Below are 82640 nucleotides of genomic sequence, written 5' to 3'. Positions count from 1 at the left end.
GGCTCATAACCTGAAGGTCGTAGGTTCAAATCCTACTCCCGCAACCAAAAATAACAACCAAATATCAAACTCTTAGCGCCCCAAAGGGCGCTCTTGGCGTTTGGGACGTTTGGCCTCGGTGCTACAACGGTGCTACGCTGTGGGGCAAACTTCAAATACCTCAACGTAGCGACACCGACAGTCGCTGACGCCGAACCTTACCAAACAAAGAAAACTAACGCGCGTCCACCGTCAGTGCTGTCAGCACCGTCAGCTAAAACCGCGAGTGTCGGCTCAGAGCCCAAATAGACCATCACAGGGCGTATGGATTGCGCCTGTTTTGTCTTAGACAGGCCTGCTCTAATTCGGCAACCCAACTGCGATTGCTTTCGCGCTGGCAAGTGAAGAGGCAACAATCTTGTCAAACTCCACTACCGCATCTGGATTAACTTCATTGTCGTCATAGTCTGCGGCAATAAGCTGATCATGAAACGTCTGAATCATCTCCGTTTGATGAAGCAGGTCTCGTTGTGTGCAAAACATGTCCCATGACGGATTGGGAGATTGAAAATTTGCACATGCGTCAGCCCCGTCTCTAATCGTTTCTGACGCTACTGCAACGTAATAGAAACTGCGTCCAAACCTCCGGGTTTTGGCCTCTGCTTCACTATATAACAACAAGAGCTCGACCCACGCATAGTAACCGACCTTAAATGGAAAAGTCTCATCATATTCGAAGACTACGTCGATATTACTGCCTAGCTCCTCGAACCCAGAACAACTCAAACGTATTCGTTTTTGCTGAGCGTCTTCGGTATTTGCAGATGGAACTAGAACAACTTCTGGGCTCTTTTCTGGCGCAGCATAATATGGGTATGCGATGATCCTAGCGTCTTCATCGAATGGTTTTTCCCCAAAATGGTACGGCGTTTCGACACACCCACGGTACTCATCAGGAACACTAAAGGTTAACCCATCGTCAGCAACGGCAGGTGAGGTCAAAAAGCTTGCTAGGCCTAAGCTCATTGCTAACGGGGATGTTCTCGTAAGGATTTGATTCACCTAAATGCTTCCAATTCAAAGTTGCCTCAAATTTTTGCCGCGTCTTGGAGCTGACATCAACCTCAGCTCTGCTGTTGAAAGCATGCTTATCAAGGTCGGCTTCGTCCGCATAGGGGGCAAAGGCGCTGTGCAAAATCATCCAAAGGAATAGTATAAAGGTAAAAGCGCCCGACTGTTCGGGTCGAGCGCTTGAGCATTCGTTACCGCGTGAATTCTCACCGACTGCTCAATTCAATCACCCACATCCCGGCCTTTCCTTCACGGCTGAACGCGATGTTCACGCCCTGTCGCCGCAAAACCGGCTGAACCCTACGCAGGGCCGCACCAAACCGCGCCTCAGACCGGGGAAAACTCTGGCTGTCCTCGGTTAGCGCAGGAAAGCGGTCTCGCAGAACCTGCTTCAGTTCGGTTGCAGTGCCGCTCCAACGCTGAAAGGCGCGGGCTAACGCCGCAATCGGCTGGCTTTCGGTTTTCTTTGGCCTGCGAGACCAGTGATCCAGATCGGCCTTATGATAGCTGCTTGGGGTGTCATGCTCGCCCATCCCGTCAGTCGCCTCGCAGGCTACAAGGGGTGGGTCCATGCTGATGGATACTCCGGCTTCAACGGATTGTTCGGGCATGACAAGGCAGATGAGATGGCCTGCATGGCGCATGTCCGCCGCAAGTTCGTGGATGTCTTCGCCTCCCAGGGCAATGCCATCGCCGAGGAAGCGATCCGGCGGATCGCGGAACTCTATGCCGTGGAGAAAGAGGCGCGGGGCAAATCGCCCGCAGTCCGCGCCGCGCTACGTCAGGCAAGAGCCAAACCTATCTTCGATGATCTGGAAGCTTGGCTCCACGCGCAACTGCCAAAGATCTCCGGCAAATCGCCACTGGCCCAGGCCATCCACTACGCCCTTGGCCGGATGCCAAAGGCGCGGCCATATCTTGAGAACGGGCAACTGGAGCTCGACAACAACACCGCCGAACGGGCCGTCAAACCTGTCGCCATCGGCCGGAAAAACTGGATGTTCGCAGGCTCCGAGGGCGGCGGCAAAGCCATGGCAATCGCCTTCACCCTGATCGAGACCGCAAAGCTCAACAACGTCGATCCGCAAGCCTGGCTCACTTGGGTTCTCGCCCAAATCGCCGATCATAAGATCACACGCCTCGACGAGCTCCTCCCCTGGCGTTACGCTGCCCAAGCAGCGTAACAACCTAAGCGCAAACCCAACAGGCCGGGTTCAACGGACGGGCACTTCTCATCTCCACTATCTAATGGTTACGATGAGCCTGAAATCCTCCGCTACGCAATCAACCTATTCTGTTCCATGAGTGCTGATGTCAGACAGTTTCGGCAATTAGCGGCTTGACGCAACGAACGATCATCTCGGCGGGAGTGGACCTTTCTCAAACGGAGCCTGACCCGCATAGAAGCGCGCCATGTTTTCTTCCAGCCGGATTCGCAGTGGGTCGTCACAGGACAGGTGGACAAGAACACCCAAAAGGGCGCCGCTCATTAGTGGATTGACATCGATCTTACCTGCCGAACGGACGGCGGGCGCAAACCGCGCGGGGACCATGACGCTTCGACTGGTTTCCGTCGCGAGCGAGGACCCGGTATATGTTCCTATTCCGTTATAGTATTCGACCCACTCTCTCGTCACCTGCGTGATCTCAACGAGAGGTTCACCGCAATCACCAAGCCGTCGATAGCGCGCGAGCGCATATCCAGCGATGAGCCCGGCCTGGGGCTGAGTCCGGGCCTCGGTCCGGACAAGATAGCCAAAGAGTTTGGCTAACGGTGCAAGGTCGTCGCCCAAAAGCGCAGATGCGCCTTTTTCCAGCAGGTCGGCGTCTGACTGCCCCAATGCATGGGTTAGTTTGAAGTTTCCCAAAGCGATATTGCGCAGCCGAACTCCCCAATAGCTGTCTCCAAACGGATCGCCAGCCACCCGCGACGCTTCGTAAAGTCGCAACTCGGCCTCCAGACGACGCCCTCTCTCTTCGGCTGCGAGGTCAGCGAGAGAGGGCTGGATGACAGTCAAACGATCACGCGTTCCGTCTGGGAACAGAACGACAAGATGTACCACGTCTCCGGGCTGAAGGTCGGACAGCAGAGCCTGCATCTGCGCCTGACCCTGCCCACCCTCTCCACTGCCGTCGCGTTGGCGTTCGACGTGGAGGACAAATGTTCCGACAGGCAACCCAGGTCGATCTCCGTCCGCCGGAATGTCCTCAGTCAGTTCCAGCGCGAAGCCGAAAGTGCCGTCGGGCAGAAAGCCGGAATGCGGTCTTAGACCGCCCTCGGAGATAAGTGGATCCACCGCCGCCATGCTGGCGGTCGCGACGAGCACGACCGTTGCGGCGGCACGAAGCCGTCCGCTCATCAGTAGTCCCCGCAATCCGGGGCGATACCCCCGGAACAGTAGCGCCGGATCCTAAGCCTGCCCTCGGCGGTCGGCACGAGTTCGGCGTTGTCGGTCTGAAGCCGGAAGTCGGCGGCTTCGAGAACCTGAAGCCTGCGATTTTTCCGAAAGGCAATCTGAAAGTAGCACTGCATCGCATCGCCATCCGCGTCGAAGCACGTGACGGTGTCTGTCTCCACCCGGAGGTCGGTGTACATCGGACGGTTTTCGGTTGGTAGGACGGTATCAATGATGCGGACATAGCCGTTGCCGGGCTCCGTTCGGAAGGTCCCTTCTCTCGCGATGTGCCGAGAGCGCTCGATCTGCCAGTCGAGTATGGCCGCCGCAATCCGGCCCTGATCTACATCGAGGGGTTCGGCCTGCTGTGCTGCCGCTTGCGCGACGAGCATGATCGGACCAAATATTAACGCCATCAATCTCATACGCCAGCATTCCTTACACAAGCCTAGGTGATCTATAGTTCTATCAAAGACCTTCGCACTGCGTTCGAGCCGCCAATTCACCGAGAGCCGCGGACGAACCAGATAGGTCGAAGCGCGACATGATTTTGCCGCCAAGCAAGACATCGACGTTCGATCCGGCACGCAATGCCGAAGTGATCGCGCGCATCTGACTGACCGGCCAGGGCTCGCCGCCCAGCATGAAATCCTGATAGCATCCGTGAGCGCCACAGGTCGCTGGCATCTGCAAGGGTTGACCGCCATCGATCTGGAAATAGACGACCGCACCATCGTCAACGAATTTCAAATCAGCTGGGCGAGTGTCCGGGGTGAGAGAGATGTCAATGGTGCCTCCGTTGCCACATCCGATATCCAACCGATGACCTTGAGCGTTGACCACGAATGCGCTGCCGTTGTCATCGCTCGCTTCGGGCGACCTCAGCGCCCATTCGGCTAAAGCCTCGGTTGCAGGTAAGAAAGAAATTAGAAACATGATCATAAGTCTGGTCATTACAAACTCCACATCTGGTCCGGCTTTCATTCAGGTACTACTTGTTCAGCGGCAATCTCCGCCTTCGTGTCGTCAGGTAGCGATGACACAATGGCCTGATAAAGCTTGAAACCGTGTGGCATATCGCTGCCGCGATAATCGAGCATGTCGGGTGATCCCCCGATCAATTCTCCTCCCAGTGAGAACACGCCATGGATTCCGACTAACTTGTCCAAGGGCTCCAGAGGAGCATCGGTGCCGTCGAGGTTCAGGCGACGCGGCAAGGCATCAATTGATGACAGCAACAAGACTCCGTCTCCGGATGGAGCTACGATCCCGGTCGACTGACCTATGATCGAGGCGGGAATTCTCGCCAACTCACTTCCTGTCTCACGCTCGAAGACAATAAGGTCAAAATTACCGTTTGGCATCGCAAAAACACGATCCTCGTCATCCGTCGCGATGCGCCCCCAATGTGCACCAAGACCAGAAGGCTCGGCTGGAAAACGGTGTAACAGATTGGCCCCGTCCCGCCCGATCCTCCACAATTCCACAGGCGGTGGGTTGCCCTGTGCGACATCGCCAGCGATGAAATGCATCACTCCGTCCCGGCCGCCATCGATGGGGCTGAGAAGCGTGAAGTCGCCGAACTTCGCGCTCGCGACGCGCTGCCAATCGGCCGTATCCCAGAGATGTGCGACGGTCGGCGAAGCCCCGAGCGTGAGAAGCAGCGAGCCATCGCGCGAAAAGGCGGCCCCACCGGAGTTGGGGAGGGTGCCGGGCTCATGCCCCGGCAATCGGACGATCTCAGCGCCAGTTACGGCATCGAACACCACCGCCACACCCTCCGCAGGAGCTATCTGAACAAGGAAGCGTCCGTCAGGCGAGAAGGCAGGTGCTTGCACCCCCCATGCCCCGTCCGTCAGCGCCTCGATGGGAAGGAGTTCTGCCACCTTCTCGCCGCTACGAGGATCCCAAAGTGCCAAGCCGCTCCGCGACTGGTCACCGTCGGGAGAGGGAAACAGACCTACGCTTGCAAGACGAGTGCCAGTACCATCAAATTCGAAAACGGACATGACCGGCAGATCAAGTCGAATGGAACGCGACACAGCTGCACGAACGAGCGCGTCGTAGGCATCGCCGAACCGCACAAAGTCGTCATCTTCCGGTTCCGCTGGCAAACCCTTGAGTACAGCGACAATTGCCGCTGTACGTTCCCCCTTTCCCAACGCCTCGCGTGACTCAGCGGCAAAGTCCCGAGACTGGTAATCAGCTAGCTCTTGTGCTGAGACATTCGTTCCGATCAGGGTTACAAGTGCTGCAAGCAGAATGCGCATTGACGTCCTCGCATTTAGTTAATTCCGAAAAATAGGTTGAATATCTTATCTTCTAAAGGCCGTTGTCTTGTAGGTAGGTTGCAACTCGGTCCCAAGCTTCCCCCGATCTTTCGCCACGATACAATTCGTCAAATTCCGCGTTGAATCTGTCTTTGAAGTCTTGCGGCCAGTCTTGGCCCGCAGACAATCCATACTGCCGCAACTCAGCATAGGCATCGGCATCCCCGATTTCTCTTGCGACCGCCTCAAAGATGACGCAAATTTCAGCCGCTCCGCCCTCGTTGTTGGTTATTGATGGGTAAGATGCCGCTGTGCATTCAGCCACAAACCCCCGCCAATCCTCGCCCAACCCAGCTGCTGACGAAGTGCTGACAGTAGCTGGCAAAGCAGTCCCGGCCGCTTTCGCTAAGCCTTCTTCCAACTGGCGCAAACGCGGACCATCGCAGCGATCCTGTGCAATAAGGTCCCGCACGCCCACAAAGCGCGGATTCAGTACGTTGTCGGAAAAGTAGGGTGCCGTTCTTCGCGCTAATGGTGCGAAGGCCGGTCTGACCTTAAGCTCATGAAGAAACGTGTCAGTTTCGCGCGCACGTTCTGTGCCGGAACCGTCCCGCGTGACGGTCGTCAAGTTTGTTTGGATCGGGATAGTTACAGCATCGGGACCGTGACAGCCCGCGACGTGATAGGATAGCGCAAAGAGAATACGCATTGCGGCGTCTGCCAGGTCGGGCGTGTCAATCTTTGTGGCGTTGTGGTTCCAGATGGCAACCATCGCGGCATCGCCAATGAGGTGCCGCATCGCGGGCGGCAATGGTTCGGTCTTGGCAACCTGTCTGGCCTCGATGGGGAACTTCATGACAATGGTTAGTTCGGTCCCGATGGACGGGCGATAAAGATCCATGCGCCAATCAACCTCGAAACTCAAATCATCATCGAGAAATTTCGACATGCGCGCGTGAATTCTTTGGGCTCCGTCGGGTCCGAGAAATCCATTAGCCCAGTCCGCGACCACCACATCACCGGCCTCGAACCCGATCTTGGCGGCAGTGCTGTCGGGTCTTACTCTCGCCACTATGACTGTGGCTCCATCCTGGGAAAACTCGATTCCATATTCTTGCCAACTGCGATCACGGCTCTGGTCTGCTTTGACGGAGAACGGCGATAAAACCAGAAAAAATAGCGTCAAAATCCAAAATGATCGAAACATATTACCTCTTTCATTAACAAATTTTAGTCGCCGCTGCTATCGCTATGCTCCTCGTTCCTTCGGCGGACCCTCATCGTGTAGTCAGATTACTTTATGATACATCGTCGGCGTTGAGGCCATCAGTCCGGCTTTCCGTCGCTACATCCCATGCGTCGGCCCCGGTCGATGTCCCGATCCTTCTTGACCTCCCGATCATTCTCCTGGCAGCGCTCGTCCTCGATCTCCAGCTTCTCTCGCGGCTTGTTGAGCCGGTCGTTCAAGCGCTCGTTCACGGACGGCTCGCGTTCTTCGCGCCTGGTGTCCTCGCCAAGCTCGGAATCGCTGTGACCGTCCAGCCTGTGCACCGCCGCCTGGCCGTCCCGCCCGGCATCCTTTTCCATGATCTCTTTCAGGCGCTCGCGCGTTACGCTGCCCAAGCAGCGTAACAACCTAAGCGCAAACCCAACAGGCCGGGTTCAACGGAAGGGCACTATCGTCCTCACCTCCGGACAGGTGATAAGCGTTGCATCTGACCCTTCCTGATACGCCTATGACGCCGACAGGTTCCGAGAAGCGTTAAAAGACAAAGGGATACGCGCCTGCATCCCAGCCGCAAGCAACGAAAGACCCCGGTCAAACACGATAAGCACAGGTACAAACGCCGCAACCGGATCGAGATCATGTTCGGCAGTCTCAAAGACTGGAGACGCGTCGCAACCCGCTATGACCGCTGTCCCAAGGTGTTCCTATCTGCCATCGCGCTCGCGGCTATCGTCATCTCTTGGTTATGAATCCTGACCCCAGGACAGGTCATTTAGAAATCCTTTAAAGTAATTATTCTAATTTGCAGTCGAAAATCAGCTTTTCGAAAGCTTCAACTAACTCTTCTACGTTCGAACCTTGCAATTGAAGAGCGGGACCAAAAGGTCCGACTACCTTTCCAGACGGGCAATACTCTTTTGTCCCACCAGAAAAGAAATCCGTCATGTCGTCTTTCAACAAAAACTCTCGGCTTGAAGCTATTGCTGCGTCCTTACCTCGACCATATTTTTCTATCGCAGTCTGTCGGCGAATATTGGCTTCTGCCTTTAGGCTATTCGTTCGATCTGCCCACTCTCCAATAGGTGAAAGCAGAACATGAAACCGCCACATTCCATCCACTTCTCTAGCGTGCTTATGGAGTGTTTCCGCGTCGTGATGCCTCAAGTCAAAGAAGTAATGCTCAGATTGTGTGGACGAACCGGTTGTACACGCATCCGTATCCTTAAGGACTAGGTCTATACGGCATTGTTCGACAGAAGTTTCAACACTGTCGTACCTGGAATCCAGATACGCTCTCTTCAATGCTTCAGCAATCTGGAGACTGGTTGTGTCTGCCGAAACCTCCAGCGGAGAAAAAAGTAAAAAAAACTATTAGTGCCTTTAAGCAGAAAGCTTGAGGTTTGTTTGATTGCATTGAAAGTGCTGCTGCCGTGGCAGCGTTTCCATAGACAGACGCTGCTCTGGCTGTGAGAAAAAGACTGCCAACCAGATCTTCAAGCCATTCTTCTCTCTCGTCAATGGGATCAGTGATATGGGGCAACGTCTTACAAGTCATGATTTATAGAACTCCTTTATCTACAAAAAAAGACGTGTGAAATTGAAAACAGAAAAGCAGCAACCAAGACCAGATAAAAACCGCCGAAAATCGCGGGGCCGGGCGCGGCAACTGATCGAAAATCAGCGCCGAGCTTCACCTCAGCGAATGCTGGCCCATTATCTGGTATCGAAGTGTCAATTGCTGTTCGGACCTTTCCAAGGAGTGGCAACCGCAATCCAGGTGACGGGTTTAGTTTCATTCGGCTTTCGGTGTTGAAAACTCTGCTGACATCTCACATGGTTTGACAGCAAAAAGCCCTGCTCAATTCGAATTTGGCGAGGCGGTTTGCCGGCCCCGAAATTTGCAAATTTATTCGAAAAACCTTAAACTCAGCAGATTAAAGCCAAAAGCCATTTCCGGTTTTTGACGGCAAAGTCATACGAAAACACAGAATTTCCGGCCGAAATTGATTTCGTGGAGCCATAAATATGACTAAAAAAAACACCTTTATTGACATGCACACCCACCTGTTCACGGCGCGATATCTGCCGTTGCACAGTATCTTCTACTCGTTCACTTCACTGTATTTGTTTTCGCTTGGGTTGGCCTTTCTGGCGCTTCGTTTGACCCGCATGAGTGACTTCAGCAGACCCGCGACGGAAGAACCTGACCAGGACGATTTGATCAACGCGTTGCTCGATCACGATGTGGACCGGCTTATGCGGGCCATTGCACTTCCCGTTCGTGAGAAGATCAGAGAGTATCAATCGACACCCAACCCCAGCCACCAGGATTGGAAGGACATAGAGGAGCTGATCCGAGCCCTGAACGATATTGACCATGATATCAACTATTCAGGGGCCGGCGACCTCCCGATAGGTGTCCAGCTTGTGGGCGGCGACAGAATTTCTGAAAGTTCCGTCTTTGCCGACAGTGGCACGGACGCTGATTTGCTGGATCGGTTTCTGGCCGAGGCCTTCCGGGTCGCTGGTCAAAAAGCGGTAGAAAGCGATTTCTTTCATGAAGCTGCACACTTGCCGTCGGGTGAGGTGTACAAACCTGGATCTGATGCCGGCTTTCGTGCCGTCCGCATTCCAATCGGTCAAATCGGCATTATCTTTCAGTTTCTTGAATTCTTTGTCATCATGACCTTGTCCGAGCGAAACCGGTTCAAAGCGCTCAAGAGGGATTTCAAGAAGGATGGTCAGCCGAGCGACCCGGAAGCCAGCCTTTTCGTGGGTATCCTGCTGGATATGCGCCGTGCCTTCGACAAGCTCAAGGAATTTTGGATGCCCGGATTCCTACCGCCGTATTTTGACTTCACCGAACAAATGGACCGGATGCAGTCACTCGCAGCTGAGAACCCGAATGAATTGATCAATTTTGGTGCGGTTGACCCGTTTCGAGGCGGGAACTGGAAACAGATTGTCGATTCAGGCGTTGCACTAGGAATAACGGGATACAAAATCTATCCGCCCTTGGGGATCCGGCCGATCGATATGCGCGGCTACCAGACCCCGGTCGCCTCTGGGCGAAGTCTGGACAAGTACAGAGAAAAAGCGCAGAACCCTGCGCCCTACCCAATGGCACAGGCCAAGATGGGTGACATCATTCGCCATTTCTCCAGCCACAACCTGCGTTTGTTTGCCCATTGCAGCCCGATGGGGTTTGAGGTGGAGAAAGGTTACGGCGTCTATTCCGATCCAGAGTTGTGGAAGCACGCGATGGAGACCCACAATGCCCAGGACCTTTGGTTGTTCCTGGCTCATGGTGGTGGCGCAAAAGAAGTAGATTGGATGGGATGGGCAGCAACCAACAATTTTGACCAAACATTTGCCTATCGTGCTATTCGCTTGGTTGAGGAATTCGACAATGTCTATCTTGGCTTGGGTCATTTTTTGGGAATTCTGGATTCAAAGCTCAAGCCAAAGATATTTCAGCGATTGAAATCAGTACTAGTGGCCAAGAGAACCAAGAACGCACCGCACCATTTCCGGGACAAAGTGTGTTTTGGAACGGATTGGGCGATGCCCCTGATGGTCGGCAGAACCCGTGAATACCTGATCGAATTTGACAAGTTCTTCAGCGATCCACAGATCAGACCTTGTGCACCTAACTTTTTTGAAGGAAATGCAAAAAAATTCCTGGGTATTTGATGGGTTTTCAGGCTGAAAGTGCCTGACAGGCGTCCAAGACAACCTGAAATTCCGATGGTCCTGTTTCGCACGGACTCCCGATGCAGGGGGCGATCTCTGAATAATATATTGTGCATTGTAAATACATGTTATGTTGATTGGGGGGTATTTTTATGAGTCGTATTTTGGAAGAGTCCTATAGGGCTTACGAACCTCGTCCTTTTACTGCGGATCAGCGCAAGGATGTCACCCTGTTGTTTGGTGGGGTTACGTGGCGCGCCGAAAAACTGCTGGAAGGCCTGTTCAAAAGCGCGGGCTACAATGCGCAGCGCCTGCCTGATGTGACAGTTGAAGACTTGTACCTGGGACGTGAACTGGCGGATGTCGGACAGTGCTGCCCCACAGCTTTCACGACGGGCAACTTGTCGAGTTTCCTCAGAAACGAAGCCGAGGCCATCGGGGCTGACGAAGTGGCCGAAAAATATGTTTATGTGACCGCCGGGGCCTGCGGAGCCTGCCGTTTCGGTCAATATCACCAAAGCTATGAGCTTGCGCTGAAGAACCTGGGGCTCGAGGCGTTCAGGATGTTTCTGGTTCAGCAGCATGAAATCGATCAGTCGAAAGGCAAAGACGCCGGTTTGCAGACTGACATTCACCTGCTGCTGAGCACGGCCTTGGGCATGATGGCTGCGGATGCCATTCAGGATCTGGAATACCAGCTGCGACCCTATGAGCTAGAGCAAGGAGCGACCAACCGGGCGGCTCAGAAGGCGGTTTCCGAGATATACGATGTCATGTTGAGCAGGCCGAAACACATGCCGAAATGGGGATCAGTCCTGTGGCATGCGACGACCAGACGCTTCCTGAAGGCCATGAGGCGTGCGCGCGGCCATTTTGAAGACATCCAGCTTGATCGCTTGAGGGTCAAGCCGATGGTCAAGATTACCGGCGAGTTCTATCTGGCCACCGCCGAAGGGGTGCAGAACTACAATATGCATAACTGGCTTGAAGGCGAAGGCGCCGAAGTTCAGCCGGCGCCGATGGTCGTATGGTTCGACTACCTGATGCGGTATGGCGGACAAAAGCTGAAGCTGGGTTTCGGGATAAAAGAAAAAGCGCGTCAGAATTATGTTCTGCTGAAACTTGGGCAGCGCTTCTTCAGGTTCAAATACGATCAGATGCGCCGGACGCTTGGGGGCGTTCCCCGTCCGATGCCCGATCAGGACAAGCTGCGCAAATTGGCGGCTCCGTTTTTTGACAACATGATCAACGGGGGTGAGGGTGATTTGCTGATCGCCAAGGCGATCTGGGCGCATACCCAGCGAAAAGCACATATGATTTGCGAGCTGTCGCCCTATGGCTGCCTTCCCAACACAATGAGCATCGGCGCAATGGCGGCCGTACAGGGCCGGTATCCCGATATGCTGTATGCCCCAATCGAGGTAAAAGGGGACAGTGACGTACACGCTTTGTCGCGGTGCCAGATGGTGCTGGCAGACGCCAAGATCCGCGCGCAGGAGGAATTTGAATCTGCTCTTGCCGCTGCCGGGTTGACTGCGGACGAGGCCAGAAAGCGCGCCAAAGAGCATCCCAAGGTCAACACGCCGTTTTGGAAAGTTCCCCATCGTGGCGCCGTGGGCACCGCATCCAATGTCGTGCTTGAGCTGGGAAATGCCACGTTGTGAAATACGCGGGGATAGATATCGGATCGACAACTGTAAAAGGCGTCGTGGTAGAAGATGGCGAAGTCATCTGGAAAGCCTATGGTCGTCACAAAACACGCCAGGCCGAGAAAACCCTTGAACTGTTGTCGCAAATGGAGCTGGAGGCCGGCCTGACCGCCGGTCGCGATGTCGTCACGTTTACGGGATCCGGGGCTGGGACACTGGCAGATCATGTGAACGCGCGGCAAATCCAGGAAGTTGTCGCCGTCGCGGCCGCAGTCGAAGCGTTGCATCCGGATGTGCATTTCGTGTCTGAAATTGGCGGGGAAGACATGAAGACGTTGTTCTTCACGCCAACCTCCGCAGGCAAGGCCAAGCAGGTCTATATGCAATCAGCGTGCAGTGGCGGTACGGGCACCTTTATCGAAAAGTCAGCACGAAAGCTGAATATTTCTCCGGACGAACTGACCACTCTGCCATTCGATGGTCAAACTCTTCATCGGATCAGTGCCAAATGTGGGATCTTTGCTGAGACTGACGCAAATAGTCTGGTCAAGGCCGGAGTTCCCAAGACCGAAATCATCGCAAGCTTGTTTGACGCAGTTGTGCGGCAGAACCTGGCGACTTTGACAAAAGGCAACACCCCCACACCATCAGTGCTTTTGCTGGGCGGACCGAACATGTTCTTTCAAGGTCTTCAGCAGGCATGGGCAAGCCATTTGGCCGCGCTGTGGGACGAGCGCAATGTCGTATTGAAAGCTGGACAGAGCGTCACTGATGCAATCCTGGTCCCCGGCGACGCCTTGTACTATGCGAGCCTTGGTTGCGTCGAGATTTCTCGCCGGGAACAAAATGTATCCGGGGCCTATTCCGGCACGGATGGCCTGAAATGGTGGGTGGAAACAGGCCAGCACGGTGAAAAGGCCAAAACCGGGCAAGAGGCCTTGGCCCGGAACGGTGAACTCGTCCGGTTCCTGAAGGATTTTACGCAACCCGTGATCCAGATGCCCCAGCCTGTTGCGGCCGAGACATATTATGTCGGGTGCGATTTCGGCAGCACCACGGTCAAGGCGGTGGCGTTGGACCGCGACGCGGAAATCAAGGCTTCGGTCTATCAGCACAGTCAAGGAAACCCGATCGAAGATGCCAAGTCCGTTTTCCGCAAGTTGCGTGATGCAGGGATCGAGAATATCGGCGCTCTTGGGCTGACGGGGTATGGGAAAGATCTGCTGAAGGATATTTTAGGGGCGGACGTTCCGGTGGTCGAGACGGTCGCACATGCGGCGGCTGCCATGCACATACATCCCGACGCAGACGCGATATGCGACGTTGGTGGGACCGATGTCAAAATCATGCTGTTGCGGCAGAAAGCGGTCGTCGATTTTCGGCTCAATTCCCAATGCTCTTCCGGCAACGGGGCGTTTCTTCAAGGCGTTGCCGAACGCTATGATGTCCGGCTTGAGGACTATGCCGAAAAAGCCTTCAGCGCCAAGCGGATGCCGAAACTGATGATGGGGTGCGGCGTGTTCCTTCAGTCCGACATCGTGAACCAGCAACGCAAAGGGTGGGCGGCAGAAGAGATTATGGCAAGCCTTGCCGCGGTCCTGCCTCTGAACGTTTGGGTCTATGCCGGGCAGTTTCAGAACCTCAAAGCCATCGGCAGGAAGTTCGTCCTGCAAGGTGGGACACATCGAAACCTGGCAGTCGTCAAAGCCCAGATCGATTTCATCAGGGGCAAAATTCCTGACGCAGAAATTACTGTGCACCCTCATGCTGGCGAGGCTGGCGCGTTGGGCGCGGCCCTTCTTGCGGTCGAACATGTGAACACCGGGCAAAAGTCCCGGTTCGTTGGGCACGACCGCGTCGAAGAATTGGAATATGTCAGCACTACCAACAGCAAAACCACCTGCAAGTGGTGTGCGATGAACTGTAGCCGGGCCTTTGTGGATGTTCAGATTCCCGGCGGTCGCGGCCGGGCAAACAGCAAGGTTCCTCTGGCGGAAGGGTGGGAGCGGGTGATTACCGGCAATTCCTGCTCGAAAGGATTGATTGAAGACGCAGCCGAGATGAAAGCGCGAAAAAAGCAAATCGACGAGGAAGCGAATGCCAATCCAAATATTGCAGAAAGCGTTCGCGAAGGCGCCTTTCGCTAAGTCCAAACCGCCCAAGCGGGATTTTCGGATCGGCATCCCTCGGGTCCTGAACCAGTGGTCGACGCACAGGTTTTGGACGACGTTGTTCGTTGAACTGGGAATCAATCGCCGCAGTATCGTCTATTCGTCGGACACATCAGAAGCACAGCAGCTGAAATTCGGAAAAGGGCGCGGTGCTGTCGACTGCTGCTATCCTGTCAAATGCATGTCTGGCCATTATGGCGAATTGCTGAACGGGCAAAAGCGCCCCATTGATATCCTGTTCGTTCCCATAATCCTGACTGTCCCATCCTTTTTGCGGGGTCATGTCCGGGAAAACATGGCCTGCCCGCGCGTCATTGCCGGCCCCGAAAGTACACGGGCCGGCTTTCGGCGGGAAAAGGACGTGTTCAAGGAACTGGGCGTACACTATCTTTCGCCGGCCGTATCCTTGGCAGACCCACAAATTGCGACCCGGCAGTTGTACGATGCCCTGAAGGGCGTAATCACCGACTTGCGCATGACTGAACTGCGCGCGGCTGTTGCCACGGCTTACGATGCCCTTCAAGAGTTCGATCAGAGCCTGCGGCGGCAAAGTCTGGCGGTACTGTCCGAATGCGCCACGCAAAATCGACCTTGCATCCTGGCCTTGGGTCGCCCGTACCACATGGACACCGGAATTGGCCACGCCATTGAAAGCGAGTTGCAGGCCTTTGGTTATCCGATCCTCTGGGGTCAATATCTGCCATTGGACGCAGAGATACTGGACTGGTTGTACGGCGATCTGATCAAAGCCGGCCGAATTCAAAGCCCTTTTGACATTTCGGATATTTGGAAAACATCCCACAGCGCAAACACGAATGAACTTCTGTGGGCTGCACGCTATGGATCCATTATGCCCTGGATAACCTGTTCGATCCGGTTTTCCAGCTATGAATGCGGAATGGATCAGCCGACTTATTCGCCAGTCCAGGAAATCACCGAAGCGCTTGGAACGCTTTTCTTCGTGTTTCAGGATCTTGATGAGACGAAACCCGCCGGCTCTGTTCGAATTCGCGTGGAAACCATTGCTTACTATCTGGAACAGAAATCGCCGAATATCATTCAAAGCAAACTGGAGGCCCTGAAAACTGCACCACCTGAATTGCTGTTGCCAACTTGATCCATCGGTCGGTTTTCAAGGCAGTACGGCACCCGTTTGCGGGCACGAGGCCAAAAGCGGTTCAGGCTGTGTTGGCGCCGCGACGCGAAAGAGACTTCTGAACAAACAACCTGGGGCTTATCGACTAAGAAGCAGATTTGAGGGATATTTTGCATAGAGCTGGCGCGGGGGCGATGCTTTGCTTGAACACATTGTGGACTCTGAAAAACCCATCGACGATGGAAAAATAAGACGAAAGATGCAGGTTGTTAACGTTGCAGCCTTTATTGCGTCGCTTGGGTTTGGTTTCACAGCCTTCTACCAGTTCCAACTTGGACCAGACTGGAGATATCTTGCATGGGTGAACTTTGGGCTTGGCTTCGCGGCGCTGTTGACGATGACGCTGGATCGCTTCGGCCTTGAGGTCAAAGTCGCTTATTTTACAGTATGGTTATTCCTGTTCCTGGCTCATGACATCAGCGTCGGCAAAAACGGTGAAGATCACCTGGTCTTGCTTGTCGGCCCGCCCTTGCTTTTTTATTTTCTGGGGGCCGCATATTGGCGTTGGATCACTTTGATAACGATCCTCAGCGCAGCTTTGTTTATTTACATATCGCTTGTCGTTCCTTTGCACATACCGCCCGGCGAAACGATTTGGGATATTGTTACGCAATCATATCAAGACGGATTTGTTAGGCACCCTCAAGATGTTATTTTCATCGTGCTGATTTTGGGAATCGTCTCGGCGCTTTTTTTCACGTCCTATTCTGCAAACGCCGCAATAGATCGATACGAAGAAGCGTTGGAAAAGGAGTTTGCTGTTTCCGAGCGGCTGATAAATGTTCTTTTGCCTTCACGTATTGCCAAGCGCATCAAAGCGCACCCGGACAGGCTAATTGCTGAAAGAATTGATGACGCTACAATTCTGTTTTCTGATTTGTCAGGATTTTCTGAATTCGCGGCCGCCAATGGGGCCAGAGCGACGGTCAAATTGCTGGGCTCCGTATTCTCGGCATTCGATGAACTGGTTCTGAGCTACAAGCTGGAGAAAATCAAAACCATCGGAGACAGCTATATGGTTGCAGGTGGTCTGGACCCCTCTGTCAAGGAACGGCAACCGGATTCGGTTCGCATGGCAGCGTTGGCGATTGATATGATTGCGACGGTCGAGCGGGTGTCAGACAAACTGCATCCAAAGGTGTCCCTGCGGGTCGGAATTCACAAAGGTCCGGTGATCGCAGGTGTAATCGGCGGCGACAAACCGTTTTTTGACGTTTGGGGTGATACAGTCAACATCGCCTCAAGAATGGAAAGCTCCGGAGAGCCGGGGCGCGTTCAAATCTCACCCGAGGTAAGAGATGAGATAGCCGAACATGTGGACTGTGACAGACGAGAGGTTATCAACATCAAGGGATATGGTGAAATCCAACCCTATTGGTTGGGGAAAGTCCACGACGAACCTGCGATTTCACGCACGTCCGAGCAGTTTATCAAAGGTTGAAAACCTCATCTTCTCGGTGAAACGTCCCGAGGTCAGTGCGGGTTCAGTCAGCGACCGGAAGGGGGCGAACCTGGGTCATTTGAAACAACGGATCACACGGGGGCAATTGCGGCCCGCAGCCGGATGGCCCGTTGCGACAGTGAGAGCACGCGCTCGAAGCCAGGCCGCATTTTCAAAAACGAGCCGCCGGCTGAAGAACCCGGCGGCTCGGACCTTGGTGCTTTTCAGTGAAACTGGGACAACCGTGGTCAGCGGTTTCAGGCGGTGACTTCCTGCTCGGGCGCGCTGAGCGAGATGACGAGCACCACAGCCGCACCGTTCAGCCAGTAAAACACCGCATCCAGTCCTGAGAACCCCAGAACGCTGGGTGCAAACAGGAAGGTGATCCCGACGATCAAGTCTACGGCCAGATGAAACTTGTAGGGAAGGACCCGCCAAATCCCAAGATGATGATCGGTCAGAACCGTCAGAACAAACGCAGCAACACCGGTGACAACCGACAACCACAGGGCCAGTGGGTTTGACTGACCCAATCCCAACAGGAACGGCAACGTCATGAGGGCAATGGCAACAGGGTAGTCGAGGTAAGCATGGACAGAGCGGGTAACGAAACGCAGGGACATGAGATCTTCCTTTTTTCAATCATTGATAAAGGGAAGGTAAGGTGCCGAAGTTGAACGCTGAATTTCTGATCGTCTATGATATCATGCAGATCGTTCAGAAAATTTGGAGGATCAATGCATCGCCCGGTACGCAGCTGGCGATAACCCAACCTGTTTCTTGAACACACGCGAGAAAGCTGCCTCGGAGGCATACCCGACCTCGGCGGCTGCATCTGCCACGTTCCATTTTGCCTCGGTCAGACCATGGCATGCGATCTGCATCCGCCAATCCGTGAGGTACTGCATCGGCGTTGTGCCCATCTTTTCAGCAAAAAGCTGAGCAAAGGCCGTGCGCGACATACCCGCCACACGTGCCAATGACGCAACGCTCCAGTCATTGGCCGGGGCCTGGTGGAACGCGGTCAACGCCCGCGAGATGCGCTGATCAGCAAATCCTGCCAACGCGGAATCCTGCGGGCTCTGACGTTCCAGATAGGCCCGGATCGCCTGTGCAAACAGGACCTCGGACAGTTTCAGCGCGATCAGGTCGCCACCGATCCTCGCGCCTGAAACCTCAGAGCCGATCATGCGCAGGGTGGATTCCATCCACGATCCCGCCTCTTCGCCATAATTCTCGATCAGGATATAGGGCGGCAGGCGGTCGATCAGCATATGCCCGGTGCCGTTTCGGCCGGCCGGGCCGGTAAAAGAGAAGTGACCGCAGATCAGCTGCGTATCCCGTTCCTCGTCATCACCGCCATAGACCAACACGCCCTCGCCCGTGTAGCCCGCACGCTCCAGCACCTGCTCCAGGGGCAATGCATCCAACGGCTTGACCTCGGCACAGAGCAATGCGTGCGGTGCCCCGTGGGGTATCAGGATCAGATCTCCCTGCCTCAACCGCAGGGTTTCCCCCGTGGTCGAGACATGAACCTTGAGCTCGCCACGCTGCACAAAATGAAACCGGGCCACGTTTTCGAACCCTGGCACCTGAATTCCGAAGGGCGGCGTGAACGACGTGCGGAAATAAAATGTGCCGCGCAGGGAAAGGCGGGTGAGAATATCGCTGAGAAGGTCCAACATGTGCTGAAGATACGCAATCTGTGCAATCCGTCCAGATGGCCGAACGGATTGCACGATAAATTGCACGTTTTGCAACAAAAAGCCCCCGACAAAGCGGGGGCAAAATCTTACGAGCGCACCAGTTTCTCGTAGTCCTCGGCGATTTGGCGGGTCAGGTCGCCGACCTCGAATGTGTATTCGCCGATCTGCCCGACAGGCGTGACCTCGGCCGCGGTGCCGGTTAGCCAACACTGTTCGAAGTCAGCCATTTCTTCGGGCTTGATGCGGCGTTCATGCACGGTGATGCCCTTGTCTTTCAGCATCTGGATCACCGTCTGGCGGGTGATGCCGTTCAGGAAGCAGTCTGCCAGCGGGGTATGCACCTCGCCATCCTTGACGAAAAATACGTTCGCGCCAGTGGCCTCGGCCACGTATCCGCGCCAGTCCATGAACAATGCGTCCGAGCATCCTTTGGCTTCGGCCTTGTGCTTGGAAATGGTGCAGATCATGTAAAGGCCCGCTGCCTTGGCATGAACGGGGATGGTTTCCGGGCTGGGGCGTTTCCACTCGGCAATGTCCAGCTTGGCACCCTGCATCTTGGCATCGCCATAATAGGCACCCCAGGGCCAGACCGCGATGGCCATGCGTACCGGATTGCGGGCCGAGGCGACGCCCATATCCTCGCCCGAGCCACGCCAGACCAGCGCCCGCACATACGCGTCCTGCAAACCGCTGGCTTTCAGCGCTTCTTCCTTGGCGGCTTCGATTTCATCAACCGAATAAGGCATCGGCATGTCCAGCGCCTCGGCCGAGGCGATCAGGCGCCGGGAATGGTCGCGGCTTTTGAAGATCTTGCCGTTATATGCGCGCTCGCCTTCGAATACCGATGAGGCATAGTGCATTGCGTGGGTCAGAATGTGCACGTTGGCCTCACGCCAGGGCACCAGTTTGCCATCCATCCAAATGGTGCCATCACGATCATCATACCCCGCCATGCGAAACCTCCTGAACCGGGTTGGTTTTTCGATTATTGCGCCAATTAGGTCCGATGCGGATACAATATTGCGCAAAAACTGCGATTCGATACCGCTCTCCTCTTGGAATGTCAATAACGCTGACATAAACTCGGCCCGGTAGTAACGAATGAGGCATGATATGTCCGACATCCGCCCGGCCCCGCGTTATGGGGGCGAGAGCCTTTTGTTTTTGACCGATGAGCAATTGCGGCAGGGGATTGAGGCCATGTTCTTCGCCTATCGCGGCTTTACCGCTGATCCCGACCGCATCCTTGCGGAGATGGCCTATGGCCGCGCTCACCACCGGGCAATCCACTTCATCAACCGCGCGCCGGGCACGACTGTCAACAACTTGTTGGCCATTCTTGGCGTAACAAAACAGTCTCTGAACAGGGTTTTGCGAACCTTGATCGAGGATGGTTTGGTGGAAAGTCGCGTGGGAACAGTGGACAAACGTGAACGCCACCTATTTCTGACAGAAAAGGGGCAGTCGCTGGAAACCACGTTGTCGGATGCTCAGCGGGCCAGAATGCGCGCCGCCTATAAGGATGCCGGTCCCGAAGCCGTGGCTGGTTTTCGCAAAGTGCTTGAAGCAATGATGGATGCTGATATGCGTCATGCCTATACGAAACTTCGGGATACGACCTCATGAGCGAAATGGATGCCCATCTTCTGATTGTCGATGATGACGAGCGCATTCGCGATCTGCTCAAGAAGTTTCTGATGCGCAATGGGTTTCTGGTTACGGCGGCACGGGATGCAGCCCACGCGCGGCGCGTATTGTCGGGGTTGGATTTCGACATGATCGTCATGGATGTGATGATGCCGGGCGAGGATGGTGTCAGCCTGACCCGTGCTTTGCGGGAAACGCATACGACACCGATCCTGCTGCTGACCGCAAAGGGTGAGACGGAACACCGGATCGCGGGCCTCGAGGCCGGGGCGGATGATTACCTGGCAAAACCGTTCGAGCCGAAAGAGCTGCTGTTGCGGATCAACGCGATCCTGCGCCGGATGCCGGAAACGCCGGCAGAAGAAACCACGGCGAAGATCCTGTATCTCGGGCCCATCCGCTATGACATTGAACGCGGCGAGATGTGGCAGGGCGAAGACCCGGTCCGTCTGACCGCAACCGAAAGCCAGTTGATGAAGATATTCTCGGCCCAGCCCGGAGAGCCGATCAGCCGCGCCAAGCTGGTCGAGGATCTGGGGCGCGACAAGGGCCAGGCGCAGGAGCGCGCTGTAGATGTACAGATCACGCGCCTTCGACGCAAAATCGAACAGGACCCCAAGCAGCCACGCTATTTGCAGACTGTGCGGGGCGCAGGGTATATGCTTGCGCCGGATTGAGGTGCCGCTGCGCGGCGTATTTTGGCCTTCGGCGAGGATATTTGTAGCCAGATGAAGATGGGATCCCAATGACGACTGCCCTTTTGACCCATGCCGATTGTCTGGGCCATGTGACACCTGACGGGCACCCCGAACGGGTGGCGCGGCTGGAGCATATTCTGCATGCATTGGAAGTGCTGGAGCTGAAGCGGGTGACGGCTCCGCTGGCTGCGGATGACGATCTTCTGCGGATTCATCCCGAGAGCTATATTCGAGACATTCGAGCCGCGCGCCCTGCGGACGGGTTCGCCCAGATCGACGGGGATACGTTCCTGTCTCCGGGATCGGTGGACGCAGCCTACCGCGCGGCGGGTGCGGCGGTGCGGGCCGTTGATCTGGTATTGGGCGGTGAAGTATCGAACGCGTTCTGTGCCATTCGCCCGCCGGGGCACCATGCGGAATCCGAAACGGCCATGGGCTTCTGCCTGTTTGGAAATGCAGCATTGGCGGCGAAACATGCGCTGGACCATCACGGTTTGAAACGCGTGGCCGTGGTCGATTTCGACGTGCATCATGGCAATGGAACCCAGGACCTGTTGTGGGATGAAGCGCGGGCCTTGGTGATAACCAGCCAGCAGATGCCTTTGTGGCCCGGATCGGGCCGGCCCGAGGAAACGGGTGTTCATGATACGGTGCTCAACATCCCACTGGCGCCCGGCAGTGGCGGCGCCGAGATGCGTGCCGCCTATGAAACAAAGGCCTTTCCGCGCTTGCGGGCCTTCAGGCCGGAACTGATTATCATTTCCGCCGGGTTCGATGCCCATCAGGACGACCCGCTTGCCAATCTGAACTGGGCCACTGATGATTTTGCCTGGATCACCGCCGAGCTGTGCAGGATTGCCGACGAGGTTTGCGGCGGTCGTATCGTCTCGACTCTGGAAGGCGGGTATGATCTGAACGCACTGGCCCAGGCCACACGCGCCCATGTGGAAGAATTGATAAAGGCAGCCCGATGACCGAGATCCCCGTAGACCAGATGACATTCGAACAGGCGATGAAAGAACTTGAAGCCGTAGTCGGCCAGCTGGAACGTGGCGACGTCGCGCTGGATCAATCAATTGCGCTGTACGAGCGCGGCGCGGCGCTGAAAAAGCGGTGCGAGGACGAGTTGAAGCGCGCGGAAGAAAAAGTCGCAGCGATCACTCTGGACGCCAGTAGTCAGCCGACCGGTACGACGCCTGTCGAAGGTATGTGAATGTTCCCCGAAAGACTTGCGCAGGACGCTGCCAGCATTCAAAGCCATTTTGATCTGGTTTTTGGCGCTTTTGCAGACGTGGATGTCACCCGGGCCATGGCATATGCCACCCGAGGCGGAAAGCGGCTGCGCGGGTTTCTGGCATTGGAAAGTGCCCGACTGCATGATGTTGAAGAAGACCGGGCGATCTGGCCGGCCACCGCCATAGAGGCGCTGCACGCTTATTCCCTGGTGCATGACGACCTGCCCTGCATGGATGACGATGACCTGCGCCGCGGGCGGCCCACCGTTCACGTAGAGTGGGATGAAGGCACGGCTGTTCTGGCCGGAGATGCCCTTCAGACGCTTGCTTTTGAACTTTGCACCTGCTCGCAGGTTGGGGCCGCAGACATTCGCGCAGACCTTGCCCTGACCCTTGCCAAAGCCAGCGGTGCACAAGGTATGGTGCTGGGACAGGCGTTGGACATTGCGGCGGAAACGGCCGCCGAACCGCTGTCGCTGGACGAAATCACGCGTCTTCAGGCCGGCAAGACAGGCGCCCTGATCGAGTGGTCAGCCTGCGTTGGCGCCGTTATGGCCCGATCCGACCCTGACCCGTTGCGCCGATATGCCCGGGCGATGGGTCTTGCTTTTCAGATTGCAGATGACATCCTTGATATCGAAGGCGATGCCCAAAAGGCGGGCAAGCGATTGCAAAAGGATACCGAGGCAGGGAAAGCCACTTTTGTTTCGCTTTTGGGTCTGCCTGCTGCCAAAGCCCGCGCAAGTGAGCTGGTGGATCAGGCCTGCGCCGCTTTGGACGGGTTTGGTCCGAAGGCGGAAACCTTGAAGGAAGCCGCCCGCTTCGTTATTGCCCGGGACAGCTAAGCCAGGAACGCGCCACATGTCTGACCGCCCCAATACGCCCCTGCTGGATCTTGTGAACCGCCCTGCGGATCTCAAGCAGTTCTCGGACGCACAACTGCACCAGGTTGCACAGGAGTTGCGGGCCGAAACAATTTCGGCGGTTGCCGTGACCGGCGGGCATCTTGGGGCAGGCTTGGGGGTTGTTGAACTGACCACCGCCTTGCACGCCGTATTTGATACGCCCCGAGACAAGATCATCTGGGATGTGGGTCATCAGTGTTATCCGCACAAAATCCTGACTGAACGACGTGATCGCATCCGCACATTGCGCATGAAGGATGGCCTCAGCGGCTTCACCAAGCGCAGCGAAAGCCCCTATGACCCATTTGGCGCGGCGCATTCCAGCACGTCGATCAGCGCTGCTTTGGGTTTTGCTGTCGCACGGGATCTGGGGGGTGTAACGCCCGAAGGGTTGGGCGACGCAATTGCTGTGATCGGCGATGGCTCGATGTCTGCGGGCATGGCTTTTGAGGCGATGAACAATGCAGGCCACCTGAAAAAGCGTCTGATCGTCATTCTGAATGACAACGAGATGAGCATCGCGCCGCCAGTTGGTGCGTTGTCCAGCTATTTGTCGCGTATTTATAGTGAAGAACCGTTTCACGATCTGAAAGCTGCTGCCAAAGGCGCTGTGTCCTTGCTGCCCGAGCCATTCCGGGAGGGCGCCAAGCGCGCCAAGGAGATGTTGAAAGGCATGGCGGTGGGCGGCACGCTGTTCGAAGAGCTTGGGTTTTCCTATCTCGGCCCGATAGATGGCCATGACATGGACCAGCTGCTGCCGGTTCTGCGTACGGTCAAATCACGGGCAACCGGGCCGATTCTGATCCATGTATTGACGAAAAAAGGCAAGGGCTATGCCCCCGCCGAACAGGCCCGCGACAAAGGCCATGCCACGGCCAAGTTCGATGTGGTGACTGGAGAACAAAAGAAGGCACCTTCAAACGCGCCCTCTTATACGTCTGTATTTGGCAAGGCGCTGGTGGATGAGGCCGCGCGTGACGACAAAATCGTTGCCGTGACCGCTGCCATGCCCGACGGAACTGGCCTGAACCTGTTTGCCGAGCGCTATCCGTCACGTTGCTTTGATGTGGCGATTGCCGAACAGCACGGCGTGACGTTTTCGGCTGCGCTTGCCGCAGGAGGAATGAAGCCGTTCTGCGCAATGTATTCGACCTTTCTCCAGCGTGGTTACGACCAGGTGGTACATGACGTGGCGATTCAGCGCCTGCCCGTACGTTTTGCAATCGACAGGGCAGGGTTGGTCGGGGCTGACGGCGCCACCCATGCGGGGTCGTTCGACATTGCCTATCTGGCCAACCTGCCCGGTATGGTCGTCATGGCTGCGGCTGACGAGGCCGAGCTGATGCATATGGTGGCGACCGCCGCCGCGCATGACGAAGGCCCCATTGCGTTCCGCTATCCGCGCGGTGAAGGCGTCGGGGTCGACTTGCCCGAACGCGGCGAGGTTCTGGAAATCGGCAAGGGCCGCGTTATCCGGGAAGGTGCGCGGGTGGCTCTGCTTTCATTCGGTACACGTCTGGCAGAGGTTCAGAAGGCGGCGGAATCCCTTGCAGCCAAAGGCATAACGCCCACGATTGCCGATGCTCGTTTTGCCAAACCTCTTGATCGCGACCTGATCCTGGATCTGGCGTCCAACCACGAGGCTTTGATTACCATCGAAGAAGGGGCCGTTGGCGGTTTTGGCAGCCATGTCGCTCAGCTCTTGGCGGATGAAGGTGTGTTTGATCGGGGGCTGAAATACCGCTCGATGGTTTTGCCTGATATCTTCATCGATCAAGCCAGCCCCGCGGATATGTATGCGGTGGCCGGTATGAATGCCGAGCATATCGAAGCGAAAGTTCTGGATGTTCTGGGCGTCGCCTCGATCGGAGAGAAACGCGCTTAGCGTGCCTGTCGGCAGGGCAGCGGATGTTGCGAGGGCCGAATTTCGTTTGACCTGGATTTTTCTGGTGCCGCTGAAGGGCATCTAATCCGTGTATCACGGAGTGTCATCACGTATCAGGATTTTGCTAACCTTCTTGTTTTCATTAATTTAGCTGTACCACTGTGTTCCACTATGTCCCACAGTATACTATATATAGAGGGTGGATAGAGAGGTGGGTGAGTGTCACGGCCCTTGAACAAGCTCAACGCGTCGACTCTTAAGTCGGCAACGCCTGGGAAATACTCGGACGGCGGAGGGTTGTGGTTTCATCGGCGTGAGGACGGCGGCGCTCAATGGTTTCTGCGGATAACTGTCCACGGGCGCAGGCGTGAGATGGGGTTGGGTTCCTTCCCTGAGGTATCACTCAAAGAGGTCCGCCAAGAAGCCGAGAGCTGGCGGGCGGTAGCTAGGCGGGGTATCGACCCTATCAAGGAACGTGAACGCCTCAAGCGTGAAGAGGCCAGTAAACTCCACCTATTGAAAGACGTTGCCGAGGATGCTTTCGAAAGTCGCAAGGCTGAGTTGAAGGGAGACGGCAAAGCGGGTCGCTGGTATTCGCCGCTGGAGCTGCACGTGCTCCCCAAGCTTGGGAAAGTCCCTGTTGTGGAACTGGACCAAAAGGATATCCGGGACACACTGGCTCCCATTTGGCACGACAAAGCTGACACAGCGCGCAAAGCCATGAACCGCCTATCCATCGTGATGCGGCATGCAGCAGCGCTTGGGCTCAATGTGGATCTACAGGCAACGGACAAAGCAAAGGCTCTGCTGGGTAAGCAGCGGCACAAAGCAAAGAATATTCCAGCGATGCCCTGGCAAGAAGTCCCCGCGTTTTATCAGAGCCTTGATGGAGGGACTGTGACTGAGCTTGCATTAAGGCTGCTTATACTCACAGCGGTTCGTTCATTTCCACTGCGCAATCTTCACCTGGACCAGATTGATGGTGATGTTTGGACCATACCCGCAGAGGCAATGAAGGGACGCAGGGACGCGACTAAAAACTTTCGGGTGCCATTATCTAAGGAGGCTATGGCTGTCGTTGAAATGGCTAAACCGCTGGCACGGGACGGCTTGTTGTTCCCCGGCGTTCGACGTGGCGTGATTTCGGACATGACGATGGCGTCGTTCATGAAACGAAGCAAACTGGTTGAGCGCCCTCATGGATTCAGGTCTTCATTCAGGGATTGGGTGGCGGAAACACAGAGCGTACCATTTGAGGTTGCTGAAACCTGCCTGGGTCATGTCGTCGGCGGATCTGTCGAGCGGTCCTATAAGCGAACGGATTTCTTGGAACAGCGGCGCGAACTAATGGAAAGGTGGGCCAGCCTTCTGCTAATGGACATATCCAAGGGTGATCAAAAACTAGTAAAGCTTGGAGCGAGGCATGGATAAAAGAGTGGTTCGCGGGTTGCTGGACTATATCCAAGCTGAGAACAACGGTGTCGAATGGTATTTTGAGCAGCCAAGCTCAGATTGCGTCCCCGGTATGGGGTTGGGCGCAACCAAACAAGCCACAAGATGGGCATACATTGGATATTGCACTGAAGTAAGGCTCTTAATTGAGGCGGAGTTAACAAAACCTCGAGGCCGCCCCCAAAAGCCAAAAATCGCTTCCACAGACGCTTACCGGGCGTTTGCTCTATGGAAGATGGCAAAACAGGTATTCGGCGAAGACCGGCGAAACTGTACCGTGAATTCATTGATTCAATTGGTTGTCCTTGTGGAAGAAAAATTAGAAATACCGATGAACGAACGAGCTTTTCCACCAAGTGGCGACTACGCATCTTCAATCTCAAGAGGAAAGAAGATCCTCGAGATAGATAGTGGCTGGAATTCCGAGTTTTGCGAAAAAATCGACACCATTTAACCGCAAATGACTGACAGATAACGGTCATTCAGGATGTGTCCCATGAACAACCATGGAGCACGTAAATGAACCTCCTCTCCTTCACTGACCTACAGTCCAAGCTCGGCGGTCGTAGCCGCAGCTCAGTATATCGCGACATTGAAATCGGTCGCCTTCCGAAACCAATTAAGTTCGGTTCTCGGTTGTATTGGAACGAAGCCGACATCGACGCTGCAATCGAGAAACAGGTTGCTGCCTAATCAAAACCCGCACCCAGAACTAGGGCGCGGGCGGCAAACAATTGCGGCTGGTGGAATAGTTGCGATTGTAACCGTTTCTCGCTCTTGGTGCAATAACCAAGGAGGCAAGAAATGCCTGAGCAGAACACCGATACCCAACATTCATCTCCGCCACCCAATACACTATCGGCTGAACGCTGGCAGGACTTTCCCGGAAACACCTCAACCGCACAGTACCTTGTTGAAGGTGTGAGCGGCGAAAGCCACGTCATCACTGTCGATAAGCTGATGCGCCGGGTTCTGGATGGCCTTATCCAACGCCCGGTCTTCTGTGCAAGCCGTTGCCGCGTTGGTCACTATGTAGACCTTCTGCGCAAGGAAAAGCGGGTTCAGATCGAAACCGACTGGTATTCGAACGACAAGGCCACGGGCCGTCTGCGCTATGGTGTCTATCGCCTGGTGAGCAAAGTTACCCGGATCGACGGTCAGGCGGTGCGCTAATGAGAACCCTCAATCTCCAAACCCTCACCCTGCGGCGCAAGCACGGCCTCTCTGAAACCGCTGCACGTCTGATTGCCAGCCTTCACTATGGGGAGGCTCGGTCATGATGGTTATAGTTCAATGCAATGACGGTCATCAGATCCGCATTTCCCGCCCCCCGATTGAGCATAAGCCCTGCCCCGGTATCGACGTGGTTGATTTCCGCATCTTTACCAAATCCAAAAAGGGGAATTGGAGCAGCACCCAACGGGGCATCACTTTCGACGCGGCTCTCCTGCACGAAGTTTTGCGGGCGATGGTGGATGTGACGAACCGGAAAGGGGGAGCGTCATGAACGCCCAAGACCTGACCTACAAGCTTGGTGGCGTCTGGCGCAACAGGCGGGGCTCCGCGCCTTGCCCTGTCTGCCAGCAGGAACGCCGGAAAGACCAGAACGCGCTGTCAGTATCGGAATCCGGCGGCAATCTGCTGCTGTACTGCTTCAAGAATGGTTGCAGCTTCAGGGACATTGCCGACGCGGCCAACGTTCCGACCAGCTCGGCTCGGATCGATCCTGAAGCACGGCGAGAGGCAGACAGAAAGCGCAAGGAATACGAGGAACAGAAGCTCAACCAGGCGCGCGGGATCTGGGAAGCCTCTCGCCCCATCGAGCGCACCAAAGCCGAGGCCTATTTGCGTAGGCGCGGTATCACATGCGACTTGCCCCCGTCTCTGCGCTTTGCGCCGGATATCTTTCACAGCCCCACAACTTCATGGGCCTGCGCAATGGTCGCAGACGTAACAACCGGCGGCGTTCACAGGACGTTCTTCAATAAGAGAGGCAACTGGCTGGCGAAAAACGCCAAGATGATGTTGGGGCCGTGTTCTGGTGGCTCTGTCGTCCTGTCAGAGGCTGTAGGATCGTTGGTGGTGTGTGAGGGCATCGAAACCGGCCTTTCGCTCTTGTCCGGCTTGCTGGACGGACCTGCCACAGTTTGGGCCGCTCTCAGCAGCTCGGGAATGAAAGCCTTGCGCCTGCCGGAAAAACCAGGGGCGCTGATTATCGCCACAGACGGAGATCCAGCGGGACGTGATGCGGGCGATAAGCTTGCCAGCCGTGCCAGATCCCTTGGCTGGAAAGTATCGGCTAAGTCCGCCCCTGAAGGCCAGGACTTCAACGATGTCTTGACGGAAAGGACGCAAGTCTGATGGGGAACAAGTCTTACAAAAGAAACAAACGCGGCGGTTCTCGTCATGTTCAGTTGTTGGAATGGCTTCAGGCTTCTCCGGCTTGGGCGTCGTTAAAGCCCGGTCCACGTGCGCTGTACGTTGAGCTTAAACGTCGGTTCAATGGTGCGAACAACGGGGCAATAATTCTCAGCCACAGAGACGCTGCTAAAGCGCTCAATACACATCGCAACACAGTCGGCGGCTGGTTCGATGTACTTGAGGAACGTGGTTTCATCCATGCCATTCGTGGTCATTGCCTGGGACCATCAGGTATTGGCGAATCCGCACATTGGGCGCTGGATGAGTTGCCAACCGAAGATGGGAAGCCAGCCAGAAAGGCGTTCATGCGCTGGAGCGAAAAGAAAAACCCCCGCACAAAAATTGTGACGGGGCGGCACAAAAATTGTGACGAGAGTGCTGAAATTGCCCGTTCAAACGACCCTCCCGTCCTAAAAATTGTGACGGGATAGGCTGTTTTCACGAAATCACCGTCACAAAAAACAGGACATATATACATCTAGCCATATGGCAGTAGCGAAACATGACAGAGCGGGAAGGGAAAAACATAGTAATGGGAGCAGGCAACATGAGCGGCGATGACAACCGAAAATACGGTGCGAATACGGATGAGCGAAACCCGGACGGCACATTTTCGGCTGGCAATCCCGGCAAGCCTAGAGGAACTCGCCACCGGGTAACACGGGCGGTTGAGGAACTGCTTGAGGGGCAGTCCGAGGCAATCACCCAAAAGGCGGTTGAACTGGCACTTGAAGGCGACAGCACGGCCCTGCGTCTTTGTCTGGAGCGGATAGCACCCACTAGGAAGGACGCGCCGGTCAGTTTTGACCTTCCACCCATCAAATCGGCTGAGGACGCCTCAGAGGCTGCCCAGGCGGTTCTGCTGGCAGTTTCTCAGGGTGAGGTGACACCTTTGGAGGGGGCGGCAGTCATGGGGCTTGTCGAGCAATACAGGCGGGTTCTGGAAACGACGGAACTAGAGAAACGAATAGCAGCATTGGAGGCAGCAAAATGAGTGTTCGTAACAGGGTGGCAAAACTGGAAAAGGACGCAGGCAACGAGTTCAAAGTCGTCATCACTGAAGGCGTATTCTTTGACAAACAAGGGAGCCCGATTTCGACCGAAAACGGCAGGCCCCCCAATCTAGACGAGGACGTCCTTCGTGCCATCGTGAGTGTTTCGGATTCAGAGGAAACTGTCACTTTGGAGCGAAGAGAAGGCGAGTCAGGCGCTGAATTCATGCGTCGCTTCGACCAGACAGGCATCGAGATAGGTAAGAAGGTTGGCGCGACCGTTAGCCTGCGCTGGGACGTCAAATGGATTTGAGTAGAAGTGTGGGGTGCGACGCGCCGAACTCGTACCCCCTCATTGAAATCGCTTAACCCCATCATGACGCGCCGCATATAAGTGATACGGGAGCGAAGTGTTCTGATTGCGACCGTTCAATGAAGATTACGAAAGCGCAACGACATTTAAGAAACGCGGTTCGTGTTTCGGCCTGTCTCGCGAAAACTCGTGGGGTGGCACACCATACTAGGTAACCCCCTCAAATCCAGTCGGAAAAACCAGAACGTGCTAAAATAAAAGCATGCCACCCACGTCAAGAGGATCGCATTATGGCAAAGTTGTGTCCATAGCTCGTTCGGCAACTGACTGTTTACCCCACGGAAACGAACCTTTTCGACCAAAACAGCGGCGTTACGGGAAACCCCCAATTTCGTGCTTCGCTCAAATTGAGTAACTTGGGATCCGAATAACCACTTACCCCCTCGTGACGAAGAAAGGGGCTGGCCTCGACCCCCTCAGCCAGCCCCTATTGTTATTCTGGCCACCGGGGCAGATTGCTTGGGGCAGGGACGTCATTCCGAACCAGCCAATCACGCATTGCCGCCCAGTGGTCCTGTGATCCAGCGGTGTAGCGCCGTGAATGTAAGTCAGCTATCTGCCGCTCAAGGGAAGGCCACCAGTGCAACTTGATCCTAAGGCGATGGGAATTGGCCCAGGTGCGTAACGCCGCCTGCCAGTCATCAACTCGCCGGGATTCAAGTTCTTTGTGGAGGTCAAAGGGGATTCGATTAGGCCAATCTGACATGGAGAACAGATAGCGAACATCTGGAGCTTGTCTAATCGGGTTTTGAAGCTTACGACTTAATGTATGCCACCTCTGCCCTGACACCAATCACGGGAAGGGATAAACCGGCAGAGCAAGTTGGAAATGGCGGGATTCACAGGCCGAACGCCACAATTCCTCTTAGGTTCGAGACATGAAACCAAGCATAGCTGCCAAAAACGTTTCGGTTGACACAATGATGCAGTTTCGGCCCAATTCAAAGAATTGTTGTAGTGATTGAGGTTCAAGAAATGCCAAAAGTACTTAAATGTTTCTTGGCTTGCATAGGTGGTGGGTTTGTCGGTTGGATGAGCGGGCATGCATATGCCCCTACGCTTCCGCTACCACCGGACGTTGCGGTCTTGTTGTCACTGTTCTTTGGGGCGCTTCTCACGCCAATGGGAGTAGGGTGTTATGATTGAGGATGAAGAACTTGTAACACGGCAGAAGTTCCTTCGTAGAGCGGTTCTTGTTAGCTTAACGGTAAATTTCTTGGGACCAGTAGTAGCCTACTACTTCCCAACCCCTGCTTCAGTATTGACGACATACTGGTTCATAACACTAGGCACAGCGGCCATATGCGCTATTGGGTACTTTCGCACCAAGGCGAACTTAGGCATGCATCAATAATATTCACCTGCAATAACCGGCCCTTCTCAGCCGTGACTTGGCCGCTGCCGTCTCCAAATGCCTGTATCGGCCACCTGAGTACCTACGGCAATCCAAAGCGTGCCCAGCAGCAATTACAGCGGCTCCTATGTCTTGGCCATCCGCATAGCAGACACCAACCCAACGGTCATGCGTACGTTCGCCGTTCAAATCGCATGATATGGATTTGCCGCGCAGATAGTTTACCATCCATCGCTTTGCGTTCTGACCGGATCTTGTCCCGAGTTCAGGGGCATCGACTCCGTTCAATCGCACAGGCGTTCCATCAACGACGATTGTATCAGCGTCTCGCACGTGCAGATTGGCGGCATGGGCGGGAGGCGCAAAAAGGATCAAGAGTAAAAATAAGCGTTTCATTCTGACGATATAGGCAATCGGCGCAAACTCTTCACCCCTCTCCGGCTTCACGGAAAGCCCGCGTTGATTTCAGAGGAAGATCCCCGCTCACACCGAGGCGCAAGCACTCTTCAGGTGGAGGCGAACGTTCCCGACTTGTTCTTGTGTTACTTGGGGTAATATGATACCTTCTCACTTAGATAATCAGGCAGGACGAGCGAGGGTGACAAGGAACATGGACTGCAATGCCACTTCCAGGGAACAGCGATGCGGCGCGCGCACTTCAGTTGGGCCGTGTCAACGACTGCCTTTGAACGGAACTGGACGTTGCCGCCTGCACGGTGGCGCATCGACCGGCCCTAAAACACCAGAGGGACGCAAGCGTATTTCTGAGGCTCAGACCGCTCGATGGGCACACATTGCAGTGGCCCTCAGCGCGTTTGATACGGTCGGAGGTGGTGCACGGTGACGATAGCGCAGGCAAATCCACTTGGCTCTTCTGATGAACAGAAAACTATGGTCGCTGCGGCCCAGATAGAGGCAATGGCATGTGACCGTTTCCCACCGGACATAGTGCAATGGTCCGTTTGGCTAGAACCGTTCTTCGATCCTGAATTCGGACCCCATCTGAGAGCGGCAGCAATCCGAGCCTACGCGAAACTGTATTGGCAACTAGAAGTGCACTGCTCCGCCTATGGACCCCACTGAAAGGAATTTGTGATGGAGTTTACAGAGGCAAAAGCCGCACAGAGACAAGGTCTTTTCGGGACCATGAAACCTCAGACTGCCAACCTCTTGCAGGGGTTGGGGCTTGGCATCACGCAGCTAGCAGCGGGCCGCGCGCCGGACTTGTCCCCAATCTATGCGCAGGTGCAACAACGCGACCAACAGCAAAAGATGCAAGAGGCTATTGGGCCAGTGCTGGAGCGTTTGGATCCTGCTTATCGGCAAGTCCTGGCTTCCATGCCTCCGCATTTGGCCGCACCATTCATCATGAAGATGATAACGCCACAAGAACCTAAGCAGCGCCGCATCATAACTGGTGCTGACGGGTTCACCTACTTCGAGGACGGCACCCGCGTTCTGCCCAATGTCACGGCCAAATCGGAGGGGTGGCGCGAACTGACGCTCGATGAAATTGCGACCCGTCCTGGCCTCGACCCGAACAAAAGCTACCAAGTCGGAATTTCTGGTGCCAACACGGGCAAGATTCAAGAAATTGGCGGATCTGGGGTGGAGGTGAACAACATCATGCCCGGTGATGACAAGTGGGCAGATGAGGCCGCTAAATGGTCTGCTGGCTTCCTTGGCGGGCTTACCGAGCAGGGCTCACAAGCCGCGGCAGAACTGGGTCAGATTGAGGTCATCTCCGATTTGCTGGATACGGGTGTCGGAGGCACGACAGACGCTTGGAAAAGCTGGGCGCAGAACAGCCTCGGGATAAGCGTATCAGGTGGCAACGTCGAGGCCTTGAACGCCGCCATTTCGAAACTTGTCCCGCAGCAGCGCCCGCCGGGGTCCGGTCAGATGTCGGACAAGGACATTCAACTGTTCCGTGAAAGCTTGCCGCAACTGGTAAACAGCCCGGAAGGCAACCGGATTATTGTCGATACGATGCGCGGGCTCACCAACCACAAGCGGAGAATGGGAGAAATTGCATCCCAAGCTATGCTTGGCCGCATTTCCAGAGAAGACGCACTCGCGCAGATTTACGCACTTCCCGATCCACTGGCGGGGCTGTCGGCGCAGATACAGGCTGTGTCCAAAGTCACCAGTCCAGTAACATCGCTAGCTATGCCGGGTGGCTTTGCGGATCTGCCGGAAATCGCGAGGACGCTGAAAAAATACGGCGACCAGGGGCTGACTGCGCAAGACCTGTGGGAAGCAATGACTGACGAAGAAAAGGCCCCCTACTATGAGTGAATTTGACACCATTGCAGAGCGCGCCCTTGGCAGCAAACAAACTTTCGCAGGGGCAAAGCAGAACGAACACGCGCGCGATGTTCTACAGCAGATTGTAGACAACGGCGATGCCACCCCGGCGGAACGGGCTGCTTTGCGAGCGTTGAAGCGGGCCGAAGCAGCAGACCGGCGGGAAATCGGCGCAACTGAAGCCACGTATCGCGGCGCTGCGCAGGGTATTTCTTTGAGTTCCCGCGATGAGATGGCGGGTGTGCTCAAATGGTTGTCAGAGGGATTGACCCCTGAAGCCTATGCCTCTGGACGTGATGAGAGCCGAGCACTGGATGTTGCGGCGCAGCAGGCGTTCCCCTCCGAATTCAGCACCGGCAAAACAGCAGGCAACATCGGGACAATGGCCGTACCCAGCGGAGCAACGCTGAAAGCCACCAAAGGAATGGGACTGCTTGGAAAGTCGATTTGGAGCGGGCTTACAATGGGTACTGCTGCGGGTGCAGACGGGTTCATGAGTGGCGAGGGAGCCATGGACCGGCTTTCGAAGGCGAGAAACCCTGCATTGATTGGGGCTGGTGTGGGGCTGCTTGCCCCTGGCCTGGGGTATGCGGCAGGTAGAACGGTTCGCGGAGTTCAGAACCTGAAACGCAGCATCCCAGGTTTTGGTTCACTTGCTACAAACCGGGTAGCCCGTTCGCTGAATAATCGCAGGCTTGGTGAGGCCGCAGACATTCGGGCGTACCTTGCCAATCTGGGCGACGAGGCCATGTTGGCAGATATTCCCGGCGCACCGCGCAAGCTGGCACAAGGCGTTGCAGCCATGCCCGGAAAAGGCGGTGACATTCTCCAGGACGCAATCGAGAACCGTGCAACCGGCGCTTCTCAGCGGGTCACTCGGGTTGTTGATGAAACATTGGGTCAGGCAGATGCGGCCTTTGACACGCGACGAGCGTTGGCGGCTGAGAGAAGTTCTGTCCTAGGTCCTGAATACGATGCGGCATTGACTTATGAAAAACCGGTTGAAGTTTCGGGCATACAATCCGCCCTGACGCTACAGGCCGGTGAGAGTGCCGGAAACGTGAAATCAACCCTGCGCCGACTTGTTAGCGACTTGGGCGACGGCAAGGTGAGCGCAGTACGCCTGCACAACATTCGTTCGGAACTGAGTGACGCAATCAACAGGGCGCATGTCTCCGGGGCCAAAAAATACAGCACTCAGTTGAACCCGGTTCTCAAAATGATTGATGACAAGCTCGACAATGTTCCTGGCTACAAGAACGCCCGTCTTGGCTATGGTGCAAACAAGGCCATGGATGACGCCATTGACGAGGGGCGCAAGGTGTTCAGCGGCAGCGCCGTATCGGCCATGAGCCCAGCAGAACTTCGGGAGAGACTGGCAAGCATGACGCCAGCTCAACGGGATGCTTTCAAGAAAGGCGCGCGAGAATGGGTCTCTGCCCTGATGGGTACGAGCCGCAACGATGCCGCCGCAGCTTGGGGGGCTTTTGAGAAAGGCTGGAATGACCAGAAACTGCGGCTGGTTCTCGGAGACGAGGCAGCGGCAAAGGTCGTAGAACGACTTCAGGCGGAAAGCACTTTCTCGAAGACGCGCGGCGATGTTCTGGCGGGGTCTCAGACGCAATTCCGGGATGAGGCAACCGGTGCCTTGGTTGACCTGCGGGATGCAGAAACAGGGCGGCGTCCTGGGCCTCTCCTGCGGGCGAAACGGGCCGTGGACGATGCCGGGAATGCAATCGTGGATTCCGTCCTCTACGGGCCGCGTAGACGCAATGCAAATGCAGAGATTGGCGGCATTCTTTCCCTGCAAGGCCAAGCACGGGATGCGGCGGTGCGGGGTCTGTTGAACGAGGCTATTATGCTTCAAAAGCCGACCAAAGCACAGAGCGCAACTTCGGGGCTACTCGATTTCATCCTCAGAACAGGCGGAACGGGCCTTGTCGCGGGCGGCACGCCCTGACGCATGGTACCAGATGGCCGCAATAACCAAACCCAACATGAGGCCAGGGGAAAGCCAGTTAATCACCGGCTCCGGTATGACGTCGTAAACAAACCATGACCAGAACCGGTAAAACAAATAAACGCTGCCGCCCCACAGGGCGAGAAACAGCAAACGCCAGAAAACCTGTTCCATCAGTTAAATTTATGAGCGCTACCGGATCGCTTCAAGTGGAGTTGCCTCAGGAACGTCAATCCCGCGTGAAGGCGGATCGATACCAAGTTTTGCAAGGAAGGCTGTCGCGCGATGGCGGCACGGAGACGACGTCCACATTAGAGCGAAATAGATAGTCCTTTCCCGCGACGCGGGAAAAGGATAACTCAAATGACCGAAATCAATACGCTTGCAGCTCCTACAAACCCAGCCGCTGCTACTGAGCTGGCAAGCAGTATGCAAAAGATTTCCAATCCGCTGAGTTTCATTTTGGTTGCTACTCCCAGTTTAGCTCGACATAGAGCAATTTAGGACGCTCGCAAATCGGGTGCAGATTTGGGCGCAAAAACCCGCTGTGTCAGGAGCACAAACCCGCTCAAGTAAAGCGCCGAACATCTTACCCTGTGTTTCCCGACAACACTTGGAACTTGACCTGTAGCCAAGCTGCATCACCCAAGCGGGCTTTTGCCGTGGTAAGTTACAAAGGAGGCTTGGGCAGGTCTCTGTCCATCTCTACAAACTCCTTGTGAAACAGGTTCCGTATTGTTTCTTTCCTCAGTCTGGAGCTGCCCTTTTCTTCGTCCGTGCACCGCTCACAATCATCATCGTTGAGATGAGCACTACGGTTTTCTTTGGCTTGAACCTTCCGAAAGACAGTTAAGACATTCAGAACCAATTTCTTCCCCTCCCAGTGTGACACTCAATTCTTGTCGCTGCGGGCCCGATCCGAGCCAAAGTGGTGTCCAGGCTCAAGGATCTCCTTCTGTGAGTGCCAACCCGCAGCGACACGGCGGATGTAAGAGTTTCGCTTTGAGACGTAAGGGGGAAGAAAGAGGGGTTTTGCGTCATTATTTGACTGCATGGTCAAAAAGCTTTTACGTAACTGACCTTTGCGTCAACTTCTTAACAGATGCGATTTCCAAAGTGACGCCACGTCGCAATAAGTGCACCAATGCAGCCAAGAGAAGAAACTGCCCGTTTGCTCTGAAAAATACTAAAGAAAAGCAGACGGAAGCCGCCGCGATTGACCTAAGCCAAATGATTGCCGACGCAATAGAGGAATCGAAAACAGCAATAAAATAGGGTGATTTAGAAGCGCCGCCATTATCAAGTTTCGCGGTCTTCTTCGCAGAACAACTCGTACAAGACACCCGCTATAGCCAATACGCGTTTGTCGGCGATTTTGTAGTAAACTCTCTTTCCATCACGCCTTGCTGAAAGGATTCCCTCCAACTTAAGACGACCAAGATGTTGCGATGCCAAGGCTTGTCGCATTGAGAGGGTTTCGTGGATTTCGCCTACAGATTTTTCGCCCTGGATTAGGAGACAGAGTATCGCAAGCCTTCCCTCGTGAGACATGGCTTTTATGAAGCTGCTGGCTTCAACGACCTTTATTTCCATCTCCGAGTCCATGGGTCGCATAATGCTACCTAATACCCGCGAACCACAACCGATTATAGGCCCCGCCCGACCGATTGCACTCGGCGTGGCGCTTTTCATTGGGGATTGCTCAAATTCGAGCGCATCCTCTGGTATCGTGATGGTAGGTTCAGACTTGGACTGAGTATGCTCAATCGGTGGTTATCACTACTGGCGCGAACGATTGCAGGATTCTGTTGCGACGGTATTGTTCGTTTTGTCATTGTCATGCGAGAAATGTGATTTGTTCGGAAAATTCCTTTGAAACGTCCTTCGCTTCTTCTTGTGGTTTGCTTTGTTTTGGTCAGCCTTACCTCCCGGAGAGCATATATTGCTCACTTAAATGATGGTGCTGCTTCACAATTGGAGTTGTTGAGTGAGCTAAGTTGGAGATGGCCGGGAGAAGAAAGGTTTGGCGGCCTATCTGGTTTGGAAATAAGTGAAGACGGAACAGAGTTGATTGCCGTGTCAGACAGGCCGATGCTGGTTTTCGCCAAGGTGCAAAGACAAGGTGACTCAATTGTCGGCATTGAGAATATTGAGATTGTTCGGCCCAGAACTCCGGGCTCAATGAATTACCATGATGAAGTGAACAGTGACCTGGAAGCGCTCGCGCTGGAGAAGAATGGTAGGCTTTGGGTTAGCACTGAAAACTACCACGACGTAGAGTTTTTCAACCCCGGCGAATACACGGCAAACCATATTGATTACGAGACCGAATCCCAAGCGTTCAGGTCGTTGCCCTACAATCAGGGTCTAGAAGCGCTCTCACTTGACCCACAGGGCCGGGTCATTGCGATCCCAGAGACATGGTCGGGAAACTCCTTTCCTGTATTTCGCCTTGAGAACGGTGAATGGTCTGTATCAGGCGAGGTTCGGAAAAGTGGTTCATATGTGCCGGTGGGTGCTGATACTGGACCTGATGGTCATTTGTATTTGCTGGAACGACGATTTGATTGGGGCATTGGTTTCTCAAATAGGGTGAGGCGCTTCGCATTCGTGGAAGACAAAATTGTCGAAACCGACACTCTTCTACAGACCAAGATACGAACCCACGGCAACTTAGAGGGAATTGCCGTATGGTCCGACGCTTCATCTGCAATCAGATTGACAATGGTATCCGATGACAATTTCAGCATGTACTTGGATACCGAAATCGTTGAATACCGCTGGAACGAACACCACCGCTAATTCCCGGTCGAATTTGAGGCTTCAATAGACACAAACCCTCAACTAAAAGCAGTATTGAGCTTCCGAAATCGAAGAAGCGGATTCAACACACGACACGATATCGTCTCTCTCTGAAACCGCGTTTTCGTAGTCGGAAAATACACTTTCGTATTCGTACAATAGGCTTTGGTAGTTTTCGCTTAGTTCCTCGGCGTCATCGCGAAGCGAGTTATGTGAGCTCACTAGATTATTGTAGTCATCAACCAAGTCATCGTACTCGGTAGCCAGGTCAGTCAAATTGGATTTGCAGGTGAAGCCCTCATAGTCGCAGGTATACTGGTCGAAACACAAAGCATAGTTGTTCACACACTTGCCCTGTGAGCTGCAAATTGTCTCTCCGTAATCTAAACAAGCGGGCTGACCGAAGCTGCAAGAGAAGCTCTGGGCGAAAGCAGTGTGCGGAGACACCCACCCGACCTTGAGCAATAGCGTTGCAACTACAAGTAAAGTAGACCTCTGCATCATTGCTCACTTATCTTGACCAAAACCACACCCGGCCCATCTGCGGTGTCACCTTCATCGAGGAACTGAATACCCTGGGCTTCTAATGCCTTTCTTACAGCTTCGGCATTTGAATGCTGCATCCCCCCTTTTTCTGTTTCAAAGCGGTTAATGGTGGTGAAAGAAACACCCGCAATTTCAGCTAGTTCTCGGGTGCCCAACCTCACTGCACTACGGGCCATTCTTAACTGCTCAGGCGTCAATGTACTTACCTCGTATGTAAAATTGCGTACAGGGTATTGACATTGCGCTTACCCTGTACATATTCTTATTACACAGTAAGCAAAACTGCAACAAATCGCATAGCCAATTAGAGGAAACTGCAATGGAAGAACAACGCGTCAGCGCGAACACAGAAGATTTATTCGCATACCTTGATGACTGCCAACGCATTGCAACCGACCTATCCAGCCTGATCGAGACTGCCTCTGTGTTGGACAACGAAGGAGTCCATGCCGGGGGTGTCACGACCATTTTGAAAGTAATAGCTGAAATGGCCGACACTCTGGAAAGCAAGCTCGACAGCGTGAACCTGCCAAAGGTGCAATCATGAATGATGCGCGCACACTCTATGAAACCGGAATTGGACGCACACCGATTGGTAATTGTTACGCCATCTTTAACCTATGTCGTGTCGGTATTGCCGCCAGCGATTCTGCTGTGAACATCGACCTTGTGAACAAGGGTGGTTACGACGCCTTGCTTGAAGCAATCGCAGAACTAGCAACAGACGCCATTGAGCGCCTGGAAACCGCTGACAAGGCTCCTAAAGCCGTATCGAACAAGGCTGCCTGAAATTCATTTAAGCTGGGCGCGGCATTTTCTGCGCCCATTTTCATTTTCGGAATTTGATATGAGTTATTACAGCGTCAACCGGCATTGGTCGGACCAGTTCTTACCCGAGATTAAGAGTATCATCGGTAGCCACATCATACATGCTGCACCAGATCCGCTGGACCATTTTCAAGCCACTGACCTGTTGATGCTGGACGCCAAGGACATGCGCATTGCTGCCAGGGTGAGGCGTCACGGGTACGCCGCCAGATACCCGCACCAGTTCACCATTCGCGCCAAGCTGCCCTCAGGTGCCGAAACCGAACTGTCCAAGATTGTAAACGGTCACGGCGACTGGATGTTCTACGGCCACGCGGGACCCGACGGAAGGGTAATTGAAAGCTGGTGGTTAATCGACCTTCGGGCGTTTCGTGCCGGGTTGATCCGGCACCGCACTACAGGAACGAACCTGTTCATGGGCGACAAGAGGAACTCAGATGGAACGTGCTTCAAGTGGTTCGACATACGGTCGTTTCCAAAAGAACCGCCGCTGGTGGTGGCGAAGGGTTAAGAACTCAGTGAGACAGCGTTGCTTCGCGGAATTGCTCGACCCGGACATGCAATAGACTGTCGCGTTAAGGTGTGGCAAAACTGGCCAGCTTGACTCTATTCAGAGTCAGTGGGCATCGTAAGCGCATGAGTAAAGGGCAGGATTACAAGTACATAGCGTACATCGACGAAGCTGGCGATGACGGTCTAAAGGCGATCCGCCCAATGGATGAGGCCGGTAGCAGTGAATGGCTTGTGGTATCTGGGGTCGTCGTAAACGCTTCGCGAGAAGACGAAGTATCTCAATGGGTGCAAGATATCATTTCTGGATTGTGGCGATACAACGGGCGCGGACTGCACTTCAAGAACCTCAACGAGAACAAAAGGCTCTACGTCTGCGAGCAGATGGCTGAACTGAGCGCGCGTTACTTCGTGGTGTGTTCGAACAAGAAAAATATGAGAGGATACAAGAATCCTCTCGCCGCAGAAGTTCCATCGCAGTGTTGGTTCTACAATTGGATGACTCGCCTGTTGCTGGAGAGAATAACGGATTTTGTCTGCTGGCATTCGACAAAGGAATACGGAACCCCACAAAAGGTTAAGATTGAATTCAGCAATCGTGGCGGTCTCTCATACCCTCAGATGAATGCCTATTTCCGTTGGATAAGCTACCAAGGGAACAATACCTTTTTAAGGTTTGGCGCAATCGAATGGGAAACGATTTCTTACGAGCTTCTGAAAGTTTATCCTCACTACGAAAGGGCGGGCTTGCAACTTGCCGATATTGTTGCCAGCGCGTTCTTTAAAGCCGCTGACAAGTACAATACTGGCTCTTGTGATCCACAGTTCGCGAAGGCGTTAAAGCCTCGTATCGCCAAATTTAGAGATTTATCAAGCCAGAACGCTGCGGGTTATGGTGTTAAGCTGATGCCTTCTCTGAACGGCGCAAAGCTCTTACCTGAACAGCAAGAAATTTTTAGACACTACGGCTATCCAAGGCAGTGGTGGGCCCCGGACTCGTCTGATCCGTTGGCACGATAGGCTGGCGTCACGTTTACCAACCGTCCAACAGACGCCCTCTCACCCTCTGGAAACGACCCGAGTGACCCGGCGACCCACAGGGTACTGATAGCACACAGCGTCGATTCCGTCAACGAATCCAATGGTATAGTGGCAAGTCATTTGTTTCAAAGGGTAATTGCTTTTTCAGCCACCGATGCGTGGGCCCCTTGCCAACTTGGTAGTTTTCTTCACTCCGCGAAGACATATATGGCTCCGATAGTCTTGTTGTTGGGGCAGAAAGGCTTGAGACGCTGAGAAGAATGAAAATCATGCAATTAGTCCCTCATATGTCCCCCAGAATACACAGCAGCCATCGCCACACACAGCCGTGCAGCGCTTTGTCAGGGTAAGTAATTGCTTTACGATAAAGTGGTGAGCCGTGCAGGATTCGAGCCTGCGACCAATAGTTAGGTGCAAGAGTGCTCAGGGTCGGGCGGACATTTCACACCGTTAGTGAGCAACTGAAGATCAATCATTGGAAGCTAGCAACTATTCATTGCTCATCTAGCATTAGGTGGATCAAAGGATGGACTGAAACAATCAAAATCGAAGTAATAGATTGAAAAATAACAATGTTATTAAAAATTATGGTGCCGCTGAAGGGACTCGAACCCCCGACCCCATCATTACGAATGACGTGCTCTACCAGCTGAGCTACAGCGGCACCGTAGGTCATACGGAATTGATTATGACCGGATGCGAAGCTTCGTTTAAACCGTCAGTCTGGCGCCTGCAAGCCCGGTTGTAACCGTTTCGGCCTTGTTCAGCACGGTCGGGCCTCAAGTTGTGAGCCGAAAGCCTGCGGCCAACCTTTCAAATTGGCGCTCTGGTCCGTGAATTTTTTGTGACGACGCGGAATGAAATTGACTCACTCTCTATATTTCAATATTTCATGAAATATGATAGAACAGATAACCGATCAATTGACCATTCTTGGCCACCCGCAGCGCATCACCGTGTTTCGCATGTTGATGCGACGGTTTCCTGACAGGATTCCCGCGGGCGAGCTGGCGGCGGAGCTGGATATCAAACCCAGCACCATGTCGAACTACCTGAATGCTTTGCAGCGGTCGGGATTGGTGAAACAGGAACGATCCGGGACGTCTCTGCTCTATTCGATTGAAATGAAAAATGTGCAGCAAATGCTCGATTTCCTGATCGTGGATTGCTGCCGTGGCCGCCCGGATATCTGCATGCCCTTTCCCAAAGACACCGCGACGAACCGAAAGTTCAATGTGCTGTTCATCTGTTCCGGAAACTCCGCACGTTCGATTTTTGCCGAATCCTTGCTGCGAGAGATCGGCGGCGACCGGTTCAACGTCTATTCGGCCGGGACACGGCCCAGTTCAGAACTCAATCCCTTTGCGGTGCAGGTTCTGCGCGACAAGGGGCACGATATCTCGGCCCTGCGGCCGAAGACTTTGTCCGAGTTTTCGGCGCCGGAAGCGCCTGCCATGGATTTTGTCTTTACTGTCTGCAATCAGGCCGCCAACGAGGAATGTCCGGCTTGGGAGGGCCAACCGATAAGTGGCCATTGGGGCGTGGAAGACCCGGTCAGGGCCGAAGGCACCGACGCCGAGAAAAGCCTGGCCTTTCAAACCGCCTATGGCGCACTGAAGCGCCGGATTCAGGCCTTTTCATCATTGCCGGTCGAAAGCCTTGACCGGATCGCATTGCAATCCGCCGTCGATGAAATCGGGCGTACTCCTACCGAGGAAATGAAATGACCACCTACGCACTGAACGGCCTTGGCCGTATGGGAAAACTGGCCCTGAAGCCCTTGCTTGAAAAAGGCGCAAAGATTGCCTGGATCAACGATGCCGTCGGTGATCCCGAGATGCATGCGCATCTGCTGGAATTCGACACCGTGCATGGGCGCTGGGACGCGGAATTCGACCATGACGCAGACAGCATCACGGTCAACGGAACCCGTCTGCCGTTCATTGGCACCAAAGACCTGAGCGCGTTGCCGCTGGACGGTGTTGACGTGGTGATCGACTGTACCGGCGTGTTCAAGACCGAAGCGAAGCTGGCACCGTATTTTGACGCTGGGGTAAAGAAGGTTGTTGTCTCTGCTCCGGTCAAGGACGGGCCGACGGCCAATATCGTCATGGGTGTAAATGACGAAACTTACGACCCTGCGGCGCATAGGATCGTGACGGCGGCCTCGTGCACGACAAACTGTCTTGCGCCTGTCGTAAAGGTCATTCACGAAAACCTGGGCATCCGCCATGGATCGATGACGACGATTCACGACGTAACCAATACGCAGACAATCGTGGACCGGCCTGCCAAGGACCTCAGGCGCGCACGCTCGGCCCTGAACTCTCTGATCCCCACCACGACCGGCTCGGCCACGGCCATCACTCTGATCTATCCGGAACTCAAAGGTCGTCTGAACGGCCACGCGGTTCGGGTGCCATTGCTGAACGCCTCGCTGACCGATTGCGTGTTCGAGGTTGAGCGTGAAACCACGGTTGAAGAGGTCAACGCCTTCTTCAAAGCCGCTGCCGAGGGTGAACTGAAGGGCATTCTGGGCTATGAGACGCGCCCGCTGGTGTCCACCGATTATACCAATGACGAACGCTCTTCGATCGTCGATGCGCCCTCGACCATGGTTGTGAACGGGACGCAGGTGAAAATCTACGCGTGGTACGACAACGAGATGGGCTATGCGCACCGGCTGGTGGATGTCGCATTGATGGTCGGGGCATCATTGTGAGGCAACGGCCCGCAGGACTGTCGGCCTATATCGCGGTCACGGCTGCCTATTGGGCCTTCATGCTGACCGACGGGGCGCTCAGGATGCTGGTGCTGTTGCACTTTCACACCCTGGGTTTCTCGCCGGTTCAGCTTGCCTATCTGTTTGTGCTCTATGAAATCGCCGGGATAGTCACCAACCTGTCTGCCGGTTGGATCGCCGCACGGTTCGGGCTGACCTCGACCCTCTATGCGGGGCTGGGGGTGCAGATTGTCGCGTTGCTCGCCATGACGCAGCTTGACCCGAACTGGACCGTCGCGGCTTCGGTCACTTTTGTCATGATCGTGCAAGGGGCCAGCGGAGTGGCCAAGGATCTGGCCAAGATGTCTTCGAAATCGGCGGTCAAATTGCTGGCTCCATCCGAAGGAGGCGCGTTGTTTCGGTGGGTTGCGGTTTTGACGGGTTCGAAAAACGCGGTCAAAGGGCTGGGATTCCTGTTGGGTGCAGCCATGCTTGCAACGCTGGGCTTCCTACCGGCAGTGCTTGCCATGGCCGCCGTTCTGGCGGTGATCCTGGTCGCAGTGATGCTGTTCATGCCAGAGGGCCTGCCGAAGGGGCGCAAGGGTGCAAAATTCTCTGAGGTTTTTTCAAAATCCGCGAATGTGAACTGGTTGTCCGCGGCGCGTGTCTTCCTGTTCGGCGCGCGGGACGTCTGGTTCGTGGTCGGCATCCCGATCTATTTCTATGCTGTTCTTTCAGATGGCACCGAAGAGGGCAATCGGGCCGCGTTCTTCATGATCGGAACATTCATGGCTGTGTGGATCATCCTCTATGGCGCCGTGCAAGCCAACGCGCCAAGGATTCTTCGTGCGTCAGATCGAACCGAAGGTGATCTGATCCGCGCCGCACGCAGATGGGCGGCGATCCTGTTTTGTGTTCCTGCGGCTCTGACACTGGCTGTTTTGCTGTCAAATGGGCCCGAGACCTGGCTGACCCTGACGCTTGTCGCCGGGCTTTTGGTCTTTGGTGCGATCTTCGCGGTCAACTCATCGCTGCATTCCTATCTGATCCTTGCCTTCACCCGGTCCGAGCGTGTGACGATGGATGTCGGCTTTTACTACATGGCAAATGCGACGGGGCGGTTGGCCGGAACCGTTTTGTCCGGCCTGACCTATCAGGTCGGGGGGCTGCCCCTGGTGCTGGGCACGGCGGCCGTGATGGTTGGCCTTGCTGCGCTGACGTCCGGCAAACTTATGGATCAAACTTCCGAGGCGTTATCATGAGCATTTTTGAACGGTATCTCACGATCTGGGTTGCACTTGCGATGATCGGTGGTGTCCTGATCGGACTGGCCGCGCCGGGGCTGGTGCAACTGGTGGCAAGCGCCGAAGTTGCCAGCGTCAACCTGGTGGTGGCGGTGCTGATCTGGGCAATGGTCTATCCGATGATGGTCAACGTCGATTTCGGTGCAGTCGCCGGGGTTGCCCGCCAGCCGCGTGGTCTGATTGTGACGCTGGTGGTGAACTGGCTGATAAAACCTTTCACCATGGCACTGCTGGCCGTTCTGTTTTTCGACTATGTCTTCGCGCCCTGGATCGCGCCCGAAGATGCTGCGCAATACACCGCCGGTCTGATCCTGCTGGGGGCCGCCCCTTGTACCGCCATGGTGTTCGTGTGGTCGCAACTGACCAAAGGCGACGCGACCTACACCCTGGTTCAGGTCTCGGTCAATGATCTGATCATGGTCGTGGCATTTGCACCGATCGTGGCCTTTTTGCTGGGGGTCACTGACATCGAAGTGCCATGGCAGACTTTGGTTTTGGCCACGGTCCTTTATGTGGTGCTGCCGCTTGTCGCCGGGTTGATCACCCGCCGCAGATTAGGCTCTAAACAGGCGATAGAAGCCTTTTCGGCACGGGTGAAACCGTGGTCCGTCGTGGGATTGATCGCAACCGTGGTTATCCTGTTCGGCCTGCAAGGTCAGACCATTCTGGCGAAACCCACGGTCATCGTGTTGATCGCCGTTCCCATTCTGATCCAAAGCTATGGTATATTTGCCATTGCCTATGGCGCGGCTTTTGCGCTGAAGGTTCCCCACCGGATCGCAGCGCCCTGTGCCATGATCGGGACATCGAACTTTTTCGAACTGGCCGTTGCCGTCGCAATCAGCTTGTTCGGTCTTCAGTCAGGCGCGGCACTGGCGACGGTTGTGGGGGTCCTGGTCGAAGTGCCGGTGATGCTGTCGCTTGTGGCTTTCGCCAACCGAACACGCCAGCGTTTTCCGGAACCTGCGACACGATAGGATTGTTCAACGCAGCAGAACGGCTGTCATAACTGGCGGCTGCGCACCGCCAGAATCACACCTCACGTAGCTTCAGAAATCCACGCCGCGCTGGGCCTTGATACCCGCCTGGAACGGGTGTTTCTCCTCGGTCATTTCCGTGACCAGGTCGGCATAGTCACGCAGCGCTTGCGGTGCATCACGCCCGGTCAGGAATACGCTGGTCTTGTCCGAGCGTGCGTTCAAACCCGCGATGACCTGTTCGACCGTCAGGTATTCGTAGCGCAAGGCGATGTTGATCTCGTCCAGCACAACCAGATCGTATTCGCCACTGGACATCAGGGCACATGCCTTGTCGAAGGCGGCATTGGCAGCAGCAATATCGCGCTCACGATCCTGCGTGTCCCAGGTAAAACCTTCGCCCATCGTATGCCATGTCACCAGATCACGCTCTTCGAAGAAACGGCGCTCGCCGGTTTTCCACTTGCCCTTGATGAACTGCACCACGCCAACCTTCTGGCCCCAGCCCAAAGCGCGAATGACCACGCCGAACGCGGCCGAGGACTTGCCTTTGCCCTTGCCGGTATTGATCAGGACCAGACCACGGCCAGGATCCACGGCCTCGGACACTTTCTTGCGGTGCTGGGCCTGCACCTTCTGCATCTTTTCCTTGTGATCCTGCGCGTCGTTCATTTGGGAACCTCTTTGACTGTTCGGCCCAACCTAGGGGAAGATTGCAAAAGGTAAAGTCATGCTTTGGGGTCCGTAACCGACCGGACCTTGCCGCGCTCCAGCCCCAACTGGTGTTCGCGCCAGATGACGACAACATTGCCTGCGATCACCAGTGCGGCCCCGATCAGGATTGCAAGCGTTGGCAGTTCGTCGAACCAGACATAGCCGATCACGATCGCAAACAGCATGGTTGCATAGTCATAAGGTGCCAGCATCGAGGCCTGGCCAAACCGATAGGAGGATGTGACCAAAATCTGCGCAACGCCGCCGATCAGGCCCATCATGACCATGATTAGAGCCTGATTCCACGTGGGCATCGTCCATCCCCAGAACGCTGTCAGCGCGGAAAGAAGCGCCGCGGTCATCGAGAAATAGAACACGATGGCCGCAGGGTGATCGACCTTGACCAATTGCCGGATATGGATCTGAACGAAGGCACGGGCGAGGGTTGCGCCCAACACGCATAACGCGCCGATGGTGGCGGCGAGTTCCATCTCGGTGGTGCCAAGACGTGGCCAGATCATGATCAGGACGCCTAGCAGACCCAAAGCCACAGCGCCGATACGGATAAGCCGAATGCGTTCGCCCAGCATGACGGCGGCCAGAATCAGGGTGAAGATCGGCGTCGCATAGCCGATTGCGGTGACTTCGGGCAGCGGCAGCAGGCTGAGGCCGGTAAAGGTAAGACCCATGGCGCTGGTCCCCAGAACGCCACGCCAGAAATGGCCCATGGGTTTCTTGACCACAAAGCCTTTCGACAACTCCCCTCGCGCGATGAGCCAAACAATGATCACCGGGATTGCGAAAAGGGACCGAAAAAACACCAATTGGCCCGGTGGGAACTCATCCGACAGTGCTTTGACCAGCGCGGACATCGACGTGAACAGGAACAAGGCGCACAGCTTCAGCGTTACCGCAAGCAGAGGTCGATGCGAAGTTAAGGGTTTTGTCATCGGCGCGAACCTGCGCCTTTGCCGGGCAAAGATCAACGGGTGGGTTCAGCAATTAACCCAGGATTGCGGCAAGGAGCAGCCGATCTCTTCGGCGAATTCTTCAAGAAAGTGGATCATGCGCGCGGTGCGTTGCTCGGCAATCAGTCGGCCGGTTTCGGTTAGCATGTCACCCGGCAGCCGCAGCAGCTTCACCTTCCAATGGTCGAGCGAGAAATGAAGGTCGTCCAGTGGCCGGACTTGGGCAAAAGGATCTGCCGGGTCATAAAGAGTGCGCCCCAAGGCTCCGGAAACGGAAAAGTTGCGGGCGATGCCGATGGCGCCCAGGGCGTCAAGCCGGTCCGCATCGCGCAGAATGCGCGCCTCGATCGTTTCAGGGGGGATATTGGCCGAAAAACTATGGGCTTCGATCGCGTGCTGGATCGCGCGGATCTGATTGGCTTCAAACCCGATTTCCTTAAGAATAGGCTCTGATTCCGTTGCGGATCTGCGCGAGGCAAGATGCCGGTCGGGATCGTCCTTGGGCAGATTTACAAGATCGTGCAGATAACTTGCCGCCAGCAGCACGGACATATCGGCTTGATCATCCGCGATGGCCCGGGCGTTGGTCCAAACACGATCAAGATGGGCCAGATCATGGGCCGGATCCGTTTCCATGCGATGTGCGACCACAGCACGCAGGCGGGTGCGCAGATCAGCCGATCCGTCCACGGTTCTCTCCGATCTGGCCGCGATGCAGCAGAAGGTGGTCGAGGATCACGCAGGCCATCATCGCCTCACCCACTGGAACAGCGCGGATCCCGACGCAGGGGTCGTGACGGCCCTTGGTGATGATCTCGGTCTCTTCGCCTGATTTGGTGATGGTTTTGCGTGTGGTCAGGATCGACGAGGTCGGCTTGACCGCAAAGCGCACGACGATGTCCTGCCCGGTCGAGATACCGCCCAGAATCCCGCCCGCATGGTTCGAGCTGTATTGCGGACCGTTCTGTCCCATGAAGATTTCGTCGGCGTTGGCCTCGCCCGTCAGTTCAGCCGCGGCCATGCCCTCGCCGATCTCGACGCCTTTGACGGCATTGATCGACATCATCGCTGCGGCCAGATCAGTGTCTAACTTGGCATAAACCGGCGCCCCGATCCCGGCGGGGACACCGCGCGCAACGACTTCGACCACGGCCCCGACCGAGTTGCCGGACTTGCGCAGATCATCCAGGTACGCGGCCCAGTCTTCTGCGGCGGTTGCATCGGGTGTCCAGAACGGGTTCTGTTCGATCTGGGACCAGTCGAAGTTGGCGCGGTCGATCTTATGCGGCCCTATCTGGGTCATGTAGCCGGTGATCTGCACGTTGGGCGCGATCTGTTTGATCGCTTCACGCGCCAGTCCACCTGCTGCAACACGTGATGCTGTTTCCCGTGCAGAACTGCGCCCGCCGCCGCGATAATCCCGGATTCCGTATTTCTGCCAATATGTGATATCGGCGTGCCCCGGACGGAACTTGTCGATGATATCGCCATAGTCTTTCGAGCGCTGATCGGTGTTCTCGATCATCAGCTGCACAGGCGTTCCGGTGGTTTGCCCTTCGAACACGCCGGACAGGATTTTCACCTGATCGGGTTCGCGCCGCTGGGTGGTAAACTTGTTCTGCCCCGGTTTGCGCTTGTCCAGCCAGTGCTGAATCATGCCCTCGTCGATCGTGACACCCGGCGGGCAGCCGTCAACAGTGGCGCCCAAAGCGGGTCCATGGCTTTCACCCCAGGTGGTGACACGGAATAGATGGCCAAAACTGTTCATCGACATGGGGCGTGCTCCTTTGAGCGTCGTGATTAGCGGGCAAGGCCCTTGGCCTCAAGCGGATTTGCGAATTGGTGGGCGCCACCTTGCGGTGGCGCGAATGAGTATTTTTGAAAAGATGAAGATCAGGCAGCCTGCGTCAGCACCGCTCGGGTCGCTGTGATTTTCAGCGCGGCTTGTGCGGCTTCGCGGCCTTTCTCGACAAAATGCGCACGGTAGATGGCGTTGTGGTGATCCGTCTCCTGGTACTGGTGCGGCGTCAGGGAAACGGACAGGACCGGCACGCCTGTATCCATGCCGGCGCGCATCAAACCGTCCACGACGGCCTGGGCCACGAAGTCGTGACGGTAAATGCCGCCATCCACGACAAATGCGGCGCAGGCGACAGCGGCGTAGCGGCCGGTTTGGGCCAAATCGCGGGCCAGCAGCGGCATCTCGAACGCGCCGGGTACGTCGAAAACATCGACCTGATCGGCCGGGATCAATTCAAGAAATCCGTCAAGCGCGCGGTCGACGATGTCGGAATGCCAGTTGGCTTTGACAAAAGCATAGCGGGTGTGTGTCATCGTGGTCTCCTTTCAGTTTGGTGGCCTGCTGGCGGTTGCGAACGGTTTCGCTGCCAGCCCGGCATGACACGTCACCCAAGGCGATCACGAGCAGGCGCGCCGGTTCACCGGCACGGCTTGCACGTTCTCTTCCATCCGGACTTTGACCGTCGGCTCTGGCCTCTCACCAGATCTGCTGACACTCGTTCGTGGTTCCACGCTTTGTCCGAATGCCGGCTTCTGCCTTTCGGATCGTGGACACGGCAGAGCCGCTCGCGGGCTCGCGGGTCATGGCCCGCATACCGCCGGTGGGGAATTCCACCCCGCCCTGAGAACGAGGCAGACCTTGCCAAGAACCAACCCCATCTGCAAGAGATTTGGCAGGAGGTCGCCCATGCACCCAAATCCAGCCTTCCGCGCCGAGGATCGTGCGCGTCATATTGAATTCGCCCGTGACCGGGCTTTTGGCGTTCTGGCGATTTCCGACGACGGCGCACCATTGATCAGTCACGTGCCCTTTCTGCTGTCAGAGGACGGTGCGGTGGCCGATCTTCATCTGGTGCGATCAAACCCGATTGTCCGTATGCTGTGCGGGCCGAAAGTGGTCAGGATCGCGGTGCAGGGGCCTGATGGCTATGTCTCGCCCGACTGGTACGGCGTCGCGGATCAGGTTCCGACATGGAACTACGTTGCCGTGCACCTGACCGGAAGGCTTGAGCTGCGCCCGCAGGACGAGCTGCGTGATTTGCTGGACCGACAATCTGCATTCTTTGAAGATCGACTGCTGCCCAAAGCGCCATGGGTCACCGGGAAAATGTCTGATGACGCCTTGGCCAGAATGATGCGGATGATCGTTCCATGCCGGATGCAGGTAGAGGATATCCAGGGCACCTGGAAACTGGGCCAGAACAAGCCGGAGGATGTAAGAATCGCTGCCGCCGATAATGTGCCCAACGGATTTGGCAGCGAAACCGGTCAGCTGGCCGCCTTGATGCACAAGGCGTAACCAGCACCGGGAAACAGGATTACTCGGAACTGAAAGTTGCCAGATAGGCGGCGATATCTTCCGCGCCTTTTCTGAGCTTGACGCTCATGTTCGGGCGGGCGGTTTCGTCATCCAGATACTCTTTGATGAAACCGATGGGGTCTTTGGAATAGGCGGCGATGTTTTCTTCGGTCCAGATCAGACCTTCTTCGCCGGCGCGGATCATGTCATCGGTGAACATGCCGACCGGCAGGCGCTCGCTGCCATAGCGATAGTCTTTTTCGGACCCGGCGACACGTCCGACGACGCCATAGAGATTCGGGCCGGTGATTCCGCCTTTGACCAGGACTTCACCGTCCTTGATGATCGCATGACACGAGGAGCAGCGGTTATACATCGCCTCGCCTTTCGCCGGATCGCCTGCGGCAAAGGTTTGCGAGGACAGGGCCAATGTGAACATCGCAGCGGCCGAGGTGACTTTTGACATAGGGGTCTCCTTGCAGGAGTTCGCGCGTTTTTTGCGCTGTCCGGTATTCGCGCAAAAAGTGCAACTGCGATATTGCGCTCAATTTTCAATTTAAATCATCTATTTGGCGGATATGATTTTCCTGGCAAACAATCGTTGCTTTGTGATGCTGATTGTCCAGAATACGCCCTCAGATGACTGGCGGTCTGGTGGTCAGAATCGGGCCGGATTGCGGCTGCAAAGCGGGGTCGTAGTTCGAATCATCCCCCGGTGATTCGAAGTCGCAGGCAAAGTTGCGGGCAAGATTCACCAAAAAAAGCCCCTCGTCATGTGCATGAAGGGACACATGCGGCGTATTGCGCATTTATGAACGCTGGACGAACACTATTCTCCCCGATAGTAAGCGCGGTTAAGACACCGCATTCGTGCGGTGCGCGAGCTATTTGCCCGTCCGCGGGCGCCAGATAATCGGAGATAACCTCGTGTCCCACGCAGAAGACCACGAAGGCACCCGCAGAGATTTCCTGTACTACGTCGCTGGCGGCGCAGGTGTCGTTGCAACGGGTGCAGCCGTATGGCCCCTGATCAACCAAATGAACCCATCGGCAGACGTTCAGGCGCTGTCCTCGATCCGTGTGGATGTGAGCGGCGTCGAGCCGGGCACGCAACTGACGGTAAAATGGCTGGGGAAACCTGTTTTCATCCGTCATCGCACCGGTGCCGAGATTCAGGAAGCCCAGGAACAGGACGCCGAAGGCGTTGATGCGCTGCCAGATCCGCTGGCGCGCAACTTCAACCTGAGCGCCGATGCGCCCGCGACTGACGCAAACCGCGTCATGCCGTCTCCGGAGGGCGAAGCACCGGGTGCCTGGATCGTGCAGATGGGCGTATGTACGCACCTGGGCTGTGTGCCTCTGGGGGATGCCGGCGACTTCGGTGGCTGGTTCTGCCCGTGCCACGGCTCGCACTACGACCTCGCCGGTCGTATCCGTAAAGGCCCCGCGCCTGAGAACCTGCCTGTCCCGCCCGCAGAATGGGTGGACAACAGCACAATCAAACTCGGCTAAGGGAGACCCAAACTTATGTCCGGAATTCCCCACGATCATTACGAGCCGAAGACAAACGGCGAGAAATGGCTGAACAGCCGTCTGCCGATTGTCGGCCTGCTGTACGACACGCTCATGATTCCAACCCCCAAGAACCTGAACTGGTGGTGGATCTGGGGCATCGTTCTGGCGTTCTGCCTGGCGCTGCAAATCGTCACCGGCATCGTACTGGTGATGCACTATACCCCGCATGTCGATCTGGCCTTTGCCAGCATCGAACACATCATGCGCAACGTGAATGGCGGTCACTTTATCCGCTATCTGCACATGAACGGCGCGTCGCTGTTCTTTGTGGCGGTTTACATCCACATGTTCCGCGGCCTGTTCTACGGCTCGTACAAAGCCCCGCGCGAAATCACATGGATCATCGGTATGCTGATCTATCTGATGATGATGGGTACCGCCTTCATGGGCTATGTTCTGCCCTGGGGTCAGATGTCCTTCTGGGGTGCGACCGTGATCACCGGCCTGTTTGGTGCGATCCCGTTTGTCGGCGACGCGCTGCAAACCTGGTTGCTGGGCGGACCTGCCGTGGACAACGCCACGCTGAACCGCTTCTTCTCGCTGCACTACCTGCTGCCGTTCATCATCGCGGCGCTGGTCATCGTTCATATCTGGGCCTTCCACACCACCGGCAACAACAACCCCACAGGTGTTGAAGTGCGCCGTGGATCGAAAGCCGAGGCCGAGAAAGACACGCTGCCGTTCTGGCCGTATTTCGTGATCAAGGACCTGTTCGCACTGGCCGTGATCCTGGTCGTGTTCTGGGCCATCGTCGGCTACATGCCGAACTATCTGGGCCACCCGGACAACTACATCGAAGCCAACCCGCTGGTGACACCTGCACACATCGTTCCCGAATGGTACTTCCTGCCGTTCTACGCGATCCTGCGCGCCTTCACCGGTGAGGTCTGGGTCGTTCAGTTCGCCAGCTTCATCACCGGCGGCATCATCGATGCCAAGTTCTTCGGTGTTCTGGCGATGTTCGGTGCGATCCTGGCCATGGCGCTGGCGCCCTGGCTGGACACCTCGAACGTACGTTCGGGCAAGTACCGTCCGATGTTCAAATGGTGGTTCTACCTGCTGGTCATCGACTTCTTTGCCCTGATGTGGCTGGGTGCGATGCCCGCGGAAGAGCCCTATGCGACCTTCTCGCTGATCGCGTCCGCCTACTGGTTCGCCTATTTCTTCGTGATCCTGCCGATCCTCGGAGTGATCGAGAAGCCTCTGGCCCAGCCCGAGACCATCGAAGAAGACTTCAACGCGCATTATGGCAAGGCTGACGCCGACGCCACGCCGGCCGAGTAAGAAGAGGGACCGGAAACATGTTCAAGAAACTTGCAATCGGCGCCGCGTTTGCTCTGGCCCTTGCGCCCGCCTCGACCTTCGCGGCAGGTGGCGGTGAGCAGCATATCGAAGATTTCGCGTTCTCGTTCGAGGGGCCCTTCGGCACCTGGGACAAGCACCAGCTGCAACGCGGCCTTCAGATCTATACCGAGGTCTGCGCGGCCTGCCACGGCCTGAAATATGTGCCCCTGCGCGATCTCGAAGCGCTGGGGTATTCGGAAGAAGAAGTGATCGCTTATGCAGCGGGCAACTTCGAAGTGTTCGACCCCGAGCTGGACGATTTCCGCCCGGCCATCCCGACAGACCACTTCCCGGCCAACAACGGTGTCGGCGCACCGGACCTGAGCCTGATGGCCAAAGCCCGCGCGGGCTTCCACGGACCATACGGTCTGGGCATCAATCAGCTGGTCAAAGGCATGGGTGGAGCCGAGTACATCGCCTCACTGCTGGACGGCTATACTGGTGAAGAGAAGGAAGAGGCAGGCACTGTCCTCTACGAGAACAAAGCCTTCCCCGGAGGCTGGATCTCGATGGCGCCGCCGCTGGCGGATGAACAGGTCGAGTTTGCTGACGGGCATTCGAATTCGGTCGAACACATGTCCGAGGACGTCGCGGCGTTCCTGATGTGGGCGGCCGAGCCGAAGATGATGGAGCGCAAGAACGCCGGCTTTGTTGGCGTGATCTTCCTGACCGTTCTGTCGGTGCTTCTCTATCTGGTCAACAAGCGCCTGTGGGCTCCGCATAAGGGCAAGAAATCCGCCTGATCCGTCAGGGTAGGATTAAGGAAATTCAAAAGGCCCCGTGCGTCGCGCGGGGCTTTTTCTTTGAAACCGCTCGACAACTTGTTCCTTGACGCGAACCCCGTGCAGCACGACGCTGGTTGCATTTTAGAAGTCATTTTGGAGTGAATTGTCATGAACGCTTTGTCGAATGCCGCGAAACTGCGCGAGGCCTTTGCCAGGTGGAACGAATCCAAGGGTTCGGATCCGGGCATGTGGGACGACTACACGACCGAGGATCTCTGCATTCGGTCTCTTGGCGACGGGAAAAACGGGCTGGATTTCAGTTGCGCCCGCAAGGGGCAGGATCAGATGCATCAATATCTGAAGGAATTGACGGATGCCTTCGAAATGGTCCACTGGACGTTGAAGGACACCATAGCCCAGGACGACCGGGTCGTCGGGGTGGGTGTCACGGCATGGACACACAAAGCCAGCGGCCAGACGGTCGAAACGCCGGTCGTTGTCATTTGCAGATTCCGCGGCGACCGGGTCTGCGAATATCAGGAATTCTACGACACGGCCGCCCTTGCTGACGTGGCCGGGCAATGAATGCCGTCGGCCGTCGACGCCATCACGCGATCAGCTGGGTTTGAGTGTGACCGGTGATTGCCGCCGTGACGATCTCACCCTCGGTCCGGGGGGCCGAAAAAGACACTTCGGTGAATTGCTCGGTCCGGCCCATATGGGGGTTTTCCATCAGGATGTGATGGGTCTTGCCGATTTGCTGCGACAAGTGCTTTGAGACCTGAGCGTCGCCTGCCGCACGCAAGCGGGCAGCGCGATCCTTGATGACCGTTCCATTCACCTGTTGCGGTATGCGGGCTGCCGGAGTGCCTTCTCGTTTGGAATAGGGGAAGACATGCAGCCAGGTCAGGTCGCAGTCGGTGATCAGCTTCAGCGAGTTTTCGAAATGCGCTTCCGTCTCGGTCGGGAAGCCTGCGATGATATCCGCGCCGAAGGTCATGTCGGGGCGCAGCTTGCGTGCGTCCTCGGTAAAGCGGATGGCGTCGTCGCGCAGATGGCGGCGTTTCATGCGCTTCAGAATCAGATCGTCGCCATGCTGAAGCGACAGGTGCAGGTGCGGCATCAGGCGTGGCTCGGTCGCGATGGCCTGCATCAGATTCTCATCAACCTCGATCGAATCGATCGAACTGATCCGCAGGCGTGGCAAATCCGGCACCAGCTTGAGGATGCGCATCACCAGATCGCCCAGCTTGGGGCTTGCGGGCAGGTCGGCGCCCCAGGATGTCAGATCGACCCCGGTCAGCACGACCTCGTTATAGCCCTTGTCGACAAGCCGCTTGATCTGATCCACCACCACACCGGCCGGCACGCTGCGCGAGTTTCCCCGGCCATAGGGAATGATGCAGAAGGTACAGCGGTGGTCACAGCCGTTCTGGACCTGCACATAGGCGCGCGAGCGGGTGCCGAACCCGTCGATCAGGTGCCCTGCCGTTTCGGTGACCGACATGATGTCATCGACCTGCACGGCCTCGGTCTCGCCGATGAAATCGGCGGCCATGCCCTTCCAGGTCTCGGGGCGCATCTTTTCCGTGTTGCCGATCACCGCATCGACCTCGGCCATTTCGGCAAAGGTCTGGGGTTCGGTCTGGGCGGCGCAGCCGGTGACGATCAGGCGCGCATCGGGGTTTTCGCGGCGCAGCTTGCGGATTTCCTGCCGGGCCTTGCGCACGGCCTCAGCCGTCACGGCGCATGTGTTCACCACCACAGCGTCCGTCAGACCTGCCTGCTGCGACAACTCTTTCATCGCCTCGGTCTCATAGGCGTTCAGGCGGCAGCCCAATGTGGTGAACTTGGGCGGGTTCATCCCAGCGACCTCAGAAATTCAGGCGTCAGAGTGCCAGAGAAAACGTGACACGTCGGCCCGGTCATCCAGACACCATCGTCGCGCCAGTCGACCCAGAGTGTGCCGCCATCCAGATCGATCTGTACTTTGCGCCCGGTCAGCCCCCGTCGCGCGGCGGCTACGGCCGTTGCACAGGACGACGACCCGGAGGCCAGAGTGATGCCAACTCCGCGCTCCCATACGCGCATACGGATGTGATCCGGGCCAATGACCTGGGCCACCTGCACATTTGTGCGTTCGGGATAAAGCGGGTGGTATTCGTAACGCGCGCCAAACTCCGCCAACGGGATCGCTTCGGCGTTCTCAACGAAGAACGTGCAATGCGGGTTGCCCATTCCCGTTGCCGTTGGGGTGCCTTCGATTGGCAATTCCAGCGTGTCCATCTCTTCTGCCAGCGGAATTTCGCGCCAGTCCAGCTGCGGGTGCCCCATGTTGACCGCAGTAAGCCCATCGCCAGCATCCTGCGCATGAAGGGTTCCGCGTTCGGTGGTGAGCGTCAGCGCAGAGCGACCCGTCTCATCCATAAGCAATCGCGCAATACAGCGGGTGGCGTTGCCGCAGGCGGCAGAGGTTGATCCATCGGAGTTGTAGAACACCAGATGCGCGTCGGCTTCACCATTTTCGATAACGGTCAACTGATCGAATCCCACACCAAATTGCCGATGCCCGATTCCTTTGGCCAGCGCCGGTGTGATCGGAGCATCCTGCGCGCGTGCGTCAACGATGACAAAGTCATTGCCCAGCCCGTGCATCTTGATGAAGGGCAATCCGGTGTCGAGTCTCTGTTGCATGGCGGGCATATATCGTTGGTCGGAACATGAATCCACCCTGTCGCGAAAATTCCTCAAAAAAGGGGTTGACCCTCCAGCGCCACCTGCCTAATTAGGCCGCCTATCGGGTTGCCGGAAACACGCGTTGTTACGGCGAAACGAGGCGCAAATTAAGGGCTTGAACCTGGTTGGGGAATTGCCGTAAAGAGCGCCACGGATCATCAGATCCAACAAAAGAGTGGGCCGTTAGCTCAGTTGGTAGAGCAACTGACTTTTAATCAGTGGGTCGCAGGTTCGAATCCTGCACGGCTCACCACTTTTTTCAATAAAAATAAATACTTACACGAGGCCGTGCGGAGTGCGCTTCGTGACGTGCGGCCTACCGGAAGCAATACGGAAGCACTGTGACAAAGATTGAAGTGTGCTTATTGGATCACAACGGTATAACGCGGCGGCAGCTCACTGACACGTGTGTGCAATCTCCCGGACAATCTCAAGCGGGACTTGAGCAGGTCGGCCACAAAGCCGACCTTCGCTGTGGGTTAGGCACCGAACACAGCGAATGGCGGAAATGCGCAGAAAGCTGACTTTGCAAAGTCTAGCTTGAGCCCAAAACTGACGTGCACTGAATTAAACGAAATTGGCTTTCGCCGCTTTCAGAAAAAAGGGTTATGAGTTTCCTTCTTTAATTCGAAGTATCCCAAATCATACCTAGGTAGGAGGAGTTACCATGAAGACAGCGGTTGTGACCGGCGCCGCGGGAGGGATGGGGCAGGCCATCTGCCGCCAATTGCAGACAAACGGGTTGCATGTGATTGGTCTGGACCTCAAAGAAGAGCGTCTGAACGAACTGGCATCAGAATTTAGTTCGGACTTCACACCTATTTCCGTTGACTTAACTGATCCTTTGGCCGTGGCTCAAACGTTTGAGCGCATTAGGACAGCCCATGGCGGTCTGGATGCTTTGGTAAACAACGCTGGCACCTGCTTTATGTCTGACTTCCCGCACATTCCGCCCGAGGAACTCGAAAAGCAGATGGCAATCAACTTTAATTCTGCATTCCATTGTTGCCAGCAAGCGGTCCAATTGATGTTAGAACGCGAAGGCATCAAAAAGATTGTAAATATCTCATCGAACGGTGCTTACAATTTCGATGTGTTCGACCCTCCGCACTACCGCGCGTCAAAGGCAGCGATGGATACCCTTACAAAAGACCTCGCCCGTCGATACGCACAGGATAAAATCTGTGTAAATTCTCTGGCACCTGCCATGACTGAGACACCGTTGTTCAATGTCTTGACCGAGGAAGTCTTGAAGAAAGCCGTTAGTGCCATGCCACATGGTCATGCGATGCTACCTGAGCAAATCGCCTCTTGGGTTGGTTTTCTCATTTCACCGGCAGGGGATGTTTCCAGTGGGAATGTGATTATTCTGAACCAAGGGCGCGACGTCAGATAACTCTTTGGTGCGACATCACTTTTCGGAAAGATGGTCCAAGGGGTGGGGTCAGCTGTAGACTTCTGGTGCTTTCTTCAGAACAGGCCACTGCTTTGGACAATGCCCATAGATTAGAAAGGCATCTCGCTCGGATGCCAGACGCATCAACCTGTCTGCGCTGGCAATTGCTGCATCTTCGTCCCAAGACCCGGCAAACTTCTCGTCGATTTCTGCTGGTCGGGAAATCGCATCACTGGTCAATAAAATCGCCCCCGACGGAAGATCGACCATTACCGCGATCTGGCCAGGCGCATGACCGGGTGCCATCAAAACGAAGATACCCGGCCCAATCTCTACGTCGTCATCAATAACCAGGTAATCCTGCTCGGGCCATTCCATCGGCCGCATATCGCCCCAATACAAGGGGCGAGGTAAGGCTCGCTCGGCAGAGGAGATGAGAATGGGACTGTTTGGAAAGTCGCCCAATGCACCGATATGGTCGATATGGGAGTGCGTACAAATCTGTAATGTAATGTCTGACGGAATAAGCCCGAGTTTTGCCAGCTGTGCGCGTGGCAGATTGTCTGGTTCGCACTTCAGAACCTCGCCGAACTCATACAATCGATCTTCTTTGACCGCGGCGTCGGTATCAATGGCGTATTTTTCAGGAAATCCAGTGTCGATGAGTATTGATTCTCCCAAATCTGTCCGGATCAGAAACCCGCAGATACCTATGATGCGGCCAGTGGAATGGACCTTGAACAGCCCGTAGTCCAAAACCGCAAGGTCAATCGGTCGCCCTTTGACAAATCCCTCTGCTTGCACAGACTCTCTCCCTGATTGACTACAAAGATTTTGAGTAGAGCATGAAAGTCAAGATACACACACTCTTTCAATACCTACTGGATACCACGGAAGCGGATCCAGAAGCTTTCGTTGGGTTTTCCTTGTCCGAGTCGCCGCGTTTGGGTGAATTCATGGATGCGCTGGATCCAGCGCTGCCGTTGGATTGGAACCAAAACAGCTTTCGGGGTCTGCCTGCTTTACGACGACATGTTTTGGACCGCGCCGGCTTGTCTGATGTTTGCAAGCCAGACGACGTTCTGATCACCGCCGGCGCCGCGGAAGCCAATTATCTTGCATTCATGCAATTGGTCCAACCGGGCGACGAAGTCGTAACGGAACGCCCGGGCTGGCCACAAGCGGGCGTATTGGCAGAGGCAGTCGGCGCGACGCTCAAAGTTGTCGACCGCGAAGAGAGTGCTGGTTGGGTATTGCCGCTCGACAAAGTTGAGGCCGCAGTAACAGCGCGCACGCGGCTCATCTTTATGACCAACCCCAATAACCCCACCGGGCAGTTGATGACACAAGCAGAGCTGGAAAGGCTTGTCCAAATCGCAGATCGCGTAGGTGCATGGCTGGTTGTTGACGAGGTTTACGCGGGATTGGAGTGGGACGGGTCCCGTGCCCCTTCGATTGCTGGTTTGTATCCAAGGGGTATCACGACGGGCAGCGTTTCCAAGGCACTGGGGCTCCAGGGGCTACGCACCGGCTGGATGATATGCCGTGATTCAGATCTCATTTGGGACGCTATTATTCTGCGGGAAAACTCGAGCGAAATTATGAATATTCTCGGCGAAGTCATCGCCGAAATCGCCTTGAGGTCTGACCGATATAATCAGGCTTTGAAAACTGCACGGGCAGCTGGGATGAAAACGCTGGAACGCCTGGATAGGTTTGTTGCCGATCAGCCCAACCTCGATTGGGTCAAACCTCAGGCTGGATTAATTGGTTTGGCACGGCTCGATGGGATTGATGGCGACGTGTTCGCCAAACGCTTGCTCGCCGATCCCTATCGGACATTTCTACTACCGGGTTCGTCTTACGGGATGCAGAACCACATCCGACTGGGTGTGGGGGGAGGTGCTGCTGCCAACCTCGACCTCGGCCTAGAGCGCATGGACGAACTATTGGCAAACTGGTAGATTTAGGACACTCATTTCGACGGTTCGGGCTGCTAAGTCGGTCAAATAACGTTGCCCGTCCCAAGCTGACACTAAGCCCAATTTTGGTGCAAGTTCACCTGCCATGCGCTCAAAGCTCTCTCGCTAGAATAACGCTGTCGGCGCGCTAGTTCGAAGATGGAACAACTGATTCATAACCAAGGTTCGAAATGACAGGTTGGACAACTGAAAATGTTCAAGACTATCCCCGGCCACCTGCGCTGCGGGAGGTGCCCCATAACTTACGGATAGAGTTTGGCGGTCGAACAATCGTAGAAACTGACCAGGCGTTTCAGGTTCTCGAGACCCACCACGCCCCCACGTATTATATTCCGCCGCAAGACATTGATACCGTTCTGACAAAGGCCTCAGGTAGATCATACTGCGAGTGGAAGGGTGTTGCGAGCTACTGGGACGTTCAGAGCGGGGCAGCTGCGGCTAAGAAAGCTGCGTGGAGTTATGCTGCACCAACCACCAGATTTGAACAGATTAAGGACTATCTCGCCTTTTACGCCGGACTTATGGATGCTTGTTTTGTTGGTGAGTACCGGGTGATCCCGCAACCCGGGGACTTCTATGGAGGCTGGGTCACCGAGAACTTGAAGGGTCGTATAAAAGGCGCTCCGGGCACGGAATTTTGGTGAGGATAAATGACGGACCCTAAATCCTCGCCAACCCCTTTGGCCGTTCCTACAAGCCGTTTGGTCCGTGTTGCCGGTTTGAGCAGCATGACAGCAGGCATTGCGGGGAACGTGGCAGCACGCGCCCTAAGAGAGATCGGTCGCGGTGCGCGACCCGATATGCGTGGTTTGTTGATGACACCCGGCAACGTGACACGAGTCGCGGATCAGCTTGCTCGCATGCGAGGCGCCGCGATGAAGGTGGGTCAGTTGATTTCGATGGATGCAGGTGAGGTCTTGCCGCCTGAACTGGCTGACATCATGGAGCGTTTACGAGATCAGGCGCATTTCATGCCGCCGAAACAATTGCGTGACGTCCTGAACCGAGCTTGGGGTGCAGACTGGCGAAAATCCTTCCAATCTTTCGATGTAAGGCCCATAGCGGCAGCGAGCATTGGGCAAGTACATCGTGCGACATTGAAAGACGGGCGCGATGTGGCGATCAAAGTGCAATATCCCGGTATCGCGCGCAGTATCGACAGCGATGTCGCCAATGTTGCTGCGCTGGTTCGCATGTCAGGTTTGCTTCCCAAGAGCTTTGATCTGGATCCGTATATCCAAGAGGCGCGCAGTCAACTGCATGAAGAAACCGATTATGAACGCGAGGGACACCACCTGCGCCATTTTGCAGACCTCTTGCAGAGTGATGAAGCGTTTGAAATCCCGGAGTTCTTTCCGGATTGGAGCACGCCAGAAGTTCTGACGATGTCCTTTCTGGAAGGTCGCCCTATCGAGGCCGTGAGTGATGCGACCAGCGAGGAACGCAATCGAGTTTCAGAATCCTTGGTCAATCTCACGCTGCGCGAGGTTTTCGAGTTTGGTATCATGCAGAGCGACCCAAACTTTGCCAATTACCGATACAACCCATCCAATGGAAAAATCGGTCTCTTGGATTTTGGCGCGGCACGCGCACTGCAACCATCTGCAATAGATGGATATTTGGATCTGTTGCGCGCCGGTTTGCTTGAAGACGGCGCGGCGCTTCGTAAGGCTGCCATACAACTGAAGCTTATTGAAGGTGATGGTCCATTTGACGACCGGATTCTCGGAATGATCCACAGCGTTTTCGAAGCAATTCTATCTGCCAATGAATTTGATTTCTCTGACCGAACTCTTTCCCACCGCCTGAACAAAGAGGGAATGGCGTTGGCCGAGGTTGGCTATATCCCACCCCAGGTGCCAATGGACGTTCTTTACCTTCAGCGAAAGATTGGGGGAATGTTCCTGTTGGCTACTCGATTGAATGCCTCGCTGCCCGTGAAGACGCTGCTTGAAAAGTACGTCATCTGAACTAGCCCAATTCACTCAAAACCAACAAGCCGAACAACTAAAAACCTGCGTCACTGATCAGTGTGACCAACCCAAGACGAAGTGTGAATACGGCGCAAACGTTGCCAAACGCGGATTCGAGAACGCCTTTGAAGAGCCAACCCAGCCATTAGAAATGCCCATCGTTTAGGTTGATCATGTCGACGAATTTGTCCTGTTAACCGGCTTCGCTCCGAACCAAGAGGCGATCTTCGAAAGCTTCGGTCTTAAGGGCAGGAAAACTCGGTATGTAAGTTCTAGCAGGGACGTTACCCCCGGTAAGCCTGCCAGACGCGCCAGCCAACGCCATTTGGGTAAAGTGCCCCAGAGTTCCGTGAACCCGCGCGCACCGGACACAAGTTCTCCATCTGGTCGGCGCACAGTGAATCGATCCATCGCTTCTTGCCGCGTTAGATTTGCCCCGACACGAGCATTGGGTTCTGAAACGTCGACAAACCGCAGGTGTTCAGCGCCCTTGCAAGAAGCATAATGCCCGATCTCAACGGAGCAAAGCGGGCATGATCCATCGTAGTACACCGTAGTGTGCGATTGATCGGCGTCATCAGATGTGAGTGCAAACTCAGCATTGTCCGTTTTGTGCATTTTGTTTGACCTTGCCCATTGGGTTTCGCCGATATGCTCGTGAGAGTTAGCGCGAAAACCAAAGAAACAATGGGGCAGTCGTGGAACACAGATGCGCCATGAAGCCGCAACTTGGGATGCCGCAAGTCATAGTTAACGACAGCTTTGCTCGAATTGCAGGCGTATAGGCAAAATTTTTGCATAGTGCGCGAGGCTTGTAGTTATCTCGCGGTTTGCTGAAGAGAGCTTAAAAGTCGCCGCCACAAAAAATTGACTACGGCAATCAAATAAATTCAATGGTTTCCGTATCGAATGATCGACGAGGCGAAATGCTGCATGAGCCTAATTTACCGATTTCGATGCGCAAACGAGATGACTCGGTTTAGATTTAGCTTTCTCCCATTAACGATGCATTGGGGATAGATGTTCTGGGGTTCGCTGCCAATTGCGCTCACGGTGCTTGGTGGCGTACAGGTCGTTGTGGTGGTCTCTTTAACCTGTGTTCAGAAATCAGAGTTCAAACAAATTAAAGTTGGGCCAACTTTGTTTTTGGCATCGTGTTTTAGGGCTCAGAGCCGTCACCAATCTATGTCACTATTGCCAAGGTCTCATTCTCCAAGCCAGACGCTCATCAATGAGTTCGCGGAAACTTCCAACCTTCAAGTGCCGAAGGCCGATGGCGCCTGCGCAAAGGCCGCGTCCACAGCGAAGTGGAGAGGTGGTTGAAACAAAGATCCGATTTCTGTGGCCATACGTACAGTACTTGAAGAACGGAGGTATCGTGCAGGTCGTTTGGTTCAAACGGGATTTACGGGTAAATGATCATCCGGCACTTTCGCAGGCGTCTGAGGTCGGGCCAGTTCTGCCACTCTATGTTGTTGAACCGGAGCTTTGGCAGCAACCCGACGCGTCAACACGGCAGTGGAACTTTGTTGCTGAGACAATCGCCGGACTTCGAAAAGACCTTGGGGAACTTGGCCAGCCTCTTGTTGTGCGCACTGGGCAGATTGTGTCGGTCCTATCCGAGTTGAAGGATCTTGGTCTAGTCGACGTACTTTGGTCACACGAGGAAACAGGGAACAATTGGACGTATCAGCGGGACCGTCAGGTCGCGGAATGGTGCAGGGATCATGGTGTGCAGTGGCAAGAAGTGCAAAACCACGGCGTTTTTCGCAGGCTCAAGTCTCGTGACGGCTGGGCGGAACGATGGGACAGGTTTATGGCATTGCCCGTTTCGCCACCAGTTGCGCTGCAGCATATCGATATAGAACCAGGGTATATTCCCACGGCGCGCGACCTCGGCTTGCGGGATGATCTTTGCGTTGGTCGTCAAGCCGGTGGACGAGCTGCTGGTTTGGAGCGGCCGAACAGCTTTCTGACATACCGAGGCAAAAGATACCAACGCGAGATGTCCAGCCCTTTGGAGGGAGCCGTTGCGTGTTCGCGGCTGTCGCCCCACCTGGCTTGGGGCGCGCTTTCTATGCGCGAGGTCTCGCAAGCGACTGAAAGGCAAAGACGCCAATTGCCGCCACAAGCAAAGGACTGGCGCAAATCACTGCGCTCGTTTTCGGGCCGGTTGCATTGGCATTGCCATTTTATTCAGAAACTCGAGGATGAACCTCGGATCGAGTTTGAAAACCTGCATCGCCTCTACGACGGGCTTCGACCGAAAGCGCCAGATTGCGAGCTTTTGGCTGCCTGGTCCATAGGCGAAACGGGATATCCGTTTTTGGACGCATGTATGCGGTCATTGCAAGCGACGGGGTGGCTCAACTTTCGGATGCGCGCAATGGTGATGGCCACGGCGAGCTATCATCTTTGGGTGGATTGGCGAGCCCCGGGTGAGCATTTGGCGCGCATGTTTACGGACTATGAGCCAGGCATTCACTGGAACCAGGTGCAAATGCAATCAGGCACCACTGGCATCAATACCGTGCGCATCTATAATCCAGTTAAGCAGGGCTATGATCAGGATCCAGACGGGGTGTTCATTCGGACATGGTTGCCGGAACTGGCCCATATTTCGGATCGGTACATCCACGAACCCTGGAAAGCCCAAGATGGGAAACAAATCATCGGAGCGCATTATCCAGAGCGTGTTTTTGACCATCTCGCAGCAGGCAAAGCCGCGCGAGAGCGGGTATGGGGCGTCCGCCGGAGCACTGAGTTTCGCGCCCAAGCGCAAGCCATCGCAGCAAAGCACGCGAGCCGAAAGACCAGGCGGACTGCTCGCAAAAATGCGCGGTCGGCTCAAAGTCAAGAGCAACTCGGCCTGCCTTTGGGGGACCAATGATGAGGATGCGGAAGAAAGCCGATTTGCCCCAGAAAATCTGCCCGATCTGCAAGCGCCCGTTCACCTTGCGCAAGAAATGGAAAAACGTTTGGGATCAAGTGAAATACTGTTCGAAGAAATGCAGGTCGGCCGCATGACCGAGATTTTTCCAGAACTTGCGGAAGCGAAAGAGACGATCAGTTTCAAGCCCACACGAACCAATGGCCTTAAAAGGCTGAAGCAGTTCGTGGGACGCGCCGGTCGGCATTATGCAGGTAAGCGGAACTACGATTTTGGGACCGATCAACGCAGCAATGTATCGGGTTTGTCACCTTGGCTGCGCCACCGTTTGATAACGGAACAAGAGGTACTGGCAACTGTACTAGCGTCCCATAATTCCGACGCGGCGGAGAGGTTCGTTCAAGAAGTGTTCTGGCGCACTTACTTCAAGGGCTGGCTGGAACAGAGGCCCAGCGTCTGGGCACATTATCAGCGTGATCTGTTGAGTGCTTTAGAGCGACTAAAATTCGATCAGGGCTTAGAGACCCGTTTCAACGATGCAGTGAACGGCAATACCGGCATCGACTGTTTCGATCACTGGGCGCGGGAACTGGTGACGACCGGTTACCTGCACAACCATGCGCGCATGTGGTTTGCATCAATCTGGATTTTTACGCTCCACATACCCTGGCAGCTTGGCGCGGACTTCTTTTTGCGGCATTTGCTGGATGGCGATCCCGCATCGAACACGCTGAGCTGGCGGTGGGTCGGCGGACTGCACACAAAAGGCAAAACCTACCTCGCGCGACCTGATAATATTGCCAAATACACCGAAGGACGGTTTCAACCAAAAAACCTCGCCAAATTTGCCGAACCTCTGACCGAGACAGCAGAACACCCGCTTATTCCGCTTTTGACTCCGCAAGAGCCCCCAGAGGGCCCTTACCTCATGCTGTTGACCGAGGATGATCTGTCAGCCGATAGCTTAATGCCGACATCGCCTGCTGCCGCGATTGGACTTTTGGCGACGCATGGTCGGTCTCCAAATCCGATTGCAGGCGCTGTAACGGATTTTGCCGAAGGCGCGATGAATAGCGCCCTGGAACCTCACGGAAAGCGCGCGCAATCCGCCGAGGATTGGAGTGATCCGTTGATCGAGGCCGCGCGGAATACCGGTGTCAAAACCATTGCAACAGCCTATGCGCCCGTCGGCCCCACTCGGTCACGACTGGATCGTGCGGAACCTCTGTTGAGGGACGCTGGCCTGTCTTTGAACCGGATAATACGACCCCACGACACGATAACATGGCCTCATGCAAGGGCCGGCTTCTTTGGTCTTCGAAAGAAGATCCCATCGCTTTTGAGCCAATTGAACCTGGCCACCCAACCAAGGCCATAGCCGGTGTCCACTGCCGCGCTTTTACTTCCCAACCAATTGTTTGCCCAGCACCCCGGTGTGGCTGCCCGACCCGACGCGGTTGTGCTTTTCGAAGACCCGCTTTTCTTTGGCGATGCGTTTTATCCTGCCATGATGCACAAGCAAAAGCTTTGGCTGCACCGTGCTTCCATGACGCGCTATCGCGATGGCTTGGTCGCCAAGGGATTTGATGCCGCGATTTGGCCCTTTGAGCGGCAGCCGGGCGCTTGCCTGCGCCTGTTTCAAAGTCTGCGGGACCGCGGCATCAGCCATATAATCATGGTTGATCCGGTAGACTTCATTGCAGAAAAACGTCTTCGGGCGGCGGCTGGCAGAACCGATATCACGCTCGATTTCCGACCATCACCTGGTTTTTTGAACACTCGGGCCGACAATCAGGATTGGTTTGCCGGTCGCAAACGCTGGTTCATGGCAGAGTTCTACAAAAGCCAACGCCGCCGCTTGAATGTTTTGATGGACGGCGGTCAACCGGCGGGGGGACAATGGAGCTTTGACAAGGAAAACCGTAAGAAAGTGCCCAAGGCGCTGTTGGGCAGCCTGCCTTGGATCGACTGGCCTTCCCATGACGCGGTTGATGAAGCCGCGAAAGCAAGCGTACTTGATGATTTTCCAGAAGCGTTGGGCAGCTTGGATACGTTGTATTATCCGACATCACACAAAGATGCGTCCGACTGGCTGGCGCAGTTTCTGGAACGGCGGTTTGATCACTTTGGCGACTATGAAGATGCCATTGTTGCGGGTGAAAGCTGGCTGTGGCATGCCGTTCTCACGCCAGCCTTGAACATTGGATTGTTGACGCCCAAACAGGTCTTGGACGCTGCACTGGCGCATGCGGATCGCAAGGGTATTCCCCTGAATTCGGTAGAAGGTTTCATCCGCCAGATCATTGGCTGGCGTGAGTTTATGCGTGCAACCTATGAAAGCCTGGGTGTGCCGATGCGCACTACAAATCACTGGGGCCATCACCGACCAATGCCCCGCGCTTTCTACGACGGAACCACTGGTATTGATCCGCTGGACGACACGATCAAAAGGGTGCTCAAGACAGGGTATTGTCATCATATTGAACGCCTCATGATTTTGGGCGGATTTATGTTTCTGTGCGAAATTGATCCGGATCATGTCTATCGCTGGTTCATGGAAATGTTCGTCGACAGCTATGATTGGGTGATGGTTCCCAATGCCTACGCGATGAGCCAGCATGCCGATGGCGGGTTGATCACCACCAAACCGTACTTTTCGGGTTCAAACTATGTTCGCAAAATGAGCAATTGGGGCAAAGGGCCCTGGGCCGACATTTGGGACGGGCTTTATTGGCGCTTTATCCTGAAACACAGCGATAGACTGGCTGGCAATCCCCGATGGGCGATGATGTGCCGTACGGCTGAACGGATGTCGCCAGAGGCCAAGAGCACGCACATAAAGACGGCTGAAGCTTTTTTGCGACGGATGACACAAGCATGAACACTATGGTGGCGCGTGACTGATATTGAGGTCACATCCCGTGATCAACTGTGGGAGTGGCTGAGCACGCATTTTGCGCAACGTGATAGCGTCCGGCTGATCACGTGGAAGGCGGCACATCCGCAGAAATATGTCAGTCGGGACGAGGTGCAGGATGCGCTGATCGCGCATGGTTGGATTGATGGAAGACGATTTACAATCGATGAAGACCGGACGGCGCAACTGATCAGCCCGCGAAAACAGCAAGCTTGGTCCAAAAGCTAAAAGGACAAAGCAGAGCACCTTAGGCAAGAAGGCTTAATGCACCCCGCAGGAGAGGCGTCTATAACATCCAGTAAGGCGTCAGGGCTATGGAACTTCTTTGATGACGTCGATGCTCTGATTGTGCCAGACGATTTATCCGGTGAATTGGACCTGAACAAATGGGAGCAATTGCCCCCCTCTTACCGACGCAACGTCCTTCGCTGGATCAAGATTGCCAAGAACCCAACAACGCGCCAACGACGGATCAACAAGACGGTCGAAACAACGCATGCTGGAAAAGAATGCAGCAAATGTAGCGCTTTCTGGTTTGCTCTTGGTTTGCAATCGCAATCTGAGCTTTCGTAGTGAAAGCGTGTGGACATCAAACGAACCTGTGGTGAAGACGGCCGCGTTGTTGTGCTGTCCCATCAGATCTGGCCCGATGGTCTGGTGGACGTGGGGATCGATTTTAGTGCGGTGCATGGAACTTCGAAAGGCCCTGTCGGCTAAACCGCGATAATCAAATGGCATAAGTCTGATCCAAGAAACCCGCCGAAGCGTATATATCACGAACCAATTAGGAAGGAGATAAATATGCTCCCGAAGAGTATTCTTGCGGCGATCCTTGGATCACTTGCAGCCACCTCGCTTCAAGCCGGAGTTCAAATTCGCTTCATAGAAGGCGCACCCAAAGACCGTTTTGTTTTGACAAATGTCGGAGCTTGTGAAGTAGAAGCTTCGACCCTCAAAATTGACTTGTCGCAATCTGCCGGACGTCTGATTTTCGACGTTACCGAAAAAGGCGCGGGTGTAGAGGTATTCCAACCTCTCGAATTCGTTGAGGGTGCAGATGCTCTGCGGCAAATTCCAGCTGTCGTGGACGGGCAAGATTCAATTGCGCTTGAGATCGCCTCCTTCGCAGCCGGGGACAAACTCGCCTTTACCATCGATGTAGATGACACTATCGGGCAACGCGAAATCACCGTAACCGGGTCGGAGATCGAAGGCGCCACGGTGTCATATACTGATGCGGATAAGACCAGTACTGCGACCTTCTCTTCCGAAGCACTTGTCAACGTGACGACAAAGGACTGCTGAAAGCTGTCCCGCAATGTCGAATTCGTTGATCCGCATAGCATTCCTTGCGCTCGTGGTGGGCGGCGGCATCCTGATCGGGACACTGACCGCACCTGGCGAATGGTACGCGCAGCTTTCCAAACCGGCTTTCAATCCACCAAATTGGATTTTTGGGCCGGTTTGGATGGTGCTTTATGTCTTGATCGCTATGGCGGGTTGGCGCCAGTTCGAAACAGACCGCAGCTCGACCGCAATGAAGCTATGGTGGGCTCAGATGGGTCTGAACTTTTTGTGGTCTCCAGCCTTTTTCGTACTGCAACTGCCGTGGTTTGCCCTTGTTGTCATTGTCGCGTTGTTGGCTGTCATTGTCATGTTCATAGCTCAGGTCAGGGCTTCAGATCGGGTTTCCGCACTGGCCTTCCTGCCGTATTTTGCATGGGTCGCATTTGCCACGGCGCTGAACCTTTCCATTGCGATACTGAACTGAGAAGGAACAATATGCGTGCCAACTTCATTGGGCTTGTTTCAGGTCTTGCCATCATCGGATGCACAATGGCTCAGGCTGATGGAAAATTAACTGAAGACTTCTCCAAGTCTCCGGAGACGCGTTGGGACTACGTCGCCGACACCGTCATGGGAGGAGTTTCTTCAGGGCAGGTCCAGTTTCGATCGGAAGGTGATGTCGCATTCGCGCGGCTGACCGGGACCGTCAGTACAGAAAACAACGGCGGTTTCATCCAGTTCCGACGCAAGTTGTCTGATCGGCCAGATACGGGTGTATCAGGCGTCAGGCTATTGGTACGGGGGAACGGCGGGCCATACTTCGTTCATCTCAGAACACGTGGTACAGTGCTTCCGTGGCAATACTATCAGGCCGCGTTTGCAACTTCTAACGAATGGACAGACGTTTATTTGCCTCTGTCAGGCTTCAAGGCTTCCGGTGCCATGTTGCGCACTACTCCTGTTGCAAACGCAATCATCTCAGTTGGAGTTGTAGCCTACGGGCGCGATCACGAGGCCCGCGTAGATGTCAGCGAGATTGGTTTCTATTGAAGGTCTCCAGAGAGAGGGCTGCGATCTTCAAATAGGTCTGTTTGACATGGTTCGAGATCGAAGTGTGTCAAAAGAAACTGCAAAACTTGATTATGGATGTCCGCTTAGGGCTGGCAGCGGCAGAATGCGACCGCAGTATTCAGGCCATTCGGCAATGGTAGCTGAGGGCTCAAACTGCCCAAACGGGCACGCCACAATAAAGGCGAGTGCTCGTCAGCGGTTTAGGCAATAAACCGATATCTGTTCTTGGCTTCATGCAGCTTGTTTGCTGCGCGCTCAGGGTCAGCCTGTACATTCTCTACGAGCCTGCCTGCAACACTTTCCATGAAATCACTCAACTCACTTTCCTGAGTATCTTCCAGCGCGGCCAGCGTGATCCCAAGGCCCGCAATCTGTGTCATTATCAGACGTATCTGCTCGTTTCGGTGTACGTGCTTAATGTTGGTCGCGTCGATGTGGCTGCGCACTTCCTGCAAGTCATCCTCCGACGATCCAGAAACTAAGTCCCAAATTTCATGATTGGACCACCGGGCGCGATTGCTGTCATCAGGATCAGGCTCACAGTAGCGTATCTTTTGCAACGCCTCGGAAATGACATCGCCGAACATGGCGTCGAATTGGGGCCACGTCCTGATCTGCCAACGATCCTTGAGCAAGTCCTTCCCGGCACGTACCTCAACACGCCACACGCGGCTCTGCGACGCATCAGAAGGGCCCAATGGGGGTAAACCTTCCCGCTCAAGGTTGGTGTTCCAGATATCCCACCAGATCGGCTTTTTCTTATCAATCACTTCGCGACGCTTGTCATAGATGATGACCTGCCGTCCCGGCATTTTGCCAACCGTGACAGATGTGAACTGACCAGATTTACCGTTGCTTCGCATGTCATCTTGAGCGGTAAGATAGTCGGCGCGATTACTGTGGCTGTGAATGACGAAGTTTTCAGGAACAAGTTCGAACTCCGGCGCGAGAATATCGACGCAGAAATCGGCACGGCTGATACTGACCTGATGCGACTCAAAGCGGATTCCAAGCCTAGTTAGGGTCTTATCGATGTAGGAACGTGCGTATCCGAGCCCTTGTGTCGCCAGAAGAGTTGAACCAACCGAAACCCGAATGCCCCAAGGATCACGCGCATTTGGTTTCTTGAAGGACCAATGCACATCCAAAGGGCCTCCTTTGAGGATAAAGCGATACCCGTTGCCACCATGGGGCAACAAGTCAAAGTCTGCGCCGCCGTAGCTGAAAGGAACGGGGTGCCGCTCTTCTTCGGCTCTTTCCCGTTCAGTGTTCAGCAAGTCGAACAAATCTTGAGAGATATTCGCCTGAATCGAAAGTGCGATAGTGTCGAATCCACGATGTACTACGTGCATTTTGAGGTCTCCTTGGGTTCCGGTATTTCTAGAGGGGGGTGCTACAATCACCCCCCTCTTTCGGCGAATGCCGCGCGATTTGGTTGAGGTTGGGAAAAGGGGCGGGCGCTGGCGCGCCCTTCGATAGTGCCTCCGGCGGGGCAGCTATTGTTTTGGGGCCGGGCTGGACGCCCGGCGGATATCATTGGCTGGCTGCTGCCTGCTTGCGCGAAATCCAATTCTCTGCACGTTCCGCACATTTAGAGACGTTCAGAAGGTCATTGTGAGAAAACGCACTGGTGGTACGCCAGTCGCCCTCCCCGTTCTTGTAGGATCGTGAGATATCGACTGAGAAAAACCCATCATTGTCCCAGATCGTTGCGGTGATCAGCCCGATTTTGAATTTGAAAGCGGGTTGCTGTGTCATGGTGAACTCCTTGTTTGAATTGTTTGGCAGACACAAAAAGGGCGCAGGGTGGCGACACCCCGCGCCCCTGAGAGCCATCCGGCCCCAAAATCCCGCTCAGCGCTGCCAACTCTGAACGGGCAAAACTCAAATGTTAGGAAGGTGCGGCGCTGGTATTGGCGACGCGCTTTTCAGCGATCCATTTTTTCAAGTCACTGCGCGTGTAACGGACAGACCGACCAGAGACCTTTACAAACATAGGCCCACCACCTCGAACACGCCAATTTTGCAATGCGCGTACTGAATAACAGAGATAGTTGGCGGCTTCTTTCTCGTCGATGAGCCGGTCGAAGTAGTCAGGGTCAATCTGTGTTTGCATCGTTGCCTCGCTGCATAGCGTTTCATTGCAATAAGAATGCAGCGTAGGTCCGTCTCAATCTAATGTCATATATGGCTCAAAATTTGTCCATTTATGACATCCCCTATTTTTTAAGGCCAAACACGCGCAATGTCGCGTTCCCGAGAGTGTGCGACGTAGGGAATTTGTGATTCTGATCGACCCAGAAAAACGCATACATGAAACTAAAGAAATCGCTCTTGTAGGGCTGTTCTTCGTCCAGTTCGTCATAGCGATAGGTCTTTACTGGATTGCGTCCGGTGTAGTGTTGGAACACTTTCGCAAGCTGTTGGATTGTATCTTCCAAGCTTTCATTTTGTTTAGGGCGGGCGCGTGGGCGTTTGTGATGCTCCAGCCCTTCTTGGATCAGGAACGCTATCTCGGGAAGTTTCCCTTTCAGGACGTCAATCAAATACTCTCCGTAGTCCAGCCCTTCGTGGTCAGCACCAATCGCGTTCTCAAAATAGTCTTCCGGTTCATTCGCCATTCCAACTTCTTCGATTTCCCATTGAATAGAAGGAGGTAAGTTTGAAAGCTGGTCCAGCAAAGAACTGACGGTCTTTTCTAGCTTGCTATAGATCGTTTTTCGCTCTTTTGCTGGCAGCGGCTTTATTCGCCGGTCCTTGGGGCGATAGTGTCGAGCAATATATTCAATATCCGTGGCAAAGCCCTTAGCGACGGGCAACGGTAGTTGCATCTGGCCCCACATATGCTCAAGGTCCAGTTCAAGCTTCTTGTCGTGATTGTCCAGCATGTGTTCCAAGCCTGTATGATATCTTATGGTCGCTTTGTGGTGCCCTATGTAACGTAACCAATACATAGAGCGTTCAAATCCTTGCCGATGCCCCTATGTAAGGTAACGTTACTGCACAACCCGAAGGGGCGCGGCTCGTACATCCTTGCGAACTGCGCGTGCCAATCTTGCCGCGACAGACCCAGCCGCGCGCTGAACAGCATCATCGGCAAGGTGCGCGTAACGTAGTGTCGTTGTCAGATTCTTGTGACCCATAATCTCTTTCAGAGTGAACGGATCGATCCCGTCTTTCATGGCGACCGAGGCATATGTATGTCGCAGGTCGTGAATGCGGACATCCTCCAACCCTGCCGTCTTACGTATGCGCCGCCACGGCTTTTGCAGGTTGTTTAGCGGCCCGGTGTCTGACTCTCCTAGTATTACATAAGGGTTCCCCGGTTGCCGGGGCAATTCCATCAGGATGTCATAGGCTTCCCTTGGCAGGGGAATGCGGCGGCGTCCGGTCTTGCTGTCCGGCAATTCCAGATGGTGCGACGTTACATAGTCCCAGCGCAGGGTCAGAATCTCGCTGAGGCGGCATCCGGTGTAAATCAGCAGCAAGAGTGCCGACACTACGTATACGGTCTCTGTGCCGTCTTCCAGCGCCTCGGCCAGCACTTCGCCAAGCCGTATTTGTTCCTCGTCTGAAAGATAGCGTTTCTTTTCTTCTTCGCGGAATTTCTTGATCCGGCGCGCGGGGTTCGATCCCGGTTGCCGCAATCCCCAATCCTCGGCCAGATTGAACAGCTTCGACAACATCGCCGCCGCACGGTTGGCTTGATACGGCGTCTCGCGCAAACCGTGATGAAAAGCCACCACGTCGGCACGGTTTACTTCGGCAATTGGGATAGGCCCAAGTTTGGGTCTGATGAATCGGCGAATGACGCTGTGATAATCGCGGGCTGTGGTCGGCTTACAATGCTGATCGACATATTCTTCAAGGAACCGGTCACACAGCCCGGCAACGGTCGGTGCGCGTCGCTTGGCCTGCTTCTCGGCAGATGGGTCTGATCCGCGCGCAACGTCGCCCAGAAGCTGCTTGGCTTGTGTCCGTGCTTCCTCAGCCGTCAGAACGCCATGCTGGCCGATAGTGATCCGTCGCGTCCGGCGACCAGCTCTATACTGAACCAGATAGGTCTTTTTGCCGGACGGATAGACCCGCAGCCCAAAGCCGCGCATGTCCCGGTCCCAGACAAGGTATTCCTTGGTCTCAACGGCCAGCCCCTCAACTGCGCGTTTGGTCAATTTGAACATATCCAGAACACTCCTTGCTTCCGGCCTGCTTCCGGAAGCTATACGGAAGCAAATGGCGGCGAATTCTGGAGTAAGTCATGAATTCAAGGCGCAACGAAGGTCAACGTAAATAATTGTTTTCGCTTCATTTTTGTCAATGTGACGAAATCCGGAGAAATACAGCGAAATGGCTCTGGCCGTTCTTTTAATCAGTGGGTCGCAGGTTCGAATCCTGCACGGCTCACCACTTTTTTCTAAGTTAAAATAATGTGTTATGCGCTGTAGAGATTGTGTTGCTACTTGCTCAGCAAGAACAGTCGCTTTGAATGGGGGACAAAAGCCGCTGATTTCTAACCCTAGTTCAAACCCGTAGCCAGCCTAGCTGATGTCAGGTTTTTTTAAGCATTCCTTCAAAGGAAGTGCGTCTGCATCATCTTTCGTCAAAAACGCTGACCAGCTTTCATCGGCGAGTGTTTATTGATTTGCGCGGGCGGGTTATGTGCAATGATGGCCTCGTTCCAGGCCTCGACACAAAAGTCAACATGCGTCATGTCGTTGGAACGACAGCTCAGAGCCTTATACGACGCCTAGACCGCGATCGCCACGAGATTCAGGAGTCCGGTCTTGACTGGCACGAAGGCTATGTCCGCGCAAGCCCGCTTAGACAAGCCACAACACAAGGCAACATGCGATTGATCCGAGGGACAGGCTTCCAACAACCAATTGCAAGTGGAAGCGAGATGCCGGTTGGGCGCTGTGCGCTTCCAATCGGGAATACACGCGGCGGGCGTTCATCCACGCTCCCCAATAGATCAGCAGCGAGATCAACACAAAAAGAGTGGCTGCAGCCTTCGCCAGCCACTCGGGTTCGACGGCGGAAAATACGGCCTTGAGGCCAAGGGCAATGGCCACGCATGCCATTCCGGTTCTCATCCAGCCAGCAAACGTACGCTCATTTGCCAATATAGTGCGGTCTTCGGCCCAGTCGGTCCGCTCCTCGGCCAAGTTTTGGCTTTTCGTGTTTTTTTCAGACATTGCCGCCCTTTGGACTAGTCACTAGATCGGAATGTGCAGGCTTGCCGGTTTTTCGGCAAGCCTGCCCAAGACCTTAAACGCGCACAGTTGGGTCGCAAAACGACACACGCGCCCGGTCACTGCGTCAGCTTGATTTCGAGATCGCCCGCAGCATCCAAGCTGCCTGCTCATGAAATGCCGAACGTTCGGTCGCCAGATCTTCGGTCACGACGTCTTTGCGGCTTCCTGCAAGCTCGGTCAGGGCGTGCAGGCGGTGCGCCACCCGCTCGTGATCAGCAGCCAGATCTTCGATCATGTCGGCGGCGGACAGGTCCCCTTCGCGATCCTTGATGGCCGAGAAATCCAGGATGTCGGACATGCGCGAGGGCGCCAGATGACCCAGCGCGCGGATGCGTTCCGCGATCTCATCAGCAGCGGCGAACATGTTTTCGTACTGTTCTTCGGTCAGCTTGTGGATCGAATAGAACAGCGGGCCTTCCACGTTCCAGTGATACGCATGTGTCTTGAAGGTCAGCCGGTAGGTGTCGGCCAGAACATCAGCCAGACCCTTGGCCAAGGGCGCGGTGTCGCGCACGCCAGTGGAAACGGGGTTTTCGTTCGGGACAACGTTCAATGCGTCGGTCATGACAACTCCTTTTTTCTACTGGGGAAGAAACGCCCAAAGCCTGGCGTTGTTCCACTTTCGACGAAAAAAATCAGGTGACAGTGGGCATTCCGCCGTCAGCCGAATAGTCGACCGATACCCGCAGCAAAGTCGGAACGGCGACGTCGGCAGCCGCCTGCAGCGCAGGAGCAAGTTTGCTGTGGCTTTCGATGTCGTGATAGACCCAGCCAAAGGATCGGGCCAGTGACTCCCAATCGGGGTTGCGGAAGGAAAACTCGCGCGCACCTGGTTGTTTTTCGTCGATCAGACCATAGCCGTTGTCTTCCCAGACCAGAACAGTAACGGGCACGCACAACCGGGCCGCCGTCTCCATCTCCTGAACGTTCATCAGGAAGTCCCCATCACCGCAAACGGCGATTACCCGACCCTCGTCCAACAGACGGGCCGCCTCAATCGCTCCGGGCAGCGCAAGGCCCATACCGGCCAGGCCGTTCGGAATGATGATTTGCCCTGCCCGGCGCGCTTGAACCTTGCTGGCGACCCAAAGTTTGTGCAAGCCCACACCAGACAACAGAACGTCGCCTTCGCGAAGCGTTTCGGAAATCGCCTGACAAATGTTCGACGGCGCGACACAGGCGGCATCGGAAGGTGTTGGCCCACCTTCCAGCGAGGCGTCAATCCTCCGCTGGAGACTTTTGAACCAGCTTTGCGCGGAACGTTCGGCCGTGGCCTTCGCCAGAACGTCAATGCAGTGCGGAAGATCCCCAGTCAGAGCGGCCTTTACCGGCCAGTCCACATCAACCGCCGAGGCCACGTCCGAGATCTCGAGAACCGGCTTCTTACCGCCCATCGAGATGTTCGAGGTTGGATATTCAACCGGGTCAAACCCGATGGCAATGATCAGATCGCACAGGTCGAAGGCTTCAGACACCAATTCTTTGCCCGGTTGACCGACCGAATGCAGCGAGAGCGGGTGCCCCGGAGGCAAAACGCCTTTGGCCATGAATGTCGTGACGACCGGGGCGGAAAGGCTTTCTGAAAGTGCCCGCACGTCGCTTGCCGTGCCGGATCGGATCACCCCGTGTCCTGCAAGAATCAAGGGCTTTTTCGCCTCGGCCAGCAGGCGCGCTGAACGGATGACCGCATCGGCCGCCGGCCGCACCTCGGCTGTCGGCGGCGCCACGAAAGGTTCGGCCAGAATCGGGACCTCGGCCAGATCCTCGGGCAGGGAAAGATGGACGGCACCGGGCTTGTCGAGCTTGCTCAACCGCACGGCCTCGGCAACGACTTGGGGAATTTCATCCGCGACCATCAGCGTTCGGCTCAACTTGGTGACTGGCGCGAAGTGTGCTTCGAGATCGATGATCTGATGGCTTTCGCGGCCCAGCCTGGACCGCGCACCCTGCCCCGTGACGGCGATCAGCGGCACATGGTCAAGCGTGGCGTCCGCCACACCGGTGACAAGGTTGGTCGCCCCAGGTCCAAGTGTCGAGAGGCATACCGCCGGGTTCCCCGTCAATCGACCGTGAACCGATGCCATGAACGCCGCCGATTGCTCGTGCCGGCACAGGACGAAGTCGATGCTCGACTGGTCGATTGCGGCGATCAGATCGGTTGTTTCCTCACCCGGAACACCGAATGCACAGGTCACGCCGTTGGCTTCCAGGCAGGCAACCAGCAATTCGGCGGCGGTTTGGGTATGGACGGCATCTTTCATGGGGCTTTGAACCTCGGGGTACTGTTTCAGGGAGTGCGGATGCGCGGGGGCTTACCCACGGATCAGCCGCAAGATCAGCGAACCGATGAACAGGACCAGAAAGATCACGAAAAGGATCTGCGCGATACCGGCCGAGGCCGACGCGATGCCGCCAAACCCGAAGATGCCAGCAACGATAGCAAGTGCGAAAAAGATCAGCGCCCAAGACAACATGGGATTTCCTTTCATTTCTGTGATTGCTGATGGGTCAACGCTTGGAACCCCGGATTGGTTCCGGGTTATTTTGGTGGAACCATTGGCGACCGCCCGCGTTGGGTTGATGAAAGGAGATCTGACATGACACAGAAAACGGCGAAGAAGACCCCTCAGGACACTCCGCATGCAGAGATGGCGGCGCGGATCGACGAAGTGGCCAAGGAGGCCAAATCAGCGTTGGAAGATGGCGTAACCGCAACGCGTGACACGTTGAAGACGGCGCGCGACGAGGCGCAAAAGCAGCTGACACAGACATCCGAGAAGGGCGCCGCGTTCGTGCGCGAGAACCCGGGTCTGGCTATGGTCGGAGCGTTGGGCGCGGGTGTCCTGCTGGGCCTCGCGTTGCGCAAGGCGGACCGCGGTTAGAACACGCGATACTTTGCGACCGATATGGGCATCGAGTACGTATTGCCGGCCATGCTCGGCTTGGGTTTGGCCGGTCTACTGATCTGGTTCTTCATCAGGAATCGTTGACAGCGCTATTCGTCTCTGCCATGCTAACCAACCCGCCATCCCAAAGACCCAAAGCGCCTCAGTCGCGCTTTGGATCTTCTTCTATTTCGGGTTTGATCTGGGCATAGGCCAGCATCGTGAAGACAGCGGTTCCTCCGATGATGTTGCCGGCCAGAACGGGCAGGAAAAAGCTGAAAACGGCTGCGCCTGGTGGCAACTGCCCCTGAAGCATCAGAATCGCCATTTCCACCGATCCGGCAACGACGTGGGTAAAGTCACCGGCCGCAATCATCCAGGTGAAGATTACGATGACCAGCACCTCGTTGTTCTGTGCCGAAGGCAGCATCCAAACGATCGCCGCAATCAGGATCCCCGCCGGTATTCCGCGCAGAAAGCCAACCCAGGCGCCCATGCCGGTGGCGTGGTGGCTCAGGTCGTTGATGACCGCGACGAGTTGGGGCGACAACACCGGCGTATAGATCAGGAAGGCAGATATCGCAAACGCCCCCAGCACATTGGCACCCAGAACGATTGCCCACAGCCTCGCGGTTTTGGTGAAGCACGCGACGGACGGATTTATCATGGCTGGAACGACGGTCGTAATCGTGTTCTCGGTGAATAGCTGCATCCGCCCCAGGATGACTAAGACAAAGCCGAGGGAATAACCCAGGTTCTCGATCAGAAAGCGCCCGCTGGTTTCGGGCAGATGTGCCCGCAAGATCGCTTCGCCCAGCACCGAAAAGCTGATCAGCACTCCAGCGGCAATCCCGGACCAGAACAACGCTTTGGTCGGGCGGTCCAGTTCCTCCTCACCGTTTTGGCGGATGGTCTCGAATATCAGGCGCGGAGACAGCCCGGACGCTTCTTCGACCGCTTCGCGTTCACTCTCTTTCTCGACAAGATCGTCTCGCGGCGCGTTGTGTGTATCGGACATTTTGACCCCTTGTATCGACCTTCAAACCCAACGTTCTGCCGGTCGTTTTGGTTCCATCAGACGCAAAAATCCTCAAGCCTCGTGCGAGAACTGGGATCACACCCAGATCTTTGTCGGGAACTTTTAGCCACCTATCGCGTTGTGTCCTTGTAGGAACAACGACACGTAATTCGAAAGGAACTTCGGTATGGTGGAAGTATATGGCATTGGCGGTCTGATCGTCCTGGTTTTGTCGATCTGGGCCATTATTTCGATCATCGGCTCGTCTGCGACGACCGGTGCGAAAATTCTGTGGGTCCTTTTCGTTCTGTTGCTTCCGGTCATCGGATTCATCTGCTGGCTGATCTTTGGCCCGAAGGCCGCGCGCAGCGCGATCTGATCAGCGCGGAAATTGTCGGTACAAAAAAGCGCGGCATCGGCCGCGCTTTTTTGAGTCAACTGTATAGATGGTAAAATGGGCCTTGTGCCAGTTCACCCAGGATCAGCACCGATCTTCAAGCCGTTCCCACTGAAATCAATGGCTGCGATCTTGCGGGCAAGATCTGCGGCAGTAAAAGGCCGTATCAGTGCCGCACATTCAAATTGCGCTTGCACCTCGGGGGACGGGTCCAACAGCAACAGTGTACTGCCGCGCTCGGCCAACAGCCGCGCGACGGCGTCAAATGACGTCTCACTTCTGCGATAGCTCAGAACGCTCAAGGCCGGGGCGAATTTGGGATCCTGCCAGAAATGCCCGCCCGCGTGCAGCTCGCGGATATGGACAATGCGATCGGTTGGAACTGCGGGGATGGCGTCACTGATGTCCGCTGCTTCGATAAAGTTTTCCGTAACAATCAAAACATCTGCTACGCTGCGGGAAGAAGCTTCCATAAATACCATCCTGAAATCTGTTCGATGCCACCCTAGGGCAGTCCCACAGCGCCGCAATAAACTATGACACAGCAACGAAAAAATTCTCTGATCGCATGTAGGGACTGTCCGCTGAGGCAGATGGACGTCTTCCTGCCGTTCTCGGAAGACGACCTGCGATTCATGCAGGGTTTCAAAACCGGTGAGATGCAGGCCGAACCCGGAACACAACTGTTCATCGAGGGCGCGAAATCCGCGCATCTGTTCACGGTTCTGAGCGGGATGGGCGTTCGTTACAAAACGCTCGAAAACGGTCGCAGGCAGGTCATCGGCTTTGTTCTTCCTGGCGATCTGGTCGGGCTGCAGGCTGGCGTCATGGGCGAGATGCGGCATTCGGTCGAAGCGACAACCGCGATGCGGCTGTGTGTGTTCAATCGCTCGCGGTTATTCGAGTTATATCAGAATCAGCCTGATCGGGCCTTTGACCTGACATTCCTGGCCGCCGTCGAAGAGCATTTCCTGGGCGATGCCCTGACAACCGTTGGCCAGCGCGGTGCGATCGAGAAGATCGCGTGGAGCCTGCACCGTTTCTACATACGGTCGCAGGCTGTCGGATTGGCCAAAGGCTTGCGGTGTCCGCTGCCTTACCGGCAGCAGGATCTTGCGGATGCGTTGGGCTTGTCGCTGGTTCACACGAACAAGACCCTGCGCCGACTGAAGGATCTCGGCCTGGCCGAGTGGGCCAACAATGTGCTGCTGATTAAAGACCTTGAGGGTCTGGCCGAGCTTGGCTTGGTCGAAATCACCGAAGCCGTTCCGCGCCCGCTGATCTAATCGCGGCGGATGGACAGGAATTGAAGAACCGCCGACCGAAAAATCGGCCGGCGGCTTGATCACGAGTTTTGCGACTGAGGAGCCGGTTTACGACCCTTCGTAGGCCGGCATATCCTTCAGCATCTCTTTGTCCGCGTGAACAAATGCATGGGTGGTGTCACCATCGACTTCACGCATCAGCGA

Annotated in this window: 91 protein-coding genes, 2 tRNA genes, 3 pseudogenes and 1 riboswitch (1 of these 97 only partly in view); of the genes and pseudogenes, 58 read left to right on the top strand and 38 right to left on the bottom strand. The window is 55.4% G+C overall.

The genetic code is table 11. The features are described from left to right. Positions 1-339: 339 nt before the first annotated feature. Together AC2FF8_RS16110 and AC2FF8_RS16105 are read right to left on the bottom strand one after the other, a co-directional pair. The gene (locus AC2FF8_RS16110) at positions 340-1041 is read right to left on the bottom strand and encodes a hypothetical protein (protein WP_496880197.1); all 702 of its coding nucleotides are present in this window, start codon (positions 1039-1041) and stop codon (positions 340-342) included. A 215-nt stretch (positions 1042-1256) separates the two neighbouring features. Continuing rightward, on the bottom strand, positions 1257-1583 hold the full coding sequence (locus AC2FF8_RS16105; protein ID WP_496880196.1) for an AICE-type RepA C-terminal domain-containing protein: 327 nt from the start codon (positions 1581-1583) through the stop codon (positions 1257-1259). Between AC2FF8_RS16105 and tnpC the strand changes: the two are divergent. Next, a pseudogene (tnpC, locus tag AC2FF8_RS16100) lies at positions 1581-2234 on the top strand (IS66 family transposase); the annotation flags it as partial. The gene AC2FF8_RS16105 and the pseudogene tnpC sit on opposite strands and share 3 nt — an antisense overlap. 171 nt (positions 2235-2405) lie before the next feature. Here the strand turns inward: tnpC and AC2FF8_RS16095 are convergent. The 6 genes from AC2FF8_RS16095 to AC2FF8_RS16070 form a co-directional block, all read right to left on the bottom strand. Continuing rightward, positions 2406-3410 carry a hypothetical protein gene (locus AC2FF8_RS16095; protein WP_496880195.1) on the bottom strand — a complete coding sequence of 335 codons (1005 nt, stop codon included), beginning with the start codon at positions 3408-3410 and terminating at the stop codon, positions 2406-2408. Then, positions 3410-3871 (bottom strand): hypothetical protein, encoded by a 462-nt coding sequence (locus AC2FF8_RS16090; RefSeq protein WP_425079873.1) that lies wholly within the window; start codon positions 3869-3871, stop codon positions 3410-3412. The genes AC2FF8_RS16095 and AC2FF8_RS16090 overlap by 1 nt, the downstream gene beginning before the upstream one ends. 43 nt (positions 3872-3914) lie before the next feature. Further along, complete coding sequence (locus tag AC2FF8_RS16085) at positions 3915-4430, bottom strand: hypothetical protein (RefSeq protein WP_496880194.1); 516 nt, start codon at positions 4428-4430, stop codon at positions 3915-3917. Continuing rightward, a complete protein-coding gene (locus tag AC2FF8_RS16080) occupies positions 4427-5716 on the bottom strand; it encodes a WD40 repeat domain-containing protein (protein WP_496880193.1) in 1290 nt (429 codons plus the stop codon). The genes AC2FF8_RS16085 and AC2FF8_RS16080 overlap by 4 nt, the downstream gene beginning before the upstream one ends. Positions 5717-5768: 52 nt before the next feature. Then, entirely contained in the window at positions 5769-6923 is a 1155-nt protein-coding gene (locus AC2FF8_RS16075; protein ID WP_496880192.1) for a hypothetical protein, read from the bottom strand. 119 nt (positions 6924-7042) lie between these two features. Further along, positions 7043-7303: a hypothetical protein gene (locus AC2FF8_RS16070; RefSeq protein ID WP_496880191.1), complete on the bottom strand. Its 261-nt coding sequence runs from the start codon at positions 7301-7303 to the stop codon at positions 7043-7045. 148 nt (positions 7304-7451) lie between these two features. On the opposite strand from AC2FF8_RS16070, the pseudogene AC2FF8_RS16065 reads away from it, so the two are divergent. Further along, positions 7452-7693, top strand: a pseudogene (locus AC2FF8_RS16065) (transposase); the annotation flags it as partial. Between the two features lie 43 nt (positions 7694-7736). Here AC2FF8_RS16065 and AC2FF8_RS16060 read toward each other — a convergent pair. After that, positions 7737-8054 (bottom strand): hypothetical protein, encoded by a 318-nt coding sequence (locus tag AC2FF8_RS16060; protein WP_496880190.1) that lies wholly within the window; start codon positions 8052-8054, stop codon positions 7737-7739. Between the two features lie 942 nt (positions 8055-8996). Here AC2FF8_RS16060 and AC2FF8_RS16055 point away from each other — a divergent pair. The 5 genes from AC2FF8_RS16055 (at position 8997) to AC2FF8_RS16035 (ending at position 17054) form a co-directional block, all read left to right on the top strand. Next, positions 8997-10637 (top strand): amidohydrolase family protein, encoded by a 1641-nt coding sequence (locus AC2FF8_RS16055; protein WP_496880189.1) that lies wholly within the window; start codon positions 8997-8999, stop codon positions 10635-10637. A gap of 152 nt (positions 10638-10789) precedes the next feature. Continuing rightward, positions 10790-12301, top strand: coding sequence for a hypothetical protein (locus AC2FF8_RS16050; RefSeq protein ID WP_496880188.1), 1512 nt, complete (start codon positions 10790-10792; stop codon positions 12299-12301). Continuing rightward, entirely contained in the window at positions 12298-14433 is a 2136-nt protein-coding gene (locus AC2FF8_RS16045; protein WP_425079881.1) for a BadF/BadG/BcrA/BcrD ATPase family protein, read from the top strand. Before AC2FF8_RS16050 ends, AC2FF8_RS16045 begins: the two co-directional genes overlap by 4 nt. Further along, positions 14384-15574, top strand: a complete 1191-nt coding sequence (locus tag AC2FF8_RS16040; RefSeq protein WP_257599627.1) for an acyl-CoA dehydratase activase-related protein — start codon at positions 14384-14386, stop codon at positions 15572-15574. The genes AC2FF8_RS16045 and AC2FF8_RS16040 overlap by 50 nt, the downstream gene beginning before the upstream one ends. A 178-nt stretch (positions 15575-15752) precedes the next feature. Further along, entirely contained in the window at positions 15753-17054 is a 1302-nt protein-coding gene (locus AC2FF8_RS16035) for an adenylate/guanylate cyclase domain-containing protein (protein WP_496880187.1), read from the top strand. Between the two features lie 257 nt (positions 17055-17311). Here AC2FF8_RS16035 and AC2FF8_RS16030 read toward each other — a convergent pair whose 3' ends face one another. The 3 genes from AC2FF8_RS16030 to AC2FF8_RS16020 all read right to left on the bottom strand — a co-directional run bounded on the left by AC2FF8_RS16030 (position 17312) and on the right by AC2FF8_RS16020 (position 19713). After that, on the bottom strand, positions 17312-17677 hold the full coding sequence (locus tag AC2FF8_RS16030; RefSeq protein WP_171726878.1) for an SPW repeat domain-containing protein: 366 nt from the start codon (positions 17675-17677) through the stop codon (positions 17312-17314). A 111-nt stretch (positions 17678-17788) separates the two neighbouring features. Further along, the gene (locus AC2FF8_RS16025; protein ID WP_496880186.1) at positions 17789-18739 is read right to left on the bottom strand and encodes an AraC family transcriptional regulator; all 951 of its coding nucleotides are present in this window, start codon (positions 18737-18739) and stop codon (positions 17789-17791) included. A 107-nt stretch (positions 18740-18846) separates the two neighbouring features. Next, the gene (locus tag AC2FF8_RS16020) at positions 18847-19713 is read right to left on the bottom strand and encodes a branched-chain amino acid aminotransferase (RefSeq protein ID WP_257599623.1); all 867 of its coding nucleotides are present in this window, start codon (positions 19711-19713) and stop codon (positions 18847-18849) included. A 160-nt stretch (positions 19714-19873) separates the two neighbouring features. Here AC2FF8_RS16020 and AC2FF8_RS16015 point away from each other — a divergent pair, with 160 nt between their 5' ends. The 15 genes from AC2FF8_RS16015 to AC2FF8_RS15945 all read left to right on the top strand — a co-directional run bounded on the left by AC2FF8_RS16015 (position 19874) and on the right by AC2FF8_RS15945 (position 30308). Further along, positions 19874-20386 (top strand): MarR family winged helix-turn-helix transcriptional regulator, encoded by a 513-nt coding sequence (locus AC2FF8_RS16015; protein ID WP_170347566.1) that lies wholly within the window; start codon positions 19874-19876, stop codon positions 20384-20386. Continuing rightward, positions 20383-21084, top strand: coding sequence for a response regulator (locus tag AC2FF8_RS16010; RefSeq protein ID WP_170347567.1), 702 nt, complete (start codon positions 20383-20385; stop codon positions 21082-21084). The genes AC2FF8_RS16015 and AC2FF8_RS16010 overlap by 4 nt, the downstream gene beginning before the upstream one ends. 68 nt (positions 21085-21152) lie before the next feature. After that, a complete protein-coding gene (locus AC2FF8_RS16005) occupies positions 21153-22079 on the top strand; it encodes a histone deacetylase family protein (RefSeq protein ID WP_496880185.1) in 927 nt (308 codons plus the stop codon). After that, positions 22076-22318, top strand: a complete 243-nt coding sequence (locus AC2FF8_RS16000; RefSeq protein WP_496880184.1) for an exodeoxyribonuclease VII small subunit — start codon at positions 22076-22078, stop codon at positions 22316-22318. The genes AC2FF8_RS16005 and AC2FF8_RS16000 overlap by 4 nt, the downstream gene beginning before the upstream one ends. Then, positions 22319-23185 carry a polyprenyl synthetase family protein gene (locus AC2FF8_RS15995; protein ID WP_257599620.1) on the top strand — a complete coding sequence of 289 codons (867 nt, stop codon included), beginning with the start codon at positions 22319-22321 and terminating at the stop codon, positions 23183-23185. A 16-nt stretch (positions 23186-23201) separates the two neighbouring features. Continuing rightward, entirely contained in the window at positions 23202-25130 is a 1929-nt protein-coding gene (gene dxs / locus AC2FF8_RS15990) for a 1-deoxy-D-xylulose-5-phosphate synthase (RefSeq protein ID WP_496880183.1), read from the top strand. Positions 25131-25349: 219 nt separating this feature from the next. Then, positions 25350-26561, top strand: coding sequence for a tyrosine-type recombinase/integrase (locus AC2FF8_RS15985; RefSeq protein ID WP_496880182.1), 1212 nt, complete (start codon positions 25350-25352; stop codon positions 26559-26561). Further along, positions 26554-27036 carry a hypothetical protein gene (locus tag AC2FF8_RS15980; RefSeq protein ID WP_496880181.1) on the top strand — a complete coding sequence of 161 codons (483 nt, stop codon included), beginning with the start codon at positions 26554-26556 and terminating at the stop codon, positions 27034-27036. The genes AC2FF8_RS15985 and AC2FF8_RS15980 overlap by 8 nt, the downstream gene beginning before the upstream one ends. Positions 27037-27101: 65 nt before the next feature. Further along, complete coding sequence (locus AC2FF8_RS15975; RefSeq protein ID WP_170408056.1) at positions 27102-27275, top strand: helix-turn-helix transcriptional regulator; 174 nt, start codon at positions 27102-27104, stop codon at positions 27273-27275. 111 nt (positions 27276-27386) lie between these two features. Beyond that, positions 27387-27755, top strand: a complete 369-nt coding sequence (locus AC2FF8_RS15970) for a hypothetical protein (protein ID WP_496880180.1) — start codon at positions 27387-27389, stop codon at positions 27753-27755. Between the two features lie 103 nt (positions 27756-27858). Beyond that, positions 27859-28089, top strand: a complete 231-nt coding sequence (locus tag AC2FF8_RS15965) for a hypothetical protein (protein ID WP_496880179.1) — start codon at positions 27859-27861, stop codon at positions 28087-28089. Beyond that, complete coding sequence (locus AC2FF8_RS15960; protein WP_496880178.1) at positions 28086-28943, top strand: DUF7146 domain-containing protein; 858 nt, start codon at positions 28086-28088, stop codon at positions 28941-28943. The genes AC2FF8_RS15965 and AC2FF8_RS15960 overlap by 4 nt, the downstream gene beginning before the upstream one ends. After that, a complete protein-coding gene (locus tag AC2FF8_RS15955) occupies positions 28943-29434 on the top strand; it encodes a helix-turn-helix domain-containing protein (protein WP_496880177.1) in 492 nt (163 codons plus the stop codon). The genes AC2FF8_RS15960 and AC2FF8_RS15955 overlap by 1 nt, the downstream gene beginning before the upstream one ends. 116 nt (positions 29435-29550) lie before the next feature. After that, the gene (locus AC2FF8_RS15950) at positions 29551-29997 is read left to right on the top strand and encodes a DUF5681 domain-containing protein (RefSeq protein ID WP_496880176.1); all 447 of its coding nucleotides are present in this window, start codon (positions 29551-29553) and stop codon (positions 29995-29997) included. Next, entirely contained in the window at positions 29994-30308 is a 315-nt protein-coding gene (locus AC2FF8_RS15945) for a hypothetical protein (RefSeq protein ID WP_496880175.1), read from the top strand. Before AC2FF8_RS15950 ends, AC2FF8_RS15945 begins: the two co-directional genes overlap by 4 nt. A gap of 1417 nt (positions 30309-31725) precedes the next feature. Here AC2FF8_RS15945 and AC2FF8_RS15940 read toward each other — a convergent pair. After that, positions 31726-32118 (bottom strand): thermonuclease family protein, encoded by a 393-nt coding sequence (locus tag AC2FF8_RS15940; protein ID WP_496880200.1) that lies wholly within the window; start codon positions 32116-32118, stop codon positions 31726-31728. A gap of 160 nt (positions 32119-32278) precedes the next feature. Here AC2FF8_RS15940 and AC2FF8_RS15935 point away from each other — a divergent pair, with 160 nt between their 5' ends. From AC2FF8_RS15935 to AC2FF8_RS15920, 4 genes are all read left to right on the top strand, one after another. Beyond that, positions 32279-32566 (top strand): HGGxSTG domain-containing protein, encoded by a 288-nt coding sequence (locus tag AC2FF8_RS15935; RefSeq protein ID WP_496880174.1) that lies wholly within the window; start codon positions 32279-32281, stop codon positions 32564-32566. A gap of 251 nt (positions 32567-32817) precedes the next feature. Continuing rightward, a complete protein-coding gene (locus AC2FF8_RS15930; RefSeq protein ID WP_496880173.1) occupies positions 32818-34020 on the top strand; it encodes a hypothetical protein in 1203 nt (400 codons plus the stop codon). Then, positions 34013-35989 (top strand): hypothetical protein, encoded by a 1977-nt coding sequence (locus tag AC2FF8_RS15925; protein WP_496880172.1) that lies wholly within the window; start codon positions 34013-34015, stop codon positions 35987-35989. The genes AC2FF8_RS15930 and AC2FF8_RS15925 overlap by 8 nt, the downstream gene beginning before the upstream one ends. A gap of 957 nt (positions 35990-36946) precedes the next feature. Beyond that, on the top strand, positions 36947-37264 hold the full coding sequence (locus AC2FF8_RS15920) for a hypothetical protein (RefSeq protein ID WP_496880171.1): 318 nt from the start codon (positions 36947-36949) through the stop codon (positions 37262-37264). Between the two features lie 24 nt (positions 37265-37288). Here the strand turns inward: AC2FF8_RS15920 and AC2FF8_RS15915 are convergent, their stop codons facing one another. After that, entirely contained in the window at positions 37289-37582 is a 294-nt protein-coding gene (locus tag AC2FF8_RS15915) for an ArsR/SmtB family transcription factor (protein WP_496880170.1), read from the bottom strand. A 279-nt stretch (positions 37583-37861) separates the two neighbouring features. Here AC2FF8_RS15915 and AC2FF8_RS15910 point away from each other — a divergent pair, with 279 nt between their 5' ends. Next, positions 37862-38791 carry an esterase-like activity of phytase family protein gene (locus AC2FF8_RS15910; protein ID WP_496880169.1) on the top strand — a complete coding sequence of 310 codons (930 nt, stop codon included), beginning with the start codon at positions 37862-37864 and terminating at the stop codon, positions 38789-38791. Between the two features lie 500 nt (positions 38792-39291). Here the strand turns inward: AC2FF8_RS15910 and AC2FF8_RS15905 are convergent, their stop codons facing one another. Beyond that, positions 39292-39513 carry a helix-turn-helix domain-containing protein gene (locus AC2FF8_RS15905; protein WP_496880168.1) on the bottom strand — a complete coding sequence of 74 codons (222 nt, stop codon included), beginning with the start codon at positions 39511-39513 and terminating at the stop codon, positions 39292-39294. 143 nt (positions 39514-39656) lie between these two features. On the opposite strand from AC2FF8_RS15905, the gene AC2FF8_RS15900 reads away from it, so the two are divergent. From AC2FF8_RS15900 to AC2FF8_RS15885, 4 genes are all read left to right on the top strand, one after another. Then, the gene (locus tag AC2FF8_RS15900; RefSeq protein WP_496880167.1) at positions 39657-39884 is read left to right on the top strand and encodes a hypothetical protein; all 228 of its coding nucleotides are present in this window, start codon (positions 39657-39659) and stop codon (positions 39882-39884) included. Continuing rightward, positions 39881-40126, top strand: coding sequence for a hypothetical protein (locus tag AC2FF8_RS15895; RefSeq protein WP_496880166.1), 246 nt, complete (start codon positions 39881-39883; stop codon positions 40124-40126). Before AC2FF8_RS15900 ends, AC2FF8_RS15895 begins: the two co-directional genes overlap by 4 nt. Before the next feature lie 58 nt (positions 40127-40184). Beyond that, a complete protein-coding gene (locus AC2FF8_RS15890; protein ID WP_496880165.1) occupies positions 40185-40676 on the top strand; it encodes a hypothetical protein in 492 nt (163 codons plus the stop codon). Positions 40677-40747: 71 nt separating this feature from the next. Then, positions 40748-41695 (top strand): DUF3800 domain-containing protein, encoded by a 948-nt coding sequence (locus AC2FF8_RS15885; RefSeq protein ID WP_496880164.1) that lies wholly within the window; start codon positions 40748-40750, stop codon positions 41693-41695. A 609-nt stretch (positions 41696-42304) separates the two neighbouring features. On the opposite strand, the gene AC2FF8_RS15880 is transcribed toward AC2FF8_RS15885, so the two are convergent. Further along, a tRNA-Thr gene (locus AC2FF8_RS15880) sits at positions 42305-42380 on the bottom strand. A 235-nt stretch (positions 42381-42615) separates the two neighbouring features. Here AC2FF8_RS15880 and AC2FF8_RS15875 point away from each other — a divergent pair. The 4 genes from AC2FF8_RS15875 to arsB are packed head-to-tail and all read left to right on the top strand — an operon-like array spanning position 42616 to position 46719. Beyond that, a complete protein-coding gene (locus AC2FF8_RS15875; protein ID WP_496880163.1) occupies positions 42616-43443 on the top strand; it encodes an arsenate reductase/protein-tyrosine-phosphatase family protein in 828 nt (275 codons plus the stop codon). Next, entirely contained in the window at positions 43440-44438 is a 999-nt protein-coding gene (locus tag AC2FF8_RS15870; RefSeq protein ID WP_171638438.1) for an ArsJ-associated glyceraldehyde-3-phosphate dehydrogenase, read from the top strand. The genes AC2FF8_RS15875 and AC2FF8_RS15870 overlap by 4 nt, the downstream gene beginning before the upstream one ends. Further along, the gene (gene arsJ / locus AC2FF8_RS15865; protein ID WP_480685752.1) at positions 44435-45700 is read left to right on the top strand and encodes an organoarsenical effux MFS transporter ArsJ; all 1266 of its coding nucleotides are present in this window, start codon (positions 44435-44437) and stop codon (positions 45698-45700) included. Before AC2FF8_RS15870 ends, arsJ begins: the two co-directional genes overlap by 4 nt. After that, positions 45697-46719 (top strand): ACR3 family arsenite efflux transporter, encoded by a 1023-nt coding sequence (arsB, locus tag AC2FF8_RS15860; protein WP_496880162.1) that lies wholly within the window; start codon positions 45697-45699, stop codon positions 46717-46719. The genes arsJ and arsB overlap by 4 nt, the downstream gene beginning before the upstream one ends. A 72-nt stretch (positions 46720-46791) precedes the next feature. Here the strand turns inward: arsB and cobO are convergent, their stop codons facing one another. From cobO to AC2FF8_RS15835, 5 genes are all read right to left on the bottom strand, one after another. Then, positions 46792-47391, bottom strand: a complete 600-nt coding sequence (cobO, locus tag AC2FF8_RS15855; protein ID WP_425079891.1) for a cob(I)yrinic acid a,c-diamide adenosyltransferase — start codon at positions 47389-47391, stop codon at positions 46792-46794. A gap of 56 nt (positions 47392-47447) precedes the next feature. After that, positions 47448-48383: a DMT family transporter gene (locus AC2FF8_RS15850; RefSeq protein WP_496880161.1), complete on the bottom strand. Its 936-nt coding sequence runs from the start codon at positions 48381-48383 to the stop codon at positions 47448-47450. Positions 48384-48428: 45 nt separating this feature from the next. Next, positions 48429-49091, bottom strand: a complete 663-nt coding sequence (locus tag AC2FF8_RS15845) for an HD domain-containing protein (protein WP_496880160.1) — start codon at positions 49089-49091, stop codon at positions 48429-48431. Further along, positions 49075-50175 (bottom strand): chorismate synthase, encoded by a 1101-nt coding sequence (aroC, locus tag AC2FF8_RS15840; protein WP_425079892.1) that lies wholly within the window; start codon positions 50173-50175, stop codon positions 49075-49077. The genes AC2FF8_RS15845 and aroC overlap by 17 nt, the downstream gene beginning before the upstream one ends. A gap of 119 nt (positions 50176-50294) precedes the next feature. Then, on the bottom strand, positions 50295-50735 hold the full coding sequence (locus AC2FF8_RS15835) for a 6,7-dimethyl-8-ribityllumazine synthase (protein WP_170347485.1): 441 nt from the start codon (positions 50733-50735) through the stop codon (positions 50295-50297). 119 nt (positions 50736-50854) lie between these two features. Next, positions 50855-51054: riboswitch (FMN riboswitch) on the bottom strand. 54 nt (positions 51055-51108) lie between these two features. Between AC2FF8_RS15835 and AC2FF8_RS15830 the strand changes: the two genes are divergently transcribed. Then, positions 51109-51720 carry an FMN-binding negative transcriptional regulator gene (locus AC2FF8_RS15830; RefSeq protein WP_496880159.1) on the top strand — a complete coding sequence of 204 codons (612 nt, stop codon included), beginning with the start codon at positions 51109-51111 and terminating at the stop codon, positions 51718-51720. Between the two features lie 19 nt (positions 51721-51739). On the opposite strand, the gene AC2FF8_RS15825 is transcribed toward AC2FF8_RS15830, so the two are convergent. Then, the gene (locus tag AC2FF8_RS15825; RefSeq protein WP_496880158.1) at positions 51740-52186 is read right to left on the bottom strand and encodes a c-type cytochrome; all 447 of its coding nucleotides are present in this window, start codon (positions 52184-52186) and stop codon (positions 51740-51742) included. 461 nt (positions 52187-52647) lie between these two features. Between AC2FF8_RS15825 and petA the strand changes: the two genes are divergently transcribed. The 4 genes from petA to AC2FF8_RS15805 all read left to right on the top strand — a co-directional run bounded on the left by petA (position 52648) and on the right by AC2FF8_RS15805 (position 55949). After that, on the top strand, positions 52648-53232 hold the full coding sequence (gene petA, locus AC2FF8_RS15820; RefSeq protein WP_170347482.1) for a ubiquinol-cytochrome c reductase iron-sulfur subunit: 585 nt from the start codon (positions 52648-52650) through the stop codon (positions 53230-53232). Positions 53233-53247: 15 nt separating this feature from the next. Beyond that, positions 53248-54579, top strand: coding sequence for a cytochrome b (gene petB, locus AC2FF8_RS15815; RefSeq protein WP_170347481.1), 1332 nt, complete (start codon positions 53248-53250; stop codon positions 54577-54579). 17 nt (positions 54580-54596) lie between these two features. Then, positions 54597-55382, top strand: coding sequence for a cytochrome c1 (locus tag AC2FF8_RS15810; RefSeq protein ID WP_170347480.1), 786 nt, complete (start codon positions 54597-54599; stop codon positions 55380-55382). A 150-nt stretch (positions 55383-55532) separates the two neighbouring features. After that, positions 55533-55949 carry a nuclear transport factor 2 family protein gene (locus AC2FF8_RS15805; RefSeq protein WP_496880157.1) on the top strand — a complete coding sequence of 139 codons (417 nt, stop codon included), beginning with the start codon at positions 55533-55535 and terminating at the stop codon, positions 55947-55949. Positions 55950-55971: 22 nt separating this feature from the next. Here the strand turns inward: AC2FF8_RS15805 and mtaB are convergent, their stop codons facing one another. Together mtaB and dapF are read right to left on the bottom strand one after the other, a co-directional pair. Then, positions 55972-57228: a tRNA (N(6)-L-threonylcarbamoyladenosine(37)-C(2))-methylthiotransferase MtaB gene (gene mtaB, locus AC2FF8_RS15800; RefSeq protein ID WP_496880156.1), complete on the bottom strand. Its 1257-nt coding sequence runs from the start codon at positions 57226-57228 to the stop codon at positions 55972-55974. Then, positions 57225-58067 (bottom strand): diaminopimelate epimerase, encoded by an 843-nt coding sequence (gene dapF / locus AC2FF8_RS15795; RefSeq protein ID WP_496880155.1) that lies wholly within the window; start codon positions 58065-58067, stop codon positions 57225-57227. Before dapF ends, mtaB begins: the two co-directional genes overlap by 4 nt. A 210-nt stretch (positions 58068-58277) precedes the next feature. Here dapF and AC2FF8_RS15790 point away from each other — a divergent pair. Together AC2FF8_RS15790 and AC2FF8_RS15785 are read left to right on the top strand one after the other, a co-directional pair. Further along, positions 58278-58353: transfer RNA gene (locus tag AC2FF8_RS15790), tRNA-Lys, on the top strand. Positions 58354-58767: 414 nt separating this feature from the next. Next, on the top strand, positions 58768-59496 hold the full coding sequence (locus AC2FF8_RS15785; protein WP_257599841.1) for an SDR family NAD(P)-dependent oxidoreductase: 729 nt from the start codon (positions 58768-58770) through the stop codon (positions 59494-59496). Between the two features lie 48 nt (positions 59497-59544). Here AC2FF8_RS15785 and AC2FF8_RS15780 read toward each other — a convergent pair whose 3' ends face one another. Continuing rightward, positions 59545-60300 (bottom strand): N-acyl homoserine lactonase family protein, encoded by a 756-nt coding sequence (locus AC2FF8_RS15780; RefSeq protein ID WP_496880154.1) that lies wholly within the window; start codon positions 60298-60300, stop codon positions 59545-59547. A gap of 41 nt (positions 60301-60341) precedes the next feature. Here AC2FF8_RS15780 and AC2FF8_RS15775 point away from each other — a divergent pair, with 41 nt between their 5' ends. The 3 genes from AC2FF8_RS15775 (at position 60342) to AC2FF8_RS15765 (ending at position 63448) form a co-directional block, all read left to right on the top strand. Next, positions 60342-61460 carry a pyridoxal phosphate-dependent aminotransferase gene (locus tag AC2FF8_RS15775; RefSeq protein WP_257599843.1) on the top strand — a complete coding sequence of 373 codons (1119 nt, stop codon included), beginning with the start codon at positions 60342-60344 and terminating at the stop codon, positions 61458-61460. Between the two features lie 188 nt (positions 61461-61648). After that, positions 61649-62122: a DUF427 domain-containing protein gene (locus AC2FF8_RS15770; RefSeq protein WP_257599844.1), complete on the top strand. Its 474-nt coding sequence runs from the start codon at positions 61649-61651 to the stop codon at positions 62120-62122. Positions 62123-62206: 84 nt separating this feature from the next. Further along, positions 62207-63448: an ABC1 kinase family protein gene (locus AC2FF8_RS15765; protein WP_496880153.1), complete on the top strand. Its 1242-nt coding sequence runs from the start codon at positions 62207-62209 to the stop codon at positions 63446-63448. Positions 63449-63622: 174 nt separating this feature from the next. On the opposite strand, the gene AC2FF8_RS15760 is transcribed toward AC2FF8_RS15765, so the two are convergent. After that, complete coding sequence (locus AC2FF8_RS15760; RefSeq protein WP_496873123.1) at positions 63623-64069, bottom strand: thiol-disulfide oxidoreductase DCC family protein; 447 nt, start codon at positions 64067-64069, stop codon at positions 63623-63625. A gap of 760 nt (positions 64070-64829) precedes the next feature. On the opposite strand from AC2FF8_RS15760, the gene AC2FF8_RS15755 reads away from it, so the two are divergent. From AC2FF8_RS15755 to AC2FF8_RS15710, 10 genes and pseudogenes are all read left to right on the top strand, one after another. Then, positions 64830-66341, top strand: coding sequence for an FAD-binding domain-containing protein (locus AC2FF8_RS15755; protein ID WP_496880152.1), 1512 nt, complete (start codon positions 64830-64832; stop codon positions 66339-66341). Then, positions 66338-66415, top strand: a pseudogene (locus tag AC2FF8_RS15750) (DUF2256 domain-containing protein); the annotation flags it as partial. The gene AC2FF8_RS15755 and the pseudogene AC2FF8_RS15750, both read left to right, overlap by 4 nt. Further along, positions 66379-67719, top strand: coding sequence for an FAD-binding domain-containing protein (locus tag AC2FF8_RS15745; RefSeq protein WP_496880199.1), 1341 nt, complete (start codon positions 66379-66381; stop codon positions 67717-67719). The pseudogene AC2FF8_RS15750 and the gene AC2FF8_RS15745, both read left to right, overlap by 37 nt. A 3-nt stretch (positions 67720-67722) precedes the next feature. Next, positions 67723-69222, top strand: a complete 1500-nt coding sequence (locus AC2FF8_RS15740) for a cryptochrome/photolyase family protein (protein WP_496880151.1) — start codon at positions 67723-67725, stop codon at positions 69220-69222. A 15-nt stretch (positions 69223-69237) separates the two neighbouring features. Then, complete coding sequence (locus AC2FF8_RS15735; RefSeq protein WP_425079346.1) at positions 69238-69486, top strand: YdeI/OmpD-associated family protein; 249 nt, start codon at positions 69238-69240, stop codon at positions 69484-69486. Between the two features lie 36 nt (positions 69487-69522). After that, entirely contained in the window at positions 69523-69831 is a 309-nt protein-coding gene (locus AC2FF8_RS15730) for a YdeI/OmpD-associated family protein (RefSeq protein WP_496880150.1), read from the top strand. 9 nt (positions 69832-69840) lie between these two features. Then, on the top strand, positions 69841-69975 hold the full coding sequence (locus AC2FF8_RS15725) for a hypothetical protein (RefSeq protein ID WP_496880149.1): 135 nt from the start codon (positions 69841-69843) through the stop codon (positions 69973-69975). Between the two features lie 84 nt (positions 69976-70059). Beyond that, positions 70060-70563, top strand: a complete 504-nt coding sequence (locus AC2FF8_RS15720) for an aggregation factor core (RefSeq protein WP_425079344.1) — start codon at positions 70060-70062, stop codon at positions 70561-70563. A gap of 13 nt (positions 70564-70576) precedes the next feature. Continuing rightward, positions 70577-71029, top strand: a complete 453-nt coding sequence (locus AC2FF8_RS15715) for a TspO/MBR family protein (RefSeq protein ID WP_496880148.1) — start codon at positions 70577-70579, stop codon at positions 71027-71029. A gap of 11 nt (positions 71030-71040) precedes the next feature. Then, a complete protein-coding gene (locus AC2FF8_RS15710; protein ID WP_425079342.1) occupies positions 71041-71595 on the top strand; it encodes a CIA30 family protein in 555 nt (184 codons plus the stop codon). A 221-nt stretch (positions 71596-71816) separates the two neighbouring features. Here the strand turns inward: AC2FF8_RS15710 and AC2FF8_RS15705 are convergent, their stop codons facing one another. The 9 genes from AC2FF8_RS15705 to AC2FF8_RS15665 all read right to left on the bottom strand — a co-directional run bounded on the left by AC2FF8_RS15705 (position 71817) and on the right by AC2FF8_RS15665 (position 79345). Next, entirely contained in the window at positions 71817-72968 is a 1152-nt protein-coding gene (locus tag AC2FF8_RS15705; protein WP_496880147.1) for a hypothetical protein, read from the bottom strand. Positions 72969-73149: 181 nt separating this feature from the next. Continuing rightward, positions 73150-73374 (bottom strand): hypothetical protein, encoded by a 225-nt coding sequence (locus tag AC2FF8_RS15700; RefSeq protein ID WP_425079899.1) that lies wholly within the window; start codon positions 73372-73374, stop codon positions 73150-73152. A 133-nt stretch (positions 73375-73507) separates the two neighbouring features. Then, positions 73508-73732 (bottom strand): helix-turn-helix transcriptional regulator, encoded by a 225-nt coding sequence (locus tag AC2FF8_RS15695; protein ID WP_171116851.1) that lies wholly within the window; start codon positions 73730-73732, stop codon positions 73508-73510. 103 nt (positions 73733-73835) lie between these two features. Beyond that, the gene (locus AC2FF8_RS15690) at positions 73836-74504 is read right to left on the bottom strand and encodes a hypothetical protein (protein ID WP_496880146.1); all 669 of its coding nucleotides are present in this window, start codon (positions 74502-74504) and stop codon (positions 73836-73838) included. Between the two features lie 108 nt (positions 74505-74612). Then, the gene (locus tag AC2FF8_RS15685) at positions 74613-75797 is read right to left on the bottom strand and encodes a site-specific integrase (RefSeq protein ID WP_496880145.1); all 1185 of its coding nucleotides are present in this window, start codon (positions 75795-75797) and stop codon (positions 74613-74615) included. Positions 75798-76436: 639 nt separating this feature from the next. Then, positions 76437-76811 carry a YidH family protein gene (locus AC2FF8_RS15680; protein WP_171116923.1) on the bottom strand — a complete coding sequence of 125 codons (375 nt, stop codon included), beginning with the start codon at positions 76809-76811 and terminating at the stop codon, positions 76437-76439. A 124-nt stretch (positions 76812-76935) separates the two neighbouring features. After that, a complete protein-coding gene (locus AC2FF8_RS15675) occupies positions 76936-77436 on the bottom strand; it encodes a Dps family protein (RefSeq protein ID WP_170360286.1) in 501 nt (166 codons plus the stop codon). Positions 77437-77506: 70 nt separating this feature from the next. After that, positions 77507-79132 carry an acetolactate synthase large subunit gene (locus AC2FF8_RS15670; RefSeq protein ID WP_496880144.1) on the bottom strand — a complete coding sequence of 542 codons (1626 nt, stop codon included), beginning with the start codon at positions 79130-79132 and terminating at the stop codon, positions 77507-77509. Positions 79133-79183: 51 nt separating this feature from the next. Continuing rightward, entirely contained in the window at positions 79184-79345 is a 162-nt protein-coding gene (locus tag AC2FF8_RS15665) for a DUF1328 domain-containing protein (RefSeq protein WP_093961673.1), read from the bottom strand. A gap of 123 nt (positions 79346-79468) precedes the next feature. On the opposite strand from AC2FF8_RS15665, the gene AC2FF8_RS15660 reads away from it, so the two are divergent. Beyond that, entirely contained in the window at positions 79469-79753 is a 285-nt protein-coding gene (locus AC2FF8_RS15660) for a hypothetical protein (RefSeq protein ID WP_425079904.1), read from the top strand. Positions 79754-79919: 166 nt separating this feature from the next. On the opposite strand, the gene AC2FF8_RS15655 is transcribed toward AC2FF8_RS15660, so the two are convergent. Then, a complete protein-coding gene (locus tag AC2FF8_RS15655; RefSeq protein WP_496880143.1) occupies positions 79920-80774 on the bottom strand; it encodes a formate/nitrite transporter family protein in 855 nt (284 codons plus the stop codon). A 187-nt stretch (positions 80775-80961) separates the two neighbouring features. Here AC2FF8_RS15655 and AC2FF8_RS15650 point away from each other — a divergent pair, with 187 nt between their 5' ends. Beyond that, on the top strand, positions 80962-81153 hold the full coding sequence (locus AC2FF8_RS15650; protein ID WP_093961670.1) for a PLD nuclease N-terminal domain-containing protein: 192 nt from the start codon (positions 80962-80964) through the stop codon (positions 81151-81153). Positions 81154-81245: 92 nt separating this feature from the next. Here AC2FF8_RS15650 and AC2FF8_RS15645 read toward each other — a convergent pair whose 3' ends face one another. Beyond that, positions 81246-81644 (bottom strand): hypothetical protein, encoded by a 399-nt coding sequence (locus tag AC2FF8_RS15645; protein ID WP_425079905.1) that lies wholly within the window; start codon positions 81642-81644, stop codon positions 81246-81248. 63 nt (positions 81645-81707) lie between these two features. Between AC2FF8_RS15645 and AC2FF8_RS15640 the strand changes: the two genes are divergently transcribed. Continuing rightward, entirely contained in the window at positions 81708-82457 is a 750-nt protein-coding gene (locus AC2FF8_RS15640; protein WP_496880142.1) for a Crp/Fnr family transcriptional regulator, read from the top strand. Positions 82458-82544: 87 nt separating this feature from the next. Here AC2FF8_RS15640 and AC2FF8_RS15635 read toward each other — a convergent pair whose 3' ends face one another. Continuing rightward, a protein-coding gene (locus AC2FF8_RS15635; protein WP_425079907.1) for a PRC-barrel domain-containing protein crosses the window boundary here: on the bottom strand, positions 82545-82640 show its end. It continues 474 nt past the right edge of the window; only the last 96 of its 570 coding nucleotides appear in the window; its start codon lies off the right edge, out of view; it ends in the stop codon at positions 82545-82547.

The organism is Ruegeria sp. YTSA144, from assembly GCF_059610125.1.
Note: the sequence above shows the minus strand (reverse complement) of the source record. Positions and strands in the feature narration are given on the sequence as shown.

Excerpts from the sequence above, each read along its gene's own strand:
- AC2FF8_RS15945 (WP_496880175.1), top strand. The coding sequence starts at position 29,994 with ATGAGTGTTCGTAACAGGGTGGCAAAACTGGAAAAGGACGCAGGCAAC.
- dapF (WP_496880155.1), bottom strand. The coding sequence starts at position 58,067 with ATGCCCGCCATGCAACAGAGACTCGACACCGGATTGCCCTTCATCAAG.
- AC2FF8_RS15810 (WP_170347480.1), top strand. The coding sequence starts at position 54,597 with ATGTTCAAGAAACTTGCAATCGGCGCCGCGTTTGCTCTGGCCCTTGCG.
- AC2FF8_RS15805 (WP_496880157.1), top strand. The coding sequence starts at position 55,533 with ATGAACGCTTTGTCGAATGCCGCGAAACTGCGCGAGGCCTTTGCCAGG.
- AC2FF8_RS16090 (WP_425079873.1), bottom strand. The coding sequence starts at position 3,871 with ATGAGATTGATGGCGTTAATATTTGGTCCGATCATGCTCGTCGCGCAA.
- AC2FF8_RS15905 (WP_496880168.1), bottom strand. The coding sequence starts at position 39,513 with ATGGCCCGTAGTGCAGTGAGGTTGGGCACCCGAGAACTAGCTGAAATT.
- AC2FF8_RS15980 (WP_496880181.1), top strand. The coding sequence starts at position 26,554 with ATGGATAAAAGAGTGGTTCGCGGGTTGCTGGACTATATCCAAGCTGAG.
- AC2FF8_RS15710 (WP_425079342.1), top strand. The coding sequence starts at position 71,041 with ATGCGTGCCAACTTCATTGGGCTTGTTTCAGGTCTTGCCATCATCGGA.
- AC2FF8_RS15835 (WP_170347485.1), bottom strand. The coding sequence starts at position 50,735 with ATGACACACACCCGCTATGCTTTTGTCAAAGCCAACTGGCATTCCGAC.
- AC2FF8_RS16030 (WP_171726878.1), bottom strand. The coding sequence starts at position 17,677 with ATGTCCCTGCGTTTCGTTACCCGCTCTGTCCATGCTTACCTCGACTAC.
- AC2FF8_RS15950 (WP_496880176.1), top strand. The coding sequence starts at position 29,551 with ATGAGCGGCGATGACAACCGAAAATACGGTGCGAATACGGATGAGCGA.
- AC2FF8_RS15685 (WP_496880145.1), bottom strand. The coding sequence starts at position 75,797 with ATGTTCAAATTGACCAAACGCGCAGTTGAGGGGCTGGCCGTTGAGACC.
- arsB (WP_496880162.1), top strand. The coding sequence starts at position 45,697 with ATGAGCATTTTTGAACGGTATCTCACGATCTGGGTTGCACTTGCGATG.
- AC2FF8_RS15995 (WP_257599620.1), top strand. The coding sequence starts at position 22,319 with ATGTTCCCCGAAAGACTTGCGCAGGACGCTGCCAGCATTCAAAGCCAT.
- AC2FF8_RS15900 (WP_496880167.1), top strand. The coding sequence starts at position 39,657 with ATGGAAGAACAACGCGTCAGCGCGAACACAGAAGATTTATTCGCATAC.
- AC2FF8_RS15715 (WP_496880148.1), top strand. The coding sequence starts at position 70,577 with ATGTCGAATTCGTTGATCCGCATAGCATTCCTTGCGCTCGTGGTGGGC.
- AC2FF8_RS15825 (WP_496880158.1), bottom strand. The coding sequence starts at position 52,186 with ATGTCAAAAGTCACCTCGGCCGCTGCGATGTTCACATTGGCCCTGTCC.
- AC2FF8_RS15645 (WP_425079905.1), bottom strand. The coding sequence starts at position 81,644 with ATGGAAGCTTCTTCCCGCAGCGTAGCAGATGTTTTGATTGTTACGGAA.
- AC2FF8_RS15890 (WP_496880165.1), top strand. The coding sequence starts at position 40,185 with ATGAGTTATTACAGCGTCAACCGGCATTGGTCGGACCAGTTCTTACCC.
- AC2FF8_RS15930 (WP_496880173.1), top strand. The coding sequence starts at position 32,818 with ATGGAGTTTACAGAGGCAAAAGCCGCACAGAGACAAGGTCTTTTCGGG.
- AC2FF8_RS15915 (WP_496880170.1), bottom strand. The coding sequence starts at position 37,582 with ATGGAAATAAAGGTCGTTGAAGCCAGCAGCTTCATAAAAGCCATGTCT.
- dxs (WP_496880183.1), top strand. The coding sequence starts at position 23,202 with ATGTCTGACCGCCCCAATACGCCCCTGCTGGATCTTGTGAACCGCCCT.
- AC2FF8_RS16005 (WP_496880185.1), top strand. The coding sequence starts at position 21,153 with ATGACGACTGCCCTTTTGACCCATGCCGATTGTCTGGGCCATGTGACA.
- AC2FF8_RS15695 (WP_171116851.1), bottom strand. The coding sequence starts at position 73,732 with ATGCAAACACAGATTGACCCTGACTACTTCGACCGGCTCATCGACGAG.
- AC2FF8_RS16070 (WP_496880191.1), bottom strand. The coding sequence starts at position 7,303 with ATGGAAAAGGATGCCGGGCGGGACGGCCAGGCGGCGGTGCACAGGCTG.
- AC2FF8_RS16000 (WP_496880184.1), top strand. The coding sequence starts at position 22,076 with ATGACCGAGATCCCCGTAGACCAGATGACATTCGAACAGGCGATGAAA.
- AC2FF8_RS15770 (WP_257599844.1), top strand. The coding sequence starts at position 61,649 with ATGACAGGTTGGACAACTGAAAATGTTCAAGACTATCCCCGGCCACCT.
- AC2FF8_RS15690 (WP_496880146.1), bottom strand. The coding sequence starts at position 74,504 with ATGCTGGACAATCACGACAAGAAGCTTGAACTGGACCTTGAGCATATG.
- AC2FF8_RS15935 (WP_496880174.1), top strand. The coding sequence starts at position 32,279 with ATGATACCTTCTCACTTAGATAATCAGGCAGGACGAGCGAGGGTGACA.
- AC2FF8_RS15830 (WP_496880159.1), top strand. The coding sequence starts at position 51,109 with ATGCACCCAAATCCAGCCTTCCGCGCCGAGGATCGTGCGCGTCATATT.
- AC2FF8_RS15875 (WP_496880163.1), top strand. The coding sequence starts at position 42,616 with ATGATAGAACAGATAACCGATCAATTGACCATTCTTGGCCACCCGCAG.
- AC2FF8_RS15765 (WP_496880153.1), top strand. The coding sequence starts at position 62,207 with ATGACAGCAGGCATTGCGGGGAACGTGGCAGCACGCGCCCTAAGAGAG.
- AC2FF8_RS16025 (WP_496880186.1), bottom strand. The coding sequence starts at position 18,739 with ATGTTGGACCTTCTCAGCGATATTCTCACCCGCCTTTCCCTGCGCGGC.
- AC2FF8_RS16050 (WP_496880188.1), top strand. The coding sequence starts at position 10,790 with ATGAGTCGTATTTTGGAAGAGTCCTATAGGGCTTACGAACCTCGTCCT.
- AC2FF8_RS15975 (WP_170408056.1), top strand. The coding sequence starts at position 27,102 with ATGAACCTCCTCTCCTTCACTGACCTACAGTCCAAGCTCGGCGGTCGT.
- mtaB (WP_496880156.1), bottom strand. The coding sequence starts at position 57,228 with ATGAACCCGCCCAAGTTCACCACATTGGGCTGCCGCCTGAACGCCTAT.
- AC2FF8_RS15895 (WP_496880166.1), top strand. The coding sequence starts at position 39,881 with ATGAATGATGCGCGCACACTCTATGAAACCGGAATTGGACGCACACCG.
- AC2FF8_RS15850 (WP_496880161.1), bottom strand. The coding sequence starts at position 48,383 with ATGACAAAACCCTTAACTTCGCATCGACCTCTGCTTGCGGTAACGCTG.
- AC2FF8_RS15965 (WP_496880179.1), top strand. The coding sequence starts at position 27,859 with ATGATGGTTATAGTTCAATGCAATGACGGTCATCAGATCCGCATTTCC.
- AC2FF8_RS15665 (WP_093961673.1), bottom strand. The coding sequence starts at position 79,345 with ATGTTGTCTTGGGCGCTGATCTTTTTCGCACTTGCTATCGTTGCTGGC.
- AC2FF8_RS15660 (WP_425079904.1), top strand. The coding sequence starts at position 79,469 with ATGACACAGAAAACGGCGAAGAAGACCCCTCAGGACACTCCGCATGCA.
- AC2FF8_RS15925 (WP_496880172.1), top strand. The coding sequence starts at position 34,013 with ATGAGTGAATTTGACACCATTGCAGAGCGCGCCCTTGGCAGCAAACAA.
- AC2FF8_RS15955 (WP_496880177.1), top strand. The coding sequence starts at position 28,943 with ATGGGGAACAAGTCTTACAAAAGAAACAAACGCGGCGGTTCTCGTCAT.
- AC2FF8_RS15720 (WP_425079344.1), top strand. The coding sequence starts at position 70,060 with ATGCTCCCGAAGAGTATTCTTGCGGCGATCCTTGGATCACTTGCAGCC.
- AC2FF8_RS16040 (WP_257599627.1), top strand. The coding sequence starts at position 14,384 with ATGCCAATCCAAATATTGCAGAAAGCGTTCGCGAAGGCGCCTTTCGCT.
- AC2FF8_RS15640 (WP_496880142.1), top strand. The coding sequence starts at position 81,708 with ATGACACAGCAACGAAAAAATTCTCTGATCGCATGTAGGGACTGTCCG.
- AC2FF8_RS16080 (WP_496880193.1), bottom strand. The coding sequence starts at position 5,716 with ATGCGCATTCTGCTTGCAGCACTTGTAACCCTGATCGGAACGAATGTC.
- AC2FF8_RS15655 (WP_496880143.1), bottom strand. The coding sequence starts at position 80,774 with ATGTCCGATACACACAACGCGCCGCGAGACGATCTTGTCGAGAAAGAG.
- AC2FF8_RS16095 (WP_496880195.1), bottom strand. The coding sequence starts at position 3,410 with ATGAGCGGACGGCTTCGTGCCGCCGCAACGGTCGTGCTCGTCGCGACC.
- AC2FF8_RS15775 (WP_257599843.1), top strand. The coding sequence starts at position 60,342 with ATGAAAGTCAAGATACACACACTCTTTCAATACCTACTGGATACCACG.
- AC2FF8_RS15960 (WP_496880178.1), top strand. The coding sequence starts at position 28,086 with ATGAACGCCCAAGACCTGACCTACAAGCTTGGTGGCGTCTGGCGCAAC.
- AC2FF8_RS16075 (WP_496880192.1), bottom strand. The coding sequence starts at position 6,923 with ATGTTTCGATCATTTTGGATTTTGACGCTATTTTTTCTGGTTTTATCG.
- AC2FF8_RS15785 (WP_257599841.1), top strand. The coding sequence starts at position 58,768 with ATGAAGACAGCGGTTGTGACCGGCGCCGCGGGAGGGATGGGGCAGGCC.
- AC2FF8_RS15970 (WP_496880180.1), top strand. The coding sequence starts at position 27,387 with ATGCCTGAGCAGAACACCGATACCCAACATTCATCTCCGCCACCCAAT.
- AC2FF8_RS16085 (WP_496880194.1), bottom strand. The coding sequence starts at position 4,430 with ATGAAAGCCGGACCAGATGTGGAGTTTGTAATGACCAGACTTATGATC.
- AC2FF8_RS15670 (WP_496880144.1), bottom strand. The coding sequence starts at position 79,132 with ATGAAAGATGCCGTCCATACCCAAACCGCCGCCGAATTGCTGGTTGCC.
- AC2FF8_RS15940 (WP_496880200.1), bottom strand. The coding sequence starts at position 32,118 with ATGAAACGCTTATTTTTACTCTTGATCCTTTTTGCGCCTCCCGCCCAT.
- AC2FF8_RS16020 (WP_257599623.1), bottom strand. The coding sequence starts at position 19,713 with ATGGCGGGGTATGATGATCGTGATGGCACCATTTGGATGGATGGCAAA.
- AC2FF8_RS16055 (WP_496880189.1), top strand. The coding sequence starts at position 8,997 with ATGCACACCCACCTGTTCACGGCGCGATATCTGCCGTTGCACAGTATC.
- aroC (WP_425079892.1), bottom strand. The coding sequence starts at position 50,175 with ATGTCGATGAACAGTTTTGGCCATCTATTCCGTGTCACCACCTGGGGT.
- AC2FF8_RS15730 (WP_496880150.1), top strand. The coding sequence starts at position 69,523 with ATGCACCCCGCAGGAGAGGCGTCTATAACATCCAGTAAGGCGTCAGGG.
- AC2FF8_RS15680 (WP_171116923.1), bottom strand. The coding sequence starts at position 76,811 with ATGTCTGAAAAAAACACGAAAAGCCAAAACTTGGCCGAGGAGCGGACC.
- AC2FF8_RS16015 (WP_170347566.1), top strand. The coding sequence starts at position 19,874 with ATGTCCGACATCCGCCCGGCCCCGCGTTATGGGGGCGAGAGCCTTTTG.
- AC2FF8_RS15870 (WP_171638438.1), top strand. The coding sequence starts at position 43,440 with ATGACCACCTACGCACTGAACGGCCTTGGCCGTATGGGAAAACTGGCC.
- AC2FF8_RS15675 (WP_170360286.1), bottom strand. The coding sequence starts at position 77,436 with ATGACCGACGCATTGAACGTTGTCCCGAACGAAAACCCCGTTTCCACT.
- AC2FF8_RS15700 (WP_425079899.1), bottom strand. The coding sequence starts at position 73,374 with ATGACACAGCAACCCGCTTTCAAATTCAAAATCGGGCTGATCACCGCA.
- AC2FF8_RS15760 (WP_496873123.1), bottom strand. The coding sequence starts at position 64,069 with ATGCACAAAACGGACAATGCTGAGTTTGCACTCACATCTGATGACGCC.
- petB (WP_170347481.1), top strand. The coding sequence starts at position 53,248 with ATGTCCGGAATTCCCCACGATCATTACGAGCCGAAGACAAACGGCGAG.
- AC2FF8_RS15705 (WP_496880147.1), bottom strand. The coding sequence starts at position 72,968 with ATGCACGTAGTACATCGTGGATTCGACACTATCGCACTTTCGATTCAG.
- cobO (WP_425079891.1), bottom strand. The coding sequence starts at position 47,391 with ATGAACGACGCGCAGGATCACAAGGAAAAGATGCAGAAGGTGCAGGCC.
- AC2FF8_RS15650 (WP_093961670.1), top strand. The coding sequence starts at position 80,962 with ATGGTGGAAGTATATGGCATTGGCGGTCTGATCGTCCTGGTTTTGTCG.
- AC2FF8_RS16010 (WP_170347567.1), top strand. The coding sequence starts at position 20,383 with ATGAGCGAAATGGATGCCCATCTTCTGATTGTCGATGATGACGAGCGC.
- AC2FF8_RS16060 (WP_496880190.1), bottom strand. The coding sequence starts at position 8,054 with ATGTGGCGGTTTCATGTTCTGCTTTCACCTATTGGAGAGTGGGCAGAT.
- AC2FF8_RS16105 (WP_496880196.1), bottom strand. The coding sequence starts at position 1,583 with ATGGGCGAGCATGACACCCCAAGCAGCTATCATAAGGCCGATCTGGAT.